This is a genomic window from Streptomyces griseus (genome assembly GCF_900460065.1).
In the GTDB taxonomy this organism is placed as follows: domain Bacteria; phylum Actinomycetota; class Actinomycetes; order Streptomycetales; family Streptomycetaceae; genus Streptomyces; species Streptomyces griseus.
Genome location: NZ_UAVD01000027.1, coordinates 55,901 through 168,022 on the forward strand (window position 1 = coordinate 55,901; position 112,122 = coordinate 168,022).

Consider the following 112,122-nt stretch of genomic DNA (forward strand, 5'->3'; position numbering starts at 1 on the left):
TGCTGGTGGGCGCCGACGCCCTCGCCGGGGAGCCGCTGAGGGCCTTCGTCGCCGCCGCCCGGCCCGTACGGTCGATGGACCCGCTCACCCCGCTGCACCGGGTGGCGGGGCGTACGGCGCCCACGCGGGCGTACTCCGGCGCACTCCACTACGAGGGGGCGCTTCTCACTGCTGCCGAACAACTCGGCAGCGCCACCCGTACCACCGAGACCGCCGTTCAACACGCCGGGGACCGACAGCAGTTCGGATCGCCCGTCGGATCGTTCCAGGCGGTCAAACATCTCTGCGCCGACATGCTCGCCCGCACCGAACCGGCCCGCGCCGCCGTGTACGCGGCGGCCGTGACCAGCGACCCGGTGGAGATCGCGGCGGCCAAGCTCCTCGCCGACGAGGCGGCCGTGCGCAACGCGCGCGACTGCCTCCAGATCCACGGCGGGATGGGTTTCACCTGGGAGGCAGATGTTCACCTCCACCTGAAACGGGCCTGGCTTCGGGCCGCGGCCCGGCTCGCCGGAGCCGCCGCGGAGGAGCTCCTGGCCGCCGGTCTGGGGGCCGCGCCGAAGCGTTTCGGCAGCTCGGCGGCGCCCGGTGGAGGGGCCCCGGAAGCAGGGGCCGGAGGGTGACGCAGCGCAGCCGTCGGGCGTCGGGACCGGCTTGTGTCCTTTGTGCGAATCGTCACCGGGTGGAGTCGGTGTCCGGCTCGGGTACGCTCCGTGGGATGCGAGTGGTTCTGGAACCGGGCGATCCGGGGGCGGCCTGTGCGGCGGTCCCGGTCCGGGGCGAGGGCTCTCGTCGGAGATGTGCCGGGCCTGCCCGAAGAGCGTTTCTCGCGGTCTCTGCGCGCTCCTGTTCGACGTCCCGCAGCGTGCGTCGCACAGTATGCACCACGCGTACTCCTTCGCGCTGGAATATGCCCGAAGCGCTTGTTGCGGTGACTGTACGTCAACCATGCTGTCGCGTAAGGGAATCACGTTCCGTGACCCTGAGGAGGCGCGAGGCGATGTGTCCGCCGGTTCGGATGGTGTGAGCGGTGCAGGTGCTTCAGGTTCAGCTGGAGGTCGGTCCGGATCCCGCGGAAGTGGGGCGGGCCCGTAGGTGGGCGCGGTCGCGTCTGGTCGGTTCCGGGATCGGGGATGACGAGCCTCTCGCCGAGACGCTCATCCTGCTGATTTCGGAGCTGGTCACCAACGCCGTCGTCCACACGGGCTGTCCCGCGGTGCTGCGGATGCTTTTCGGCGGGTCCGGGGCGTCCGGCGCGGCCGGGACGGTCCGGGTCGAGGTCGCGGACGCCAGCGACCGCCCGCCGCTCCAGCGGCACGCGGAGGGCGACGACACGGGCGGCCGGGGCCTGGAGCTGGTGGACGGCCTCGCGGACCGCTGGGGCTGGTTGCCGGAGGGCGCCGGGAAGCAGATCTGGTGCGAGGTCGACCGGGGCGGCCCGCTGCGGCCGGCCCGGACACCCTCGGGCGTCGGCGGCGAGGTGTGCGAACCGCCCTCCTGCCTCTTCACCAACCTGGCCTGAGCCCGCCTTCCGCCCCCCCCGATCCCGGCGTGCCCCACCCCGCCGGGTTCCGGTCGCCCGGCTCGGCCCCTCCCTTCCCCCTGCCCGCCCTGCTGCTTCCCGTTCCTTCCTCCCCCGCCCTCTCCCCGGCCCGCCCTCCTCTCGCGGGGTCGGGCGGTTCACAGGATCGCCACCGGGGCCACCGGCGAGCCGGTGGCCCCGGTGAACGGCTCCGGTGACGCGGTGAGCAGGAAGGCGTGCCGGCCCTCCTGCACGCAGGCCTCGGACAGCGCCTCCAGGTTCCAGTTCTGGCCCTGCGGCATGCCCATCTCGACCAGATGCAGCGCGTGCACCGGCATCCACAGGTCCTCGATCTCCGGCGGGAAGATCTCGAAGGTCAGGGTGTCGTTGGCGACGGCCGCGACATCCCGGGCGTGGAACCACTCGGGGGTGCGCACCGAGAGCCCCGGCGACGGGTAGCCGTACGCCTGCCGGTCCCCGGCCAGCGCGAGGCGCATGTGCCCGGTCCGTACGAGCACGATGTCCCCGGCCCGTACGCGTACGCCCCCGAAGTCCTCCGCCGCCGTGAGGTCGTCCGGCGTCACGGCGTGGTCCCCGGGCAGCCGGTCCGTCCCCCGGGCGCGGGCCACGTCCAGCAGCACCCCGCGCGAGACGAGGTGCTCCACGGTGGCGATCGAGGAGAACCGGGCCCCGCCGTGGGCGGTGATCGTGTCCGCCGGGCGGCCGTTGTAGATCTTCCCGCTGTGCGAGACATGGGGCAGGGCGTCCCAGTGGGTCGAGGCCTGGAGCCCCATCGTGACGGCGTCGTCGCTGGTCGCGACGGTGTCGGGGCCGAAGATCTCCTGGTTGATCTGGACCATCGTGTGCAGTGGATTGATCCGGCCCGGGATGAGTCCGCTCTGCACCCCGTCCTGCCGGAGCGGCAGTGCGAGCGGTATCCGGCGGCCGGTGCGGACGGTGGCGACCGCCTCGCGCACGACGGCGTCGGTGATCAGGTTGAGGGTCCCGATCTCGTCGGCCCCGCCCCAGCGGCCCCAGTTGTTCACGCGCTTCGCGATCTCGTGGAACTCGGCCGGCAGGGACATGGGGACCTCCTGGGTCTTGTGCCGGAGCATCGGACTGCCCATAAAATCTAACGGTCCGTCAGAAACCGCGGGAAGGGGCCGGGCATGGGGAACTTCTTGGCAGGCAGGGTGGTCGCCGTGACGGGGGCAGGCCGGGGCATCGGCCGGGCCGTCGCGCTCGCCGCCGCGGCTCAGGGGGCGCGGGTCGTCGTCAACGACTACGGCGTCTCCGTCGAGGGCTCCGAACCGACCAGCGAGGTCGCCAGGGCCGTCGTCAAGGAGATCGAGGCGGCGGGCGGCACGGCGGTCGCGGTCGGGGACGACATCTCCACGATGGCCGGCGGACAGCGGATCGTGGACACCGCGCTGGCGGAGTACGGCCGGCTCGACGGAGTGGTCTGCGTGGCCGGGATCCTCCGCGAGCGGATGCTGTTCAACATGTCCGAGGAGGAGTGGGACCCGGTCCTCGCCACCCACTTGAAGGGCACGTTCACGGTCTTCCGGGCCGCCTCGGCGGTGATGCGGAAGCAGGAGGGCGGGGGCACGCTGATCGGCTTCACCAGCGGCAACCACCAGGGCAGTGTCTCCCAGGCCAACTACAGCGCGGCCAAGGGCGGGATCATCTCGCTGGTCCGCAGCGCGGCGCTGGGCCTGCACAAGTACGGGGTCACGGCGAACGCCGTCGCGCCGGTCGCCCGGACCCGGATGTCGGCCGGGGTGCCGATGGAGCTGAAGGAGATCGGGGAGCCGGAGGACGTGGCCGCCCTGGTGGTCTACCTGCTCAGCGAGCGGGCCCGGGCCGAGCGGATCACCGGGCAGGTGTACACGATCGCGGGCCCGAAGATCGCGGTCTGGGCCCAGCCGCGGGAGTTGCGGGCCGCGTACGGGGAGGGGGCCTGGACCCCGGAACGGATCGCTGACTTCCTGCCGGGGACGGTGGGGGTGGACCCGATGCCGATGCTGGCGCGGCTGGAGGAGATGGCGGCGGCGGCCAGGTCGGGGGACCGGCCGAACCGGTGACCGCTTTCGCGGGCAGCGCCCCCAGGAGCAGGAGGAACCCATGGACTTTCGTACCGAGGTGCGCACCTGGCTGGCGGACCACCTCGCCGACCGCCCCGCCCCCCACCCCCGCGCGTGGGAACGCGAGTTGGGCAGGGCCGGCTGGATCGGCATCGGATGGCCCGGCGAGGACGGCGAGACGTACGGCAACCGTCGCGCCACCCTCGCCGAACAGGTCGTCTGGGCCGAGGAGTACGCCCGCTCCGGGGCGCCCGCCCGGATGGGCCACATCGGGGAGAACCTGCTCGCCCCGACGCTGATCACGTACGGCACCGAGGAGCAGAAGAGGCGCCATGTGCCGCCCGTGGCGCGGGGCGAGACACTGTGGTGCCAGGGGTACAGCGAACCGGGCGCGGGCTCCGACCTCGCCGGGGTGCGGACCGCCGCCGTGCCGGACGGGACCGGCGGCTACGCCGTGACCGGGCAGAAGATCTGGACCTCGCTCGCCCTGGACGCCCACTGGTGCTTCGTCCTCGCCCGCACCGACCCCGGCTCCACCCGGCACCAGGGCCTGTCGTTCCTGCTGGTGGAGATGGACCAGCCGGGGCGGATCGAGGTGCGGCCGATCCGGCAGCTGACCGGTACCAGCGAGTTCAACGAGGTGTTCTTCGACGGTGCGCGGGCCACCGGGACCGTCGGCGGGGAGGGCAACGGCTGGAGGGTCGCCATGGGTCTCCTCGCCCTGGAGCGCGGGGTGTCCACCCTCGCCCAGCAGATCGGCTTCGGCGAGGAGCTGGAGCGGGTGGTCGCCGCCGCCGTGGCGAGCGGGGCCGCGAAGGACCCGGTCATCCGGGCCCGGATCGTCCGGCAGTGGGCGGAGCTGGACACGATGCGCCACCACGCCCTGCGCACCCTGGGCTCCACCGGCGGACCGGGCGCGCCCAGCGTGGCGAAGCTGCTGTGGGGCGGCTGGCACCAGCGGCTCGGCGAACTGGCCGTGCAGGTCGCCGGTGAGGCGGGGGCCGTCGGCCCGGTGCCCTGGGAGGAGCGGCGGCCGTACGAACTCGACGACGCACAGCACCTGTTCCTCTTCAGCCGGGCCGACACCATCTACGGCGGCTCCGACGAGATCCAGCGGAACATCATCGCCGAGCGGGTGCTCGGCCTACCGAGGGAGCCCAGATGAGAGGCGTCGTCTTCGACGGCACACGGACCGAGGTCGTGGACGATCTGGAGATACGGGACCCCGGCCCCGGGGAGGTGCTGGTGGCGGTCACCGCCGCCGGACTCTGCCACAGCGACCTGTCGGTGATCGACGGCACGATCCCCTTCCCGGCGCCCGTCGTCCTCGGCCACGAGGGCGCGGGCGTGGTGGAAGCGGTCGGGCCCGGCGTCGGCCACGTGGGGCCCGGCGATCACGTCGCGCTCTCCACCCTCGCCAACTGCGGGGCCTGCGCCCAGTGCGACCGGGGGCGGCCGACGATGTGCCGGAAGGCCATCGGGCGGCCGGGGCGGCCGTTCTCGCGGGGCGGGAAGCCGCTGTTCCAGTTCGCCTCCAACTCCGCGTTCGCGGAACGCACGGTGGTGCGGGCCGTCCAGGCCGTGAAGATCCCGGACGACCTGCCCCTCACCTCGGCCGCCCTGATCGGCTGCGGGGTCCTGACCGGCGTCGGGGCCGTCCTCAACCGGGCGAAGGTCGGCCTGGGCGACACCGTCGTGGTCATCGGCACCGGCGGCATCGGCCTCAACGTGCTCCAGGGCGCCCGGCTGGCCGGCGCGCTCACCGTCGTCGCCGTGGACAGCAACCCGGCGAAGGAGGCGGTGGCCCGGCAGTTCGGCGCCACGCACTTCCTGACCTCGGCCGACGGCGTGCGCGACATCCTCCCCGACGGCGCCGACCACGCCTTCGAGTGCGTCGGCCGCACCGAGCTGATCCGGCAGGCGATCGACCTCCTCGACCGGCACGGGCAGGCCGTGCTGCTGGGCGTACCGGCGGTGAGCGCGGAGGCGTCGTTCCTGGTCTCCTCGATGTACCTGGACAAGTCGATCCTCGGCTGCCGCTACGGCTCCTCGCGCCCGCAGCGCGACATCGCCCGGTACGCGGACCTCTACCGGGAGGGCCGGCTGCTGCTGGACGAACTGGTCACCGAGACGTATCCGGTGGAGGACTTCGCCAAGGCGGCCGACGACGCGCACCACGGGCGGGTGGCCCGGGGTGTGCTGGTCTTCTGAGTCAGGCGCGCGGGCAGGAGCGGGCCTCGGCGGCGGTCTTCAGCTCGCCGAGCCACGCCTCCAGACCCTGCTTCAGGATGGCGGTCGCGTAAGGGACGTTGGCGTCCACCTGCTCCCCGGTGTGGGTCTCCTCGGTGCGGACCAGGACGCCGCCCCCGACCCGGGTGAAGGTCCAGACGTGCACGCCGTCGATGTGCAGCCCCTCGCCGACGGCGGGGCCCGTCCAGCGGATGCAGGAGCCGCGCTTCAGCTGCTCGACCGTCGAGGTGATGTCCAGGCTGGTGGCGGGGGTCGCCGGGTTGGGCGGCACCGGGGTCGTCCAGCGGAAGGCCGAACCCGGGCGGAAGGGCCCGTGGTCCAGGCGGTCCATGCCCGTGACGTGGCTCTGCCAGTCCGGCCAGCGCTCCACCTCGGTCTGGAGCTTCCAGACGGTGCTCAGCGGTGCGTCGATCACGGTCTCGGTCCGGGCCCGGACCAGGGCGCGGGGGTCGACCCCCGCGCCCTGGCAGGTGAGGGACTTCGCGGGGCGCGGCGCCGCCCCGGCGGGTGCGGCGGTGGTGGCGCCGAGGACGGCGGCGGCGATCAGCGGGACGGTGAACAGGGCGGCGGTTCGGGCGCGGGCCACGGTGGTCTCCTCTGTCGACAGCTGGGGATAGCCAGAGATAGCTAGAAGGTGCTGTGTTCGTGAGAAGTTGTAACGCACGGGGAATCCGGGGGTCAACCGTTTGCGTGATACCTTCTAACGAAACTTTGCCTACATAGCGCCAAGGCCGGGGAAGGTGCACCCATGGGGAAGTCCGACACCGCGACCCCGCGTCAGCGCTACCGCGCCCAGGTCCGCACGGAGATCAAGGAGCACGCCTGGAAGCAGATCGCCGAGGCGGGAGCCTCCGCGCTCTCCCTCAACGCGATCGCCAAGCAGATGGGGGTCAGCGGCCCCGCGCTCTACCGCTACTTCGCCGGCCGCGACGAGCTGATCACCGAGCTGATCCGGGACGCCTACCGCAGCCTCGCCGACGCCGTCCACGCGGTGGCCGCCACCGGCGCGGACCCCGCCGGAATCGCCCACGTCCTGCGGGAGTGGGCCCGGACGGACCCCCAGCGGTACTTCCTCATCTACGGGACCCCCGTCCCCGGCTACCACGCGCCCGAGGAGATCACCGGCATCTCGCAGGAGATCATGGCCGACCTGCTGACCGCCTGCGCCGCCCTCGAACCGGACGCCCCCGCCACCCCGTTCGCCGACCACCTGGCGGACCACCGCGACTGGGCCGGCGGCCACCCGGCCCCGCCCGCGGCACTCCACCGGGTCCTGACGTTCTGGACCCGGCTGCACGGCGTGCTCTCCCTGGAGCTGGCCGGTCACTTCGCCGGGATGGGCTTCGATCCCGCCCGGCTCTACGAGGCCGAGGTGGACGCTCTGCGCGCCCCCCTCGGCCGGGCCCCGGGGGGCCTCAGGAGCTGAGGCGGGAGACCCTCCGGGGCGCGGTGCCCGCCGAGGACCGGAACGTACGCCGATACGCCGTCGGCGGCACGCCCAACGCCGCCTGGAGGTGCTGGCGCAGCGAGGTCGCCGTGCCGAAGCCCGCGTCCCGGGCCACCTGGTCGATGGAGAGGTCCGTCGACTCCAGCAGGTGCCGGGCCCGCTCCACCCGCTGCCCCGTGAGCCACTGGCCGGGGCTGATCCCGACCTCCTCCCGGAAGCGGCGCGTGAAGGTCCGTACGCTCATCGCCTCCTGCTCCGCCATGTCCCGCAGCAGGATCGGCCGGTCGAGGCGGGCCAGCGCCCAGGCCCGGGCGCCGGTGGTGGTCGCGAACTGCGGCTCGGGGACGGGGCGGTGGATGTACTGGGCCTGCCCGCCGTCCCGGTGCGGGGGCACGACCGTGCGGCGCGCGATCTCGTTCGCGACGGCCGCGCCGTGGTCCCGCCGCACCAGGTGGAGGCAGAGGTCGATGCCCGCGGCGACCCCGGCGGAGGTGAGGACGTCGCCGTCGTCGATGAACAGGACGTCCGGGTCGACCCGGACCTGCGGGAAGGTCCGCTGGAAGTGGTCGGCCGAGGACCAGTGCGTGGTGGCGGGGCGGCCGTCGAGGTAGCCGGCCGCCGCCAGGACGTAGCTGCCGGTGCAGATGGAGACCATCCGGGTGCCGGGCCGCACCAGGGCGAGCGCGGCGGCCAGCTCCTCGGTGAGGCGCCCCTCCTCGAAGACCGGGCCCAGCTCGTAGGAGGCGGGGACGACCACCGTGTCGGCGGTGGCCAGCGCCTCCGGGCCGTGCTCCACGAGGATGGAGAAGTCCGCGTCGGTCCGGACCGGGCCCGGCGGGCGGACGGAGCAGGTCACCACGTCGTACAGCCGGCCGCCCTTCCCGCCCGCGCCGGTGCCGAGGCTGCGGCCGAAGATCCGCTGCGGGATGCCCAGTTCGAAGGGGAGCAGCCCGTCGAGGGCCAGAACGACGACGCGGTGCTCCACGACGACCTCCTCGAAGATCACAGGAATGAGCAGTAGTGGTATAGACCACAAGCTGGTACAGGTTAGCGACGTGATGGAGAAGCCGACAGAGCGCGCGTCCATTCCCGACGCCGCGCGCGACACCCGAACGACCCCGACCCCGACTCCGAGCCCGCTCACGACCCCGGACCCGAACCCGCTCGCGGACCCGAACGCGCTCGCGACGCTGCCCCCGCTCGATCCCGGCGGGCCGGGCGGCTCCGCCGGGACGGGCCTGGGCGCCGGGTCCTCCTTCGGTTCCGCCCCGGGCCCCGCGCGGCTCTGGAACCGCAACTTCCGCTACTTCTTCGTGGCCCGTACGGTCGCGCTGTTCGGCGACGGCATGATCCCGGTGGCCCTGACCGCGGGGCTGCTGGGCGCCGGGCGGCCCGCCTCGTCGGTCGGCTTCGCGCTCGCCGCCTGGATGGGGCCGCTGGCGGTGTTCGTCCTGTTCGGCGGGGTGCTCGCGGACCGGTTCACCCCGCGCCGCATGATGATCATCGCCGATGTGCTGCGGCTGCTCGGCGCCTCCGTGCTGGCCGTGGCCTTCACGACGGGCAACCCGCCGCTGTGGGCGGTGTACGCCCTCAGCTCGGTGGCCGGCGTCGGCGCGGCACTCTTCCAGCCCGGGGTCGCCTCGACCGTGCCGCGCGTCTCCACCGACGTCCAGCGCGCCAACGCCGTCCTGCGGGTCGCCGAGGCGCTGATGACCATGGCCGGACCCGCCTTCGCCGGGGTGCTCGTCGGCCTCGCCAGCGCCGGGGCCGTCTACGCGGCGAACGCGGCGACCTTCGCGGTCTCCGGGGCCTGCCTCTTCCTGATGCGGCTGGCCCCGGCCCCGCACGACGACGCGGAGCGCGGCACCTTCACCGCGGAACTGGTCGACGGGTGGCGGGAGTTCCGGGCCAGGTCCTGGCTGTGGGGCGTGATCGCGGTCTGGACGGTGTACGGCTTCGCCGTCCTCGGCCCGATGCTCCCGCTGACCGCCGTCCTGGTCACCGAGGCGCACGGCTCGGGGGCCTACGGCATGCTGATGGCCGTGAACGGGGCGGGCAGCGTCGTCGGCGGACTCCTCGCCCTGCGGCTGCGCCCGTCGCATCCGCTGGCGGCGGGGGCGGTGGCGCTGCCGCTGGTGGCGGTGAGCCTGCTGGTGCTGGCGCTCGGCATGCCGGTCCCGGTGCTGGCGGCGGGGCAGTTGCTGGCGGGCGGCTCGGCCGCGTTCTGGCTGGTGATGTGGTCCACCACGGTCCAGACGCACGTCCCGCCGGAGGCCCTGAACCGGCTGCACGCCTACGATGTGGCCGGCTCGCTCCTGATGGTCGCGGCGGGCCGCGCCCTGGCGGGCCCGGTGGCCGAGGCGGTCGGGGCGCCGGAACTCCTGGTGGCGGCGGCCGTGATCAACCTGGGGGTGGTGGCGGTGCTGCTGGTGGCCCGGCCGATCCGGGAGCTGAAGCGGATCGGCCCCGGATGAGGGGCCCGGCCAGGCCCTGTCGTCAGACTGCCGCCTGCCCCGCGGGGCGCGCGGACGGTTCCACGGCCCGCCGCCCACGCCCGGCCGGCCCACCCGAGGCCCGGCCGCCCTCGGCCCGCGTCTCCGCGGTCCGCCCCGCCGCGGCCCGTGCGGTCGCGGCGGGGGCGGCCGTCGTCACCGTCGCCGCGGGCCTCGCCGTGCGCGCCGGAGCGGACGGCGCGTTCGCCAAGTACGCGGGGAGCGCGCTCTACACGGTGCTGCTCGGTGCTCTCGTCGCCTTCTGCGCCCCCCGCGCGCGGCCGGCCGCGGTGGCGTCCACGGCGCTCGGCCTGAGCTGGGCGGTGGAGTTCGCACAGCTCACCGGCGTACCGGCCCAGTGGTCGGCGCACAGCACGGCGGCCCGGCTGGTGCTCGGTACGACCTTCAACGCACCGGACCTGCTCGGGTACGGGGTGGGCGCGGCCTGCGTGTGGGCGCTGCTCCGCGCGGGCCGACGGCACCGCTGACCGGGGGCGGACAGCCCCGGGGCGCGGGCCGCGGAGCCCGGCCAAAGGCGGCGGCGGGCGCGGGCGGTCCGGATCGCGGGACGGGCCCCCGGCGTGGCCCGATCCCTGCGAAGCATGTCCTTCGGGCCGCTCGTCCGCGCCCGCCCGGCCTCGGATGCTGGCTGACGTGACCTACCTGACCAAGACCGCCGGCCCCGGGGCCGGCGCCCCCGGGAGACCCGGCCGCCGGTTCCCCTTCTCCGTCCACCGGGCGTGGATCGTCGCCGCCGTCACCTTCGTGACGATCATCGGCGGTGCGGCGTTCAACTCCCTGCCCGGGCTGCTCATCGACCCGCTCCACAGCGAGTTCGGCTGGTCCCGGGGCGAGATCGGGCTCGCGGTCTCCATCGACATGGCGCTGTACGGGCTGACCGCGCCGTTCGCCGCCGCGCTCATGGACCGCTTCGGCATCCGCCGGGTCGTGGCGATCGCGCTCACCATGGTGGCGGCCGGGGCGCTCGCCAGCGTCTGGATGACCGCCTCCTGGCAGCTGATGATCTACTGGGGACTCCTCGTCGGCCTCGGCACCGGGTCGATGGCGATGGCCTTCGCCGCGACCGTCACCCAGCGCTGGTTCGTGGCCCGCCGGGGCCTGGTCACCGGCATCCTCACGGCGGCGGGCGCCTCGGGGCAGCTCGTCTTCCTTCCGCTCTGCGCCTGGATCGTCGACGAACACGGCTGGCGGCCCGCCTCGGTCACCGTCGCCCTGGCGGCCCTCGTCGTCGTCCCCTTCGTCTGGCTCCTGATGCGCGACCACCCGGCCGACGTGGGGCTCGCCCCGTACGGCGGGGACTTCGTGCCCAGGCCCGGGCCCGGCCGGGGCGCCGCGCGCCGGACGGTGCGCGTGCTGTTCGACGCGGCCCGCACCGGCCCGTTCTGGCTGCTCGCGGGCGCCTTCGCGATCTGCGGGGCCTCCACCAACGGCCTGATCCGCACCCACTTCGTCCCGTTCGCCCACGACAACCACATGCCCATCACGGTGGCGGCCTCGCTGCTCGCGGTGATCGGGGTCTTCGACGTCATCGGCACGGTCTTCTCCGGCTGGCTCACCGACCGCTACGACGCCCGCAGACTGCTCGCCGTCTACTACGCGCTGCGCGGCATCTCCCTGCTGTTCCTGCCGATGCTGATCGGCCCCGAGGTCCAGCCGCCGATGATCTTCTTCATCGTGTTCTACGGGCTGGACTGGGTCGCCACGGTCCCGCCGACGCTGGCGCTCTGCCGCGAGCAGTACGGCGAGGACAGCGCGATCGTCTTCGGCTGGGTGCTGGCCTCGCACCAGGTGGGCGCGGCGGTGGTGGCGTTCCTCGGCGGGGTCGCGCGGGACGTGTTCGGCAGCTACGACGTGGTCTGGTACGCGGCGGGGGCGCTGTGCGCGATGGCGGCGCTGATGTCGCTGGTGATCCGGCGCCGCCGCGCCCCGGTGGACGCGGGCGGGGGCCGGGACCGGGCGGAACCCGTGGACGCGGGCGGGCTCAGCGGCTGAACCGGCGAAACGCCCCCTGGTGGAACAGCAGCGGCTCCCCCTCCTCCGCCGCTCCCAGCGCCTCCACCCGGCCGACCACGATGAGGTGGTCGCCCCCGGTGTGGACGGCGTGGACGCGGCAGTCGATCCAGGCGGGCACGGCGTCCAGCAGCGGGGACCCGGTCGCCGGTGCGTCCGTGTGGGCGACGCCCGCGAACTTGTCGGCGCCGCTCACCGCGAAGGCCCGGCACAGCGGGCCCTGTTCCGCCCCGAGGACGTTCACGCAGAACGCCCCGGCGCGGGCGATGCGCGGCCAGGTCGTCGACGTACGGGCGACCATGAAGGACACCAGGGGCGGGTCCAGCGAGAGCGAGGCGAAGGACTGGCAGGCGAATCCCGTCGGCCCGTCCGCGTCGCGGGCGGTGACCACGGTGACCCCGCTGGCGAAGTGCCCCAGCACGCGCCGGAACTCGGCCGGGGCGACGGGCAGCCGCTCGTCGTCCCGGACTGCTCTCAGGTCCGGCCGGGGCAGCGCCTCGGGCGGCGCGCCGACCGGTGTCCCCGGTGCGGCTGTCGTGGCGGCGCCGACGGACCTGAGGTACCGGACGGCGGTGGCGGCCATGCCTGCGTGTCCCATCACGCCGTCCATTAGAGCTGACGGTTCGTCAGATGTGAACCCGTGCGCACGTTCGGACCGGGCGGGGGTGGCCCGGGCGGGGCGGGGGCGCGGGGCCGGGTCGGCGGGCCCGGGACCGGTGCGGCCGGGATCGGCGGGGCCGGGGCTCAGGCTTCGGAGCGCCGGGCGTAGTGGCGCCGGGCCTTCGCGCGGTTGCCGCAGCCCGCCATGGAGCACCAGCGGCGCGTCCCGTTCTTGGAGACGTCGTAGAAGTGCAGGACGCAGGCGGGGTTCGCGCAGGGGCGGATGCGGTCGGGCCGGTCCGCGAGCAGCCGCAGCCAGCTCTCCGCCGCGTGCCAGGCGGGGGCCCAGGACGGGTCGTCCACCTCCACCGTCGACGCCGGCGCCCCGTCGGGCCCCAGCGTGCGGCGGACGCGCCCGTGGGAGAGGACCTCGTTCAGCGGGTCGGCGTCGGCGGGGGCGGCCGGCCCCTCACCGGCGGTCGACGCGGCCAGGGCGTCGAGCGCCGTCCGGGCGAGGAGCAGCCGGTCCAGGGTGGCGCGGTCGGCGGCCGGGACGGGGTCGGGGCCGAGCTGTTCGCGCACCGGGGGGCTGCTCAGCCAGACGCCCAGGCCGGCCACGGAATCCAGCAGGTCGTGCGGGACGCCCCCGTCGGTCCAGCGGGTGTTGAGCAGATCGAGGGCGAGCGGCTCGCCGGTCAGCGGCCGGGGGTCCGTGCCGGGGGACTGCGACACGGCTGGGCTCCTTCGGTCGCGCGGGCGGGCGGGGCGGACCCGTCCAGTGTAACCGGCCAAGCGAAGATCACCGGTTGGCCGCGACCGGCCCTCCCCCCCCGGGGCGCGGCCGTCCGGGGCCCGCCCTCGCCGCGCCGGCCCGCCGGTGGCCGGCGGGCCGGTCCGCCCGGCAGGGGCGTCCCTCAGTGACCCCGGTACTCCGGTGGCCGGCGCTCGACGAAGGACGCCACGCCCTCGTTGGCGTCGCGCGTGGTCATGTTGATCTCCTGGGCCGCGGCCTCCGCCGCGAACGCCGCGGCCCGGTCGTCGTCCAGCGAGGCGTTCACCAGCTGCTTGGTCAGGGCGAGGGCCCGGGTGGGGCCCGCCGCCAGCCGGGCCGCCCACTCCTCGGCCAGGGCCGCCAGCTCCCCGCCCGGAACGGTGCGGTTGACCAGGCCCAGCCGCTCGGCGTCCGCCGCGCCGAGCGCGTCCCCGAAGAACATCAGCTCCTTGGCGCGCTGCGGGCCCACCAGCCGGGGCAGCAGATACGCGCCGCCGCCGTCCGGGACGAGCCCCCGGCGCACGAAGACCTCGACGAACTTCGCGGTGTCGGCCGCCAGGACCAGATCGCACGCGAACGCCAGATGCGCGCCGATCCCGGCCGCCGTCCCGTTGACGGCGGCGATCACCGGCTTCTCGCAGTCCAGCACGGCGGCGATCAGCCGCTGCGCCCCGAGCCGGATCGTCCGGGCGACGTCCCCGGGGACCCGCTCCCGGTCCGGGGCGCGGGCGGAGCGCAGGTCGGCGCCGGCGCAGAAGCCGCGGCCGGTGGCGGTGAGCACCACGGCCCGCACGGCGGGGTCGGCGGAGGCCTCGGCCAACAGGGCGATGATCCGCTCCCGCCCGTCCGGGGTGACGGCGTTCATGACCTCGGGGCGGTTGAGGGTGATCCAGGAGACGCCGCCGTCCAGGGAGTGCAGGACCGCCGCGTCCCCGGGGGCGGCCTCCGCCGCCTCCCCGCTCACCGGCACACCGCCAGCGCGTCCAGGGCCACCGCGCCCTGGCCGCGGCCCAGCACCACCAGCGGGTTGATGTCCAGCTCGGTCAGGTCGTCGCCCAGCTCCAGGGCCATCCGCTGGACCCGCAGCACCACTTCGACGAGGGCGTCCACATCGACGGGGGGCCCGCCCCGCACCCCCTCCAGCAGCGCCCGCCCGCGCAGCTCGCCGAGCATGTCCCGGGCCTCCTGCTCACCGAACGGCGGGACCCGGACCGCCGCGTCGTGCAGCACCTCCACCAGGACCCCGCCGAGCCCCACCGTGACGGTCGGGCCGAACAGGGCGTCGTGGGTCACCCCGACCATCATCTCGACGCCCCGGTCGATCATCTGGCAGACCAGGACGCCGTCCAGGTCCACCGACTCGTACCGGGCGATGTCGGTCAGCTCGCGGTAGGCGTCGCGGACCTGGCTGGCCGAGGTGAGCCCGACCTTCACCAGACCCAGCTCCGTCTTGTGGGCGAGCCGGGGCCCGGAGGCCTTCATCACCACCGGGTAGCCGACCGGCCCCGCCGCCCGGACCGCCGCCGCCGCGCTGGTCACCAACTGCTCGCGCGGCACCCGGATACCGTACGCGCGCAGCAACTGCTTCGCCGCGTGCTCGCTGAGCTGCTGCCCCGGCCGCAGCAGCCCCCGCGCCTTGCGGAAGGACGGCGACGGGGTGCGCGGGGCGTCCTCGAAGGGGGAGCGGTAGCGGGCGGTGAAGCGGTGGTGGTCCAGGTAGGCCTTCACGGCGGTGACGCAGTTGCGCGCCGTACGGAAGGTGGCGAGGCGCGACGAGCCCAGCAGGGTCGTGCGGTAGGCGTCCTCGGTGCCGACGGGGGAGCCCCAGACGACGCAGACCAGCTTGTCGGTGGCCTCCGCCGCGTCCGCCAGGTCCTGGGCGAGCCGGTCGCTCATCGGCGGGAACGGTCCGGTGATCGGGCAGATCAGCACCCCGACCGACGGGTCCGCGAGGATCGCGTCGATGATCTTCCGGCCGCGCCAGTCGCCGACCGGGTGGCCGCCGTTGTCGATGGGGTTGGCGACGTTCAGGTACTCCGGGATCCAGGTGTGCAGTTCGGCCCGCTTCTCCTGCGACAGGGCGGGCAGGGTGAGCCCCGCCGCCGTCGCCAGGTCCGCGAAGTGCGCGCCGGTGCCGCCGGAGATGGAGTAGACGGCCACGCCCTCGGCCCGCGGCGGCCGGGCGCGGGCCAGCAGGGCGGCGGTGTCCTGGAGTTCGTCCAGGCCGTCCACCCGGACCACCCCGAACTGCCGCATCGCCGCGTCCACCACGTCGTCCGCCCCGGTCAGCTTGCCGGTGTGCGAGGCGGCGGTCCTGGCCCCGGCCTCCGTGCGGCCCACCTTCACGGCGACGACGGGGACCTTGGCCCGGGCGGCCCGGTCGGCGGCGAGCAGGAAGGAGCGGCCGTCCCTGAGCCCCTCGACGTAACAGGCGATGGCCCCGACCTCGGGGAGCTGGGCGAAGTACGCGAGGAAGTCGGCGGTCTCCAGATCGGCCTCGTTGCCCGTGGGGGCCCAGTGGGAGAGCCGGATGCCCAGCTCCTGGAGGGCGTGGAGCGGGCGGCCCTGGTGCCCGGACTGGGTGATCAGGGCGATGGCGGGGCCGTCCAGGTCCTCCCGGAACCTCTCGAAGGCGTTCAGGTTGGTGTTCGGTCCGAGCAGGCGCACCCCGGAGCGCTCCACGGCCGCCGCGAGCCGGCTCTGGGCCGCCGCGCCCGCCTCCCCGGTCTCGGCGAACCCGGAGGCGAAGGCGACGGCGAAGGGCACCTTGGCCTCGCCCAGCTCCTCGATCACCGGGAGCGGGTCCGCGACCAGCAGGACCGCGAGGTCGACCGGCTCGGGCACGTCGGCCACCGAGGGGAAGCAGTCCCGGCCGAACACGGCAGGCCGGGTCGGGTGCACGGGGTGCAGCCGGGCCCCGACCCGGTCGGCCCAGGCGAGGAGCTGCCGGGTGATGCCCGTGTTGGGGCGGCCCTCGGCATCCGAGGCGCCGACGACGGCCACGGACCGGGGCCGGAAGAAGCGGTCCAGGTCGGGCACGGGCAGGTGCAGTGGTCGCCCGCTGACGTCGAGGCCGCCCCGGGCCGAGGCCGTCGGAAGGCTGACGACGGCGGCGTGCGGCTCCTCGCCGCAGGCCACCACCCGGGCACGGAAGTCGGTGGTGAGGGTGCCGTGAGTCGATCCAAGCATCGTTCCGCCCACTCCTGCTCGATGGCCCACCGGCGAACAGGCGGGACCGGCCGATTAGCTGACACACTGTCAGGTTACTGAACTGACGCTGCGTCAGGAATGGGTGTGCAGGCAAAGGCTCCCGCGAGCGCCCGGGCGGACCCTCGTGGTCACGGAGCGGCATCCCGTGCCGTAGGGTGGTGTTCACCGACGCGGGGTGGAGCAGCTCGGTAGCTCGCTGGGCTCATAACCCAGAGGTCGCAGGTTCAAATCCTGTCCCCGCTACTGAAGAACACGGCCGAGGCCCGGATCCCCACGGATCCGGGCCTCGGCCGTGTTCCGCCGCCGGTGCGCCCGCACCCTCTCCGGCGGACGCTCGAACATTCCTTCCGGACGCTGAGTCATGGGCAGAGCCGCTCCGACGGGCCAGGCTGGTGCCATGACTTCCGCACACATGACTCAGACATCCACGACCTCCACGCGGGAACCCGTACTCGTGACCGGCGGCACCGGCAAGACCGGCCGCCGGGTGGTGGCCCTCCTCCGCGAGCGGGGCGTGGAGACGCGGGCGGCCTCGCGGTCCGGCGAGACCCCGTTCGACTGGACGGACCCCACCACCTGGGCGGCGGCCCTGGACGGTGCCGCCGCCGTCTACATCACCCCGCTCGACGCCTCGCCCTCCCCGACGCCCGCCTTCGTCGAACAGGCCGTCGCGAGCGGGGTGCGGCGGCTGGTGCTGCTCTCGGCCCGGGGGACGGACCAGCCCGGCTACTTCGGCCCCGGCCACGACGACGGCGGCCCGCACGGCGCGGGGGAGCGGGCCGTCCGCGCCTCCGGGGTGGCCTGGACGATCCTGCGGCCCGGCTGGTTCGCCCAGAACTTCAGCGAGGGCGTCTTCCACGACGCCGTACGCGACGGCGAACTGGCGCTGCCCACCGGGGACGGGAAGGCGTCGTTCGTCGACGCCGACGACATCGCGGAGGTGGCCGTCGCCGCGCTCACCGAGGACGGTCACGCGGGCCAGGAGTACGGGCTCTCGGGACCGCGCGCGCTCGGCATGGACGACGTCCTGGACGAGATCGCGAAGGAGACCGGGAAGCGCGCCGCGTACGTCCCCCTCGACACGGCCGCCTTCCGCGCCGGCCTCGTCTCCCAGGGCTTCACGGACGAGGAGGCGGGCCTCTGGACGGACGCCCTGAACCCGATCACCAGCAGCCGGGAGGCGCCCGTCCTGGACGGGGTGCGCCGGGCGCTCGGCCGGGAGCCGCGCGACTTCGCGGTCTTCGTCCGGGACGCGGCGGCGCGGGGCGCCTGGGGCTGAGCCTCCGGCGCCGGGACCGGTCTTTCCGTTCGGACGTGCCGGTGGCCGGGGGAACGTAGCCTTCGCACATGCGTGCTGGATGGGTGGGCGCTGTTCTGACGGCGGGGCTGGTGCTGTGGTTCGGCTGGGGGCTGGCCGGGCTGGTGACCGTGGGGTGCGACTGGGACCCCAAGGGCTGCGGTGTCCCGGAAGGGGGCGGCAAGTACTTCACCGCTGTCATGGCCGCGCCCTGGCCCCTGGGCATCATCCTCAAGACGGGGTTCTACCGAAAGGACTGGCGCCGCACTCTGGGCTACCCGGCCGGAGCGTTCGCGGGGGCGGCGGTCGCCCTGGGCATGGGCACGTCCGCCGGCCACTGGGTCGTCGCGTCCGTCCTCGTGCTGATCGGCGTCCTCATTCCGTGGCTGGCCCGGTACACCACCGAAGAGGCCCGCGAGGTCAGGCGCCAGGAGCGCGAGCGCCGCGCGCGCGAGGAGCGGCGCGAGCGGGCGCGGGTGCGGAGGAGGGAGCGTCGGCGGGAACGGCGCCGGAGCAGAGCGGCACAACGCGACGCGACGTGATGGCGGTCGGCCCGTCCGGCGGCGCACCCCGTCCGGCGGCGCACCGGCCGCGCACCCCGTCCGGCCGCGTACCGGCGCCGCCGGCCGCGAACCCCGCCGGAGCGGCCGGTGCGCCGCCCTCACCCCGCGGGGGCGGCCGTCTCCACCGGGTCGGTGGCGGCCGCCGCGCGCCGGAACGCGCTCGGGCTCTCGCCGCGCAGCCGCTTGAACGCCGTGCTGAAGCCGAACGCGTCCGCGTAGCCGACCCGCCGGGCCACGGCCGCCACCGTCAGCTCCGGGCGGGTCAGCAGGTCGGCCGCGAGCGTCATCCGCCAGGCGGTCAGATAGGCCACCGGGCCCTCCCCGACCAGCTCGGTGAACCGCTTCGCCAGGGTCGTCCGGGAGACCCCCGCCCGGACCGCCAGCTCCGCCGTCGTCCAGGGATGCGCCGGATCGGCGTGCATCGCCCGCAGGGCCGGGCCCGCCACCTGGTCGCCGAGCGCCCCGTACCACCCCGGCGGATCCGCCTCCGGCCGGTCGAACCAGTCGCGCAGCGTGCACACCAGCAACCAGTCCAGCAGCCGGTCGAGCACGATCTGTTCGCCCGGCCGCCCGCCGCCGATCTGCCCCTCCAGGTAGTCGCGCATCGGCCCGCAGTCCTGCTCGTCGGGCACCACGAGGGCGGGCGGCAGCGCCTGGAGGAGCCGCTGGGGCACCTGCGCCCGTACGTCGTAGGTGGCGGCCAACAGTACGGTGGGGAAAGCGGATTCGGGCCCGGACCCGGCCTCCGGTGCGGGGGCGGTGTCCGAAGCCGCGCCCCCGCCCGCGTCGCGCACGCCCCCGGCCCGCTCCGGCCCCGTACCGCCGGCCGGGTCGTCGGTGAAGACGAACGGGGCCGGACCGCGGACGATCGCCGCCTCGCCGACCTCCACCCGCAGCGGCTCGCCGCCCTCCGGCACGATCCATCCCCCGCCCCGCATCGGCAGGCACAGGGTCAGATACGCCCCGTCGGTGAACCGCACCGACCACGGCGCGCGCAGCACGGAACGGCCGAACACCGCGCCACTGCCCCGCACGCCCCGCAACAGTTCGTCGAACACGTCCATGACGCAACTGTAGGCAGAGCCGGCCGCGCCCCGGACGCTCACCTATGCACGGCGGACGGACGCCCATGGGCCCGGCGGATCGGCCGCGGTGGACTGGGCGCATGACGACGAACAGCACGCACCGCGGTCCGTCCGGAATCCTCGTCCTCGGCGGCACCGGCAAGACCGGCCGCCGGGTCGTGGACCGGCTGCGCGCGACCGGGACCACCACGGTCCGTCCCGCCTCCCGCTCCGGTGAGGTCCGCTTCGACTGGGCCCTCCCCGACACCTGGGAGCCCGCCCTCGCCGGGGCCGAGGCCCTCTACCTCGTCGCCCCCGAAGACCCGTCCCCCGTCGAGGAGTTCGTGACCCGCGCCGAGGCCTCGGGGGTCCGCCGCCTCGTGGTCCTGTCCGGCCACGGCATCGAGCACGCGGGGGAGGGCTTCGGCCGGGGCATGGCCGCGGCGGAGGAAGCGGCCCGGGAGTCGGGGGCCGAGTGGACCCTCCTGCGCCCCAACAACTTCTTCCAGAACTTCGACGAGGACCTCTGGCTGGCCCCGCTCCGCGAGGGCCGCCTCGGCCTGCCGATCGGGGACGTCCCCGAACCCTTCGTCGACGCCGACGACGTGGCGGCGGTCGCGGCGGCCGTCCTCACCGAGGACGGCCACGCGGGCCGCACGTACGTGCTGTCCGGGCCCCGGGCCCTCACCTTCGCCGGAGCCGCGAAGACCATCGCCCGCGCGGCCGGCCGCCCCGTCCGCTACGAGGAGCTGAGCCCCGCGGCGTACCGCGCGGAGCTCCTCGCCCAGGGGTGGCCGGAGGCCGCCGCCGACTCCCTGGGCGCGATGTTCGCCCTGCACCGCGCGGGCCACTCGGCCGAGGTGACCGACGACGTCCGCCGGGTGCTGGGCCGGGAGCCGGCGGACCTGGAACCGTGGGCGCGGCGCATCGCGGCCACGGGGGTCTGGGCGTAGCGCCCCCCGTTCGGGGCGGCGCGGTCGCGGCCGTCAGGCGAGCTGCCCCACCTGGTAGCCGCCGGCCGGCTGCTGGAGGATGACGTTCAGCCGGTTGAAGGTGTTGATCAGCGCGATCAGGGAGACCAGGGCGAGGAGCTGCTCCTCGTCGTAGTGCTCGGCCGCCCGCGCCCAGACCTCGTCCGGGGCCCCGCCCGCCGCGTCCGCGATACGGGTGCCCTGCTCCGTCAGCTCCAGCGCGGCGCGCTCGGCTTCGGTGAAGACGGTGGCCTCCCGCCACGCGGCGATCAGGTTCAGGCGCAGCGAGGTCTCCCCGGCCGCGGCGGCCTCCTTGGTGTGCATGTCCAGGCAACCGCCGCAGCCGTTGATCTGGCTCGCGCGGATCTTCACCAGCTCCTGCGTCGCCGCGGGCAGTGTCGTGCCCTCGACGACCTTGCCCGCCGAGACCAGGTGCTTCACGAGCTTGCCGGTGACCGGGCTGGCGAAGGCGTTGAGTCGGGCGTTCATGGTGTGCTCCCTCTGCTGTCGTCCGATGCTGCACACCTACGACGGAGCAGCCCCCGGCGATGTGACATCCGGGGGAGGGGAGTGACGGGCGTCACCCGGCGGGGGCGCCCGGGACCGCTCACGCCCGGGGCGGAGGATGCGGTTCCGCCAGGGCGGCCTCGGCGCGGGCCGCGTGGCCCGAGGCGTGGCTCTTGGCCCGGGCCCGGTTCAGATGGCGCCCGGCGGTGACCAGGTCGCCGCGGAGCCGTGCCGCCTGTCCCAGCCCGACCTCGGCACGGATCTCGCCCACGCTGTGGGCGCGTTCGGCCGAGACCGACAGCGCGCGCTCGTACAGCTCCGTCGCCCGCTCGGCGCGACCGCCCGCCAGCGCGCTCCCGCCGAGCCGGATCAGCGCCTCGACGACCTCCGTCCACAGGCCGAGTTCCTCGGCCATCAGGAGACCTTCCCGGTGCAGCCGTTCCGCCCGTTCGCGGTCGCCCCCGCGCTCGGCGGCCAGCGCCAGGGCCCGGGTGGCCCGCAGCCGGCCCCAGCGGTCGCCGGCCTCCACGAACAGGGCGGCGCCCAGTTCCGCCGACGCGTCCCCGCCCGGTGCGTGACCCGCGAGCTCGACGAGGGCCGCGGCCTCGCCCCAGCGGTCCCGGGCGGCGCGTGCCCCGGCCAGCCCCGCCTCCACCAGCCGCCGCCCATCGCCGTGGTGGCCGCCGCCGGTCAGCCCGGTGCCGACGAACCACTGCAACCGGGCCCTCAGCACCGGATCGCCGACGCCTTCGGTGGGGTCCCCGCCCGTCGGGGCCGCCTCCGCACCGGGCTCCGCCGTGCGCAGCTCGATACCGGCCAGCCAGGCCCGCGCCGCCGCGCGCGCCGCCGGGTCGGCCCCGCCCCCGGCGGCCAGCGCCGTCCGGAGCGACCGGCGGGCCTCGGTGAGCCGGCCGCGCAGGAACCAGTACCACGCCTGGGCGTTCACCAGCCGTACCGCGTACGCGGCGGCGTCCCGGGTGACCGCGAGATCCAGGGCGCGGCGCAGGTTGACGGTCTCCGCGTCCAGAACCTCCAGGCCGCGCCGCTGGTCCGGGCCGCGCAGCCGCTCGCTCTCCCGCTCGGCCAGCTCGGCGCAGTGGCGTACGAACCGCGCCTGCACGACGGTCTCCTCGGCCGCCTCCGCAAGCCGCTCGGCACCGTAGGCGGCCACGGATTCGAGCAGCCGGAACCGGTCTCCCTCCCGGACCACCAGCGAGCGGTCCACCAGCCGGGACAACAGGTCGGGGATCCGTCCGGCGCCCAGCCCGGCGTCGGCGCAGACCGCCTGGGCGGACGCCATCACACAGCCGTCGGCGCACACGACCAGGCGGCGCAGCACGGCGCGCTCGTCCTCGGTGAGCAGCTGCCAGCTCCAGTCGAGCATGCCCCGCAGGGTCCGCTGGCGCTCCGGGAGCCCGCGCACCCGGACGTCGGGCCGGGCGAACCGGTCGTCCAGACGGGCGGCGAGCTCGTGCGGGCTGAGCGTCCGCAGCCGGGACGCCACGAGTTCCAGGGCCAGCGGAATGCCGTCCAGGCGACGGCAGACGGCGGCGACGGCCTCGGCGTTGTCCGCGTCGAGGACGAAGCCGGGCGCCGCCGCCGCGGCCCGTCGCACGAAGAGTTCGACGGCGCCCGCCTGGGCGATCGTCCGCGGATCGGTGGGGTCCGGCAGCGTCAGCGGCGGTACCGGATGCACCACCTCGCCGGGGATGTCGAGGGGTTCCTGGCTGGTGAGCAGGAGGTGCGCCGCGGGAACGGCCGACAGCACGGCGCCCGCGAGCACGGCGACCGGCTCGACGAGGTGTTCGCAGTTGTCCAGCAGGACCAGCAACCGCCGGTCGGCCACGGCCCGGCACAGCCAGCCCACCAGGTCGTCCAGATCGGGCTCCGAGGCCGCGGTGTCGCACAACCCGAGTGTCGTGATGACCCGTTCGGCGATGTCGTCCGGGGTCGCCGTGGCTGCCAGGCCCGCCAGTTCGACCAGCCACACACCGTCGGCGAACCGGCCGGACGCGTCGCGCGCCGCGGCGACCGCCAGCCGGGTCTTCCCCACCCCGCCGAGGCCGGTGAGGGTGACGAGACGGGTGTCGCCGCCGGGGGCCAGCCGGGCCAGGAGCTGATCGGCCGCCTCGCGCCGGCCGATCAGCTCCGTCAGCGGGGCGGGCAGGTTGGTACGGGACGACGGCGATCCGACGGCGGGCGTGGCCAGCCGTGTCTCCTGGCGCAGGATCGCCTCGTGCAGCGCGGAGGCTTCCGGTCCGGGGGACGCCCCCAACTCCTCGGCGAGCCGCCGCCGCAGGTCCTGGAAGCTCCCCAGGGCGTCGCCCTGCCGCCCGGCCCGGTACAGGGCGCGCATATGGGTCGTGCGGAGCCGCTCGCGCAGCGGGTGGAGGTCCACGAGGGCCCCCAGCTCCGCCGCCAGGGCGGTGTGCTCGCCCCGGGAGAGACGCGCCTCGGCGTGCTCCTCGACGACGTTGAGCCGCAGCTCCTCCAGCCGGGTGATCTCACCGCGGGCGAACAGCGACTCGGCCACGTCGGCGTAGGCCGGGCCCCGCCACAACGCGAGTGCCCCGGCGAACAGTTCTGCCCGCACCGACGGCTCCCGGTGGGCGCGGGCGCGCTCGGCCAGCTCCTGGAACTCCAGGGCGTCGACGCTGTCGACCACGCTGTTCCCGTCGCGCCCGTCGCGCCCGTCGTCCGCGAGCAGCAGCCGGTAGCCGGCGGGCTCGCGGACCACCCGCTCCCGGCCCAGTACCCGGCGCAGCTGGGACACCTTGGTCTGCAGGGTGTTCGCCGAGTCGCCCGGCGGGCAGCTCGGCCAGAGGTCGTCGATCAGGCGGTCCGCCGGCACCGGTCCGCCGCCGTGGACGAGCAGGTTCGCCAGCAGGGCGCGGACCTTCGCTTCGGGAACCCTGACCGGCCGGCCCTCGGCGTCCCAGACGGCCAGTGGGCCGAGCACCCCGTAACGCATGGCCGGAGTCTAGGCCCTCGCGCCGGACCGGACGGGGCCCGGCGCCGGAGGACCGTCAGGAAACCGTGCGCGGGGGGCGGCACGGTGGCGCGTGCACGTTGCCGGACGCGAGACGCAGGGAGAGCCATGAGGACGACGACCGTAGGCGGAGCGGGTGCCCGGGAGTGGGGAGGGCTGGCCGTCCTGGCGTTGCCCACCGTGCTGCTGGGCCTGGACGTCACCGTGCTGTACCTGGCCCTCCCCTCGCTGGCGGAGGAGCTGCGGCCGTCCGGCACCCAGGAGTTGTGGATCATGGACGCCTACGGCTTCCTGATCGCCGGTTTCCTGCTCACCATGGGCACGCTGGGGGACCGGATCGGCCGCCGCAGGCTGCTGATGATCGGTGCAGCGGCCTTCGGGGCCGTCTCGGTGCTGGCGGCCTGGTCCACCAGCGCCGAGCTGCTCATCGTCGCGCGGGCGGCCCTGGGGATCGCCGGGGCGACCCTGATGCCGTCCACGCTGGCCCTGATCAGCAACATGTTCGCCGATCAGCGGCAGCGCTCCCTGGCCATCGGGGTCTGGGCGACGAGCTTCGCGCTCGGCATGGCGCTCGGGCCGGTGGTCGGCGGCGCGCTGCTGGACCACTTCTGGTGGGGTTCGGTGTTCCTCCTCGCGGTTCCCGTCGCGATCGTGCTGCTGGTCGCCGCTCCGGTCCTCATCCCCGAGTACCGGGCGCCGCGGAGCGGCCCGTTCGACCTGCCCGGCGTCGCGCTGTCGCTGGCCGCGATCCTGCCGGTGGTCTACGCGGTGAAGCGGTTCGCCGAGGACGGCCCCGGCGGACCCGCCCTCGTCGCCGCGGTGATCGGCGTCGTCTTCGCCGTGCTGTTCGTCCGGCGCCAGGCCGGGCTGGCGAACCCGCTGCTGGACGTGCGCCTCTTCGCCGACCGTACGTTCAGCGCCGCGCTGAGCGTGCTGCTCGTGGGCCTCGTCGGCGTCGGCGGCTCGATGCTGCTGATCACCCAGCAGCTCCAGTTCGTCGAGGGGCTGCCCCCCGTCGAGGCGGGCCTGTGGATGGGGCCGCCGGCCCTGCTGATGTTCCTGGCGGCGATCGGGTCGCCCCTGGTGGCCCGCCGGGTGCCGCCGGGCATCGTGGTGGCGGCCACCCTGGCGCTGTCCACGGCCGGTTACGTGCTGCTCGCCCTGGTGGACGCCTCGGACGGCCTCGCCCTGATGGTGATCGGTTTCGGCCTCGTCTACCTCGGGCTCGGGGCGATCGCGGCCCTGGGCACGGACCTGGTGGTCGGCGCCGCGCCGGCGGAGAAGGCGGGCTCGGCCTCGGCGATGTCGGAGACCGTGCAGGAGCTCGGCCTCGCGCTGGGTGTGGCGGTGCTGGGGAGTCTGGCCACCGCGGTCTACCGCGACCGGATCGACGACGCGATGCCCGCAGGTGTCCCGCCCGAGGTGGCCGAGGTGGCGGGCGACAGCCTCGCGGGCGCGGTCTCCTCGGCACAGCGGATGCCGGACGGCTGGCTCGACCACGCCAGGGAAGCGGCCACCTCCGGGATGAACACCGCGATGATCGTCGCCGCGGTCTGCACCCTGCTGCTCTCGTTCGTGTCCGCCGTCGTGCTGCGGCGGGTGGGCGTCATCGGCGGGACCGCCCCGGAGCCTGAGGGCCGGGCCCCGGAGCCCGACCGGAACGCCCGGGGGGCCGACGGGGATGACCCGGCGGAAACGGCCCTGTCGGGCGGCTGACGGGCAGGCACCCCCACGGCCGACGGCGCGCAGCCTCGTGGCAACCCGGCCCCGGGGCGTCGGCGCGACCGGGTCTCCGCGCGACCGGGTCTCCGCGCGACCGGGCCTCGGCGCGGACCGGGTTTCGGCGCGACCGGGCCCCGGGGCGTCAGCGCGACGCCCTGGCCACCCGCTTCGCGATCTTCTCCGCGTCCAGGGCCATTTCGCGGAGCATTCCGCTGATCGGGTTGGTGAAGCCGGTGAAGTGGAGCCCCGGGGCCCCCTTCGGTGAGCGTCCGCCGTGGGCGACCGGGCGGCCCCGCCCGTCCAGGACGTCCAGGTGGCCGAGCAGCGGCTCCAGCGCGCGGTCGTAGCCGGTGGCGGCGATGACGGCGTCCGGGGTGAGGCGGGTGCCGTCGGCCAGGACCACCGTGTCCTTGTCGAAGGAGGCGACCGTCGGCACCGGCGTGACCGCGCCGGACCTGACCGCGTCGATCAACCCCACGTCCTGGACCGGGATGGCGCCCTGGCGGACCCGGGAGTACAGGCCGGTGTCGGGGCGGGGGAGGCCCTGGGCGGCCAGGTCGGGTACGGCTATCCGGCTCATCACGGCTCCCGCGCGGTCGACGAGCCGCACCGGGAGGCGGCGGACCAGGATGCCGGTGGCCTGGGCCGGCCAGCCCGCGGTGGAGCGGCGGACGATGTGCGGGACCGTCCGGACCGCGATGCGCACCCGGGACGCGCCGCCCTCCGCGAGGTCCGCGGCGATCTCCGCGCCCGTGTTGCCGATGCCGACGACCAGGACGTCCTTGCCGGCGTACGGGGCCGGGTTCCGGTACGCCGCCGCGTGCAGCAGCTCGCCCGTGAACGTGTCGCGGCCCGGCCAGTCGGGGATGCGCGGGGTGTGGTTGAAGCCGGTCGCGACGACGACCGCGCGGCCCCGCAGGACCCGCCCGCCCGTCGCCGTGAGCTGCCAGTCGCCGGAGCCGTCGGGGGCCCGGTCGACCCTCGTCACCTCGACGCCGGTGACCACTTCCAGCCCGTGGTGCTCGGTGTACTTCTCCAGGTACCGCACCACGTCGTCCCGGCCCACCCAGCGCCCGAACCCGCGGGGCATGCGCAGCCCCGGCAGCGCCGACCAGCGGCGGGTGGTGTGCAGGTGCAGCCGGTCGTAGTGGCCGCGCCAGGAGGCGCCGACCCGGCCCGACTTCTCCAGGACCACGGCCCGTACGCCCCGGGTGCGCAGCGCGGCGGCGGCGGCGAGGCCTCCGGGACCGCCGCCGATCACATAGACGGGACGGTCGTCCGTACGGTCGGTGAGGGCGGCGGCAATGCCGGTGGGGGACGGGCTGTTGGGCATGGTTCGGAGCGTAATCGCCTGCTCTGTTGATGGGTCTCGGTCAAGAGGGAAATCGATTGCGAATTGATCACGGGCGGGGCCGGGGCGGTCCGGGCCGCCGCCGGAGCCTCGGCGGGGAGCGGCCGAAGCGCGCCCACCCCCTTGCGCCGGTGGCCCGTGTCCGGTGAACTGACGTACCGTCAGAAACACTTCCCCGGAGGCCCGATGCAGACGATCTGGCTCAGCGGTGCGGAATGGCTCGCCGTCCTGCGCATAGGCCTCGGCCTGTGGTGGCTGGAGAGCTGGCGGCACAAGGACAAGAAGGGCTGGTTCCAGCGCGGCACGGGCATCGCCTGGGCGGCGGACGTCGCGGGCAAGCACCGCTGGGGCGTGGTGCGCACCGGCTTCCGGCGGGTCGTCGAACCGCGCCCGAAGGCGATGGCGTACCTCGTCGTCAACGCGGAACTGGCCCTCGGCCTGGGCCTGGTGGTCGGATTCCTGACCCCCGTCGCCCTGGTCGCCGGGCTGCTCCTCAACCTGCTCTACCTGGTCCTGATGATCCACGACTGGGCCGAGCAGGGGCAGAACGCGATGATGGCGCTGATCTCGCTGGTCGCCCTGGTCGCGATGGCGTGGCAGACCTGGTCGCTGGACGCGGCGCTCGGACTGTTCCGGTGAGCGTCGACCGGGCGGCGGCCCCGCGCTTCGACCTTCCCGAGCCGGACGCCCTCACCCGCCCCTACTGGGACGCCGCGGCCGAGGGGCTGCTGCTCCTGCGCCGCTGCGGCGGTTGCGGGCGGGCCCATCACTACCCGCGCGAGTTCTGCCCGTACTGCTGGAGCGAGAACGTCGGCTGGGAGCGGGCGAGCGGGGCGGCGACCCTCTACACCTGGTCCGTCGTCCACCGCAACGACCTGCCGCCCTTCGGCTCCCGGGTCCCGTACGTCGCGGCCGTCGTCGACCTCGCCGAGGGTCCCCGGATGATGACGGAGGTCGTGGAGTGCGCGCCCGACGCTCTGCGGGTCGGGATGGGGCTGACGGTCGCGTTCCGGGGCGGCGAGGAGGCGGGCGGGACGGCGGTGCCGGTCTTCCGGCCGCGCGGCTGACCTGCGGGAGCCGCACGGTCACGGCCCTGGCCCCACACACACCGGTCACGGCCCTGCCGCCCCCCCACACCGGTCACAGCCCGGGCGCCCCCCACACCGGGAACCACCGGGACAGGTCCTTCTCCACCCGGAGGTCGTCCCCGAGGACGCCCCGCACCTGGAGCTCCAGCTGGTTGTCCCGCTTCTCGGCGCCGCCGGGCAGCGGGGCGAACGGGTAGAACGTGCCGCGTTTGTAGAGGTAGACCAGCGCCAGCGCACGCCCCTCGGCATCCCGGAAGCCGATCAGGGAGCACAGCAGATGCGGGCCGAAGCCGCCGTCCTGGAGCAGGGTGTTGACCGCGTGCAGGTCGTTGACCAGTGCGGCGGAGTCGTCGGCCGGTTGGGTGGCCAGCAGCCAGGTGTAGCCGTACGCGTCCCGGCTGAACTCCACCGGGACGCCGCCGCGCTCCGTGTCCGCGTCCAGCAGTTCGCGCACGTCCTCCTGGAGCCGGGCGAAGCCGCCGCCCTCCACGCCCGCGAAGCAGACCGAGCCCAGACCGGTCGGGGTGAAGCCGGTGGCGGCCTGGAGGGTGAGGGCGGCCGAGGGGACGGCGAAAAGCTGGTCGAGGTCGGGGCGGACCGGTTTGCTGCGGCCGAGGATCGCGTCGAACAGGCCCACGGGCGTAACTCCTCGAAGGACTCAGCGGGACAGGTCGGTGGAGATGCGGGACAGCTGGTCCAGGCGCTGCTCCAGCGTCGGGTGCGAGGAGAACAGCCGGCCCAGGGACTCCTTCGCGGAGAACGCGGGCATGAAGTAGAACGCGTTGTACGGCTCCGCCTTCCGCAGGTCCTCCGTCGGGATGCGGGCCATCTGCCCGCTGACCTTCGTCAGGGCCGAGGCGAGCGCGGAGGGCCGGCCGGTGAGCAGCGCGGCGGCCCGGTCGGCGGACAGCTCGCGGTAGCGGGAGAGCAGCCGGGTCAGCAGGAAGCTGATCGCGTACACGACGGCGCTGATCAGCGGGATCAGCAGCAGCAGGATGCCCGCGGGGTCGTTGCCGGGCCTGCTGCGGGCGAAGCCGCCCCACAGGGCTATCCGGGTCATGACGCCCGCCAGCACCCCGAGGAACGAGGCGATCGTCATGACGGCCACGTCCCGGTGGGCGACGTGCGACATCTCGTGGGCGAGGACGCCCTCCAGCTCCTCCGGCTCCAGTCTGCGCAGCAGGCCCGTCGTCGCGCAGACCAGGGCGGTCTTCTCGCTCCGCCCGGTGGCGAACGCGTTCGGCACGTCGCTCTCGGCGATGGCCACCTTGGGCTTGGGCATGTCCGCCAGCGCGCAGATCCGGTCGATGGTGCCGTGCAGCTCGGGAGCCTGCTCGGGGGTGACCTCGCGGGCCCCCATGCCGTACGCGGCGATGCGGTCGCTGAACCAGAACTGGGCGATGAACAGACCGCCCGTGATGACCAGGATGATCGGCCAGGAGCCCCGCAGGGCCGCGAGGAGCACGCCCACGAAGACGACGTAGAGCAGACCGATCAGGAACATGGTGGTGACCATGCGGCCGGTCAGACCCCGGTCGGGGGCGTAGCGCGAACGGGCTCGTGGCATCGGTGCCTCCCAACAGCTCACCTCTCACCTGACTCCCATAGTGCCCCTTCGCGATCAGAACCGGATAAAGGTGCTGTCTGCACCTGTTCGGGGCGGAACAGCCCGGGACCGCCCGCTCCCCGCACCGGAGCGGCCCGGGGGCCGTTCGCGCGGGTCACGGCCAGAGCAGCTCGCGCGTCCAGTCGCCCCCCGCCCGGAGGCGGTAGCGCAGCCGGACGTGCCGGCGGCGGGCGTCGCCCTGGAAGAACTCGACCTCGGCCGGCTCGACCACGTACCGGGTCCAGGTCGGCGCCTCCGTGTCCGGTTCCGCCCGCGCCCGGTCCCAGGCCGCGTCCGCCGCCCGGTGCAGCTCCGCCACGGATCCCACGACCTCGCTCTGCGCCCCGGTCAGCGCGGCGGCGAGCGCCCCGGTGGACCGCGCGTGCAGGTCGGCGTGGCTCTCGGCGGGCGTGCAGCGGGCGACGGGGCCCCGGACCCGTACCTGCCGGCCCTGCGCGGGCCAGTAGAAGCCGAGGGCGGCGTGCGGGCGGGCGGCGAGCTGGCGGCCCTTGGCGCTGGTGGCGTGGGTGGCGAAGTGCCAGCCCCGCTCGTCCGCCTCGTGCAGCAGCAGCGTGCGCACGTCGGGGAGGCCCTCGGCGTCGGCGGTGGCCAGCGACATCGCGTGCGGCTCCGGCTGCCCCGCCGCCACGGCCTCGGCGAACCAGGTCCGAAAGAGGGGGAGGGGGCCGGGCGGGACGGCCGCCGGGTCGAAGGAGGGCAGCTCGGTGTCCCAGACGCGCTGCGCGTGCAGGAGGTCCTGGAAGGCGGGAGTGGCGGGGGACGGGGGTGGAGCTGCGCTGTCGTCGGTCATGGGGCCATTGGACCGCACGGGGCCGCAGAGCGTGCCCGCCGTCGTCGGGAAGGGCCGGGCGGCCGGGTCCGGCCTCTCACCCCCGCCCCAGCACCACCGTCCCCGACGAGCAGAACCAGCCGCCCGTCCCCGAGGCCACCGCCAGCTCCGGCAGCGCGCCCCCGGCCTTGCGCACCTGCCGGAGTCCCGCCTCGCCGCGCAGTTGCCGTACCGCCTCCACCAGCAGGAACAGCCCCCGCATCCCGGGGTGGCACGCGGACAGCCCGCCGCCGTCCGTGTTCACCGGGAGCTCGCCGCGCAGCCCGGTGCGGCCCTTCTCGACGAACGCGCCGCCCTCGCCCTTCGCGCAGAAGCCCAGGTCCTCCAGGGTCACCAGGGTCATGTAGGTGAACGCGTCGTAGATCTCGGCCAGGTCGATGTCGGCCGGTCGCACCCCGGCCCGGTCGAAGGCCAGACGGCCGGAGACGGCCGCGGGGGAGACCGTGAAGTCCTCCCACTCGGACATCGCGGCGTGCGAGACGTGCTCCCCGGTCCCCAGGACCCAGACGGGCGCCTTCGCCGAGTCGGGCACGTACTCCTCGGCGGCCAGCAGCACCGCGCAGCCCCCGTCGCTGCGGATGCAGCAGTGCAGCTTGGTGAAGGGGTCCGCGATCATGGGCCCCGACAGCACCTCGTCCACCGTGATCGGGTCCCGGAACATCGCCTCCGGGTTCGCCGCCGCGTTCGCCCGCGCCGCCACCGCCACCTCGGCGAGCTGCTCCAGCGTCGTGCCGTACTCGTGCATGTGGCGGCGGGCGGCCATCGCGTACTTGGCGATCAGGCTGTGCCCGTACGGCACCTCGAACTGCGCCGGTCCCCGCGCCCCGAAGGACAGGTTCGACGTGCGGCGGCCCGCCCGGATGTCGGCCCGCGCCGTCGACCCGTAGACGAGGAGCACGGCCCGGGCCCGGCCCGCGGCGATGGCGTCCGCCGCGTGGGCGGCCATCACCTCCCAGGTGGCGCCGCCCACCGCCGTGGAGTCGACCCAGGTGGGCCGCAGCCCCAGGTATGCGGCGACCTCCACCGGGGCGAGCGTCCCGAGCCCGGCGGAGGCGAAGCCGTCGACGACGGAGCGGTCGAGCCCGGAGTCGGCGAGCGCGCGACGGGCGGCCTGGGCGTGCAGGGCGTACGGAGTGGCGTCGTCCACCCGGCCGCAGTCCGCCAGCGCCACGCCGACGACGGCGACCTTGCGCGGACGGCGGGAGCGACTCGGTGCGGGGGAGGTCGAAGCGGCTGCCGGCATGAATCTGACGGTACATCAGATTCGTGGCGCCGCAACCGTTCCCGGTCGACGGCTTCCCTCGCTCGCCCCGGTGCGGGACTCTGGGAATTCCCTCCCCCCGCACCTAATATGACGGCTCGTCAGATCGGGGTCCGCTCGCCGGCCCCGGGTGGAAGGAGCCCGCCGATGGACGCCGCCTTCACCGCGGAACAGCACGAGATCCGCCGCACCCTGCGCGAACTGCTCGCCCGGAGCGGTGGCCCCGACGCGATCCCCGCCGCCGTGCGCACCGCCGAGGGCTACGACCCGGCCCTGTGGCGCCGGCTCGCCGGGGGCCTCGGGCTGCCGGGCCTGGCGCTCGCGGAGGAATACGGCGGGGCCGGGTGCACGGTCACCGAGCTGGCCCTCGCCTGCGAGGAGACCGGGCGCGCACTGCTGCCCACACCGCTGCTCGCCACCGCCGTCCTCGCCGCACCTCTGATCGACGCCCTCGGCACCCCGGACCAGCGGGCCGCCCTGCTGCCCCGGATCGCCGCGGGCACCCTGACCGCCGCCCTCGCCGTCCCCGGCGGCTCGCTCGCCACCGCCCTCGGCCTCACCGGCGACAACGCCGACGGGGCGTGGGCGGGCGGCGGCCGGGCGGGCGGCATCCAGGCCCGCGGACCCGGGGAGGACGGCGGCCGGCGGCTCTACGGGGAGGCCGACCGGGTCCTGGACGGACACAGCGCCCACCTGCTCCTGGTCGCCGCCCACGCCGGGGGCTACCCGCGCAGCCGTACACAGCTGTTCCTGGTCGACGCCGGAGCGGCGGGGCTGGCGCGCACCCGGCTCACCGCGCTCGACGAGACCCGCCCGCTGGCCCGCGTCGAGCTGCGCGACACCCCGGCCGAGCTGCTCGGCGCGGACGCGGACGCCGACGCCACCGCCGCGCTCACCGCCGCCGGACGCGCCGCGGCCGCGATCCTCGCCGCCGAGGCGGTCGGAACGGCGGCGAGCGCCCTGGAGCGCACGGTGGAGTACGTGAAGGCGCGCGAGCAGTTCGGCAGGGCGGTCGGCTCGTTCCAGGCCGTCAAACACCGCCTCGCCGACCTGTACGTACGGGTCGAGGCGGCCCGCTCCGCCGCGTACCACGCCGCCCGCGACCCGGAGGCCGGGCCCCTCGCCCTCGCCCAGGCCCTGGAGGCGGCCGGGATCACCACCGGTGAGGCCGTCCAGCTGCACGGCGGCATCGGCTTCACCTGGGAGCACGAGGCGCACCGGTATCTGAAGCGGGCGGCGGGCGACGAACTCCTCTTCGGGCCGGTCCACCGGCTGCGCGACCACGCGGCGCGGCGGGCCGGACTCTTCGGTGCCGCCGCCGCGTTCCGGCAGCCCGCCGCCACCGCGTCCCGGCCGTCGGCGGGCCTCGCGTACGGGGCGGGCGTCTGATGGCCTCCGCCCGCGGGGTGCGGCTGGTCCAGAAGGTCTCCTCGACCCGGGCCTTCGGGCGGATCGCGCCGCACGTCGTCCCCGTCCTGGACCGGGCCGTGCACCGGCTCACCCGGGGGAAGGTGCTGCTCAGCGCCCGGATGCTGCCCGGGCTCGTCCTCACGGTGCCGGGCGCGCGCACCGGCCGGCCGAGGACCACGCCGCTGGCCTGCATGCCGGAGGGCGACGTGGAGGGCAGCTGGATCCTCGTCGGCAGCAACTTCGGGCGCCCGGGTCACCCGGCCTGGACCGCGAATCTGCTGGCCCGCGGGGACGAGGCGGTCATCAGCTGGCGCGGCCGGGACATTCCGGTGCGCGCGACCCTGCTGGAGGGTGAGGAGCGGGAGCGGGCGTGGCGGGCCGCACTCGCGTTCTGGCCGCCGTACGCGGCGTACCAGCGACGGCTGGAGCGGCAGATCCGGCTGTTCCGGCTGGACCGGCGGTAGCGGCCCGGGTTCCGGCCCTCCGGACCGGTCCGGCCCCGCCTGCGGGAACGCCGACGGCGGACCACCGGCAGGGGTGCGTGGGTGGTCCGCCGTCGGTGAGACAGGACGTGGGACGTCCGGGTGGACGGATGCCCGCCCGGTGGCGAGGGGCGTTCGGGGCCGGGTGGCCCCCCGCGCCCCGGACCGCTTACTTCGCCGGCTTCTTGCCGGTGATGCCGAGGTGCACCAACAGGGCGAGGTTGGGCCGCAGTTCGGCCTGCTTCACGCCCCAGGTGGTGAACCCCTTCTGGTGCGAGGCGACCGCGGCCAGCATCGCCACCAGGGAGCCCGCCATCGCGGCCGGGCTGACGTCCTTGTCGACCTTGCCCTTGCTCTGGAGCTCCTTCACGGAATCCGTGAGGGAGTTGGTGACCGAGTTCAGGATCTTCATACGGATCTTGTAGAACCGCTTGTCCCCCTCGGCCGCCCCGAGGTCGATCACGCGGAGGATCGCGTCGTTGTGCCGCCAGAAGTCGAGGAATCCCTCGACGAGTTGTTCGGCGGTGGTCCAGCCGGCCTTGCCGACCCAGGAGCGTCCGGCGACCAGTTCGGTCAGTCCGGCGCCCTCCTTGGCGACCTCCTCGGCGATTTCGAGGACGGCGCCCTCCACGTCGGGGAAGTACTGGTAGAAAGTCGCGGGTGAAGTCCCGGCCTTCCGGGCGACGTCGATGACTTTGACGTCCCGGTACGGCGAGGAGCTGAGCATCTCGCTGAGGCAGTCGAGCAGCTTCTGCCGCGTCGCCTGACCGCGTCGACCGGCCACGCGGCCGTCGACGGTGCGTACTTGTCCTGTCATGCCGTCAGCTTACCGAGGGGTGATGGGAGCGCGATTCGGCCGACTGCAAATGGGGAACGCCGCAGGACCGGCGGGGTGCGCGGGGGATGGCGGGCGGCGGTTTTCGGCCGCGGTGCGCGAGGCTCCGGAGCGGGAGGCGGCGCCGGAGTAAATGTTATCAACAGCCTGTGGACAACTTCGGTGGACAACTTTCGTCCACATGGTGAGCGCGCCTTCACCAATCGGTCAAAGGTTCCCTTTAGGTGCTTCCGAGGCGCGCGTGACCGGGCCCGACGCTACGTTGAGTGTGACGGGCGTCACGGCGTCACTGCTACGGAAGGACCCGGTCCCATGGCCGCATTCGCGCATTCCGCGCCGTGCTGGGCGGACGTGCAGCTCCCCGACCTCGAAGCGGGCAAGCGCTTCTACGGCGGGCTGTTCGGCTGGACCTTCCGGGCGGGCGACGGCATGCCCTTCGCGGACGCGCTCAGCGACGGCCGCCTGGTCGCCGCGCTCGCCGCCAAGAAGGACGGCCGGATGCCCACGGCCTGGGGCGTCTACTTCTCCACCGACGACATCCGGGCCTCCGTGGCCTCGGTCCGCGAGCACGGCGGCCAGGTCATCACCGAGCCCGTGCGGGCGGGGCGCGCCGGGATCGTGGCGGAGGCGGCCGACCCCGGTGGCGCGGTCTTCGGGCTGTGGCAGCCACAGGAGCGCGCGGGCTTCGAGAAGCTGCGCGACCCCGGCTCCTTCTGCTGGACCGAGGTCTACACCCGGCGGCCGGAGCTGGTGGACCCCTTCTACGAGAAGGTCTTCGGCTTCCACGGCACCGACCTGGACGAGGCGGGCCACGGCGTCCGTGACGGCGCCGAAGCGCTCGTCGACTTCCGTACGTGGTCCCCCGAGGGCGTCGAACCGGGGCCGGACACCGCCGTCGGCGGCCGCAGCGTCATCACGGACGCGTTCCCGGCCGAGATGCCGAGCTACTTCCTCATCTACTTCGCCGTCGCCGACTGCGACGCCGCCGCCGAACTCGCCGTGCGGCTCGGCGGCCGGGTCGCCCAGCAGCCCTCCGACATCCCCTACGGGCGGATGGCCGTGCTCCACGACGACCAGGGGGCCGCCTTCGCCGTACTGGAGCCCGCCGAACCGCGCCCGTGACCCCGGCTTCCGCACCCGCCGGCCCCTTCCCGCACCCCGGTGTGGGGGGATACCGCCCGAAGTGGCACGAGACACTCCCTTCCGCCCCCGGGTTCGCAACCGGGGCCCGGGCCAGGAAGAATCGGGGGGCGTACCGCCAGGTGGTGCCCAGTGGTGAGAACCTGCACAGGGCGTGCCGCGCGGTGCGGGACTCGACCGGGCGGCAGGCGGGATGCGACCGGGCGGTAATTCGCGGACTTCCTCGCCGAGGTCCGTTCACGGGGAGGTGGCAGGCAAGTGGTGGAGCAGCTGACGCAGCACGACCCGAGACGGATCGGCCCGTTCGAGGTGCTGGGACGACTCGGGGCCGGCGGCATGGGGCTGGTCTATCTCGCGCGGTCGGCGTCCGGCCGGCGGGTGGCGATCAAGACCGTGCGGACCGAGCTCGCCGAGGACCAGCTCTTCCGGGTCCGCTTCACGCGCGAGGTCGAGGCCGCCCGCGCGGTCAGCGGGTTCTACACCGCCGCCGTGGTCGACGCCGACCCGCGGGCCGCCGTGCCCTGGCTCGCCACCGCCTACGTGCCCGCGCCCTCGCTCGAAGAGATAGTGAACGAGTGCGGCCCCATGCCGACCCAGGCGGTGCGCTGGCTGGCCGCCGGCATCGCCGAGGCCCTCCAGTCCATCCACGGCGCGGGCCTCGTCCACCGCGACCTGAAGCCGTCCAACGTCCTGGTCGTCGAGGACGGCCCCCGGGTGATCGACTTCGGCATCGCGTCCGGCGTCTCCAACACCCGGCTGACCATGACGAACGTCGCCGTCGGCACGCCCGCGTACATGTCGCCCGAGCAGGCCCGGGACTCCCGCAGCGTCACCGGGGCCAGCGACATCTTCTCGCTGGGCTCCACGCTCGTCTTCGCCGCCACCGGGCACGCCCCCTTCCACGGGGCCAATCCGGTCGAGACGGTCTTCATGCTGCTGCGCGAGGGTCCCGACCTGGAAGGGCTCCCCGACGACCTGCGGCCGCTGATCGAGTCCTGCATGCAGATGGACGCCACCCAGCGGCCGAGCCCCGCCGACCTCCAGGCCCAGCTCGCCCCGCACCTCTTCGCCTCCGGCAGCGACGACAGCGGCACGGCCTCGGCCTGGCTGCCGGTCCCGGCCACCGCGATGATCGAGCGTCGCCGGGGCGGGCGACGCACCGCGCCGCCCGCCCCGGCCACGCCCCCGCCGCCTCCGCGGCAGCCCCCCAGGGCCCCGGAGCGGGACACCGCCTGGCGCAGCGGGGCCGACCTGCGTTCGCCCTCCCCGCTGTCCTCGCCCTCGCCGCTGTCCGGCGCGTCCGGACCGGCCGCAGGCCCCTCCGCCGCTCCCGACGGCGGTCCCGTCCAGCTGCCCGGCGCCAAGGTGCCGATCGGCCCCGGGCCGCGCGCGGGGGAGGGGCGGGGGGCCGCCGCCGCGCACCCCGCCGCCGCGACCGGCTGGGTCCGGCCGCCCGCCGGAGTGAACGGTTCCTCGGCGGTCACGGCCCCCACCGCACCCGTCCCGGCCTCGACGTCCGCCCCGGACGGCCCGTCGCCCGCGCCCGACCGCTGGCGGCCCTGGCGCTTCCGCATGTCCAACGACGTGTGGGGGACGCCCGTCGTCTCCGGCGACCTGCTGTACGTGACGTCCTTCGAGGTCCACGCGCTGGACGTGGGCAACGGCCGACGCCAGTTCAAGACCCGGGACGTGGCCTGGGCGATGGCCGTCGAGGGCGGCAGGATCCACGCCTCGGACGGCCCCTCGCTGTACGCGCTGGACGCCGCGAGCGGGGCCGAGCAGTGGCGGCTGGCCACCGACGCCTGGGTGTACGCCCTCAAGGCCGACCGGGGCACGGTCCTGACCGCGACCCGGGGCGGCGGCGTCCAGGGCTGGGAGGCATCCAACGGCGAGAAGCTGTGGGAAGTCACCGGTGCGCAGAGCGACTTCGAGACGGCGGAGGCCGGTCCGGTCATCCACGACGGCACGGTGTACCTCTGGCAGGACGCCCGGCTGCGCGCGCTGGACGCCCGTACGGGCCTGGAGCGCTGGTCGTACCCGATCGGCGACGCGGCCTCCTGCGGCGGCGTCCCCGTCCGGGTCACCCCGGCCACCGACGGCTACGTCTACGTCGCGGCGGGCACCCGGGTGCTGGCGGTGGAGACCGGCTCCGGCCGGGTGCGCTGGCACTTCGAGGCCCCGGCGGTCTTCCTCTCCCCGCCGGCGTTCGCACCCGGCCCGGCGGTGACCGGCGGCGGGGTGTACCTCGCGGATTACCTCGGCACGGTGTACGCGCTGGACGCGACGACCGGCAAGGACCGCTGGCGGATCGCCACGGAGGCCCGGTCCTCCATCGAACCGGTGCTGGTCGCGGTGGGCAACGTGCACGTCGGCAGCGGCAGTGCGCTGTACACCCTGGACGCGGTCACGGGCACCCCGAAGTGGCGCTTCGCGGCGGGCGGCGACGTGGTGGGCGCGCCGGTGGTGGCGGACGGCCGGGTCCACTTCGGCTCGGCGGACCACGTGCTCTACACCCTGGACGCGGCGGGCGGCCAGCTGCGCTGGAAGCTCGCGACGGGCGGCGAGATCACGGGGTCCCCGGTGGCGCAGGCGGGCGTGGTGTACGCGTGCAGCAAGGACCGCTGCGTGTACGCGCTGGACGCGCTGAAGGGCACGGGTACGGGGAACCGGGCGCGGACCTGAGGCCGTCCGCTTTCCGTCCTCGGGGCGGGCGTCAACCCCGCGGAGGCCGGTGCGGCGGATGCACCGGGTCCCGGGGGTCGTCCTCCGGGTGCGGGTCGGCCTGCGGATACGACCGCGTACCGGGGTCACGGGGGTCGGGCCCCGTGTACGGGTCCACCTCCGGCTCCGGCCACGGCGACGTCTGCACGGACATCCCCGGTTCCTGCGTCGGCGGCCAGGTGTCCACCTGATCCGCCGCCGGCGCGGCATACGGCTCCACCGGCTCCCGCTCCCGGTCCCGCCGGCTCCGCCGGACCTGCCGGCCCCGCCCGCTCATCAACAACGCCCCGATCAGCATCAGCACCCCGCCCGCCAACGCGTTCACCACGCCCACCTGGAGCCCGGACCCGTCGCCGGCCACCACCAGCGACCCCGCGGCCTGCCCCTGGCGGACCATCCACAGGACCGTGAAGCCCAGCACCACCAGACCCGCGAGGGCGACCACCAGCCGGGACCGGAGCACCACGCCCGCGATCACCAGCAGTGCGGCGGCCAGGAACGGCAGCAGCATCGACACCAGCACCCCCGGCTCCGCGGCGGTGATGCCCCCGAAGAGGTCCTCCACCCGGTAGTCCTGCCCCGCCCGCCCGGCGTACCAGTCGCGGAACGGGCTCAGCACGGCCGAGGCCGCCCCGGCCAGGGCGACGAGGGAGCCGAGGACGTTGCGGATCATCGTCAGCCTCCAGGGCGTCGTCCCGCGAGCACGCGCATCCCCCGCAGCCGACGCTACGCCGGGACGATCACCCCCGCCACGCGGACGATGACGGGACCGTGACAGGGTCATGACCTGGACGTGGGGTGGCGTGCGGCATGCTGACGGTGACGACGCACGCCATCGGCGCGACGTACCGGCAACGACGATCAAGGGGGGCTGCATCCATGATGCGGCGACAGACGAAACTCGCGGCGGTCCTGGTCGTGGTGGTACTCGCACTCACCGGGTTCTCCGGCTCCACCAGCGGCGGCAAGGGCAAGAGCGGCAAGAGCGGCAGCTCGGGCGGTGGCGGGTGCTCCAGCTCGAAGAAGAGCAACAACGGCTACCGCGACAACGACTTCGACGACGACTACGACGACTCCTCGTCCTCCGGCTCGTCCGGCTCCTACGGAACCCCGACGCCCTCCGCGTCCGACGCGCCCGTCGTCCGGGTGGTCCGCTGCGCCGCACCGCGCAAGGGCAAGCGCAAGGCGGTCACCTCGTCGCTGGTCGAGGTGCGGTCGAACCACCCCGGTACCCAGGCGTACGAGATCGACGTGCGGTTCGTCGACGCCCTCGGCAACACCGTGGACACGGCCGAGGCCACCACGGTCCTCGACGTCGATGAGGCGCGCACGCTCACCGTGCGGATGGAGAGCCCCGGCAAGGTGTCCCGGGTCAAGCGCTGCGAGGTGACCGCCGAGGCGATCTGACCGCCTGACCGCCTGACGGCCGGGTCACCGGGCCGCTCGACCGACGGGCGGAGCGGGTCACCTGGCCGCTCGACCGCCTGTCCGCCGGGCCCCTCGCCCGCATCCGTTCACCGCACTCGCGGCTTCCCGCCCGCACCCCGCCCCGCGAACAGCTCCGCCTGCCGTTCCGGGGCGAGGTTGCCGAGGGCGATCAGCGCCGGGGCCTGGGCCATCGCCTGGGCCCTGGCCGCCTCCTTCGCCGACCACACGGCCCGGACCGTGCCCTGGACCGCCTCCGTGGGGTAGCCGGCGATCACCGCCGCCGAGCGGAGCGCGGCCGCCACCGCACAGCCCGGCTCCGTCACCTCGCTGACCAGCCCGACCGCGTACGCCCGCTCGGCGCTCACCCGCTCCGCGGTGCCCATGAGGGCCATCCGGGCGACCTCCCCGAACGGCATCCGCTGGGCCATCGCGACGGCCTCGTACGCCGAGACCATCCCGTACGTCGTGTGCGGGTCGAAGAACGTCGCCTCGCGGGACGCGACGACGAACTCCGCCTCGCCGAGCAGATAGAACGCCCCGCCGCACGCCATCCCCTCCACCGCCGCGATCACGGGCTTCCACAGGTCGTTCGCCTTGGGCCCGATCCGCAGGAGCGGGTCGTCGACGGCGTACGGGGACGGCGGCTGCGGGACCTCGACCCCCCGGTCGATCCCGGTGCAGAAGGCCCGCGTCCCGGACCCGGTGACGACCACCGCCCGTACCGTCTCGTCGAACCTCAACTCGCGCCACAACGCGGACAGCTCACCGGCCGTCTCCAGGTCGATCGCGTTGAGTCTCGCCGGCCGGTCCAGGGTGACGAGCGCGACCCCGGTGCTCCCGTCCCGCTCGGTGCGCAGGGCCATCGGTCACCGCTCCAGGAGCCAGCGCACGAGCGTGACGCCGCCCCCGGGTCCCGCCGGGCAGAACACGGCCCGCACCGGGGCCCCGATCCGCAGCCGCGCCGGGTCCACCGAGTTCAGCGGGGCGTCCGGGCCGGCGACGACGTTCCCGGCCAGCCGGATCCGCGGAGCCTCCGCCAGCTCCACCAGTACCGCGTTGTACGGGGCCTGTTCGGCGTAGGCGGGAAGCAGCGGCGGATGCGGGACGACGTACGACCAGAGCCGGCCGCGGCCGCTCATCTCCCGCCACGCGCTCTCGAACGATCCGCAGTGCGGGCAGCAGGGCCGGGGCGGGAAGCGCAGCTCGCCGCAGGCGGGGGAGGCGCAGGCCTGCACGCGCAGTTCGCCGCGCGCGGCGTACTCCCAGAACGGCGCGCCGTCCTCGTCGACGACGGGAAGCAGCGGGGAATCGTCCACGGTCATCTCCTCAACTCCTCAGCAGTACGGCCGACGTCGGAACGCCCTCGCCGGCGGTGACCAGGCAGGTCGCGGCGTCGGGCACCTGGGCGGTGGAGGTGCCGCGCAGTTGCTTCACGCCCTCGGTGATGAGATTGAAGCCGTGGACGTACGCCTCGCTCAGCCCCCCGCCACCGGTGTTGACCGGGAGCCGCCCGCCGATCTCCAGGGCCCCGCCCTCGGTGAACGCCCCGCCCTCGCCGCGCCCGCAGAAGCCGTAGCCCTCCAGGGAGAGCGGGACGAGCGGGGTGAAGGCGTCGTAGATCTGGGCCACATCGACGTCCTCGGGCCCGAAGTCGGCCTGTTTCCAGAGCTGCCGGGCGGCCGTCCAGGCGGGGCCGGTCAGCGGGTCGTCGTTCCAGTAGTTGACCATCCCGTGGTGCTGGGCGGGCAGCCCCTGGGCGACGGAGTGGAGATAGACGGGCTTGTGCCGGCAGTCGCGGGCGCGCTCGGCGGAGACGATCACGCAGGCCAGCGCGCCGTCGGTCTCCAGGCAGTTGTCGAAGAGGCACAGGGGTTCGCTGATCCAGCGGGAGGTCATGTACATCTCGCGGGTCAGCGGATGGTCGTACATGATCGCGGCCGGGTTCTGGTTGGCCCGGTTGCGGCAGGCGAGCGCCACGTTGAAGAGGTGGTCGCGGGTGGCCCCGTACTCGTGCAGGTAGCGGCGGGCCAGCATGCCGATCTCGTCGGCGGGCCGCAGCAGCCCGTAGGGGCGGGTCCACTGGGCGGGCGTGGGGAGCTGGACGGCGGTGTTCTTCCAGGGGCGGGGGCCGGAGCCGCGCTTGCGCGACCGCCAGGCGACGCCGACGCTCGCCTGTCCGGTCGCGACGGCGGCGGCGAGGTGGGCGAGCGTGGCGCAGGAGCCCCCGCCCCCGTACCCCACCTTGCTGAAGAAGGTGACGTCCCCGGCCCCGATCGCCTTGGCGACCTCGACCTCGTCGGTCTCCTCCATGGTGTACGAGGCGAATCCGTCCACCTCCGACGGGGCGATGCCCGCGTCGTCGAGGGCCGCCAGGATCGCTCGGCAGGCGAGGGTCTTCTCCGACTCGGGGAGCCGTTTCGCGAACGCCGTCTGCCCGATCCCGGCTATCGCCGTCGCGTCCTTGAGCGTTGCCATCCGCTGACCTCCCGCACCGTCGCTCCTGCTGACAGCGGCAGAGGCTACCGCTAATCTGACGGATAGTCAGCTAGTGCGGCGGCAGGAGGGCGGGCACGTGATGCGGGGCGACGAGGAGTGGGGCAGCATCCCGGAGCTGGTACGAGCGGCGGCGCGGCGGTACGGCTCCGCGGAGGCGGTGGCCGACGGCCGTACCCGGCTCTCGTACGCCGAACTCGGCGAGCGGGTGGAGCGGGCCGCCGCCGCGTGCCTCGCCTCCGGTGTGGAGCCGGGGGACCGGGTGGCGATCTGGGCGCCGAACACCCCGGACTGGATCATCTCCGCGCTCGGGGCGGTGACGGCCGGCGCGGTGCTGGTCCCGCTGAACACCCGCTTCAAGGGCACGGAGGCGGCGTACGTCCTGCGGCGCAGCCGGGCCAGACTGCTGTTCGTCACCGGCACGTTCCTGGGCACCTCGTACGTGGCGTCGCTGCGGCGGGCGGAGGTGCGGCTGCCGGACCTGGAGCGGGTGGTGGTCCTCGCGGACACGGCCCCCGAGGACTACACGAGCTGGCCGGACTTCCTGGCGGCGGGGGAGGGCGTCTTGCCGTCCGCCGTACGGGAGCGGGCGGCGGCCATCGCGCCCTCGGACCCCTCCGACATCATCTACACCTCCGGCACCACGGGCGCTCCCAAGGGCGCGGTGATCACGCACGCCCAGACGCTCCGTGCCTACGGGATCTGGAGTGACCTGGCGGGCCTGCGCGAGGGCGACCGCTACCTCATCGTGAACCCCTTCTTCCACACCTTCGGCTACAAGGCGGGGATCATCGCCTGTCTGATGCGGGGGGCCACGATGGTGCCGCAGCCGGTGTTCAACGTGGACACGGTGCTGGCGAACATCGCGGCCGAGCGGATCTCGGTCCTGCCCGGCCCGCCGACCCTCCACCAGTCGCTGCTGGACCACCCGGCCCGCGACGCCCACGACCTCTCGGCCCTCCGCCTGGTCGTCACCGGAGCGGCGGTGGTCCCCCTCCGGCTGGTGGAGCGCCTGCGCAACGAACTCCGCATCGCGACGGTCCTCACCGCGTACGGCCTCTCGGAGGCGAGCGGCATCGTCACCATGTGCCGCCGGGGCGACGCGCCGGAGGTCGTGGCCACCACGTCCGGCCGCGCCATCCCCGGGACCGAGCTCCGCGTCCTGGCGGAACCGGGCGCTCCGGGCGAGGTCCAGGTGCGCGGCTTCCATGTGATGGGCGGCTACTTCGAGGACCCGGACACGACGGCCGCCACGATGACCGAGGACGGCTGGCTCCGCACCGGCGACGTGGGCGTCCTGGACGCGGCGGGGAACCTGCGGATCACGGACCGGATCAAGGACATGTTCATCGTGGGCGGCTTCAACGCCTACCCGGCCGAGATAGAGCAGCTCCTCGGCCTCCACCCGGACGTGGCCGACGTCGCGGTCGTCGGCATCCCGGACCCGAGGCTCGGCGAGGTCGGCAAGGCCTACGCGGTCCGCCGCCGCGGCGCGACGCTGACCGCGGACGACCTGATCGCCTGGTCCCGCCGCGAGATGGCGAACTTCAAGGTGCCGAGGGCGGTGGAGTTCGTCGCGGAGCTGCCGCGCAACGCGAGCGGCAAGGTGGTGAAGGGGGAGCTGCGGGGGCGGGCCTAGGGGAACGGCTGTCCGGCTGCACCGGACGGGGTGACGACGGCTGGGGCGGTCCTCCCGGCGGGATGGCCCGCGGGGCCTGCGGGCACGGTCCCGGACATGCGGGAGGGGCCCGAGCGCTTCCCCCGACCCGGGCCCCTCACACATTCCCCCGTACCGCGACCGCGGCGGCTCCCCCTCGGCGTCGCCCCGGTCGCTTCCCCCCGTATCCCCGTCGGGAAGGTCTAGTTGGCCGGCTCGCCCGTGGCGTGGGCGTCGTTGGGCTTCGCCACCGGCGTGGACGTGGCGTGCGCGTCCTGCGGCTTCAGGACTCCGCCGGTCGCGTGGGCGTCCTGAGTGGTGAGCTCCTCGCCGGTGGCGTGTGCGTCCAGCGGCTTGAGGTTGTCCTTGTTGGCGGCCATCTGGCTCAACTCCTGATCGTGATGACGTGATGATCGGGCGGGGCCCGCCCGGCTGTTCCCCCGTGGACTGCCGGGCAGGCCCTCCAGGGCCGTACACCTTAGTGGTGGGCCGCTGAGCCGACCCGTCTGCCCCCCGACGCGACGGATCGATGACTGAAGGGTGCAGTGCGCCGATAAACGATTGATGAACGCCTCCGCGGCGGTCAGCCCACGCCTGCCGGGTCGAGGAGCTGACGCACCGCCTCGGCCTCCGGCGAACCCAGCTCCTCGAAGACCGTCAGGGCCTCGCCCCAGCAGACCTGGGCCCGGTCCGTCTGTCCTATCACCGTGAGGGCCCGCCCGAGGACGGTCAGGACGTTGGCCCGCCGCCAGTCCCCGCCGATGCCGCGCAGCACGACCAGGGACTGTTCCGCGTGGGCGGCGGCCTGGGCTCCCTCCTGCTCGGTCAGGTGGAGCTCGGACAGCCGGAAGAGGGTCATCCCGTGCCACAGCTGCTGCCGGCTCTCCCGGAATATCTGCAGAGCCTCCAGCAGCACGTGCCGGGCGGGGTCGGTCCGGCCGCTGCCGATCAGCGCCAGCCCGAGAGCGTACTTGCCGTTGGCCAGCCGCAGCGCCAGCCCCGAGGCGTCGCTGTCGTAGATGGCGACGCCCTCCTCGGCCAGCCGCACCGCGGTGGCGGTCCGGCCGGTCGCGAGGTGCACCCGCGAGAGGTTGCACAGCGCGGCGGCCTCACCGGGCTTGTTGCCGTCGGCCCGGAAAGCGGTCAGGGCCTGCGTCAGATGGGCTTCGGCGTCGTCGTGCCGGTTCTCGTAGAGGGCGATGATGCCCCGCTGGTTGGGCGCCTGCCCCTGCGACACCGCGTCCTGCGCCAGCCGTCCCAGGTCCAGTGCCCGCATCGCCTCGGCCTCGGCCTCGGCGAACCGGCCCGACACGCTGTGGACATGCGACAGCATCGTCCGGGCCCGGGCCTCCGCCCGGGGCACCCCCGCCGCCTTCGCCGCCTCGCTGACCGCCTTGGCGGCGGTCGCGAACTGATGCGAGTTCGCGCCCGATTCCCCCAGGTCGACCACGGCCATGAGCAGATCGGCGGCCCGCTGCGGCATGCCGATGGCCGCCGACTGGCGCGCGCAGGCCAGCAGCCCGCTCGACTCGGTGAAAAGCCAGTCCAGCGCCGCCTCCCGCGCCGGGAAGGTGAGGCCCGGGTACTCGGTGGGCGTGAAGTGGTCCAGGACACGCTCCCCCGGCCGCTCCAGCGCGTACACCCCCGCGGCCGTGGCCAGGTAGAAGTCCAGCAGCCGCGACAGCGCCAGCTCCCGCCGCACCGGCGGCTGTTCGTCCCGCTCGGCGCACGCACGCGCGTAGAGGCGCACCAGGTCGTGGTAGCGGTAGCGGCCCGGGGCGGCCGATTCCACCAGGCTCGTGTCGACCAGGGCCTCCAGGAGGTCCTCCGCCACGTGCGGGTCCAGGTCCACCAGATGCGCCCCGGCCAGGTCCACCATCCGCACCCGGCTCGTCACCAGCGCCGCGCACCCCGGCGTACCGGGCAGCAACGGGCGGATCTGGGCGGCGTCGTGGGCGTTGTCGAGGAGGATCAGGATGCGGCGGCCGTCCAGCGTCGAGCGGTAGAGCGCGGCCCGCTCGTCCAGGGTGTCCGGGATCGCCGAGTCCGCCGTGCCGAGCGCCCGCAGGAACGAGCCGAGGACCGTCTCCGGCTCGGCCGCCCGCGCCCCCGCGCCCTGGAGGTCGACGTAGAGCTGCCCGTCGGGGAAGTGCCGGCGGGCCTGGTGGGCGACGTGCACGGCCAGCGTCGTCTTGCCGACGCCGCCGATCCCGGCCACCGCGGAGACGGCCATCACCGAGCCCTCGGCGGTGGCGAGACGGCTGCCCAGCTCGGTCACGAACGCGGACCGGCCGGTGAAGTCCGGCACGGTGGCGGGCAGCTGCGCCGGCTTCAGCGGCGCGGGCGCGGGGGCCGGCTCGTCCGCCGGGCGGGCCAGCTCCTCGTCGGCGCGCAGGATGCGCTGCTGGAGCTGGGCCAGTTCGGGGCGCGGGTCGACGCCCAGCTCCTCCGCGAGGAGCCGGCGGGTGTCCGCGTACACCGCGAGCGCCTCCGCCTGCCGGCCGCTGCGGTACAGCGCCACCATCAGCAGCTCGCGCAGCCGCTCCCGCAGCGGGTGCGCGGCGGTGAGCGCGGTCAGCTCGGAGACGGCCTCCGCGTGGCAGCCGACCTCCAGGTCCAGATCGAGCCGCGTCTCGGTGAGCTGGAGCCGCCACTCCTCCAGCCGGGTCCGCTGGTTGTCGGCGTACGGGCCGGGTACGGAGGCCAGCGCCTCGCCGTCCCACAGCCCCAGCACCTTGTTGATCAGCGTGCGGGCCTGGCAGCGGTCCCCGGCCGCGCGGGCCTTCTCCGCCTCGGCCGCCAGGTCCTGTGCCAGCGTCAGGTCGAGCGCCGAGCGCTCGGTGCGGATCGCGTAGCCGCCGGACTCGCTCACCAGGGTGTCCTGGCCCAGGATCTTGCGCAGCCGCGAGGCGTACGTCCGGATCGTGGCCAGCGCCTGCGAGGGCGGGTCCTCGCCCCAGAACGCGTCGATCAGCTCGCCCGCGGTGGCGGTCCGGCCCTCGCGCAGCAGCAGCGCGGTCAGCAGGGCCCGCTGCTGGGGCGAGCCGGAGGAGAGCAGCTCCGAACCCCGCCAGGCCCGTACGGGGCCGAGCACGGTGAACCTGAGGGCGTCCGCCGTAGCCGGTATCGAAGGAGTCCGCTGCTCCGGTACGCGCACGCGTGGCCCGTTGTCACGGTCCATTGATGCCCCCTGTCCTGCTCGCCTGCCGGTCCCGCTCGTCTGCGGATCCTGCCGGTGCTGCCCGCGTCCGTATGTCCGCCCGTGCGTCGAAGTGCGGTATGCATCCGGATGGCGCGGTACCGCTGGTATCGCGCTCAACAGTCTGCCTTGTCTCGGGCGGACTCGTCAGCAGTGGGTGACGCTCTGCACAAGCCCTCGACAACGATTCGGGAACCGTGCCACGCCCCGTGCCGTGCGCCGGGACCCGGGCCGTACTCCGTGCCGTACCCCTCGCCGATGCGCGCACAGTAGCTGACGGTTCGTCAGATCGGCGCTACCGTGGAACGCATGGAGACCTTCCCGAAGATCATCTCGGTGGACGACCACACGGTGGAGCCCGCTCATGTCTGGCGGGACCGGCTCCCGTCCAGGTACGCGGACTCCGGCCCGCGCGTCGTCCGCGCACCGCTGAAGGAAATGACCTTCCTGGGCGGCAAGTTCGCCCCCGTGATGGGCGCCAAGGGCGATGACGGGCCGGTCGGCGACTGGTGGGTGTACGAGGACCTGCGCCGTCCGCTCACCCGCCTGGACACCGCCGTCGGCTACGACAGGGACGAGATCAAACTGGAGATCATCACCTACGAGCAGATGCGGCCGGGCTCGTTCTCGGTACCGGAGCGGCTCGCCGACATGGACGTCAACCACGTCCAGTCCGCGCTCTGCTTCCCGACCTTCCCGCGGTTCTGCGGCCAGACCTTCACCGAGGCGAGCGACCGCGAGCTCGGGCTCCTCGGTGTGCGCGCGTACAACGACTGGATGGTGGAGGAGTGGTGCGGCCCCGAGGCGCACGGCCGCCTCATCCCGCTCACCCTCGTCCCGCTGTGGGACGCGGAGCTCGCCGCCGCCGAGGTCCGGCGCAACGCGGCCCGGGGCGTGCGCGCGGTCGCATTCTCCGAGATACCTCCCCATCTCGGGCTTCCGTCCATACATGCGGACGACTGGGATCCGTTCCTGGCCGCCTGCGACGAGACGGGCACCGTCATCGCCATGCACATCGGTTCCTCGTCGAGGATGCCGTCCACCTCCGCCGACGCCCCGCCCGCCGTCGGCTCCACCATCACCTTCGCCAACTGCTGCTTCTCGATGGTCGACTGGCTGATGAGCGGCAAGTTCGAGCGCTTCCCCAACCTGAGGATCATGTACGCGGAGGGCCAGATCGGCTGGATCCCGTACATCCTGGAGCGCGCCGACGTGGTCTGGGAGGAGAACCGGGCCTGGGGCGGGGTCGCCGAGAAGGTCCACCGGCCGCCGTCCGAGCTGTTCGCCGAGCACGTCTACGGCTGCTTCTTCGACGACGCCTTCGGCCTGAAGAACCTCGACGCGATCGGCGTCGGCAACGTGCTCTACGAGACGGACTACCCGCACTCCGACTCCACCTGGCCCCGCTCCCGCGAGGTCGGCGAGGAGCAGATGGGCCACCTGGCCCCGGACGTCGTCGACCGGATCGTCCGCGGCAACGCGATCGAGCTGCTGGGGCTCACCGAGGACGGGCTCTGGGCGGGGGCGTAGCGCCCGGGGGCGGTCCCGCGTACGGGGAGGGGCGGGCCGCCCCTCCCCGTACGCGCCGGATCAGGCCCTCGCCACCGGCTCCTGCAACTCCGTCACCCAACTCCCGCGGTCCGGCGGGCACTCCAGGGTGACCTCGCGGCTGTACCCGGTGGACCGGTAGCCGTTGGCGTCCAGCCAGCGGGCCAGGGTGTGGGTCGTCGACAGGACGTCGTCCATCGCGCCCCGGTGGACGATCGTGGCCGCCTCGAAGGGAGGCAGCTCCACCACCCGCACCTCCGTGTCCCCGACCGGGCCCACCGGGGCGGACACCGTCACCCCCGCGTGCACGACGATGGCGCCGCCGCCCTCGGGGGCGTCCTCGTACCGGGCGATCCCGGGGCCGGTGGGCCGGAGCCCGGCGTCCTCCAGGAGCGGGAACATCCGGTCGTACAGCGGGCCGATGACCGGCCCGATGTCCTCGGGCTGGTAGCTCGCGGCGGTCCCGGTCAGCTCGGCCACCCGGACCGCGGGAAGGGTCTTGATCACAACGTCGTCGGCAGGCATGTGCCCCTCGCTCTCGATCGACCGGAGCCTCGCCTCGACCCGGGTCAGCCGCGCGGACGCGGCCGCCACCGCCTCCGTCAGCTCGGCCCGGCGCAGCCGCAGCATGCCGCGCAGCTCCTCGGGGCCCACCCGCTCGTCCAGGACCGCCCCCACCTGCTGGAGCGTGAAGCCGAGGTCCTTGAGCGCGATGATCCGGTTGAGCCGGGCGAGCTGGGCCGCGCCGTAGCGGCGGTAGCCGGTGGCGGGGTCGGTGCGGTCGGGGGTCAGCAGTCCGATGGCGTCGTAGTGGCGCAGCATCCGGGGCGACACCCGCCCGTACCTGGCGAAGTCTCCGATGGTGAACATGATGGCTCCACTGCACCCCTTCACACGGGGTGAAGGTCAAGCGTCGTCGGGGCGGGTCCTCCGGGCTCGGTCAGCCGTGGCGTTTCGGGTCCAGCAGCTGTTCGCGCAGGGCGGTCAGCTGGTGCGAGGAGCCGACGGCCCGGTCCTCGTCCAGGGTGGCCAGCGCCAGCAGCAGCGCGTCGGCCACCAGCAGTCCGGTCAGCGACTCCGCCGTTATCCCGGTCGGCGTGTGCGGCGCGGTGAGCACCGCCTCGACCCGGTCCGCGTACGCCTCGCCCAGCTCGTCCGTCACCAGGACCACCTTGGCCCCGACCGAGCGGGCCCGCTCCATCAGGACCGACAGCTCCATCAGCCGCCGCCCCGGCTGGAAGATCACCACCGCGTCGCCCTGCCCGAGCGCCAGCAGCTGGTCCGCCAGCGCGAACCCGGTCTCCGAGACGGCGCGGGCCCGGCGGCCGATCCGCCCGAGCGCCAACGCCAGGTGCCGCGCGCCCGGTTCGGAGGCGGCGACCCCGTAGGCGAGGACCTCGCGGGCCTCGGCGAGGACGGCGACCGCCCGCTTCAGGGAGTCCGGGCCGGTCAGCCGGCGGGCCTGGTCGATGCGCTCCTGGGCCTCGTCGAAGACGTCGGTCCAGATGGTGTCCAGGTCCTGGCCCACGTGGGCGATGCGCCGCTTGAGCCGTACCTCGGGGGCGACGGCCGAGGTGAAGTCGTTGGCCAGCTCCCGCTTGAGCGCCGGGAGGCCCGCGTACCCGAGGCGCTGGAGGGCCCGGACGACGGTGGCGTTGCTGGTGGAGCTGGCCGCGCCGAGCTGCTGCGCGCTGGCGAAGAGGAGCTGCTCGACCGGCGCGCTCACCAGGTACTGGGCGACGGCCCGCTCGGAAGCGGACAGATCGCTCCATTGGTCACGAATGGCAGCACGGAGCCGCGTCACTCCGGTCTCGTTCTCTGGAATTTCCATTACAAGCATTGACTTCCGTGTGACCGGCGTTACTGTCCTGGGCAGAACGTTCCAAAGGGAACGCATTCTGAAATCGACGTTACAGGACCGTGCCGGCTCCCGTGCGCCGATCGCCGAAGCGTTCCGTCGCGAGGAGAAGAATGGCACCCCTTCCCACGGAATCCGCCCCCGTCCCCACGGATTCCGCACCCCCGCCCACGGATTCCGCCGCCCGGGTCCTCCCCGTCATCGAGATCTCCGGCTCCCCCCGGGAGCGCGGACGCCAGTACGGCGAGGCCGTCCGCCCCCGACTGCACGCCGCCCTCGGCTACTACGAGGAGGCGTTCGGCCGATCCGCCGGACTCACCTGGGACCAGGTCACCGCCCGCGCCGCCCGCTGGCTGGAGCCCGTGACCGCCTACGCCCCCCACCTCGTGGAGGAGATGCGGGGCATCGCCGACGGCGCGGGCACCGGCCTGCTCGACGTCCTCGCGCTGAACGCCCGCGGCGAGGTCATCTACGACAAGTCCTTCGCCGAGATCGCCGCCGACGGGGCCGGGGAGCGACCGGCCGAGGAGGAACCCGCCGAGGGCTGCACCTCCTTCGCCGCGTACGGCCCGGCCAGCGGCGACGGCCACGTCTACGCCGGGCAGAACTGGGACTGGCGGGCCGGCGTCGCCGACACCGTCGTCATGATCCGGATCGTCCAGCCGCCCAGGCCGACCCTGATCATGCAGGTGGAGGCCGGACAGATCGGCCGCCAGGGCGCCAACTCCGCCGGCATCGCCTTCAACGCCAACGGCCTCGGCGGCCGGTTCGACGACCGGATCGGACTGCCCCAGACGGTCGTCCGGCGCACCGTCCTCGACCAGGACAACATCGCCGACGCCCTCGACGTGCTCTGCCGCACCCGGGCCCACATCGCCAGCAACGCCCTGCTCACCTGCCGCGAGGGCTTCGCCATCGACCTGGAGACCACCCCCGCCGGACACGGCTGGATGTATCCCACCGACGGCCTGCTGGTGCACGGCAACCACTACCAGGCGGGCATCCCCGCCCCGCTCGCCGCCGCCGGCTACCGCCCGATGTCCTCCGACTCCCTGGTCCGCGTCCCCCGCGCCGAACAGGGCCTGGCCGCCCTGCGCCACTCCACCGGACCCCGGGAGTCGCGGGAGCTGATCCGCCGGGCGATGTCCGACCACCTCGGCCACCCCGAGTCCCTGTGCACGCACCCCGACCCGCGCCGGCCGGCCGTCGAGCACTGGACCACCCTCGTCTCCTCGCTCGCCGACCTCACCACCGGCGACTACCACGTGACCGCCGGAACCCCCTGCGACCGCGCGTACCAGCACCTCCCCTGGAACCTCTACGACGGCCCGCACGGCGGCCCGGAACCGACAGGAACCCAGCCATGACCCACCGCACGCCCAGCACCCCCCGTCCGCCCGCCGCCGCTCCCCGACGCGCCCCGCGCCGTGCCGCCCCCGTCGCCGCAGCCGTCGCCGCGGCCCTGCTCGCCGCCGGATGCAGCGGGGCCACCGAGCCCGCGGGCAGCGGTGCGGCGGCCGACGCCTCCCAGCTCACCCTCACCCCGACCACGGCCGCCGCCAAGGGCGAACTCGCCGAGGCCCGCTGGCTCCTGGAGGACGAACCCGACTCCCTCGACCTGGACACCCAGGGCTCCAGCGCCGGCCGGGTCGTCCTCACCAACGTCTGCGAGCGGCTCTACCAGCTCCAGCCGGACATGACGACGAAACCCTTCCTCGCCGAGAGCGCCGAGACCCCCGACGACACCACCCTCGTCCTGAAGCTCCGCTCCGGCGTCACCTTCCACGACGGCACCCCGATGACCGCCGACGACGTGCTCTGGAGTCTCCGGCGGCACGCCGACCCGGACATGGAGCAGGGCGACGAGTTCGCCAACGTCGCCGCCATCAGGAAGACCGGCGACCGCGAGATCACCCTCACCTTCAAGGCCCCCGACGCCCTCTTCCTCAAGGCGCTCGCCGGGGACGCGGGCATCGTCTGGAACAAGGAGCAGGTCGAGAAGGCGGGCCGCGACTTCGGCACCCCCGGACAGCCGGACGCCTGCACCGGCCCCTACCGGCTGGCGAAGTGGAAGTCCGGCGACTCCATCACCATCGAGCGGTACGACGGCTACTGGGGCGAGGCGCCGCTGACGAAGCGCGTCACCTTCCGCTGGGCCACCGACAGCGCCCTGGTCAACGCGCTCACCACCGGCGCCGCCGACGGCGCGTACGCCGAATCGCCCAACACCGCCGCCGCCCTGGCCGGCAAGAAGGGCATCACCCAGCACTACGGCCCCTCCACCTCCTCCCTCGTCCTCATCCCCACCGCACGCGGCGGACTGAAGGACCCGGCCGTGCGCCGCGCGCTCTCCCTCGCACTCGACCGCAAGGGCATCGCCGCCTCCGGCTACGGCGGGATGGTCCAGCCCTGGTCCACCCCGGTCGGCTCCGGCGCCTGGGGCTACGAGAAGCCGGTCTTCGAGGCCGCGCAGCGCGCCGCCGACCCGGTCGCGCCCGCGAGCCCCGACGCCGAGGACATCGCCGCCGCGAAGAAGCTGGTCGAGGAATCCGGCGCCGACCCGGCCACCCCGATCGTCATCGGCACCGACGCCAGCCAGGGCCGCACCGTCGTCGCCAACGCCGTCCGGGCCGCCCTCCAGCGGATCGGGCTCACCGGGCAGATCAAGACCGTGCCCACCGCCCAGTTCGAGCAGTTCTACAGCGACCCGGAGATCCGCGGCGAGATCGACGTCCTGGTCGGCGACTGGTACATCTCCAAGGCCGACCCGATCGGCTTCTACGACAACGCGCTCACCGGCTCCTCCAACAACTGGGTCGGCTTCGCGGACCCCGCCTACGACGCCACCGTCGAGAAGGCGCTCGCCACCCTCGACGACGCCGAGCGCGCGAAGCTCGCCGCCGAGGTCCAGAAGAAGTTCACCGACGCCGCCGTCTGGATCTCCGTCGCCCAGGTCCCCTCCGTCCTCGTCCTCGACGAGAAGCTCACCGGACCGCCCGCCTCCATGGCCTACCTCTACTACCCCTGGGCCGCCGACCTCGGCGCCAAGAAGGGCTGACCGCGATGCTCGCCCGGATCTCCCGGCGGCTGGCCGGACTGCTGGCCACCCTCCTCGCCGCCTCCTTCGTCATCTTCGCCGCCGTCTACGCGGCCCCCGGCGACCCCGCCGTCTTCCTGGCCGGCGGCCGCGACAAACTCACCCCCGAGAAGCTGGAGCTGGTCCGGGCGCAGTACCACCTCGACGAACCCCTCGTCGTGCAGTACGGCCGCTGGCTCGGCGACTGCCTCCACTTCGACCTCGGCCGCTCCTTCAAGTACAGCGACCAGGTGGCCGACCTGATCGTCGCCCGCTTCCCGACCACCCTGGCCCTGGTGGCGTACGCGACCGTCCTCTTCGTCGTCCTGGGCGTCGGCGCGGGCGTCCTCGCCGCCGTCCGGCGCGGCACCTGGGTCGACTCGGCCGTGGTCGGCGGCACGACCCTGGCGGCCTCGGTCCCCTCGTTCGTCTCCGCCATCGCGCTCGCCGCCGTCTTCGGCGTCCAGTTGGGCTGGTTCCCCGTCACCGGGGGAGGCGAGGGCTTCACCGGCACCCTGCACCATCTGACCCTGCCCGCCCTGGCGCTGGCGCTCGGCGCGCTCGCCATCATCAGCCGGGTCACGCGGCAGGCGATGGCCGACGCCGGGGCCGCCGACCACGTGGAGGCCGCCCGCTCCTCCGGCATCCCCGAGCGCGAGATCGTCCGCCGCCACATCCTGCGCAACGCGCTCGGCCCGATCGTCACCATGTGCGGTCTGGTCATGGCCGGGATGCTCGCCGGCACGGTCGTCGTGGAGACCGCGTTCGGCATCAGCGGCATCGGCTCGCTGCTCGTCGGCGCGATCAACACCCACGACTTCCCCGTCGCCCAGGCGGTCCTGCTGCTCATGGTCACCGGCTACATCGTGGTCACCACCCTCGTCGACCTCGTCCACCCGCTGCTCGACCCGCGCGTGAAGGAGGCCGCCGTATGACCGCCCCCACCCTGGCCCCGGCCACGGCCCCGGTGAAGATCCCGGCCGCGCGGCGTCCCTACGGGGCGGTCCTCGCGGGCGCGGTCCTCGGCCTGGTGGTGCTCGCCGCCCTCCTCGCGCCGCTGCTCGCCCCGTACGCCCCCGACGTCATCGACCTCTCCGCCTCGCTGGCCGGGACCACCGGCGACCACCTCCTGGGCACCGACTCCTCCGGCCAGGACCTGCTGTCGCGGGTGCTGTACGGGGCCCGGACCAGCCTCGTCGCCCCGGCGCTCCTGCTCGCCATCGCCGCCGTGCTCGGCATCGCGCTCGGCACCCTGGCGGCCTGGCGCGGCGGCTGGGCCGACACCGTCGTCTCCCGGCTCACCGACGTCATGTACGCGTTCCCGGGACTGCTGTTCACCGTGCTGATCATCGCGGTCTTCGGCGCCGGAACGACCACCTCCGTGCTGGCGCTCGGCCTCGCCTACACGCCGACCGTCGCCAAGTACACCCGCTCCGTGGCCATCGGGGAGCGGCGCAAGCCCTACATCGACGCCTACCGCGTCCAGGGCATGGGCGGCCTGCGGATCTGCGCCTTCCACCTCGTCCCCAACCTCGGCCGCTCCGTCATCGGCTACCTGGTGGTCCTCTTCGGCGAGGCCCTGATGTCCCTGGCCACGCTCTCCTACCTCGGCTTCGGCGCCCAGCCGCCCAGCTCCGACTGGGGGCTGATGGTGCAGGAGGGACAGGCCGCCGTCGTCCAGGGGGCGCTGCTGCCCGCCCTGGTGCCCGGCGTCGCCATCGCCCTGGTGGTCGTCTCCTTCAACGTCGTCGGGGTCCGGGCAGCCGACCGACTCGCCAACGGGAGGTAGTCGCCCATGCCATCCGCCGCAGCGGGACACGACACAGCCCCCCTCGCCGCACCGGGAAGTGACACCGTGCTCCTCGACATCGACCGCCTCACCCTCCGCCTCCCCGGCACCGCCCGGCCCGTCCTGGACCAGGTGTCCCTGCGGGTCGCGAGCGGCGAAGTCGTCGGCCTGGTCGGCGAGTCCGGGTCCGGCAAGTCCACGACCGCCAAGGCCGCCCTCCGCACCCTCCCCACCGGGACGGCGCTCGACGGGTCCGTACGGGTGGCGGGCCGCGACGTCCTCGCCCTGCGCGGCGAGGAGTTGCGCGCCCACCGGGCCCGGACGGTCGCCCTGGTCCACCAGGACCCGCGGGCCGCCCTCAACCCCGTCCGCCGCATCGGCGACTTCCTGGTCGAGCGGCTCGCCGCCGCCGGGACCGGGGTGAGGGGAGCGACCGCCCGGGACCGCGCGGTCGAACTGCTGGCCGCCGTCGGACTCGACGCACCGGAGCGCCGGGTCCGCCAGCGCCCGCACGAACTCTCCGGCGGGATGCTCCAACGCGTCGTCATCGCCGGGGCGCTGGCCGCCGAGCCCCGGCTGCTGCTGGCCGACGAGGCGACCAGCGCCCTCGACGTCACCACCCAGGCGGAGATCCTCGCCCTCCTGCGCACCCTGCGCGCCGAACGCGGCCTCGGCCTGCTGTTCATCACCCACGACCTGCACCTGGCCGCCGCCTACTGCGACCGCGTGTACGTGATGTACGCGGGCCGGGTCGTCGAGGAGCGGACGGCCGGCGACCTGTTCGAGCGGCCCCGCCACCCCTACACCCGGGGGCTGCTGGACTGCTCGCCGACGCTGGGGGAGGACCACCGGGAGATCCGCCCGATCCCCGGGAAGCCGCCGTCGCTCGCCGACGCCTTCGCGGGCTGCCCCTTCGCGGAGCGCTGCCCGGACGCCGAACCGGAGTGCGCGACCTGGCTCCCCGAGCCGGTGGCCCTCGCGGACGGCGGTACGGGCTCCGCCGCCTGCCGCCGACTGCCCGAACTCCTCCCCGTACCGCAGACCACGACGAAGGACGGCAGCCGATGACGCTCTCCCCGGGAAAGGAAGCGCCGGGGCGGGACCCCGCGCCGCTGCTCGCGGTCGAGGGGCTCCGCAAGACGTACCCGCTGCCCGGGAAGGGCCGCCTGACCGCCGCCGACGGCATCGGTTTCACCGTCCCGGCGGGCGGCTCGCTCGGGATCGTCGGGGAGTCCGGCTCCGGCAAGACGACCGTGGCCCGGATGCTGGTGGGCCTGGTCCGCCCGGACGCCGGGACGGTCCGGGTGGAGGGACGGGCCCGGGGGCTCACCGCCCCACGCGGCAGGGCGGCCCGGCTGGCCCGGGCGCGGGAGATCCAGATGGTCTTCCAGGACCCCTACCTCTCCCTCGACCCCCGGCTCACCGCCCGCCGCTGCCTGACCACGGCGCTGCGGCTGCACGGCCGCCCGGTGGAGCTGGCCGACGGGCTGCTCGACCGGGTGGGCCTCGGCGCCCGCGAGGCCGAGGCCCTGCCGCACGGGCTCTCCGGCGGGCAGCGGCAGCGCCTGGCCATCGCCCGGGCGCTCGCCGTCGACCCGAAGGTGCTGGTCCTGGACGAGGCGGTGGCGGCGCTCGACGTGTCGATCCAGGCCCAGATCCTGCACCTGCTCGAAGAGATCCGCCGGGACACCGGGGTCGCCCTGGTCTTCGTCAGCCACGACCTGGCGGTGGTGCAGCACATCACCGACGAGGTGGTGGTGATGCGGCGGGGAACGGCCGTGGAACAGGGCCCGACCGCCGAGGTGCTGGCCGCACCCCGCGACCCCTACACCCGGCTGCTGCTGGCCTCGGTGCCGCGCGCCGGCTGGGACCCGGCCGACGCGGTCGCGGCCCGCTCCGCCGTGGCCTGACGGATCCGGCCGGACACAGGCAGGAGCCCTGCTCCCCGCCGAGGCGGGGAGCAGGGCTCCTTGGGTACTACAGTGAACGGCCGCGATCGACCGACCCGGGCAACTAGGCCGGGGTGACGTTCTCAGCCTGCGGACCCTTGGGTCCCTGAGTGACGTCGAAGTTCACGACCTGGTTCTCCTCGAGGGAGCGGAACCCGGACGCGTTGATCGCGGAGTAGTGAACGAAGACATCCGGGCCGCCGCCGTCCTGGGCGATGAAGCCGAAGCCCTTTTCAGCGTTGAACCACTTGACGGTTCCGGTAGCCATAAGCCCTCCTTGGGCCAAAGGGTTGCCCTGCTCCAGAACCTGCAAACAAGTCTGAAAACTACAAAAGCCTGCGGGTTACATGCTCCGCAGGCTCTGTACTGCAAGGGAAACCAAACTGCAACTTGCGGGCGAGCCTAGCACGCGGTCTCCGGCGAGCGGTAGAGGGAAAGATCACTTCACCCGAATGTTTGACGGCCTTCCCCGGGCTCCGGCGGGAGGCCCCGGAAAGGGGGTGCGGACCGCGGCGCGGAACGGGGCGCGCACAGGGTGCGGGCACGGCGCGGGACGGGGCGCGCGGGCCCCGGTGATGCTCGCGGGCGGCCGCGGGTCTAGCCTCGCGATGTGGACAATTCAACCGTCTCTCCCCGTGAAGGCGACGACCGTCGCAGTCGGCCCCGCGTCGGCCACATCCAGTTCCTGAACTGCCTCCCCCTCTACTGGGGTCTGGCGCGGACCGGAACCCTGCTCGACCTGGAGCTCTCCAAGGACACCCCGGAGCGGCTCAGCGAGCAGCTGATCAGGGGGGACCTGGACATCGGTCCGGTCACCCTCGTGGAGTACCTGCGCAACGCGGACGACCTGGTGGCCTTCCCCGACATCGCGGTCGGCTGCGACGGGCCCGTCATGTCCTGCGTGATCGTCTCCCAGCTCCCGCTGGAGCAGCTCGACCGGGCCCGGGTGGCGCTCGGCTCGACCTCCCGCACCTCGGTGCGGCTGGCGCAGCTGCTGCTGGCCGAGCGCTACGGCGTCCGGCCCGACTACTACACCTGCCCGCCCGACCTGGGCCTGATGATGCAGGAGGCGGACGCCGCCGTGCTGATCGGCGACGCCGCGCTGCGGGCCAACCTGCACGACGCCCCCCGGCTGGGCCTCCAGGTCCACGACCTGGGCCGGATGTGGAAGGAGTGGACGGGGCTGCCGTTCGTCTTCGCCGTCTGGGCCGCCCGCAAGGACTTCCTGGCCGCGCACCCCGAGACGGCGGCCAAGGTGCACGAGGCGTTCCTCGCCTCCCGGGACCTCTCGCTCGAGGAGGTCGCCAAGGTCGCGGAGCAGGCGGCCCGCTGGGAGGCCTTCGACGCGGAGGTGCTGGAGCGGTACTTCACGACGCTCGACTTCCGCTTCGGCCCGGACCAGTTGGCCGGCGTCCGCGAGTTCGCCCGCCGCACGGGCCGGGACACCGGTTACCCCGCCGACGTCCACGTGGAGCTGCTCGGCGGCTGAGGACCGAGCGACCGGGCGAGCGACCGGGCCGCCGGCCGAGTGGCCGAGCGACCGACCGAGTGACCTGGCGGCTGAACCGGCGAATGGAGGGAATTCCCTTTCCGTACGCGCAAAGGGAATGGGAGAGGCCGCGCGGCGACGCATTCGCGCCTTTCCCCGGGGCGAAAAGGTCCCCTCCTGACCGGAGAAGGGGGAATGGTCCGGCCGTTTCCCGGTGACCGCGCCGTTGGCGCCCCCTAGGCTTCGGTCCGGGTCCGGACCGTCCACAGCGTTTACCGTCCACGGGTTCATCGTCCGCAGGGTTCACAGGGGGAGTCCATATGCAGCCGCTGGAAGCGGGCGAACCGCGCACCATCGGTTCCTACCGGCTGCTCGGCAGGCTCGGTGCGGGCGGAATGGGCCGGGTCTATCTCGGCCGCAGCGCCGGCGGGCGCACGGTCGCGGTCAAGGTCGTCCACCCCCACTTCGCCCTCGACGAGCAGTTCCGCGCCCGGTTCCGGCGCGAGGTGGAGTCGGCCCGGCGCATCGGCGCCCAGTGGACCGCCCCGGTCCTGGACGCCGACCCGGACGCCCCGGTGCCGTGGGTGGCCACCGGGTACGTCGCCGGGCCGCCGCTCTCCCAGGCGATCACCGAGCACGGCCCGCTGCCCGAGCACGCGGTGCGCACCCTGGGGGCCGGGCTCGCCGAGGCCCTCGCCGTCGTCCACGGGCAGGGCATCGTCCACCGTGACGTGAAGCCCTCCAACGTGCTGCTCGCCCTCGACGGGCCCCGCCTCATCGACTTCGGCATCGCCCGCGCCCTCGGCGCGACCGTCTCGCTCACCTCCACCGGCGTCTCGGTCGGCTCGCCCGGCTACATGGCGCCCGAGCAGATCCGGGGCGGGGACGTCTCCGGCGCGGCCGACGTCTTCTCGCTGGGCGCGGTCCTCGCGTACGCGGCGACGGGCGCGGCGCCCTTCCCGGGCGACTCCTCCGCCGTACTCCTCTACAAGGTGGTCCACGAGGAACCCGAACTGGGCGACCTGGAGGGCGAGGTGCGCGAGGTGGTCGAGGGCTGCCTCGCCAAGGACCCGGCGGCCCGGCCCGCCCCGGCCGATCTCGCCCGGGTGCTCGCCCCGGGCGGGGCGGCGGCGATGGTGGCGGGCGGCTGGCTGCCGGGCGGGCTGGTGCGCGAGGTGAGCCGGTCCGCGGTGGCGCTGCTGGACCTCGAACCGCAGGACGCGCCGGTCCAGTCGGGGCCGGTGCCGTTCAGCAGCGCGTCGCTGGGGGCGCTGCCGGGAACGGCCGCGCCCGGCAGGGGCGGGCCGTTCGGCCCCACGGCCCCGGGCCCGCAGGAGGCGCCGTACGGGACCCACCGCCCGCAGGAAGCGGCACAGGAAGCCCCGTACGGCACGCCGCGTCAGCAGGAGGCGTCGCAGGAGGCGACGGCGGACGCCCCCTACCGGATCCCGCATCCGCAGGACGACGCGTACGGCACCCCGCACCCGCAGGACGACACCTACGGGACACCGCCCCCGCCCCCGCCCCCGATGCCTCCACGCGCGAAACCCGCCTCCACCGTGCCCCCGCCGCCCCGGCACGCCGGGACCTACCGCCAGGACGGCGACGGCGCGCGCGGACTGCCCGGCCGGCGCGCCGGAGACCCCCGCCTCTCCCTGACCGTCAGCGCCGAGAACCGGCCGGACTCCGGGGAGCGCCGCGGTCGCCGGGTCAGCTGCACGGTCGCCCTCGCGGTGGCGGGCGCGCTCGCGGTCGTCACCTTCGGCACGGGCCTGCTCGACGGCTTCTTCCCGGGCGACGCCGACCGCGACCGGGGCAACGACGCCGCGGCGACCCCGTCGGGCTCCGCCTCGCCGCCCGCCTCCGCGAAGCCGACGCCCGCCGAGTCCGACGACGCGGGCGGGGCCCCGGTCGGGGCGCTGCCGAAGGCGTACCTGGGCACCTGGAAGGGACCGCTCACCGAGCGGACGACCGGTCAGCCCCACGGCACCCTCACCGCCGTCTTCACCGAGGGGAGGAAGGGCGAGCGGGTCGTCCGGATGAGCACGACCATCTCCCAGCTCGGCGTCACGGTCACCTGCAACAGCGTCGGCACCCTCGCCTCCGGCACCGCGCAGCAGCTGAACATCCGCGAGGCCGCCGACCCGGACCGCCCCGGCACCCCCGGCCTGTGCACCACCACCGAGGCCGACGTGGTCTTCCGGCCGGCCGCCGACGGCACCCTGGACTACCGCTCGGAGGAACGGGCCGCCGGCCTCCCCTACGGGAAGCTCACCAGGTCCGGCGGCTGACCGCGAGCAGGGCTGGCGTACGCTGGATCGGTCCGAGGAACGTCGATAAAACCGCCGAAAGGTGACAGCCCGGTGACCGAGAAGGCCGACCTCCAGCCCGTCCTCGACCGAGCCGCCGAAGGCGGACGGATCACCCCGGAGGAGGCGCTCGACCTCTACCGGTCCGCGCCCCTGCACGCGCTGGGCGCCGCCGCCGACGCCGTACGCCGCCGCCGCTACGCCGGTACGGAGCACATCGCGACGTACATCATCGAGCGGAACATCAACTACACCAACGTGTGCGTGACGGCCTGCAAGTTCTGCGCCTTCTACGCCCCGCCCAAGGACACCGCCAAGGGCTGGACCCGCGACCTCGACGACATCCTGCGCCGCTGCGCGGAGACCGTGGAGCTCGGCGGCACCCAGATCATGTTCCAGGGCGGCCACCACCCGGACTTCGGCGTGGAGTACTACGAGGAGCACTTCTCCGCGATCAAGAAGGCCTACCCGCAGCTGGTCATCCACTCGCTGGGCGCCTCCGAGATCGAGCACATGGCCCGGATCTCGAAGGTCTCCGCCGAGGAGGCCATCAGCCGCATCCACGCCGCCGGGCTCGACTCCTTCGCCGGCGCCGGCGCCGAGCTGCTGCCGGCCAGGCCGCGCACCGCGATCGCCCCGCTCAAGGAGTCCGGCGAGCGCTGGCTGGAGATCATGGAGATCGCGCACGGCCTCGGCGTCGAGTCCACCTCCACCATGCTGATGGGCACCGGCGAGACCAACGCCGAACGCATCGAGCACCTGAGGATGATCCGGGACGTCCAGGACCGCACCGGCGGCTTCCGCGCCTTCATCCCGTACACCTACCAGCCGGAGAACAACAAGCTGAAGGGCCGCACGCAGGCCACCCTCTTCGAGTACCTGCGGATGATCGCCATCGCCCGGCTGTTCCTCGACAACGTCGCCCACATCCAGGGCTCCTGGCTGACCACCGGCAAGGAGGTCGGCCAGCTGTCGCTGCACTACGGCGCGGACGACCTCGGCTCGATCATGCTGGAGGAGAACGTCGTCTCCTCGGCCGGCGCCAAGCACCGCTCCAACCGGCTGGAGATCATCGACCTGATCCGCAAGGCGGACCGGGTCCCCGCCCAGCGCGCCACGACGTACGAGCACCTCGTCGTGCACGACGACCCGGCGAACGACCCGGTCGACGAGCGCGTCGTCTCGCACATCTCCTCGACCGCGATCGAGGGCGGTACGGCCCACCCGGAGCTGAAGCTCCTCAACGCCAACTGAGGCCTCGCCCGTGCTGACGATCCACGCCGCGCCCCTGGTCCTCCCGGTGGGCGCGGCGGCCGTCGTGGACGGCGCGGTCGCGGTGGACGGCGACCGGATCGCCGCCCTCGGCCCCTACGAGGAGGTCACCGCCGCGCACCCGGCCGCCCGGGTCCGCCGCTGGCCCGGACTCCTCACGCCCGGACTGCGCCAGGACCGGCCCGCCGAACTGCTCACCGGTTGTTACCACCCCGACCCCCGGGAGTCCGCCGAGCTGGGCGAACTCCCGCTGTGGGGGGCGGAGTTCGAGCGCCTCTCGGCCACGATGGACGCGGCCCGGCGGGCCGGTTCCGTCCGGCGCGGCCTCCAGCGGATGCTGCGCCACGGCACGACCCACCTGGCGGGCCCCCTGGACGCGGCGGACCCCGTGCTGCGCACGGCCGTCTCCCGGTCGGGACTGGTCCTGCTCCCGCCGCCGCCCGCGCCCCCGGGGCCGCCCGACCTGGACCCCTTCGCCGCGGGCGGCGACCTGGCCCGCACGGTGGGCGCCCCGCTGACCGTGGGCGGCCGGGCGGACCTCGCGGCCTTCGACGTGCCCGACGAGGCGGCCCTCCGCGCGGGCGGGGCGCGCGCCTGCGTGGCGACGGTCCTCGCGGGCCGGCTCGTGCACCGCGCCCGCTGAGGCCCAACCCGGCGGCGCCGGACCCGGCCCCGCGCGGGAAGGGTCACGGCACCTTCGGGCCGCCCAGGTAGCGTCCTCGCGCGTCGTACGGCCAGGCGTTGGCGACGCAGCCCTTCAACCCGTCGATCTGCTGCATCATCGCGGGAGCGGGGCGCCCCTTCCCCGGGCAGGTCTCGTGGCCGCGCCCCAGCCAGTGGCCGACCTCGTGGTTGACGATCAGCGCCCGGTACTCCGACACCGGCCCGTCGAACTGCGGCGAACCGAGCTGCCAGCGCTTCAGGTTGACCATCACCTTCTCGCCGCCCCGGCAGTTGACCTCACCGCGCGTCTTCAGGCCGTACTGGCCGCAGATCCGGTCCGTGGTCGCCGGGGTGGCGATCTTGATCACGAGCCCGGCCGGGCCGTCGGCGACCTGCCGGAACGACTGCTCGCCGCCGTGGCTCCAGCCGCGCGGGTGGGCGAGGACGGCGGCTATCTCCTCGGCGGCCCGGTCGGGGTCGACGCCGGTGCCGTCCTCCACCTCGACCCGGTAGGCACTGCCCCGGCCCTTCGCGTCGACCCCCGCACGGGCCACCTCGAACGTGCCGGGGCCCGAGGCGGGGATGTCCTCGGCCCGGACCTCGCCGTCCTTCCCGCCCGAGGCGGAGGCCGTCGGGGACGGGGGAGCGGACGGCGGGGGAGTGGACGGAGGGGGCTCCTCCAGCGGCTCCGCCGCGTTGTCCGGTCCGCCGGCCGGGGCCGTACTGCCCGGCGCCGCGTCGGCCGGGCCGCCCCCGCCCTGCCAGGGGCGGCCGACGAGCAGGGCCGCGCCCGCCACGACCACGAGGGCCAGCACGGTGAGCGAGACCGCCCGACGCCGGTTGCGGCGTCGGCGCCGCACCCGGGAGCGGGCCGCCGTCCGGGCGCGGCCCGGCGCCCGCCCGGGGGTCCGGGGCGGCGGCACGCGCAGCCGGAACGTGTCCTCGTCGCGGTCCGGTTCCCCGTACGCGCGCGGCAGGGTGCCCGCGGGCCGGCGGCGCGTCACGAGGCGGCCCCGCTCAGCGGCACCGGGGCCGCGTCGGCGTACGCGACCAGCTCCCGGAACCGCGGGCTCTGGACGACCCGGACCAGGTCCCCGGCGGTGACGGGCGCACCGCCCGCCCCGGACGGCGCGGGCGAGACGGACAGGGCCACCGCGCTGCGGCCGAAGCGGTACTGGAGCGAGACCTCCGTGCCCGTGCGGCCCTCGGCGGGCTGCCGGTACACCCGGGCGGGAGTGCCGTCGTCCAGGGTGAGGCCCTCGCAGGTCAGCCCCTTCTCGGGGAGGTCACGGCAGGCGGGAGCCGCACCCTCGGGCAGCGGGCGCACCGACAGGCGGACGGAGTGCACGATTCCGCCGCGCCGCCCCTGGTAGTCCTCCGGCCCTTCGCCGACCGGCAGGACCGTCCCGATCGACGCGGGCAGCAGGGCGTCCAGCGCCCCGGCCGCCTGCTGCCGGAAGTCCTCCAGCCGCTGCGCCTCCTCGGGGCCGAGGCCGGGCGGGATGGACAGGGAGGGGGTGGAGAGGGGTGGCGTCGCGGGAACGGCCGCGGACTCCTTCGGGGCGGGGGTGGACGTGGGGCTCGGCATGTCGGGGCGTGGCTCCGTACGTTGGGGGGACGGGGTGGGCGCGGGCAGGGAGAGGGACGGGCCGGCGGGCGCGGCGGGCCCCGGGTCGGGCCCCGTCAGCAGCCAGGGGCCGAGCACGGCGAGGCCCAGGGTCACGGCGGTGACCGCGAGGAAGGCGCCCGTGACCGCGAACGCCCGGGTCCTGGCCCGCCGCCGGCGCCCCTCCCGGACGGCGTCGGGGACCAGATCGGGCTGGAGGGACAGCGGGCCGACGGCCCGGTGCAGGGCGTCCCGGAACAGCTCCTCGTCGTGGGCGCCGGGCGGCAGGTGCTCGTGCGGTTCAGGGGTCATGACCGGCCCTCAGCTTCCGGTGGAGTAGAGCTGGACGTCGCCCATCCGGGCGCGCAGCCGGACGAGCGAACGGGAGCACTGGCTTTTCACCGTGGACTCGCTGCACCGCAGCAGTGCGGCCACGGTCTCCACGCTCAGGTCGTCCCAGTAGCGCAGGACGACCATCGCCCGGGCCCGGGGAGGGAGTTCGGCGAGCAGGGCGAGCAGCGTGACCCGGAGATCGGCGCCCGGCGCGGGATTGGGCTGCGGGCGGGGCGCGCTGCGCCGGTGGGCGAGCAGATCGGTGACCGTGCGGCGGCGTTCGGCCACGAAGGTGCGGACGAGGACGGTCCTGGCGTAGGCGTCGAGGTTGTCCGCCCGGCTCGCCTTCCGCCAGTGCTGGAACAACGTGGCGAGGGTCGTCTGCGTCAGGTCCTGCGCGCCCTCGACGTCTCCGCACAGCAGGTAGGCCGTCCGGTAGAGCCGGCGCTGCCCGCTCCGGGCGTACGCCACGAACGCGGCGACCTCGCCGTCGGCCATGGCGGGCTCAGCCGCTGCCGGCATCCGCCCTCCCCTCTTCCTCGCGCTTCCGTGCTCCCCCGAACTCCGCCCCCGGGGGCGGACTCCCACCCCTTACAGAGCACCCGTGTGCCGAAAAGGTTGAAGAGAAGTGAAGATCAGTTCGAGGCGGTGCGGGCGTCGGTCCACACAGCGGTCCACGCACCGGTCCACGCACCGGCCCCGGGGTGTCTCACTCCCTGGCGGAACCTGGTGCCCGCGCGAAGCGCTGTGCTAGAACAGCGCCCGTGACAGTCGATCGTTTTCTGGTGGAGTGCCTCCACATCGATCTCTGCCGCGTCTCCAGCGCATCCTGTTGATGCCGGCCGCGGCATCCTCCGCGATGCCCACGTGACGCCTGCGCGCCTCCCCGGTATCCGCGCCCCACGCGCCTGATTCCCCTCCGGGTCCCCTCGCGTCCCCGCGTCCCCGCGCCGCCCCCTTTCGTACGTCCCTCCGGCCCGCCTCCGCGGGTCCGGCGACGCTCCACGACCTCGGAGACCCCTCCATGCCGACCTCCACGTCCCCGCGGGAACGGACCGCCGAAGCCGCCGATCCCGTACCTCCGGGCCCGCCGGACAAGGACGACGGCCGCCGACGCCGTCCCGAACGCGCCGCCCTGCTGCGCCGGATCGGGCTGCGCGTCCTCGCGCTCGCCGTTCTGCTCGGCCTCTGGCACCTGGTGACCGCGCTCCAGCTCTGGTCCCCGGTGCTGGTTCCCTCGCCCGCCGCCGTGTGGCGGGCGCTGCTGGAGACCTCGGGCACGCACGACGGCGTCCGGGGCTACCAGGGGCACACCCTGATCGAGCACCTCGGGATCAGCCTGCGCCGGATCCTCGTCGGGGCCGGCGCGGGCGTGGCCGCGGGTCTCGTGACGGGCGTCCTCATGGGGACGCTGCCGTGGGTACGGGTGGTGCTGGAGCCGGCGGTGGCGTTCCTGCGGACCCTGCCCCCGCTCGCCTACTTCAGCCTGCTGATCATCTGGTTCGGCATCGACGAGGCGCCCAAGCTGTGGCTGCTGGCCATCGCCGCGATGCCGCCGGTCGCCGTCGCCACCGCGTCCGCCGTGGCGTCCGCGCCGACGGCCCTGGTCGAGGCGGCCCGGGCGATCGGGGCCCGGCGCGGACAGGTCGTCACCTCCGTCGTACTGCCCTCCGCGCTGCCCGAGATCCTCGTCGGCGTCCGGCTCGCCTTCGGCATCGCGTACTCCTCCGTCGTCGCCGCCGAGACCGTCAACGGACTGCCGGGGATCGGCGGCCTGATCCGGGACGCCCAGCGCTACAACCAGTCCGACACCGTCGTGCTCGGCCTCTTCGCCATCGGCCTCTCCGGCCTGCTCATCGACGCGGCCCTGCGCCTGCTGTCCGACCGCCTCGCCCCGTGGCGCAGCCACGCGTAACCGCCCCGCTCCCACCCGCTTCCCACCCACCGACGTACGAAGGACACGCACATGCCCCGGACACCCGGCCCGCTCCGCCTCCCCCTCCTCGCCGCGGCCCTCGGCTCCCTCCTGGCGGTGACCGCGTGCGGCGCGGGCGGCGGCTCCGGCGGCGGGGGCGACGGCGGCAGGACGATACGCATCGCCTACCAGTCGTTCCCCAGCGGCGACCTGATCGTCAAGGAGAAGGGCTGGCTGGAGAAGGCACTGCCCGGATACGACGTCAAGTGGACCAAGTTCGACTCCGGGGCCAGCATCAACACCGCCTTCGTCGCCGGGTCCGTGGACCTCGCGGCCATCGGCTCCAGCCCGGTGGCCCGGGGGCTCTCCGCGCCGCTGAACATCCCGTACGAGGTCACCTGGGTGCTCGACGTCGCCGGGGACAACGAGGCGCTCGTCGCCCGCAACGGCGCGAAGATCTCCTCGGTGAAGGACCTGGTGGGCAAGAAGGTCGCCACCCCGTTCAGCTCCACCTCCCACTACAGCCTGCTCGCCGCCCTCGACCGGGCCGGGGTGGACGCCTCGAAGGTGCAGCTCCTCGACCTGGAGCCGCAGGACATCCTGGCCGCCTGGACGCGCGGCGACATCGACGCCACGTACGTCTGGCTGCCGACGCTGGAGGAGCTGAAGAAGACCGGCGAGGTCATCGTCTCCAGCCGCGAACTCGCCGCGGACGGCAAGCCCACCCTCGACCTCGGGGTCGCCGCCACCCGCTTCCTCAAGGCCCACCCCGACGTGCTGCCCGCCTGGCGCAAGGCCCAGGCCCGGGCGCTCGACCTGATCCACGACGACCCCGACGCCGCGTCGGCCGCCGTCGGCAAGCAGCTCGGCATCAGCCCGGCCGAGGCGGGCTCCCAGCTGAAGCAGGGCATCTTCCTCAAGCCCGCCGAACAGGCCGACGCGAAGTGGCTCGGCACCCCCGGCCGGGCCGGCGGCCTGGCGGACAACCTGCACAGCGCCGCGCGGTTCCTCGTCGACCAGAAGCAGATCGACTCCGCGCCGGACATCGAGGCCCTGCGCAAGGCCGTCCACGCGGAAGGGCTCAGCGATGCCGTCAGCCCCTGATACGGAGAAGGCACCGGCCCCGGCGGCACACGAAGCGGCCCCCGTCGTCTCCGTGACCGGCGTCCGGCACTCCTACGGCCGGGGCGCGGAGGCGGTCACCGCTCTCGGCCCGCTCTCCCTGGAGATCCCGGCCGGCGAGTTCCTGGTCCTCGTCGGCCCGTCCGGCTGCGGCAAGAGCACCCTGCTGCGGCTGATCGCGGGCTTCGAGCACGCCACCGAAGGCGCGGTCGAGGTGTTCGGGGAGCGCCCCGAACCCGGCGAACAGGCGGGCATCGTCTTCCAGCAGCCGCGCCTGTTCCCCTGGCGTACGGTCGGCGACAACATCGGCCTGGCGCTGAAGTACGCGGGTGTGCCCCGGGCGGAACGGGGAGAGCGGGTCGGGGAGTTGCTGGAGCGCGTCGGGCTCGCGGACACCGCGGGCCGCCGCGTCTGGCAGATCTCCGGCGGCCAGCAGCAGCGCGTCGCCATCGCCCGCGCCCTGGCGGGCGGCAAGCGGCTCCTGCTGCTGGACGAGCCGTTCGCCGCGCTGGACGCGCTGACCCGGGAGCGGCTCCAGGAGGACCTGCGCACGGTCAGCGCCGAGACCGGGACCACGTCGGTCTTCGTCACCCACAGCGTCGACGAGGCGGTCTTCCTCGGCACCCGCGCGATCGTCCTCACCAACCGTCCGGGGACCGTCGCCCTGGACATCCCCATCGGCCTGCCCCGGACCGGCGCCGACCCCGCCGAACTGCGCGGGCTGCCCGCGTACGCCGCGCTGCGCGCCGAGATCGGCACAGCGGTACGCGAAGCGGCCGGCCGGCACCCCCGTACAAGCCGACACTTCCGTACGACGAGAGGAGAAGGATCATGACCACCGCGACGACCCCGGTCCTGCGCGACCACCGCGTCCCCGCCGACGGCCTGTACGAGGGCCCGCGCGAGCTGCGCCGGGTCCCCGAGGGCTGGACCGACCGCCCCTACGAGCGCTTCCGCCTCGTTCCGCTCGGCCGGGTCATCGGCGCGGAGCTCCACGGCGTCGACCTGTCCCGCCCGCTGGACGCGGCCCTGCGCGCCGAGCTGGACCGGGCGCTGCTGGAGTGGAAGGTGCTGTTCTTCCGCGACCAGCACCTCACCTCGCGGCAGCAGCGGGCGTTCGCCGGGTACTGGGGCGAGCTGGAGACCAACCCGCTGCTCGCCACCGGCGACGACCCGGAGGTGGCCCGCCTCGACCGCACCGCCGTCCCCACCTTCGAGAACGTCTGGCACACCGACGTCACCTTCCGCGAACGCCCTGCCCTGGGCGCGGTCCTCCAGCTCCGCGAGGTGCCTCCGACCGGCGGGGACACGCTCTGGGCGGACATGGCCGCCGCCTACGACAACCTGCCCGAGGAGGTGAAGGAGCGCATCGAGGGGGCGCGGGCGGTGCACGACTTCATCCCCGGGTTCTCGCGCTTCTATCCGCCGGAGCGGCTGGCTCCGCACCAGGACCGGTTCCCGCCGGTCGAGCACCCGGTGGTGCGGCGCCATCCGGTCACCGGCCGCCGGACGATCTTCGTCAACGCCTCGTTCACCACCCGGATCGTGGGTTTCGAGCGGGAGGAGAGCGACCGCCTGCTGCGGCTCCTCTTCCAGCAGGCGCACGCCCCGGAGTTCCAGGTGCGGTTCTCCTGGCGCGCGGGCGACGTCGCCTTCTGGGACAACCGGGCCACCCAGCACTACGCCGTCAACGACTACGCCCCGCACCGCCGGATCGCCGAACGCGTGGCGATCGCCGGAGACCGCCCCCACTGACCGCCGCGGCCGGGCTGCTTGAATGGAAGGGTGACCCGAGCCTCCCTGGAAAAGCAGCCGCACGAAGTCGCCTCGATGTTCGACGGTGTGGCGGCCAACTACGACCTGACCAACGACGTGATCTCGCTCGGCCAGGCCCGGCTGTGGCGCAGGGCGGTCGCGGCGGCGGTCGACGCCCGCCCCGCGCAGAAGATCCTCGACCTCGCCGCCGGTACGGCGACCTCCTCGCAGCCCTTCGTGAAGGCGGGCGCCTACGTCGTGCCGTGCGACTTCTCGCTCGGCATGCTCAAGGTCGGCAAGGAGCGCCACCCGTGGATGCCGTTCACGGCGGGCGACGGGATGAGGCTGCCGTTCAAGGACGAGACGTTCGACACCGTCACGATCTCCTTCGGGCTGCGCAACATCCAGGACACCGAGGTGGCGCTGCGCGAGCTGTACCGGGTGACGAAGCCCGGCGGCCGGGTCGTGATCTGCGAGTTCTCCCAGCCGACCTGGACCCCGTTCCGCACGGTCTACACGGAGTACCTGATGCGGGCCATCCCGCCGGCCGCCCGCGCGGTGTCCTCCAACCCGGACGCGTACGTCTACCTCGCCGAGTCCATCCGCGACTGGCCCGACCAGCCCGCCCTCGCGGCACTGCTCCAGAAGGCCGGCTGGTCGAAGGTCGCCTGGCGCAACCTGACCGGCGGCGTGGTGGCCCTGCACCGGGCCACCCGCGCCTGAGTCCGGACGGGGCCCTCACAGCTCCAGGCGGAAGCAGACGGCCACCTGGCCGCGCGGGGTGTCGTACGACTCCGCCCGCCGCATCCCGAGCCGTTCCGCGACCGCCATCGACCGGGTGTTGAGCGAGTGGACCATCGCCACGACCTCGCCCACCCCCGCCGCCCGCAGCCGCTCCAGCGTCGTGCGGGCGGCGGCGGAGGCGTACCCCCGCCCCCAGGCGGCCCGCCCCAGCCGCCAGCCGATCTCGGTCGCGCCGGCCGGCCCGTAATGGGTGTGCGGCCACGGCTGCGCCCCGGTGAAGCCGAGGACGGCGTCCTCCTCGTCCGTGACGGTCCACAGGCAGTAGCCCAGCTCCGCGTCGTGCCGCCGCTGACGGGCGGTGAGCTCCTCGTACGCGGACAGCTCCGCGCTCCGCCCGCCGAAGAACTCCATCACCTGCGGGTCGTCGAAGACCCGGTGCCAGGTCAGGGCGTCCTCGTCGGTCGGAACACGGAGGCGTACGGCCGGGGCCGAAGCGTGGGGCGAGACAGGTGCTGTCGACATGAGGGAGCCCTTCGGAGGGTTGGTCTGCAGGCCCCCATAGACTGCACGGGACATGTGCCGCGCGGCACGCGAATTCGAGTCTTCGGGAGATCCGACCGTGACCGAGCCCCTCTCCGAGAACAGCGCGGACGTGATCGTCGTCGGAGCGGGCCCAGCGGGCTCCACGACCGCCTACTACCTCGCCAAGGCCGGACTCGACGTCCTGCTCCTGGAGAAGACCGCCTTCCCCCGCGAGAAGGTCTGCGGTGACGGGCTCACGCCCCGCGCCACGAAACAGCTCGTCTCCATGGGGATCGACATCTCCGAGGAGGCGGGCTGGCTGCGCAACAAGGGCCTGCGCATCATCGGCGGCGGCGTACGGCTCCAGCTGGACTGGCCGGACCTCGCCTCCTACCCGGACTACGGGCTCGTCCGCAAGCGCGACGACTTCGACGAGCAGCTGGCCCGGCAGGCCCAGAAGGCCGGCGCCCGGCTCCACGAGCGCTGCAACGTGGGCGCGCCCATCAGGGACGAGCGCACCGGCCGCATCACCGGCGTCGAGGCGAAGATCGGCGAGGAGAAGACCCCGGTCACCTTCCACGCCCCGCTCGTCGTCGCCGCCGACGGCAACTCCACCCGCCTCTCCCTGGCGATGGGCCTGCACCGCCGCGAGGACCGCCCCATGGGCGTCGCCGTGCGGACCTACTTCACCTCGCCCCGCCACGACGACGACTACCTGGAGTCCTGGCTGGAGCTGTGGGACCGGCGCGGCGCCGAGGACCGGCTGCTGCCCGGCTACGGCTGGATCTTCGGGATGGGCGACGGCACCTCCAACGTGGGCCTCGGCATCCTCAACTCCTCCTCCGCCTTCAAGGAGCTGGACTGGCGCGAGGTCCTCAAGGCCTGGTGCGCCTCGATGCCGGAGGACTGGGGCTACACCCCGGAGAACATGACGATGCCCATCCGGGGCGCGGCCCTCCCGATGGCCTTCAACCGCCAGCCGCACTACACCAAGGGCCTCCTCCTGGTCGGCGACGCGGGCGGCATGGTCAACCCGTTCAACGGCGAAGGCATCGCGTACGCCATGGAGTCGGGGCAGATCGCGGCCGACGTCATCGTCCAGGCCCACGCCCGCGCCACCCCCGCCCAGCGCGAACTGGCCCTGAACAACTACCCGAAGGTGCTCAAGGAGACCTACGGCGGCTACTACACGATGGGCCGCGCCTTCGTGAAGCTGATCGGCAACCCGAAGGTCATGAAGGTCGCCACCCAGCGCGGCCTGACCCACCCGCTGCTGATGAAGTTCACCCTCAAGATGCTGGCCAACCTGACCGACCCGCAGGGCGGCGACGCGATGGACCGCATCATCAACGGCCTGTCGAAGGTGGCCCCGAAGGCCTGAGGCCGCCCGGGAAGGTCTGCGGGGGGCCGGCGGGTCCTTGGCCGTTCGCCGGCCCCCGCGGTCACCCGGACCCCGCCCCGCCCCGTCCTGCCCGGCCCGGGCAGGGCGGCGGACCGCGACCGGCCTTTGGGCCACGCGCTCCACGTCCCGGGCGAGGTCCGGCGGCCCACCGCGTAACTCCGCGCCGTCCCCGGGCACCGCGAACCCGGCGCTCCACTCGCCCCGGTGTTAATCCCCGTCCTCCCGGGTGATCATGTGCGATGATTTGCGCGCCCCCGGCCGTCGGCAGTACCGGACCGGACGGCGCCCGCCCGCCCCCGCCCGCAGTGGCGGCACGCGGTGCGTGCGGATCCTCTTGACGCACGCTCACATCGAACGCAGGCCAGCGGGGTACGGAACAAGCCGATACAGCGCTGCTCGACCCCAAGGACTGACAGCCATGACCACCGCCTCCCCGCCCCAGCACCACGGGCTCTTCCTGGAGCCCCGTTTCGCCGTGGACCTGACCGCCCCGGACGAGGACGAGGACTTCGACGCCTCGTACGACGCGCTGCCCGCGCCCACCACCTCGGCCAGGGAGCCGGAGCGGACGAACCGCCGCCCGCGCCGCCGCTGATCCGGACGGCGGCCCCTCCGGCGCGTAAACCGCTGGAGGCCCCGCCGCCCGACCGGTACCCTCTTCTCCATGGCCAGCCCCGAGTCCGACAGACTCCGGCCACCGGTGCGCCGGTGGCCGTGTTCGTGCTGAGCGTCGCCGGCTGACCCACGGGTCACCGGCCCCTTCACCACGGCTCCACGTCCCCCGGCTCACCGCGGGTACGGGCCGTTCCCCCTCGCGTACGCGCTGAAGCACCGCAGTACGCGGGGTCCGTGCCACCGGCCGATCGGTCACCGCGGGCGCCTTTCCGCGCCCCGGCCGATCACCTCCGGGCACTTCTCCGCGCCGTCGCGCCGGACCACCGGCGAACGCCTCCGCGGCCCGTATCCCCGCACTCCGGTCTGTCTGTCCATCCGACGGTTCCGTCCAAGGGGTCACTCACCCATGCCATTCGCCGTTTACGTCCTCGGGCTCGCGGTCTTCGCCCAGGGCACCTCCGAGTTCATGCTGTCGGGGCTCGTCTCCGGCATCGCCGCCGATCTCGACGTCTCCCTCTCCGCCGCCGGCCTCCTCACCTCCGCCTTCGCCATCGGGATGGTCGTCGGCGCGCCCCTGATGGCGCTGGCCGGCCGCGCCTGGCCCCGCCGCCGCGCCCTGCTCCTCTTCCTCGCGGTGTTCGTCGCCGTCCATGTCGTCGGCGCCCTCACCCCGAGCTACGAGGTGCTCCTGGTGACCCGCTTCGTCGGCGCCCTCGCCAACGCGGGCTTCTGGGCGGTCGCGCTGACCACGGCCATCGCGATGGTCCCGGACCGGCTGAAGGGCCGGGCCACCGCCGTGGTGGTCGGCGGGGTGACCATCGCCTGCGTCGTGGGCGTACCGGCCGGCGCGGTGCTGGGGGAGCACTGGGGCTGGCGGTCGGCCTTCTGGGCGGTCGCGATCGTCTCGCTGCCGGCCTTCCTCGCGGTCCTGCGCTCCATCCCGGGCGGCCGGGGCACGGACCCGGGCGCCGCTCCCGTACCCGTGCGGGACGAACTGCGCGCGCTGACCGGCCCAGGCCTGCGACCGGTACTCCTCACGATGGCCCTCGTGCAGGGGGCGACCTTCTGCGCCTTCTCCTACCTGGAGCCGCTCCTCACCCGGGAGACGGGGCTGGGCGCGGGGTGGGTGCCGGTGTCCCTGGCGCTGTTCGGGGCGGGCTCGTTCGCCGGGGTCACGGTGGCCGGCCGGTTCGCCGACGCCCGCCCGGTCGCCGTCGTCGCCACGGGCATGACCGCCCTCACCCTCGGCTGGGCGGCCCTCGCCCTGGCGGCGGGCAGCCCGGTGCTCGCCCTGGTGCTGATCCCGCTCCTGGGCATGCTCGCCTTCGGTACGGGCACCGCCCTGATCACCCGGGTCCTGGGCCTCGCCGCCGGGGCCCCGACGCTGGCCGGCGCCTTCTCGACGACCGCGTTCAACCTGGGGGCGGCGGTGGGCCCGTGGGCGGGCGGCCTGGCCCTGGACGCCGGGTTCGGCTACCGGGCCCCGGTCTGGGTGAGCGTCCTGCTGATGGCCCTGGCCCTGCTCGTCGCCGCGAGCACGGCTAAGGGCCGCCGCTCCCGAGCGGGGGAGCGGCGGCCCTCGGAGCCCGTGGCGCACCGGAGTGCCCACGAGCGCTTGTGAATCAGAGAACGCGGACCGCGCCGGTCGGCCGGTCGTAGTCCATGGAGCGCTGCACCGTGCCGGTGCTGGAGTTCTGCGCGCCGACGAACTCGCCGCCGCCGATGTAGATCGCGACGTGGTAGGCGCTGCCGGCGCTTCCCCAGTAGAGGATGTCGCCGGGCTGGAGGTTGTCCAGCGAGACCTGGGTGCCGAAGGTCGACTGGGACTGCGAGACGCGCGGCAGGTCGATGCCCGCCGTGCGGTACGCGGCCTGGGTCAGACCCGAGCAGTCCCAGGCGTTGGGGCCGGTGCCGCCGGACACGTACGCGTCGCCGACCTGCGCCTTGGCGAAGGCCACGATGGAGGCGGCGGAACCGCTCACGTTCGAGGAGGAGGGGGCGGAGGCGGAGCTGCCCGAGTCCGAGGAGCCCGACGAGCCGGAGGAGGCGCTGAGGGTCGTGCGCTCGGAGGTCCGGGAGGCGCGCTCGGCGCGCTCCTCGGCCTCCGCCTCGGCCTTGGCCTTCGCGGCGGCTTCGGCCTTCTTCTTCGCCTCGGCCTTGCGGACGGCCTCGGCGTGCGCCTTCTTGGCCGTCTTCGCGGCCTTCTCGGCCGCGGCGTCCTCGTCCGCCTGCGTCTCCAGGTCGAGGGCGACCTGCTGCGTGGCCTGGGCGGAGGCGGCCACAGCGGTGGAGAAGCCGGACGTGATCGTGGGCATCTCGATCGTCTGGGTCACCGGCTCGGCCTGGGCCGGACCGGCGGCACCCGCGACCGCGATGGTGCTGAGGACGCCACCGGCAACTCCGGCTCGCAGTGCCGACTTCGAGGCGCGCTGACGGGGCTTCCGGTGGCTGGGTATGTGAGCGGTGTGGGACATGGGTACTAGCGCTATCAGGGCTGTAGGGGTCCCATCAAGAAACGTGTGTTGCGACACAGTTACGTTCGGAATCTGTGAATCCGCTTTCCGGGCACCTTTATTGACGCCGTAACGGGCAAATCGGGCAGTGTCGATCAGGCCCGTGATCACTGCCTTTCGGCAATACGCCCGAATTGCCCGCCGCTTACCATCCGTTCACACCGATGGCCAAGCCCGGCTTTCCGGGGCGTGGGGCCGAGTGGCGCAGGTCACAGCATGGCTCCCGCGGGACGGGCAACCCTCGCGACCGCGTTCCGCGTGGGCGTCCCGCGGCGGCCCGTGATCATCCGCGGGCGCCCGCGGCGGTCCCGCGGCACCCCCGTGCCGGCGGAGGGGCCGGCTCCACTCGCGCGACGAGGGGGTGCGGGGACGGCCGTCGGGCTCGCGATCCGGAAGTTCGTGAATGCGTGCACATGTCCGCATCGGTCCCCGCCGCTCCCCGCACGGGTGGGTGACGATCTCGGACGACGCCCTTATCACCCCGATGCGTCCCAGCGCCAATTTGCTTGTACGGGACGTCGATTGATAGCGCGCCACGCCTTTGACCAGCGGTAACGCCGTCGAATGTCACGTCTCGTGATCACTCGGCCGCTTCGCGTACGAAGATCACCGCTCATACGACTTCATGATCCTTCGTCAGGTGGTGGAGATCACAAAGCCGTTGTCGTACCCCGTGTCGCAGATCACAGGGGGGCGGGCATAGGATGCGGGGCAGTCGGGCTTGTGAACTGCCTCACATGTGCACGATCTTGGTGAGGCGGCGAGCCGGTCGCCCGATGCGGTCCACAGGTCAAGGACGACTGGAAGGAGCGAGGAGCGTGAATGCCTACGCGCCCATCCTCGTGCTCGGCGCCCTCGGGGCAGGGTTTGCGATCTTCTCCGTGGTCATGGCCACGCTTATCGGCCCCAAGCGGTACAACCGGGCAAAGCTCGAAGCGTACGAGTGCGGTATCGAACCCACCCCGACTCCCGCCGGAGGCGGCCGGTTTCCGATCAAGTACTACCTGACGGCGATGCTTTTCATCGTCTTCGACATCGAGATCGTCTTCCTCTATCCCTGGGCGGTCTCCTTCGACGCCCTGGGGATCTTCGGGCTCGTGGAGATGCTGCTCTTCGTGCTCACCGTCTTCGTCGCCTATGCGTATGTGTGGCGTCGCGGCGGCCTGGAATGGGACTGAGGGGCTGAGGGGCACACCATGGGACTCGAAGAGAAACTGCCGAGCGGCTTCGTTCTGACCACGGTCGAGCAGGCCGCGGGCTGGGTGCGGAAGTCGTCCGTCTTCCCGGCCACGTTCGGACTGGCCTGCTGCGCCATCGAGATGATGACGACCGGCGCCGGCCGCTACGACCTGGCCCGGTTCGGGATGGAGGTCTTCCGCGGATCGCCGCGCCAGGCGGACCTGATGATCGTCGCGGGACGGGTGAGCCAGAAGATGGCGCCCGTCCTGCGGCAGGTCTACGACCAGATGCCGAATCCCAAGTGGGTCATCTCCATGGGGGTTTGCGCGTCATCTGGCGGTATGTTCAACAATTACGCCATTGTGCAGGGTGTTGATCACATTGTCCCGGTCGATATCTATTTGCCGGGTTGTCCGCCTCGCCCCGAGATGCTGCTGGACGCCATCCTCAAGCTCCACCAGAAGATCCAGACCTCCAAGCTCGGGGTCAACGCGGAGGAGGCCGCACGCGAGGCCGAGGAAGCGGCCCTCAAGGCACTGCCCCTGATCGAGATGAAGGGGCTGCTGCGGTGACCGACCACCCCAACGCCCACGGCGACGAGCCGAACGGCAACGCCGTACCCGCGCCGCGCGACACCGGCGGCGAGGTCATCCGCGTCCGCAGGGGCATGTTCGGCGCCAACAACGGCGGCGACACCTCCGGCTACGGCGGACTCGTCCGCACCGTCACCCTGCCGGGAGCCGCCTCGCGGCCCTACGGCGGCTGGTTCGACGAGGTGGCCGACGAGCTCGAAGGGGCCCTGGAGGAACAGGACCTGCTCCCCTCCAACGCCATCGAGAAGACGGTCGTCGACCGCGCCGAGCTGACCTTCCACATCGCCCGCGAGCACCTGGTCCAGGTCGCCCGCACCCTGCGCGACGACCCCGCCCTGCGCTTCGAACTCTGTACGGGCGTCAGCGGCGTCCACTTCCCGGGCGACAAGGGCCGGGAACTGCACGCCGTCTACCACCTGCGGTCCCTCACCCACGGCCGGGTGATCCGGCTGGAGGTGTCCGCCCCGGACAGCGACCCGCACATCCCGTCGCTCGTCGAGGTCTACCCGACCAACGACTGGCACGAGCGCGAGGCGTACGACTTCTTCGGACTCGTCTTCGACGGGCACCCGGCCCTGACCCGGATCATGATGCCGGACGACTGGCAGGGCTTCCCGCAGCGCAAGGACTACCCGCTCGGCGGCATCGCCGTCGAGTACAAGGGCGCCCAGATCCCGGCTCCGGACCAGCGGAGGTCGTACTCCTGATGACCACTCCCCACGCGACACCCCGAGCGACCACCGAGGGGACTGTATATACGGTCACCGGCGGCGACTGGGACGAGGTCGTCGAATCCGCGGTGAAGTCCGACGACGAGCGCATCATCGTCAACATGGGCCCCCAGCACCCGTCCACGCACGGCGTGCTGCGGCTCATCCTGGAGATCGACGGCGAGACCGTCACCGAGGCCCGCTGCGGCATCGGCTACCTCCACACCGGCATCGAGAAGAACCTCGAGTTCCGCAACTGGACACAGGGCACCACCTTCGTCACGCGGATGGACTACCTGACGCCGTTCTTCAACGAGACGGCGTACTGCCTGGGCGTCGAGAAGCTCCTCGGCATCGAGGACCAGATCCCCGACCGGGCCACCGTCCTGCGCGTGCTGCTGATGGAGCTCAACCGGCTCTCCTCGCACCTGGTGTGCATCGCCACCGGCGGCATGGAGCTCGGCGCGACCACGATCATGATCTACGGCTTCCGCGATCGTGAACTCGTTCTCGACCTCTTCGAACTCTTCACCGGCCTGCGGATGAACCACGCCTTCGTCCGCCCCGGCGGCCTGGCCCAGGACCTGCCCCCGGGCGCGGTCGACCGGCTGCGCGAGTTCATCAAGACCATGAAGAAGAACCTGCCGGAGTACGACAAGCTCGCCACCGGCAACCCGATCTTCAAAGCCCGTATGCAGGACGTCGGCTACCTCGACCTCACCGGCTGCATGGCGCTCGGCGCCACCGGCCCGGTGCTGCGCTCCGCCGGACTCCCGCACGACCTGCGCAAGAGCGACCCGTACTGCGGCTACGAGACCTACGACTTCGAGGTCCCGACCGCCGACACCTGCGACTCCTACGGACGCTTCCTGATCCGCCTGGAGGAGATGCGCCAGTCGCTGCGCATCATCGAGCAGTGCATCGACCGCCTGGAGCCCGGGCCGGTCATGGTCGCCGACAAGAAGATCGCCTGGCCCGCCCAGCTCGCCCTCGGCCCGGACGGACTCGGCAACTCGCTCGACCACATCCGGAACATCATGGGCACCTCCATGGAAGCCCTGATCCACCACTTCAAGCTGGTGACCGAAGGCTTCCGGGTCCCGCCCGGTCAGGTGTACACCGCCGTCGAGTCCCCCAAGGGCGAACTCGGCGTGCACGTCGTCTCCGACGGCGGCACCCGCCCCTACCGGGTCCACTTCCGCGATCCGTCCTTCACCAACCTCCAGGCCATGGCGGCGATGTGCGAAGGCGGCCAGGTCGCCGACGTCATCGTCGCCGTCGCGTCCATCGACCCCGTGATGGGAGGCGTCGACCGGTGACCACATCACGCCAAGACGTCAGTCTGGGGATGCCGCAGCTCCCCGCCACCCCCTACCCGGCCGAGGTGCGCGCCCGGCTCGACGCGGACGCGAAGGAGGTGCTCGCCCGCTACCCCGGCAGCCGCTCCGCCCTGCTGCCGCTGCTGCACCTCGTGCAGTCCGAGGAGGGCTACGTCTCCCGTACGGGCATGGCCTTCTGCGCCGAGACGCTCGACCTCACCACCGCCGAGGTCACCGCCGTCGCGACCTTCTACTCCATGTACCGGCGCAGGCCGAGCGGTGACTACCAGGTCGGCGTCTGCACCAACACCCTGTGCGCGGTCATGGGCGGCGACGCCATCTTCGACACGCTCAAGGAGCACCTCGGCGTCGGCAACAACGAGACCACCGAGGACGGCAAGGTCACCCTCGAACACATCGAGTGCAACGCCGCCTGCGACTTCGCACCCGTCGTGATGGTCAACTGGGAGTTCTTCGACAACCAGACGCCCGAGAGCGCCACGCGGCTCGTCGACGACCTGATCGCCGGCCGGACCGTCGAGCCGACCCGGGGCGCCCCCCTCTGCTCGTACAAGGAGACCGCCCGCATCCTGGCCGGCTTCCCCGACGAGCGCCCCGGCGCCGTCGAGGCGACCGGCGGCGCGGGCCCCGCCTCCCTGATCGGGCTGAAGCTCGCCAAGGGCGAGGCGCTCCCGAAGGCGCGCGTGGTCTCCCCGCGCGCCGGGCAGCCGCGGGACGCGCAGCCGCACGACCCTTCGCCGTCCGAGCACCTCAGCTCGCACGACGCACCGCAGCAGACCTCGGCCTCCGACCCGGAGCACCCGGCCGGGCCCGCAGCCGAGGAGGGGGAGTGATGACCTTGGCCGCCGAGATCGACCACAACGGGACGAGCCCCGAGAAGCTGCTCGCACCGGTCCTCTCCGCCTTCTGGGACCAGCCCGACTCCTGGACCCTGGACACCTACCGCCGCCACGAGGGCTACGAAGGGCTGCGCAAGGCGCTCGCCATGGCGCCCGACGACCTCATCGCGTACGTCAAGGACTCCGGTCTGCGCGGTCGCGGCGGCGCGGGCTTCCCCACCGGGATGAAGTGGCAGTTCATCCCGCAGGGCGACGGCAAACCGCACTATCTGGTGGTCAACGCCGACGAGTCGGAGCCGGGGACCTGCAAGGACATCCCGCTCCTCTTCGCCAACCCGCACAGCCTCATCGAGGGCATCGTGATCGCCTGTTACGCGATCCGTTCGTCGCACGCGTTCATCTATCTGCGCGGTGAGGTCGTCCCCGTGCTGCGGCGGCTGCACGAGGCCGTACGAGAGGCGTACGAGGCGGGCTATTTGGGGACGAACATCCTGGGTTCAGGACTCGATCTGGAACTCACGGTGCACGCGGGCGCCGGTGCGTACATCTGTGGTGAGGAAACCGCGCTGCTCGACTCTCTCGAAGGACGGCGTGGCCAGCCCCGGCTGCGACCCCCCTTCCCCGCGGTCGCCGGTCTGTACGCCTGCCCCACTGTGGTGAACAACGTCGAGTCCATCGCCTCGGTTCCCGCGATCCTGAACAAGGGCAAGGACTGGTTCAAGTCCATGGGCAGCGAGAAGTCCCCGGGCTTCACGCTCTACTCGCTCAGCGGCCATGTCACCAGCCCCGGACAGTACGAGGCCCCGCTCGGCATCACGCTCCGCCAGCTCCTCGACATGAGCGGCGGCATGCGGGCCGGCCACCGGCTGAAGTTCTGGACGCCGGGCGGCTCCTCCACCCCGATGTTCACCGAGGAGCACCTCGACGTCCCCCTCGACTACGAGGGCGTCGGCGCCGCCGGGTCCATGCTCGGCACCAAGGCGCTCCAGTGCTTCGACGAGACGACCTGCGTGGTGCGGGCCGTCACCCGCTGGACCGAGTTCTACGCCCACGAGTCCTGCGGCAAGTGCACGCCCTGCCGCGAGGGCACCTACTGGCTGGTCCAGCTGCTCCGCGACATCGAGGCCGGCAAGGGCGAGATGGCCGACCTCGACAAGCTCAACGACATCGCCGACAACATCAACGGCAAGTCGTTCTGCGCGCTCGGCGACGGCGCCGCCTCGCCGATCTTCTCCTCGCTGAAGTACTTCCGCGAGGAGTACGAGCAGCACATCACCGGCAAGGGCTGCCCCTTCGACCCCGCCCGGTCCACGGCCTGGGCCGACGACAAGAACACCGACGGCAAGAACGCTCACCGGGGGGTGAACGCATGACAGTCACCACGAGTGCGCCCTCCGGGGGCGGCGAGGCGGCGGTTCCGCCCGAGGACCTGGTCACGCTGACCATCGACGGCATCGAGATCAGCGTCCCCAAGGGGACCCTGGTCATCCGGGCCGCCGAACTCCTCGGCATCGAGATCCCGCGCTTCTGCGACCACCCGCTCCTCGACCCCGCGGGCGCCTGCCGCCAGTGCATCGTCGAGGTCGAGGGCCAGCGCAAGCCGATGGCCTCCTGCACCATCACCTGCACCGACGGCATGGTCGTCAAGTCGCAGATCACCTCTCCTGTCGCCGAGAAGGCGCAGAAGGGCGTGATGGAGCTGCTGCTGATCAACCACCCGCTGGACTGCCCCGTCTGCGACAAGGGCGGCGAGTGCCCGCTCCAGAACCAGGCGATGTCGCACGGCGGAGCCGACTCCCGCTTCGAGGGCAAGAAGCGGACCTTCGAGAAGCCCGTCCCGATCTCCACCCAGGTGCTGCTGGACCGCGAGCGGTGCGTGCTCTGCGCGCGCTGCACCCGGTTCTCCAACCAGGTGGCGGGCGACCCGATGATCGAGCTGATCGAGCGCGGCGCGCTCCAGCAGGTCGGCACCGGCGAGGGCGACCCCTTCGAGTCGTACTTCTCCGGCAATACCATCCAGATCTGCCCGGTGGGCGCGCTCACCTCGGCCGCGTACCGGTTCCGCTCCCGCCCCTTCGACCTGGTCTCGACCCCCTCGGTGTGCGAGCAGTGCTCGGGCGGCTGCTCGACCCGGACCGACCACCGGCGCGGCAAGGTCATGCGCCGCCTCGCGGCCAACGAGCCCGAGGTCAACGAGGAGTGGATCTGCGACAAGGGGAGGTTCGGCTTCCGCTACGCCCAGCAGCGCGACCGGCTCACCACCCCGCTGGTCCGCAACGCCGAGGGCGAGCTGGAGCCGGCGAGCTGGCCCGAGGCCCTGGAAGCCGCGGCGGCCGGACTCCTCGCCGCCCGCGGCCGTACCGGCGTCCTGACCGGCGGCCGGCTGACCGTCGAGGACGCCTACGCGTACAGCAAGTTCGCCCGGGTCGCCCTCGACACCAACGACGTCGACTTCCGCTCCCGCGTCCACAGCGCCGAGGAGGCCGACTTCCTGGCCGCCCGGGTCGCCGGACGCGGCCGGGACCTCGACGGCGAGGGCGTCACCTACACCGCGCTGGAGAAGGCCCCCGCGGTCCTGCTCGTCGGGTTCGAGTCCGAGGAGGAGGCCCCCGGCGTCTTCCTGCGGCTGCGCAAGGCCCACCGCAAGAGCGGCCAGCAGACCTTCGCGCTCGCCTCGCACGCCACCCGGGGCCTGGCGAAGGCGGGCGGCACCCTGCTGCCCGCCGCCCCCGGCACCGAGACCGAGTGGCTGGACGCGCTCGCGGGCGGCGTCGGCCTGGAGGCCGACGGGGCCGCGGCGGCCGAGGCGCTGCGCGGCGAGCACTCCCTGATCATCGTCGGTGAACGGCTCGCCGGAGTCCCCGGTGCGCTGTCCGCCGCCATCCGCACCGCCACGGCCACCGGCGCACGCCTGGTGTGGATCCCGCGCCGGGCGGGCGACCGGGGCGCCGTCGAGGCGGGCGCGCTCCCCACCCTGCTGCCCGGCGGACGCCCCGCCACCGACCCGCGGGCCCGCGAGGAGGTCGCGGAGCTGTGGCGGGTGGCCGAACTGCCCTCCCGGCACGGCCGCGACACGGGCCAGATCATCGAGGCCGCGGCCACCGGCGAACTGGGCGCGCTGCTCGTCGCCGGGGTCGGCGTGGAGGACCTGCCCGACCCGAACCGCGCCCTCCAGGCGCTGAACGGGGTCGGCTTCCTGGTCTCGCTGGAACTGCGGCCGAGCGCGGTCTCCGCCCGGGCGGACGTGGTCTTCCCGGTCGCCGCCGTCGCCGAGAAGTCCGGCACCTTCCTCAACTGGGAGGGCCGGGTCCGGATGTTCGAGGCGGCGCTGAAGCCCGAGCAGATGTCCAGGACGCTCGCCCCGACGGACTCCCGGGTGCTGCACATGCTGGCCGACGCCATGGACGTGCACTTCGCCCTGCCGGACCTGGCCGCCGCCCGCCGCGAGCTGGACCGGCTCGGCGGCTGGGAGGGCGGCCACGCGGCCGACCCGCGCGAGAGCGCGCAGCCGCTGCCCCGGCCCGGCGACGGCGAGGCGGTCCTCGCGGGCCACCGGATGCTGCTCGACCTCGGCCGGCTCCAGGACGGCGACACCGCGCTCGCCGGCACCCGGCACGCGGCCGTCGCCCGGCTCTCGGCGGTCACCGCCGCCGAGTCCGGCGTCAAGGACGGCGACCTGCTCGCCGTCACCGGCCCCGCGGGCACCGTCGAACTGCCCCTCGCCGTCACCGACATGCCCGACCGGGTGGTCTGGGTGCCGCTGAACTCGGTGGGACGCGGCATCCCCGCCGACACCGGCGCGAACCCCGGGGGCCTGGTGCGGATCGGCCCCGCCGCCGCACCGGGTGCTCCCGTCGAACCATCGGAGGTACGAGCGTGACTGGCCTCGCCGCACTCACGACGGCGCCCGAGGGCGTCGTCCTCGCCGCCGAGGATCTCTCGATGTTCGGCACCGACCCCTGGTGGCTCGTCGTCATCAAGGCGGTCTTCTGCTTCGCGTTCCTGATGGTGACCGTGCTGTTCTCCATCGTGTGGGAGCGCAAGGTCGTCGCCTGGATGCAGCTGCGCATCGGCCCCAACCGCAACGGCCCCTGGGGCATGCTCCAGTCGCTCGCCGACGGCATGAAGCTCATGCTCAAGGAAGACGTCGTCGTCAAACGGGCCGACAAGGTCGTCTACATCCTGGCGCCGGTCATCGCGGCGATCCCGGCGTTCATGGCGATCGCGGTCATCCCGTTCGGCCCCGCCGACAACCAGGTGTCGATCTTCGGGCAGCGCACGACGATGCAGCTGACCGACCTCCCGATCGCGATGCTCTACATCCTCGCGGTCGCCTCGGTCGGCATCTACGGCCTCGTGCTGGCGGGCTGGTCCTCCGGATCGACGTACCCGCTGCTCGGCGGTCTGCGCTCCGCCGCCCAGATGATCAGCTACGAGATCGCGATGGGCGCCGCGTTCGCCTCGGTCTTCCTCTACTCCGGGTCGATGTCGACCTCGGCGATCGTGGAGGCGCAGGCGGACCGGTGGTTCGTCATCCTGCTGCCGGTCTCCTTCATCATCTACATCATCACGATGGTCGGGGAGACCAACCGGGCCCCGTTCGACATGCCCGAGTCCGAGGGCGACCTCGTCGGCGGGTTCAACACCGAGTACTCCTCGATCAAGTTCGCGATGTTCATGCTCGCCGAGTACGTCAACATGGTCACCGTCTCCGCGGTCTCCGTGACCCTCTTCCTGGGCGGCTGGCGGGCTCCGTACCCGATCAGCACCTTCTGGGAGGGCGCGAACCAGGGCTGGTGGCCGATGCTCTGGTTCGTCCTCAAGGTCCAGCTGCTGCTGTTCTTCTTCATCTGGCTGCGCGGCACCCTGCCCCGGGTCCGCTACGACCAGCTGATGAAGCTCGGCTGGAAGGTCCTCATCCCGGTCTCCGTGGTCTGGCTGATGCTCGTCGCCACCGTGCGCGCGCTGCGCAACGAGGGCTACGACTTCTCCCGGATCGTGCTGTACGTCGGAGCGGCGGTGCTCGCGATCCTGTTGATCTCGTTCATCGTCGACATGTTCCGCGACCGCAGGAACCGGGCCGAGGAGGAAGCGGCCGGACCGGAGCCCGCCTTCGACCCGATGGCGGGCGGGTTCCCGGTGCCGCCGCTGCCCGGACAGACCCTGCCGCCGGTGCCCAGGCGCACACCCCGACGGGAGCGGGAGCTCGTTGTCAGTGGTGGACCGGATACGCAGAGTGACGGAAACGCGAGTGACGGAAAGGAGGCCGGCGGTGTCTGAGAAACCAGAGCTCACGGGCTCATCGGGATCCGCTGGGTCCTCGGGCCGGGCGGAGGAGTCGGGGGACAAGTTCCAGAACCCCGTGGCCGGCTTCGGCGTGACCTTCAAGGCCATGTTCAAGAAGCGGCTCACCGAGCAGTATCCGGAGACGCCGAAGGTGACGGCGCCCCGCTTCCACGGCCGCCACCAGCTCAACCGCCACCCGGACGGCCTGGAGAAGTGCGTCGGCTGCGAGCTGTGCGCCTGGGCCTGTCCGGCCGACGCGATCTACGTGGAGGGCGCGGACAACACCGAGGAGGAGCGCTACTCCCCGGGCGAGCGCTACGGCCGCGTCTACCAGATCAACTACGCGCGCTGCATCCTGTGCGGACTCTGCATCGAGGCCTGCCCCACCCGGGCGCTGACCATGACGAACGAGTTCGAGCTGGCCAACACCACCCGCGAGAGCCTCATCTACACCAAGGACGAGCTGCTCGCGGGGTTGCAGGAGGGCATGGTCGACAGCCCGCACGCGATCTACCCCGGCATGGACGAACAGGACTACTACCGGGGCGTGGTCACCGAGGCCGCCGCCGGCACGGTCCGTCAGACGGCCGTGTCCAAGGGCGAGGGCGACAAGCCCGACGAGGACCCCATCGAGTCCACCCGGGCCGCCGACGCCACCCGGCACGACAAGGGGGTGGACGCGTGAACGCGCTGGCCGCAGCCACCACCACCTCCACCGGCGAGGCCATCCAGTTCTGGATCCTGGGCACCGTCGCCGTGATCGGCGCGCTCTCCACCGTCCTGCTGAAGAGGGCCGTGCACAGCGCGCTCTCGCTCGCCGGCACCATGATCGTCCTCGCGGTGTTCTACCTCGCCAACGGGGCCTATTTCCTCGGCATCGTCCAGATCGTCGTCTACACCGGCGCGATCATGATGCTGTTCCTCTTCGTCGTCATGCTGGTCGGCGTCACCGCGGCCGACTCCCTCAAGGAGACCATCAAGGGGCAGCGCTGGCTGGCCCTCGGCTGCGGCCTCGGCTTCGGCATCCTGCTGATCGCCGGCATCGGCAACGCCTCCCTCAGCACGTTCGAGGGGCTCGGCGCCGCCAACGCCGCGCACGGCGGCAACATCGAGGGGCTCGCCAACCTCATCTTCACCAAGTACGTCTTCGCCTTCGAGATCACCGGCGCCCTGCTGATCACCGCGACGGTCGGCGCGATGGTGCTCACGCACCGCGAGCGCACCGAACGCGCCAAGACCCAGCGGGAGATGTCCGAGGAGCGCGTGCGCGGCAAGCACCTCCCGCCGCTCCCCGCCCCCGGCGTCTACGCCCGGCACAACGCGGTGGACATCCCCGGTCTGCTTCCCGACGGCACCCCGTCCGAGCTGACCGTCATGCAGACCCTGCGCCGGCGCGGCCAGATCCGGGACGTCTCGCAGCAGTCCCTCGCCGATCTCAAGGCTCTGGAGCAGCGCTCCGGGGAGCGGCTCGGACGTGAGGACGCGGACGCCGTGGCACGCGGAGCCCAGTCCCCGTCCGCGGCGGAGAACTCGGAGGCCGCCAAGTGAACCCGGTCAACTACCTCTACCTCGCGGCCCTGCTGTTCGCGATCGGCGCCTCCGGGGTGCTGGTCCGGCGGAACGCGATCGTGGTGTTCATGTGCGTCGAGCTGATGCTCAACGCCTGCAATCTGGCGCTCGTCACGTTCTCCCGGATGCACGGCAACCTCGACGGGCAGATCGTCGCGTTCTTCACGATGGTCGTCGCCGCCGCGGAAGTCGTCGTCGGACTCGCGATCATCGTGTCGTTGTTCCGCTCCCGCCACTCGGCCTCGGTCGACGACGCCAGCCTGATGAAGCTGTAAGGGGTCGGAAACGTGGAGAACCTGATTGCGCTGCTCGTCGCGGCGCCCCTGCTCGGAGCGGCGGTCCTGCTCTGCGGCGGACGCCGGCTGGACAAGACCGGCCACTGGCTGGGCACCGTCCTCGCCGGAGCCTCGTTCGTCGTCGGACTGATCCTGTTCACCGACATGCTGGGCAAGGACCCCGAGAACCGGGCCCTGCACCAGCACCTGTTCAGCTGGATTCCGGTGGAGGGCTTCCAGGCCGACATCGCCTTCCAGCTCGACCAGCTGTCGATGACGTTCGTCCTGCTCATCACCGGTGTGGGCACACTGATCCACATCTACTCCATCGGCTACATGGAGCACGACGAGCGCAGGCGCCGCTTCTTCGGCTATCTCAACCTGTTCCTCGCGGCGATGCTCATCCTGGTCATCGCCGACAACTACCTGCTGCTGTACGTCGGGTGGGAGGGCGTCGGTCTGGCGTCGTTCCTGCTCATCGGCTTCTGGCAGCACAAGCCCACCGCGGCCACCGCCGCGAAGAAGGCCTTCCTGGTCAACCGGGTCGGCGACATGGGCCTGTCGATCGCCATCATGCTGATGTTCACCACCTTCGGCACCTTCGCCTTCGGGCCGGTGCTGGAGTCGGCGGGCGAGACGAGCCAGGGCAAGCTGACCGCCATCGGGCTGATGCTGCTGCTGGCCGCCTGCGGCAAGTCGGCCCAGGTGCCGCTGCAGTCCTGGCTCGGCGACGCGATGGAGGGCCCGACCCCGGTCTCCGCCCTCATCCACGCCGCGACCATGGTCACCGCCGGCGTCTATCTGATCGTCCGCTCCGGCGCGATCTTCAACGCCGCCCCGGACGCCCAGCTGGTCGTCGTCATCGTCGGCGCGGTCACGCTGATCTTCGGTGCGATCGTCGGTTGCGCGAAGGACGACATCAAGAAGGCCCTGGCCGGCTCCACGATGTCGCAGATCGGCTACATGATCCTGGCCGCGGGCCTCGGCCCCATCGGCTACATCTTCGCCATCATGCACCTGGTGACGCACGGCTTCTTCAAGGCCGGCCTCTTCCTCGGCGCGGGCTCCGTCATGCACGGCATGAACGACGAGGTCGACATGCGCAAGTACGGCGGCCTGCGGAAGTACATGCCGGTCACCTTCGTCACCTTCGGACTGGGCTATCTGGCCATCATCGGCTTCCCCGGCCTCTCCGGCTTCTTCTCCAAGGACAAGATCATCGAGGCGGCCTTCGCCAAGGGCGGCGCCGAGGGCTGGATCCTCGGCTCCGTGGCCCTGCTGGGCGCCGCGATCACCGCGTTCTACATGACGCGCGTGATGCTGATGACCTTCTTCGGGGAGAAGCGCTGGCAGCCGGACGCGGAGGGCCACGAGCCGCACCCGCACGAGTCCCCGAAGTCGATGACCGTCCCGATGATCGTGCTGGCCTTCGGTTCGGTCTTCGCCGGCGGGTTCTTCGCGATCGGCGACCGCTTCGTCAACTGGCTGGAGCCCGTCACGGGTTACGACCACGGCCACTCCCCGCTGAGCGCGGCCACGGTCACCGGAGCCACCGTCGTGGCCCTGGTCGTCGGCGTCGGCATCGCCTGGGCGATGTACGGCCGCAAGCCGGTTCCGCTGGTCGCCCCGCGCGGCTCGGTCCTCACTCGGGCGGCCCGCCGCGACCTCCTCCAGGACGACTTCAACCACGTGGTCCTGGTCCGCGGCGGCGAGCACCTCACCCGCTCACTGGTCTACGTGGACCACTCCCTGGTCGACGGCGTCGTCAACGGCACGGCCGCCTCGGTCGGCGGGCTCTCCGGCCGGCTGCGCAGGATGCAGAACGGCTACGCCCGCACCTACGCGGTCTCGATGTTCGGCGGTACGGCGGTCGTCATCGCCGCGACCCTGCTGATGAGGGCGGTCTGATCACATGTCCTTTCCCCTCCTGACCGCGACGGCGGCGCTCCCGGCGATCGGCGCCATCGCCACCGCCGCCGTCCCCGCCGCACGGCGCACCGCGGCCAAATGGCTCGCGCTGTTCTTCTCGCTCGGCACGCTCGTCCTGGCGGCGGTCGTCTTCCTCCGCTTCGAACCGGGCGGCGACCGCTACCAGCTCACGGAGTCCCGGGCCTGGATCGCCGACTTCGGCGTCCGCTACGAACTGGGCGTGGACGGCATCGGGGTGGCGCTCCTCGGCCTCACCGCGCTGCTGATCCCGTTCGTCATCGTCGCGGGCTGGCACGACGCCGACCCCCTGGAGACGAAGTCGTCGCGATGGCGTCCGACGCAGGGCTTCTTCGCCCTGGTCCTCATGGTCGAGGCCATGGTGATCCTGTCGTTCGTCGCCACGGACGTCTTCCTCTTCTACATCCTGTTCGAAGCCATGCTCATCCCGATGTACTTCCTCATCGGCGGCTTCGGCGACCGGGCCCACGCGGGCACCGACGAGAACGCCGCGACCCAGCGGTCGTACGCGGCGGTCAAGTTCCTCCTCTACAACCTGGCCGGCGGCCTGATCATGCTGGCCGCGGTCATCGGGCTGTACGTGGTCGCGGGCAGCTTCTCGCTCTCCGAGATCGCCGAGGCCCGCGCCAACGGCTCCCTGGAGATGGCGACCAGCACCGAGCGCTGGCTGTTCCTCGGGTTCTTCTTCGCCTTCGCGGTGAAGGCCCCGCTGTGGCCGCTGCACACCTGGCTGCCCAACGCGATGGGCGAGGCGACCGCCCCGGTCGCCGTGCTGATCACCGCGATCGTCGACAAGGTCGGCACCTTCGCGATGCTCCGCTTCTGCCTCGGACTCTTCCCGGAGGCCAGCAAGTGGGCGACGCCGGTGGTCATCACCCTGGCGCTGATCTCCATCGTGTACGGGGCGCTCCTCGCGGTCGGCCAGCGCGACATCAAGCGGCTCATCGCCTACGCCTCGATCTCGCACTTCGGCTTCATCATCCTGGGCATCTTCGCGATGACCAGTCAGGGCCAGTCGGGCGCCACGCTCTACATGGTCAACCACGGCATCTCCACGGCCGCGCTGCTGCTGGTCGCCGGCTTCCTCATCACCCGGCGCGGCTCGCGGCTCATCGCGGACTACGGCGGGGTGCAGAAGGTCGCCCCCGTGCTGGCCGGGACGTTCCTCATCGGCGGGCTCGCCACCCTGTCGCTGCCCGGACTCGCCCCGTTCGTCAGTGAGTTCCTGGTCCTGGTCGGCACGTTCAGCGCGTATCCGGTGGCCGGCGTCATCGCCACCTCCGGCATCGTGCTCGCCGCGCTCTACGTCCTGGTCCTCTACCAGCGCACGATGACCGGCCCGGTGCGGGAGTCGGTCCGCTCCATGCCGGACCTCCGGGCCCGTGAGCTGGCGGTCGCGCTTCCGCTGATCGCCGTGCTGATCTTCCTGGGCGTCTTCCCGAAGCCGCTCACCGAGGTCGTCAACCCGGCGGTGGAGCACACCATGTCCGACGTACAGAAGAAGGACCCCCAGCCCGAGGTGGAGGCCGCCAAGTGAGCGCAACAGCTGTCCACAGTCTGTGGACGACGGCGAGCGGGGTGACATCGGCGGCACCGGGCAACTCGTTCACGGCGCCGAAGATCGAGTACACCCAGCTGATGCCGGTCCTGATCATCGTGGTCGCCGCCGTCCTGGGCATCCTGGTGGAGGCCTTCGTGCCGCGCCGGGCCCGCTACCACACCCAGCTTTTCCTGACCGTCGTGGCGGTCGCCGGCTCGTTCGCCGCGATCGTCGGCCTCGCGGCCGGCGGGTACGGCACCACGGACGCCGGGATCGTCGCCATGGGAGCCATCGCGATCGACGGCCCCACCCTGTTCCTCCAGGGCACGATTCTCCTGGTCGCCATGGTGGCGCTGTTCACCTTCGCCGAGCGCCGGCTCGACCCCGGCAGCAACGGCAACCGGGTCGACTCGTTCGCCGCGCAGGCCGGGTCCGTCCCCGGCGGCGAGGGCGAGAAGGCCGCGGTGCGGGCCGGATTCACCACCACCGAGGTCTTCCCGCTCCTCCTCTTCTCGGTGGCGGGACTGCTGGTCTTCCCGGCCGCCAACGACCTGCTGACCCTCTTCATCGCGCTGGAAGTCTTCTCGCTCCCGCTCTACCTCCTGTGCGCCGTCGCCCGCCGCAAGCGGCTGATGTCGCAGGAGGCGGCCGTGAAGTACTTCCTGCTCGGCGCGTTCTCCTCGGCGTTCCTGCTCTTCGGGATCGCCCTCCTCTACGGCTACGCGGGCTCCCTCTCGTACGCCGACATCGCCAACGTCGTCGACGGCTCGGTCCTGGAGATCGACCCGGCCCTCGCCGACACCATGGGCAATGACGCACTGCTGCTCATCGGCGGCGCGATGATCCTGACGGGCCTCCTCTTCAAGGTGGGCGCGGTCCCGTTCCACATGTGGACTCCGGACGTCTACCAGGGCGCCCCGACCCCGGTGACCGGCTTCATGGCCGCCGCGACGAAGGTCGCCGCGTTCGGCGCGCTGCTGCGCCTGCTGTACGTGGCGCTGCCGGGCCTCGCCTGGGACCTGCGGCCGGTCATGTGGGCGGTGGCCATCGTCACGATGCTGGGCGGCGCGATCGTCGCGATCACCCAGACCGACATCAAGCGCCTCCTCGCCTACTCCTCGATCGCGCACGCGGGCTTCATCCTCGCGGGCGTCATCGCGGCGAGCCCGGAGGGCATCTCCTCGGTCCTCTTCTACCTGCTGGCCTACTCCTTCGTGACGGTCGGCGCGTTCGCCGTCGTCACCCTGGTGCGGGACGCGGGCGGGGAGGCCACCCACCTGTCGAAGTGGGCCGGGCTCGGCCGCCGCTCGCCGCTGGTCGCGGCGGTCTTCGCGGTGTTCCTGCTGGCCTTCGCGGGCATTCCGCTGACCTCCGGGTTCTCCGGCAAGTTCGCGGTGTTCAAGGCGGCGGCCGAGGGCGGTGCCGGGGCGCTGGTCGTCGTCGGTGTGCTCTCGTCGGCCGTCGCCGCGTTCTTCTACATCCGGGTGATCGTCCTGATGTTCTTCAGCGAGCCGAAGGCGGACGGCCCCACGGTCGCCGTCCCGTCCCCGCTGACCATGACGACGATCGCGGTCGGCGTCGCCGTCACCCTGGTGCTGGGCCTGGCCCCGCAGTACTTCCTTGACCTGGCGAGCCAGGCGGGGGTCTTCGTGCGGTAGCGGTGGCCCGCGCGGGGGAGCCCCGCGGTATGAGCGACGGCAGCGCCGGACGGTCGGTTGTCCACAGACCGTCCGGCGTTGTCGTTGGCTCCGCCTATCGTGGACGGGGACGAGAGCAGGACGGGACAGGGCCGGGCGAGCGGACCCTCGGCGGACCCTCGGGGGACAGAGCATTGGGCGTGAGCATGGACGAGACCACCGGGACGGTGGCCGGGACCGGCACCGACACGGACGGCGAGAGCGAGGCGCGGCGGACACTGCACCGCGTCTTCGGGTACGAGTCGTTCCGCGGCGAGCAGGGCGCGATCATCGAGCATGTGGTGGCGGGCGGCGACGCCGTCGTGCTCATGCCCACCGGCGGTGGAAAGTCCCTCTGCTACCAGATCCCGTCCCTGGTCAGGCGGGGCACCGGCGTCGTCGTCTCCCCGCTGATCGCCCTCATGCAGGACCAGGTCGACGCCCTGCGGGCGCTCGGCGTCCGGGCCGGCTTCATGAACTCCACGCAGGACTTCGACGAGCGCCGCTCGATGGAGGCGCAGTTCCTCGCGGGCGAGCTGGACGTGCTCTACCTCGCCCCGGAGCGGCTGCGGCTGGACTCCACGCTCTCCCTGCTGGCCCGGGGCGAGATCTCCGTCTTCGCGATCGACGAGGCGCACTGCGTCGCCCAGTGGGGCCACGACTTCCGCCCCGACTACCTGGCCCTGTCGGTGCTCGGCGAGCGCTGGCCGGACGTGCCGCGCATCGCCCTGACGGCGACCGCGACGAACGCCACGCACGAGGAGATCACCCGCCGCCTCGCCATGCCGGACGCGAAGCACTTCGTCGCGAGCTTCGACCGGCCGAACATCCAGTACCGGATCGTGCCGAAGTCCGAGCCCAAGAAGCAGCTCCTCACCTTCCTCAAGGAGGAGCACGCCGGGGACGCGGGCATCGTCTACTGCCTCTCGCGCAACTCCACCGAGAAGATCGCGGAGTATCTCTGCCGCAACGGCGTGGAGGCCGTGCCGTACCACGCGGGCCTGGACGCCGGGACGCGCGCCGCCCACCAGGCGCGGTTCCTCCGTGAGGAGGGGCTCGTCGTCGTCGCGACGATCGCGTTCGGCATGGGGATCGACAAGCCGGACGTCCGCTTCGTCGCCCACGTCGACCTCCCCAAGTCCGTCGAGGGGTACTACCAGGAGACCGGCCGTGCGGGCCGTGACGGGGAGCCGTCGACGGCCTGGATGGCGTACGGACTCCAGGACGTCGTCCAGCAGCGCAAGCTCATCCAGGGAGGCGAGGGCGACGAGGCCCACCGCCGCCGGGCCGCCGCCCACCTGGACTCGATGCTGGCCCTGTGCGAGACGGTCCAGTGCCGCCGGGCCCAGCTGCTGACCTACTTCGGCCAGGAGCCCACGGCCCCCGCCTGCGGCAACTGCGACACCTGCCTGACCCCGCCGGAGACCTGGGACGGCACGGTCGTCTCGCAGAAGCTGCTCTCCACGGTGGTGCGGCTGAAGCGCGAACGGAACCAGAAGTTCGGCGCGGGCCAGATCATCGACATCCTGCTGGGCCGCAAGACCGCCAAGGTCATCCAGTTCGACCACGACCAGCTCTCCGTCTTCGGCATCGGCGAGGACCTCGCGGAGGCGGAGTGGCGCGGTGTGGTGCGCCAGCTGCTGGCCCAGGGGCTGCTCGCGGTCGAGGGGGAGTACGGCACGCTGGTCCTGACCGACGAGAGCGCGACGGTGCTCGGCCGGGAGCGGGAGGTGCTGCTCCGCAAGGAGCCGAAGAAGCCCACGTCCCGGTCGTCGTCCTCGGCGGGCGGCGGCAGGGGAGCCAAGGGCAAGGCGGCAGCCGCGGACCTTCCCGAGTCCGCCGTCCCGGTCTTCGAGGCGCTGCGCGCCTGGCGCGGGGCGACGGCGAAGGAGCAGGGCGTCCCGGCGTACGTGATCTTCCACGACGCGACGCTGCGCGAGATCGCGACCCTGCACCCGGGCTCGCTCGCGGAGCTGGGCGGCGTCAGCGGCCTGGGCGAGAAGAAGCTCGCGACCTACGGGGAGGGCGTGCTGGAGGTCCTGGCGCAGACGTCCCCGGGGGCGGCGGAGCCCCCCGCAGCGGCGGCCCCGGCTCCCGCACCGGGCACGGCGGCCCCGGCGCGTGACCAGGCCGCGCCGTCGGCCCCTACGCAGGCCCCGGACGCGCGGCACAGCGACCCGGAGTTCGGCTGGGACGAGGAGCCGCCGGAGTACGAGTGAGGCGCGGACCGGGCTGCGGGGCGAGGGGCGGCGGGACCTACTCCGGGTCCGCCGCCCGGCTGCGGCGGGCCGTGATCGCCGTCAGATCCAGGTCCACGGTGAACGGCACCGACACCTTCATGCGGTCGTGGAAGATCCCGGTCGAGGTGTACGCGCCAGTGGCCGGCTCCCGCTCGAAGACGTACACCACGGCACGCCCGTCGTGGTTCTCCACCCGCCAGTAGTGGGGGATGGCCGCGCGGGCGTACTTCACGGGCTTGGTCTCCCGGTCGCGGGAGCGGGACTCGGGCGAGACGACCTCGATGGCGAGGCGCACCGACTCGGCGGGGAACCGGGTCTGGTCCGGGTCCTGGACGATGTCACCGTCGATGACGATCACATCGGGCTCGGGCCGGTTGTAGCGGTCGATGTCGATGGTGAACTCGCGCACGACCTCCAGCTCGGGCGGAGCCAGAGACTGTAGCTGCCAGGTGAAGAAGTCGACCGCTCGCGAATGGAAAAGGGTCTGCGGACTCACGAAAACGAGGCTCCCGTCGATCAGCTCCGTGTGCGGAGGCAGATTCGGGAGTGTGTCCAGGTCATCGGCGGTCCAGCCGCCCTCGGGCGGGACCGCCCACCGCGGCTCGGACGCCTCGGGTTCGATGCTCATCATTGCTCCCATGGGGAGGAGTCTCGCGGGCCCGACCAGCGTATCCGCCGGGAACAGAATGAGGCTCCCCCGAACGTGTGAACGCCTCGCGCACCGCTGACCGGCCCGCTCTCCTCAGTCCCCGCCGCCCCCTCCGCAGCCGCCGCTCTCCCCGCCCCCGTCGCCCCAGCCGCCGCCGGACTCGTTCTGCTTCACGTTGTGGTGGACGGCCGCGGCGGTCCACTCGGAGCGGCGCATGACCTTCATCACCGTCCGGCCGTTCCGGCCGAGGCGGGTCAGGTCCCCGGCCAGGCCGATGGCGGAGGCCAGGGCGGCGAGCACCCGGTCGCGGTGGTCCGGATATCCCGCCGCCTCGGCCGCAGCGAACCGGTCGAGGACGTCCGGCGCGAGGTCCGGCACGCCCGGGAAGTGGCGGTGGTGGGGGAAGAGGCCGAGGAAGCGGTGGGTCCTCCGGGACAGGAGGGAGCGCTCGACCAGGGAGTCCAGGTACTTCTCCTGGACGTCCCGGTGGTGCTCGCCCACCCAGCGCCGGGCGCGCATTCCTCGGCGGCGGCCCTTGGCCGGCGGGTCCAGGGTCCGGAGCAGGGCGGCGAGGAGCGGGTCGGCCGGTTCCAGCGGGTTCACCACCTGGATCCGGCCGCCCTCCTCCCGTATCCGGCCCTGGATCTCCAGCTCCGCGAGGGCCGCCCCGGCGGTGCCGTACGCCAGATCGCGGGCCCCGCACACCGGCCTGCCCCGGTCGGGATCCAGGGCGAGCAGGATCAGTTCCTCGGGCAGCGTCAGCGCGGGGGCGTCCGGCGTCATGGCGCGGTGACGATCCTTCCGGTGACGTCGCCGAGGCCCACGCGGGTGCCGTGCGGGCCCGGGGCCCAGGCGGTCAGCGTGACCGTGTCGCCGTCCTTCAGGAAGGTCCGCTTGCCCTCGGGGAGTTCGAGCGCGTCGCGGCCGTTCCAGGTGAGCTCCAGGAGCGAGCCGCGCTGGGCGGGCTCGGGTCCGCTGACGGTGCCGGAGCCGTACAGGTCGCCGGTGCGCAGCGACGCGCCGTTCACCGTCATGTGGGCGAGCTGCTGGGCCGCTGTCCAGTACATCGAGGCGAACGGCGGCTCGGCGACGACCTGCCCGTTGATCTCGACGGTGATGCGGATGTCGAAGCCGCCCGGCTCCTCGTCCTCGGCGTCGTCGAGGTAGGGCAGGAGCGGGAAGTCCCGGGCCGGGGGCGCGGTGCGGGCGGCGTCCAGCGCCTCCAGCGGGGTGACCCAGGCGGAGACGGAGGTCGCGAACGACTTGCCGAGGAACGGGCCGAGCGGCACGTACTCCCAGGCCTGGAGGTCGCGGGCGGACCAGTCGTTGAGGAGCGAGAGGCCGAAGACGTGCTCGCGGAAGTCGGCCAGCGGCACCGGGGTGCCGTGCGCGGAGGGGACGCCGACGACGAAGCCGACCTCGGCCTCGATGTCGAGCTTCACCGAGGGCCCGAAGACGGGGGCCGGGTCGGTGGGGGCCTTGCGCTGGCCGCTGGGGCGCACCACGTCGGTGCCGGAGACCACGACGGTGCCGGAGCGGCCGTGGTAACCGATCGGCAGGTGCTTCCAGTTGGGGGTGAGCGCGTCGCCGTCCGGCCGGAAGATCTTCCCCACGTTGGTGGCGTGGTGCTCGCTGGCGTAGAAGTCGACGTAGTCCGCGACCTCGTAGGGCAGGTGCAGGGTCACCGCGTCCACCGGGTGCAGCAGCGGCTCGATGTCCGCGCGGTGGGCGGGGACGGTCAGCCAGGCGGTGAGCGCGCGGCGCACGTCGCTCCAGGCGGTGCGGCCCGCCGCGAGCAGCGGTGTCAGGGTCGGCTGGGCGAGCAGCCCCGCGTAGGGGGAGCCCAGCGCGTGGGCGGCGGCCCCGGCGTCCAGGACGTGGCTGCCGATGCGGACGCCGACCCGGCGGTCGTCGGGGTGGTCGGGGGTGGAGAACACACCGTACGGAAGGTTGTGCGGGCCGAAGGGGTCGCCCTCGGCCAGATCGAGCGGGCTGCTCTGCTCGGGCATGTGGTGCTGCCTCGCTTTCCAGGTCGCGTTGGGAGACACGTTACGTCGGTGCTCCTACCCAGCGGCAGTGCCCCGACTGTCCCCAACTGTGCTCATTGCCCGGAAAGTTCGTCGGGTCCCCCGGAAAATCCGGGGGACCCGAGGACAGAACGGGGAGGCGGCTCAGCCGGCCGTGCGCGGAATGCGCTTCTCCCAGGTGCGGTGGAAGACGACCTCGCCGCCGTCCTTGCAGACCACCTCGTTGGAGGTGATGAAGTCCTGGTCGTCGGCGGCGATCTCGGAGCGGGTCTCGATCTCCACGTCCCAGGCCATCTCCGGGCGGTGCAGCCTGATCCGCCAGTCGGAGCGGGTCCGCGCGGAGAGCGGGTCGTCCTGCTGGATCGTGTACGTCTCCAGGGCGTCCTCGGTGAATTCGAGGCCGTCGGGGTAGACCCGCGTGCCGCCGTAGCGGGGGTCGACCTCCAGGCGCCATTCGCCCTGGGCGACATCGCGGACGACGAGGCGTTCGGGGCGGGGCTCCTCCAGGGTGACCGGGTGGACCACGCCGAGCGGTTCGGACTGTTCCGGTTCGCCGAAGGTGATCGCCGGGTCCTCGGTGTGGCGGCGCACCGGGAGCTCGACGAAGCTGCCGTCCGCGTCCAGGGTGAAGCCCGCCGAGCCGGCCTGCGGCCAGATCCAGGGCCAGTACGAGGAGGAGACGGCGAGCCGGATGCGGTGGCCGGGCGGGAAGGTGTGCCCGATGCCGTTGAGGTCGAAGACCACGTCCTCGGTCTCGCCCGGGGGCCAGGGGTCGGTGCGGTCGCGGCCGTGGCGGGCCGCGAGGTTGAGCACACCCCGGGTCACCAGGGTGGAGGAGCCGTCGGGCGCGACGTCGCAGAGCCGGGCGATGGCCTGGCCGCGGGTCGCGTCCATCCGGAGGCGGAGCTTCACCCGGGGGCGGCCGAGGATCTCGATCGGGGCGTCCGCGACGGGGAACTCGAAGGAGACGGACTTCGCGTCCTCGTCCCGCTGGTCCGGCGGCAGGTCCGCGTCGTTGCCGAACGGGAAGAAGCGGCCCGCGTCCACGCCGGTCTGCTGCGGCGAGGCGACGATCCGCTCGCCGCCCTGGAGGGCGTACGCCACCGGGGCGACGTTCTCCGAGGGCCAGCTGGCGTCCCCGACCCAGCGGCCCGGCAGCGTCTCGTACACCGTGGCGGGCGGGTGCGAGCCGCTGATCCAGGACCGCAGCAGCGGCTCCCGCATCACGCCCGTCTCCTGGCCCTTGAGGTGCTGGTCCCACCAGCGCAGCGTCTCCTGGAGGAAGCCGATCGCGGGCCCCGGCGGCAGTCCCCGGTCGGGGTACTGGTGCGACCAGGGGCCGATCAGCCCGCGCACCTGCTCCGGGTCCAGGTGCTCCACGAGCCGCAGGACGGTGTCCCGGTACGGGTCGTGCCAGCCGCCGACCGCGAGGACCTTCGCCTTGATGGCGCCGTAGTCCTCGCAGACGCTGCCGTGCGTCCAGTAGGCGTCGCGGCTCTGGTGGGCCAGCCAGGTGTGGATGAAGGGGTCGACGGCCTCCAGCCGTTTCAGCCACATCTCCTTCCAGCCCTCCCCGACCTGCGCCGGGTCCGGCGGGCGGCAGACGAAGGCGAGCATGGTGGCGGCCCAGGCGTGCATGTCCACGGCGAGGACGGAGCCGCCCATGTAGTGGACGTCGTTGTCGTAGCGGTCGTCGGTCGAGCAGACGGTGACGATCGCCTTGAGCGGCTCGGGGGCGAGCGCGGCGATCTGGAGCGAGTTGAAGCCGCCCCAGGAGATGCCGAACATCCCGACCCGGCCGGAGCACCACTCCTGCTGGGCCAGCCAGTGGATGACGGCGACCCCGTCCTCCAGCTCCCGCGCGTCGTACTCGTCGCCCGGCAGCCCCTCGCTGTTGCCGTGGCCCCGGACGTCGACCCGCACGGAGGCGTAGCCGTGGCCCGCGTACCAGGGGTGGCGCTGCCAGTCGCGGGGCGCGGTCCAGTCGCTGAGCCGGTAGGGCAGGTACTCCAGCAGGGCCGGGACCGGTTCCTCGGTCAGCGGCCGCCAGATCCGGGCGTAGAGCCGGGTGCCGTCGGGCAGCGGGATGTACACGTCCTCGTGGGTCGTCTCGTACGGGAACTCGGTCGTGATGTTCATGGGTCACCTCGGTGGGGGACGGGGTGCGAGGACGTGCTCAGTGGACGGGGTGCATGGTGCGTTTCAGCCAGGGGGCGGCGGCGATCATCGCCACGCCCGCTGCCACGGCGATGGCGCCGTTGACGCCGAAGTAGGCGGGGTTGGAGACCTCGCCGTACAGCTTCACGGTCTGGGCCTGGATGCCGTTGGCGACGGCCAGCGAGAGGAACCACAGGGCCATGGTCTGGCTGGCGAAGGCCTTGGGGGCGAGCTTGCTGCTGGCCGAGAGGCCGGAGGTCTCCAGCAGGACGTCGCCGAGGCCGAGCAGCAGGTAGGAGCCGACGATCCACCAGGCGGCCATCTTGTAGGTGTCGTCCGCGTGGCCCGAGGTCGGCAGCACCATCAGCAGGAAGGAGAGACCGCCGAGGATCACGCCGAAGGCGATCTTGTTGGAGGCGTGCGGCTGGCGGCGGCCCATCCGCACCCAGGTGGCGGCCACCACCGGCGCGAGCGCCACCTCGAAGGCGCCGAGCGCGGAGGCGTACCAGCTGGCCGGGAAGGTGAAGCCGAAGATCTCGGTCCGGGCGTTGGTCGACGCCAGCAGGATCATCGTCGAGTAGGCCTGGAAGAGGATGAAGTTGAAGAAGACCGAACCCAGGAACAGCACGACGTACGGCCGCAGCCTGCCGCGCTCCTCGGCGGTGACCCGGGGGCTCTTGAACATCACCACGAAGTAGGCGATCGGGGCGATGATCGAGATCACCGTCAGCACGTCCACGAACCGGTCGATGGTCAGCCATCCCACCAGGGCCAGGACGGTCGCGAGGAGGGCCACCGCGACGGCCCCGCCGATGATCAGCCGCACCGCCCGCCGCATGGCTTCGGGGGCCAGCTCGAATTCCGCGCCCTCCTTGCGGCCGACCAGGTGACGGCGGCCCGCGACGTACTGGATCAGGCCGAAGGTCATGCCGACCGCGGCGGCCGAGAAGCCCCAGTGCCAGCTCCAGTGCTCGCCGAGCCAGCCGGTGATCAGCGGTCCGGCGAACGCGCCGATGTTGATGCCCATGTAGTAGAGGGCGAAGCCGGCGTCGCGCCGTTCGTCGTCGGTGCGGTAGAGCTTGCCGACCATGGAGGCCACATTGGGCTTGAGCAGGCCCGTTCCGGCGCTGATCAGGCCGAGGCCCACCCAGGTCATGGCGTCGGTGGGGACGGCCATGGAGTAGTGGCCGCAGGCGATGAGGATGCCGCCGTAGAGCACGGCCCGGTACGAGCCGAGGATCCGGTCGGCCAGCCAGCCGCCCGCCACGGAGACCAGATAGACCAGTGTCCCGTAGGCGGCGGAGACGGAGGCGGCGGTGCCGGGGTCCATGCCCATGCCGCCGCCCGCCACGGTGTCGGCGAAGAACAGCACCAGGATGGCCTGCATGCCCAGGAACGAGAACCGCTCCCAGACCTCCAGGCCGGACAGGGTCATCAGACCCCGTGGCTGCCCGAAGAAGGCGTGGTCGTCCTCGGGCGGGGGCTTGGCCGGCTCGGTGTCGGCGGTGCTGTGGGACAAAGCGGGGACTCCTGATCGTATGAGCTGATCCCGAACATACCGGCGGTCATGGGAAGCCGCCCACGGTGATCCATAGCGGACCGGATACGCTGAAGTCGCTAAGAGAGACAGCGACACATCGACATTGCGTGTGATCGTCAGCAGACAGGAGATGCCCTCGTGACCGTCGTCGGGCCGTTCGGACTGCACGTGCGGGACCAGTCTCTCGAGACCGATGTCCAGTTGGGCCTGGCAGCCGTCGAGGCGGGCCTGCTCGAAGCCACCAAGAGCGATGTGCCCTTCATCACGGAGGCCGCCCAGCACCTGGTGCGCGCGGGTGGCAAAAGGTTCCGCCCCCTGCTGGTCATGCTCGCGTCACAGTTTGGCGATCCCGACGCGCCGGGGGTCGTCCCCTCCGCCGTCGTCGTCGAGCTGACCCACCTGGCCACGCTGTACCACGACGACGTGATGGACGAGGCCGACGTGCGGCGCGGGGTGCCCAGCGCCAACACCCGCTGGGGCAACTCCGTCGCCGTCCTCACCGGCGACTTCCTCTTCGCCCGCGCCTCCCACATCCTGGCCGACCTCGGCCCCGAGGCCGTCCGCATCCAGGCGGAGGCCTTCGAGCGGCTCGTCACCGGCCAGATCCTGGAGACCGCGGGCCCCCGGGACGGCCGCGACCCGGTCGACCACTACCTGGACGTCCTCAGCGGCAAGACCGGCTCGCTGGTCGCCGTGTCCGGCCGCTTCGGCGCGATGATGTCCGGCGCCGACGAGCGGACCGTGGACGTCCTCACCCAGTACGGGGAGCGGCTCGGCATCGCCTTCCAGCTCGCCGACGACGTCCTCGACATCGCCTCCGACTCCCACGAGTCCGGCAAGACCCCCGGCACCGATCTGCGCGAGGGCATCCCGACGCTCCCGGTCCTGCGGCTGCGCGCCCAGGCGGCGGCCGACGGCAAGCCCGACGACCTGGAGCTCGTCGAGCTGCTCGACGGCGACCTCGGCGACGACGCCGCCCTGGACGAGGTGCTGCGCCGGCTGCGCGCCCACCCGGCGCTGGAGCAGGCCCGCCAGGACACCGTGCACTACGCCCAGGCGGCGCGCGCCACGCTCGCACCGCTGCCCGAGGGGTACGCGAAGTCCGCGCTGGAGGAGCTGTGCGACGCCGTGGTGCACCGCGCGGGCTGAGGCCCGCCCGGCCGCGCCCGCCGTCGGCTGACGCGGTGTCACCGGGTGGTCCACCCCTACGGGATGGCGTACACGCCCCCTCCGGTTGTCATACCGGAGCAGTACGCGGAGTTGATTCCCCGGTCTGACGCTTCGGGCCGCCCGATTTGGTCAGATGGTTAACAACGGAAGCCGCCGACCACGGAGGTAGGGCACACCATGGCACCGAACGACAGCGCAGAGACCACCGGCGAGGCCACGAGCACTGTCGTGGGCCGCCGGAAGGCGGCGCGCTACATCGTCCCCGTCGCGGTCGCGGGGGTGGCGGCCGCGACCATCGGGCTCGTCCCGGCGCTCGCCAGCTCCGGCGACCCGGACCTGCCGGAGATCAGCGCACAGCAGCTCATCGAGAAGATCGCCGCTTCCGACGAGGAGCAGCTCTCCGGCACGTTCAAGATCAGCACCGATCTGGGCCTGCCCCTCGACGGCCTCGCCGGCTCGTTCGCGCCGGGCGGCGCGGGCGGGGACAAGGACGGCGGCGCGGCGGCCCCGCAGGACAAGCTCATGGAGCTGACGTCCGGCACGCACACGCTGCGGGTGGCCGCCGACGGACCGGAGCGGCAGAAGCTCTCCATCCTCGGGGAGGCGTCCGAGTACAGCCTCATCCACAACCGGGGCGAGGTCTGGGCGTACGACAGCGAGTCCGACGAGGTCTACCACGCCGAGGCCCCCGAGGGCCGGGACGGCGGCAAGCACGCGGAGAAGGCGCCGAAGGCCCCCGAGGGCGCTCCGGCCACCCCGAAGGACTTCGCCGAGCAGGCGCTCGCGGTGGCCGGGGACACCACCTCGGTCACCGTGGACGGCACCGCGCAGGTCGCCGGGCGGGACGCGTACCAGCTGCTGATCAAGCCGAAGCAGTCCGGTTCGACGATCGGCTCGGTCCGGATCGCCGTGGACGCCGAGAACGGCGTACCGCTGAAGTTCACCCTGTCGGCGGCGAGCGGCGGCAAGGCCGTGGTCGACGCCGGGTTCACCAAGGTCGACTTCTCCCGGCCCGCCGCGTCCACGTTCGACTTCACCCCGCCCAAGGGCGCCGAGGTGACCGAGGCCGACGAGCTGGAGACCGGCGGGGACGAGCACGGCGCGGCGCAGAAGGCGCTCCCCGGACAGCTCGCCGAGCTGGACGCACTCGCGGGCGAGGGCGGCTTCAACGTCATCGGGAAGGGCTGGACCTCGATCGCCGAGATCACGTCGCCCGGCGGCAAGGGCCTCCCCGCGGCCGGCTCGGACGACATGCCGGCCGAGGCGCAGGGCTTCCTCGACGCGCTCGGCGACAAGGTCACCGGAAAGTTCGGTTCGGGCACGGTCTTCACGACGCGCCTGGTCAACGCCCTGCTGACGGACGACGGCCGGGTGTACGTCGGAGCGGTGACGAAGGACGCGCTGGTCCGCGCCGCCGACGCCGCCCAGTAGGACACCCCGGCGCCCGTCCGGTCTGACGGCCGGCGCCGGACACCCCGCCCCGTCGCACACCGTGCGGCGGGGCGGCAGTGCCGCAGGGGCGCTGCCAGCCGCGCGGACGGGAGAGGTGCGACCGGGATGACGACGACGGGGACGGCCGGGACGGGGCCGGGCGGTGCGGCCGGATCGGCGGGGGAGCGCCCCGCGGCCGGGAAGGCCGCGTCGGACCCGGCGCGGAACCCGGACGCGGCGGATGCGGAGGATGCCGCTCCGGTCATTCGCACCCGTGGTCTGACCAAGCGCTACCGGGGCGGCCAGCTCGCCGTGGACAGCCTCGACCTCACCGTGCCCGGCGGCACCGTCTTCGGCTTCCTCGGCCCCAACGGCTCCGGGAAGACCACCACGATCCGGATGCTGATGGGCCTCATCTCCCCGACCTTCGGCACCGCCGAGGTGCTCGGCCGCCCGATGCCGGGGGACGGCCGTACGGTGCTGCCCGAGGTCGGCGCGCTGATCGAGGGGCCCGCGCTCTACGGCTTCCTCGACGGCCGGGAGAACCTCCTGTGCTACGACCGGGCCGACCCCACCGCCGACCCGCGCACCCGCGGGGCCCGCGTCGACGGGGCCCTGGAGCGGGTCGGCCTCTCCGCCGCCTCCCGGAAGAAGGCCAAGGCGTACTCCCTCGGCATGAAGCAGCGCCTCGGCCTCGCCGCCGCCCTGCTCCGGCCGCGCCGGCTGCTGGTCCTGGACGAGCCGACCAACGGCCTCGACCCGCAGGGCATGCGGGAGATCCGTGCCCTGGTCCGGGAGCTGGCCGCCGAGGGCACCACGGTGTTCCTCTCCTCCCACCTGCTGGACGAGATCGAGCAGGTGTGCACGCACGCCGCCGTGATGGCCCGGGGCCGGCTGGTCGTCCAGGGCACGGTCGCCGACCTCGCCGCGGGCTCCCGGGGCCGGCTCGCCGTCACCACCCCCGACCCCGGGGACGCGGCCCGCATCCTCGCGGAGCACGGGCTCACCGGCCTGAGCGCCGACGGCGACCGGCTGACCGCCGACGCCCCGCCCGCCGACGTGGACCTCGCCGACCTCAACGCCGCGCTGGTCTCCGGCGGGGTACGGGTGCGGTTCTTCGGCGTCGAGCGGGGCTCGCTGGAGGACGCCTTCGTCGCACTCACGGGAGAGGGATTCGATGTCGCAGGCTGAGGGTGCTCCGCGGGCCGGGACAGCACCACGGGCCGCGACGGCGGGAGCCGCGGACCCGACGGGCCCTCGCGGTCCGCTGCGCCCCGGCGATCCCGCGCGTCCCCGCAACCCGTTGTGGACGCTGGGTCTCCTCCGGTCCGAGATCACCACGCTGCTCCGCCGCCACCGGACCTACGCCCTGCTCGGCGTGCTCGCCGCCGTACCCGTGCTCATCGGGATCGCGGTCCGGATCGAGACGGGCGGCGGCGGTGGCGGGGCGGGCGGCCCGGACGGCGGGGCGGGCCCGGCGTTCCTCGCCCAGGTCACCAACAACGGCCTGTTCCTCGTCTTCGCCGCTCTCGCCGCGACCCTGCCGGTCTTCCTGCCGATGGCCGTCGGCGTCGTCGCGGGGGACGCGATCGCGGGCGAGGCGAGCAGCGGCACCCTGCGCTATCTGCTGGTCGCCCCGGCGGGCCGGACCCGGCTGCTGCTGGTGAAGTACGCCGCCGTCCTCGCCTTCTGCCTCATCGCGACCCTGGTGGTGGCCGCGTCGGCGCTGGGGGCGGGCGCGCTGCTGTTCCCGATGGGCGAGGTCACCACGATCTCCGGGACCCGGATCGGCTTCGGCGAGGGGCTGGTGCGGGCGGTGCTGACGTCGCTGGTCGTCGCCGTCTCCCTGACCGGGTTCGCCGCGCTCGGGCTGTTCGTCTCGACGCTGACCGGCAGCGGTATCGGGGCGATGGCGGCCACGGTCGGGCTGCTGATCACCGTGCAGATCCTGGACAGCATTCCGCAGCTGAGCGGCGTGCACCCGTACCTCTTCGCGCACTACTGGATGTCGTTCGCGGACGTCCTGCGCGAGCCCGTCCACTGGGACGACCTGATCAAGAACTTCCAACTGCAGGGGCTGTACGTCGCGGTGTTCGGCTCGGCGGCCTGGGCGCGCTTCACGGCCAAGGACATCACCGCCTGAGAGACGGATCAGGGAGGGCACGCGTGTCTGCTGGCCGGATCGGATCGGCGGGAGGTCGTCCGCGCCGTCGGCCGGGCGAGCCGTCCCCCGATCGGCTCGTCGCGGCACGAACGGCACGAACGGTGCGGACACCGGGAACGACACGACACGGTACGTTCCGTTTCCGCCTGGGTATGGTGCGGTCTTTGGCGACGAGATGTCAACAAGAGATTGGCTGGAACCCCCCTATGCTCACCGAATGATCACATCGCCGAGCAGTGTGCGCCGCAGCGAAAGGTCACGCCGCGCGATCCTGCAATCCGCTCTCGATCTCTGTACGGAGCGGGGGTACGGGCACGTCACGATCGAGGCCATCGCGGCCCGGGCCGGGGTCAGCAAGAAGACGATCTACCGCTGGTGGCCGTCGAAGGGCGCGGTGCTGCTGGAGGCGTTCTCGGACGCCCTGATCGACGCCACGCCGTTCGTGGACACCGGCGACATCGGCGCCGATCTGCGCGCCCACGTGGCCGGCGCGGTGAAACTGCTGTCGGTCCCGCCGTTCGGCCCCGCCTACGCGGGCATCCTCTCCGAGCTGCACCACGACGACCTGCTGGCCCGGCGACTGCGCGAGGAACTGGTCGACCCGCGCGTCGAGGAGGCCATCGGCCGACTGCGCAGCGCCCAGGAACAGGGCCAGATCCCGCCCGGCGCGGACCTCCCGCTCGCCGTGGAGATGCTGTACGGCCCGGTCTACTACCGCCATGTGCTGCGCAAGCCCGTCCAGGACGAGGAGACCATCGCCACCCTCGTGAACCACGTACTGCGCTCCCTGCGGGCGCCGGGGTACTGAGGCCGGTCGGCCCCGCGCACGGTCGCCCCTGATCCCGGTCCCGCACACCGTCGCCCACGATCCCGGCCCCGCCCGACGGCTTTCCGACGGGCCCCGAGGCGGCCGGCCGGGTGAGCCGCCCCCCGGTCCTGCCGCCGGACCCCGCGTTCACACGGCCGGCCGCCACCGGTGGCCGGGCCCGGGACGGCGGGTGATGCTGGTCCGGCGCGTGCCGGCTCCGATGCACCGGTGCGCCGGAGCCGGAGGGCGGGTGGAGCCGTGGCGGACGCCGAGACCCCGGCCGGGCCCGGAGCGCCCCGGGGCGTTCCGGACCAGCCGGACGCGTCACTGCTGGACGAGGCACTGCTGGCGACCCTCTTCACCCAGTCCGCCGTCGAACTGGGCGTGCTCGACCCGCGCCTCCGTCTCGTACGGGCCAACTCGCGCGTCGACGGCGTGGAGACCGGGCAGTACCTCGGCCGCCGGTTCACCGAGGCCTTCCGGCTCGACGACCCGGACGGCGTCGAGCAGTTCATGAAGCAGGTGCTCGCCGGTGAGGGGCCGGTGCGCGACCGCCTCGTGCGCGGCCGGCTGCGGGAGATCCCCGGCGACCGGGACTTCCTGGTCTCCGCCTACCGCCTCGACGGCCCCGACGGTCCCGAGGCCCCCGCCATGGGCCTGCTGGCCGCGGTCGTCGACGTCACCGAGCGCCAACGGGCCCGCGCCCGGGACGCCGCGCTCACCGCCGTGCGGGACGCCGTCGGCGGCTCCCTCGACGTCGCCGCGACCTGCCGCGCCTTCGCCGACGCCCTGGTGCCCGGATTCGCCGACCTCGCCGTCGTCGAGGTGGTGGACGACGTCCTGCGCGGGGCCGACCCGCCGGTGGGCCCGCTGCCGCCCGGCACCCCGCTGCGCCGTGCCGCGAGCGGCCGGTGCGACGCCGTACGGGACACGGTGGCGGGCGGGGGCCGGGAGCGCCCGGCGGGGGTGACCCGCCGCCTTCCCGCCCGGACGCCGTACGCGCTCGCCACCACCGACCTGCGGGCCCGGCTCGTCCCGCTCGGGCCCGGCGCCCCGTGGCCGGCGTCCGACCCGGACGCGGCCCACGTCGTCGCGGCGACCGGCGCGCACACCCTGATCGTCGCGCCCCTCACCCTGCGCGGCGCGGTCCTCGGGCTGGTCAGCCTCTACCGCTGCGGAGCGACCGAGCCCTTCGACGAGGACGACGTCTCCCTCGCCGTCGCGGCGGCCACCCGGGCGGCCCTCGGCATCGACAACGCCCGCCGCTACGAGCGCGAGCACCTCATCGCCTCCACGGTCCAGCGGCGGCTGCTGCCGCAGGAGGAGCGACGCCAGGCCGCCGTCGACACCGCGCACGTCCTGCTGCCCGGCCGGGACAGCGGCTGCTGGTTCGACACCATCGCCCTGTCCGGCGCCCGCACCGCGCTCGTCGTGGGCAGCGTCCCGGGCGAGGGCCTCCAGTCGGCGATCGCCATGGGCCAGTTGCGTACGGTCATCCAGGCGCTGTCGGGTCTCGACCTGGAACCGGAGGAGGTCCTCGCCCGGCTGAAGGAGACCGCCGACCGCCTCGCCCACGAACGCGCCGCCCTGCCCCCGGCCGACGCCCTCCAGGGCGAACCCCTGAGCGCGGGCTGCGTGTACGGGGTCTACGACCCGTTCACCCGGACCCTCACCGTCGCGCGCGCCGGACACCCCGCGCCGCTGATCGTCGGCCCCGACGGACGGGCGGTCGCCCTCGACGTGCCGGAGGGGCCGGGCCTCTTCTCCACCGACAGCGCTCTCTTCGCCCCCGCCACCGTCACCCTGGAGGTGGGCAGCCTCCTCGCGTTCTGCACCCCCGACCTGCTCTCCGGCGAACGCGCCGCCGAACGCGTCACCCGGGCCCTCGCCCGGCCGGGCCGAAGCCTCCAGCAACTGGGCGACGACATCGTGTACGCGCTGCCGGACGACACCCGCTCCGCCGGCGCGGCCCTGCTCCTGGCCCGTACGGGTACGGTCGCCGACCACCTGGTGGCCACCTGGGACCTGACCCCGGACCCCACGACGCCCGCCACGGCCCGGGTGCTGGTCCGCGACCGGCTCCAGGAGTGGGGACTGGACGAGGACACCGTCGAGGCGACGGAGCTGATCGTCAGCGAACTGGTCACCAACGCCGTCCTCTACGGCACCCCGCCGCTGCGGCTGCGTCTCCTGCTGGACTCCACGCTGACCTGCGAGGTCCACGACGGCTCCACGGCCTCCCCGCACCTGCGGCACGCCCAGACCGTCGACGAGGGCGGCCGGGGCCTGTTCATCGTCTCCCGGCTCGCCGCCCACTGGGGCGCCCGTCACGGGCCGGACGGCAAGGTGCTGTGGACGGAGCAGGAGCTGCCGGGTGCGTGATTCCGCCCGGACGGGCATGCCGGCCGCGCCGATCGCGCAGAGTGGTCCGCATGACGCATCCCGCGGAGCCGCTGCGCTCCTTCGCCCGCACCCGTGCCTCCCTCGACGGTGAGGAGGTCACGTACTGGTGGTCCGGAGACGTGTACTCCTGGGCCCCCGACGAGCCCTACCGGCGGATCTTCGGTTTCGAGGGCCTCAACGTCTCCCGCCTGGTCCCGGACGCGGAGGCCGGGCCGGACGCGTACCGGCTGCTCACCCGCGAGGCCGCGTTCTACCTGGATCCCGTCACCCGCGAGATCCTGGAGACCTGGCAGGACCTGCCGGTGGTGCACGTCTGGAACGACCCGGCCAACCAGAAGTGGCGTCCCTTCCCGATCCCGACGACCGAGCTCGGGGACCAGGTCTGCTTCAGCCTGGAGATCCCGCTCGCCTACCCGTCGCCGCTGCCGGTGGCCCAGTACCCGGTGCACTCGGCGGGGGACACCTACCGGGCCCTGGAACTCTTCCAGTTCTTCGCGGACCGGGCCGACCTGGCCGGCCCGGCCCCCAGCGTCCCGGCGACCATGTCGTGGAGCCGGATGTCCCCGTGGCTCCCGTGGATGGCCCGGGGACAGCGGCCCGGCGGTCTCACCTTCCACTGCCGGGGCCGCAAGCTCGGCGCGTACGCCGAGGTCCCCGAGCGCACCCGCGCCCATGTCGCCGCCCACCACCCGGAGTTCGCCCACGCCCCGCAGGAGTGGAGCGAGCCGAACGAGACCAGCTGGACCTACTTCCGCAGGCTCCACCCGCCCCGGGGCTGAGGGGAACGGGCGGAGGGCACACGACGGGCGCGCGGCACGGCGGGGCCACGGGTCAGCGCGGCTGCTCGGCCCCGGCCCGCCTACCGCAGAACGATGTTCCGGCCGGGGCCGCCGTCGAGGCTGTCCTTGCCGGGGCCGCCGACGATCAGGTCGTTTCCGTCCTCGCCGTGCACCATGTCGTCGCCGGTGCCGCCGAACAGGATGTCGTCGCCCTCGCCGCCCATGACGTGGTCGTCGCCCGGGCCCGCGTACACGATGTCGTTGCCTTCGTAGGCCTCGATCATGTCGTCGCCCCGGCCGCCGTAGAGCCGCTGATCGCCGTCGACGGCCATCAGGTGGTCCATGCCGTCGCCGCCGTCGAGGACCACGCGCCCCATGACCATGTCGTTCCCCGCGTCGCCCCGCACCGTGTGCGCGGTGTGGGCGTGCAGCATGTCGTCGCCGGGGCCTCCGCTGACGGTGGCGACCCCGGGGTCGCTGGTGGCGATCTCGTCGTCTCCGTCGCCCAGGAAGACGTCGATCCGGTCCGGCCGGGAGGCGCCGGTGGGCAGTTCGCAGACGACGTACGTCTCGTCCCCGGGGGTGAGGTACGTGCAGTGGTCGCCGGGCTGGAGGGGGACCGAGTCCCTGAAGCCGATCCGCCGGACTCCGTCGCCCTGGTCCATCGGAACGACGTGCAGGTCGTTCACCTGTCCCGCGCCCGCGGTGAAGGTGATCGACTGCTTCGCCCAGTCGGCGCCGACGCGGGCCTTCGCCCCGGCGCCGGTGCCGGTCGGGGCGCCGGCGGGGGTGGGGGCGGCGACCGCGGGGGAAGCGGCGAGGCCGGTGGCGAGCAGGGCCACGACGGCCGCGCGGGCGGTGAGTCGGTGTCGGATCATGGGACCTCATCTCGGTGGGGCGGCCGGTGGGTCGGCCTGCTGGCGGGGGCCTGCCCGGTGCACCGGCGACCGCGGTCGCGAGGGCGGCGTCCTCGCGACCGCGACCGGCGCGCTCCGGCACTCCGGGCAGGCTCTGTTCGTCCCGGCGGGGCCGGGGGGTGCGGTATCGCGTCAGCTCACGTTGACGTCCACGCAGGCGTAGAACGCGTTGGCGGTGTCGGCGATGTTCCACACGGCCAGCACCTTCTGCTTGCCGGACAGGCTGCCGAAGTTGACCTGGTGGGTCACGGTCTCGCCGGGCCGTGCGCCGCCGTCGTTGAACTCGGCGATCTTGCGGCCGCCCGCGTAGTACTGCCAGGTGCTGGTGGCGTGCCGTGCCGTCAGCCGCCAGTTGAAGCTGGTCGTCCGGCTGACCGGGGTGACCTTCCAGCCCTTGCTGTCATTGTTGAGCTCGGCGAAGCCGGCGTTCCCTCCGCTGCAACTGCTGAGCCCCTTGGGGCCCTCGACGCTCTGCGGCTCGTACTTGATGGCACCGCAGGAGACCGTGCCGGCGGCGCACTGGGCCTGTCGGCTGGGGGGTGATGAGATGTAGCCGTGCGCGCTCGCGTTGCCGGCCGGCAGGGTGACGGCCAGGAGCGGGGCGATTCCCGCGCCGATGGCGACGGCTAAGAGCCTCTTGCTTTTCATGACAACTCCTCTGTGGGGGTCCGTGCCCGCCCTCGCGGAGGCGAGGCGGGCATGCGCATGTCAAGCAGCCACGCCGTGACGGTGGGGCTGTCGCGGGTAGCGACGGAAGCGTACCGCGCTTGGTCTAGACCAAGCTAGGGCCTGTCCGGATTCACGGCGTCGCCCGCAGGCCCGGCCGTGGGAGGCGGGGACGGGAACGGCCGGACGGGCCCCGCGGGAGCGCCCTCAGATCCCGGGCGCGGCCTCCGCGCCCGACTGCCGGGCGGCGGCCGGGCCGAACAGGCGCTCCAGGACCACCGCGACCCCGTCCTCCGCGTTCGACAGGGTCACCTCGTCGGCCGCCGCGCGCAGCTCCGGATGCGCGTTGCCCATCGCGACCCGGTGACCCGAACCGGCGAACATCGGCAGGTCGTTGGGCATGTCCCCGAACGCGACGATCCGCTCCGCCCCGACCCCCAGCAGCTCGGCGGCCACGGCCAGGCCCGTGCCCTTGTCCACGCCGCGCGGGGCCAGCTCCACCGTGCCCGGCCCCGCCATGGTCACCGTCGCCAGATCGCCCACGGCCCCCCGCGCGGCGGCGGTCAGCGCGTCGTCGCCCAGGTCGGGGTGGCGCACCAGCACCTTGATCACGGGCCGCTCCCACAACGCGGCACGCGTGTCGACGCGTTGGGCGGGGAGCGTCGGGTTCGGCATCCGGTACCCGGCCTCGATCA

General features: G+C 73.3%; 100 protein-coding genes and 1 tRNA gene (2 of these 101 only partly in view). 63 read left to right on the plus strand and 38 right to left on the minus strand.

Going from position 1 to position 112,122, the window contains the following annotated elements:
- A protein-coding gene (locus tag DTB53_RS15985) for an acyl-CoA dehydrogenase family protein (RefSeq protein WP_012379613.1) crosses the window boundary here: on the plus strand, nucleotides 1–623 show its 3' portion. 373 nt of this gene lie to the left of the window's left edge; only the last 623 of its 996 coding nucleotides appear in the window; its start codon lies off the left edge, out of view; the stop codon is at nucleotides 621–623.
- Nucleotides 624–1,030: 407 nt separating this feature from the next.
- The gene (locus DTB53_RS15990; RefSeq protein ID WP_012379612.1) at nucleotides 1,031–1,522 is read left to right on the plus strand and encodes an ATP-binding protein; all 492 of its coding nucleotides are present in this window, start codon (nucleotides 1,031–1,033) and stop codon (nucleotides 1,520–1,522) included.
- Nucleotides 1,523–1,680: 158 nt separating this feature from the next.
- On the opposite strand, the gene DTB53_RS15995 is transcribed toward DTB53_RS15990, so the two are convergent.
- Entirely contained in the window at nucleotides 1,681–2,607 is a 927-nt protein-coding gene (locus DTB53_RS15995; RefSeq protein ID WP_012379611.1) for a cyclase family protein, read from the minus strand.
- 84 nt (nucleotides 2,608–2,691) lie between these two features.
- Between DTB53_RS15995 and DTB53_RS16000 the strand changes: the two genes are divergently transcribed.
- Genes DTB53_RS16000 through DTB53_RS16010 form a run of 3 tightly spaced genes read left to right on the plus strand, consistent with a single transcriptional unit; the run spans nucleotide 2,692 to nucleotide 5,817 of the window.
- Nucleotides 2,692–3,606 (plus strand): SDR family oxidoreductase, encoded by a 915-nt coding sequence (locus DTB53_RS16000; RefSeq protein WP_012379610.1) that lies wholly within the window; start codon nucleotides 2,692–2,694, stop codon nucleotides 3,604–3,606.
- Between the two features lie 40 nt (nucleotides 3,607–3,646).
- Nucleotides 3,647–4,771, plus strand: a complete 1,125-nt coding sequence (locus tag DTB53_RS16005; protein WP_012379609.1) for an acyl-CoA dehydrogenase family protein — start codon at nucleotides 3,647–3,649, stop codon at nucleotides 4,769–4,771.
- On the plus strand, nucleotides 4,768–5,817 hold the full coding sequence (locus DTB53_RS16010; protein WP_012379608.1) for a Zn-dependent alcohol dehydrogenase: 1,050 nt from the start codon (nucleotides 4,768–4,770) through the stop codon (nucleotides 5,815–5,817). Before DTB53_RS16005 ends, DTB53_RS16010 begins: the two co-directional genes overlap by 4 nt.
- A gap of 1 nt (nucleotide 5,818) precedes the next feature.
- Here the strand turns inward: DTB53_RS16010 and DTB53_RS16015 are convergent, their stop codons facing one another.
- Nucleotides 5,819–6,442, minus strand: coding sequence for an SRPBCC family protein (locus DTB53_RS16015; protein WP_012379607.1), 624 nt, complete (start codon nucleotides 6,440–6,442; stop codon nucleotides 5,819–5,821).
- Between the two features lie 162 nt (nucleotides 6,443–6,604).
- Here DTB53_RS16015 and DTB53_RS16020 point away from each other — a divergent pair, with 162 nt between their 5' ends.
- Entirely contained in the window at nucleotides 6,605–7,282 is a 678-nt protein-coding gene (locus DTB53_RS16020) for a TetR/AcrR family transcriptional regulator (protein WP_012379606.1), read from the plus strand.
- On the opposite strand, the gene DTB53_RS16025 is transcribed toward DTB53_RS16020, so the two are convergent.
- Entirely contained in the window at nucleotides 7,272–8,288 is a 1,017-nt protein-coding gene (locus DTB53_RS16025) for a GlxA family transcriptional regulator (RefSeq protein WP_003967146.1), read from the minus strand. The genes DTB53_RS16020 and DTB53_RS16025 overlap by 11 nt on opposite strands.
- Nucleotides 8,289–8,361: 73 nt before the next feature.
- Between DTB53_RS16025 and DTB53_RS16030 the strand changes: the two genes are divergently transcribed.
- The 3 genes from DTB53_RS16030 (at nucleotide 8,362) to DTB53_RS16040 (ending at nucleotide 11,808) form a co-directional block, all read left to right on the plus strand.
- A complete protein-coding gene (locus tag DTB53_RS16030; RefSeq protein ID WP_172595267.1) occupies nucleotides 8,362–9,777 on the plus strand; it encodes an MFS transporter in 1,416 nt (471 codons plus the stop codon).
- A complete protein-coding gene (locus DTB53_RS16035) occupies nucleotides 9,774–10,283 on the plus strand; it encodes a ribosomal maturation YjgA family protein (protein WP_030702220.1) in 510 nt (169 codons plus the stop codon). Before DTB53_RS16030 ends, DTB53_RS16035 begins: the two co-directional genes overlap by 4 nt.
- Before the next feature lie 154 nt (nucleotides 10,284–10,437).
- A complete protein-coding gene (locus tag DTB53_RS16040; protein ID WP_012379603.1) occupies nucleotides 10,438–11,808 on the plus strand; it encodes an MFS transporter in 1,371 nt (456 codons plus the stop codon).
- Here the strand turns inward: DTB53_RS16040 and DTB53_RS16045 are convergent.
- The 4 genes from DTB53_RS16045 to DTB53_RS16060 all read right to left on the minus strand — a co-directional run bounded on the left by DTB53_RS16045 (nucleotide 11,798) and on the right by DTB53_RS16060 (nucleotide 16,387).
- Nucleotides 11,798–12,409 carry a flavin reductase family protein gene (locus DTB53_RS16045; RefSeq protein ID WP_003967142.1) on the minus strand — a complete coding sequence of 204 codons (612 nt, stop codon included), beginning with the start codon at nucleotides 12,407–12,409 and terminating at the stop codon, nucleotides 11,798–11,800. The genes DTB53_RS16040 and DTB53_RS16045 overlap by 11 nt on opposite strands.
- Before the next feature lie 161 nt (nucleotides 12,410–12,570).
- Nucleotides 12,571–13,158 (minus strand): CGNR zinc finger domain-containing protein, encoded by a 588-nt coding sequence (locus DTB53_RS16050; protein ID WP_012379602.1) that lies wholly within the window; start codon nucleotides 13,156–13,158, stop codon nucleotides 12,571–12,573.
- Nucleotides 13,159–13,340: 182 nt separating this feature from the next.
- Nucleotides 13,341–14,168, minus strand: a complete 828-nt coding sequence (locus DTB53_RS16055) for an enoyl-CoA hydratase/isomerase family protein (RefSeq protein WP_012379601.1) — start codon at nucleotides 14,166–14,168, stop codon at nucleotides 13,341–13,343.
- Entirely contained in the window at nucleotides 14,159–16,387 is a 2,229-nt protein-coding gene (locus DTB53_RS16060; protein WP_042496442.1) for an acetate--CoA ligase family protein, read from the minus strand. Before DTB53_RS16060 ends, DTB53_RS16055 begins: the two co-directional genes overlap by 10 nt.
- Nucleotides 16,388–16,577: 190 nt before the next feature.
- Between DTB53_RS16060 and DTB53_RS16065 the strand changes: the two genes are divergently transcribed.
- The 3 genes from DTB53_RS16065 to DTB53_RS16075 all read left to right on the plus strand — a co-directional run bounded on the left by DTB53_RS16065 (nucleotide 16,578) and on the right by DTB53_RS16075 (nucleotide 18,247).
- Nucleotides 16,578–16,651 (plus strand) — tRNA-Met (locus tag DTB53_RS16065).
- 154 nt (nucleotides 16,652–16,805) lie between these two features.
- Nucleotides 16,806–17,687, plus strand: coding sequence for an NAD(P)H-binding protein (locus DTB53_RS16070; RefSeq protein ID WP_012379599.1), 882 nt, complete (start codon nucleotides 16,806–16,808; stop codon nucleotides 17,685–17,687).
- Between the two features lie 68 nt (nucleotides 17,688–17,755).
- Nucleotides 17,756–18,247 (plus strand): hypothetical protein, encoded by a 492-nt coding sequence (locus DTB53_RS16075; RefSeq protein ID WP_012379598.1) that lies wholly within the window; start codon nucleotides 17,756–17,758, stop codon nucleotides 18,245–18,247.
- A gap of 119 nt (nucleotides 18,248–18,366) precedes the next feature.
- On the opposite strand, the gene DTB53_RS16080 is transcribed toward DTB53_RS16075, so the two are convergent.
- On the minus strand, nucleotides 18,367–19,332 hold the full coding sequence (locus tag DTB53_RS16080) for an AraC family transcriptional regulator (RefSeq protein WP_003967137.1): 966 nt from the start codon (nucleotides 19,330–19,332) through the stop codon (nucleotides 18,367–18,369).
- A 101-nt stretch (nucleotides 19,333–19,433) separates the two neighbouring features.
- Here DTB53_RS16080 and DTB53_RS16085 point away from each other — a divergent pair, with 101 nt between their 5' ends.
- The gene (locus DTB53_RS16085) at nucleotides 19,434–20,285 is read left to right on the plus strand and encodes an NAD(P)H-binding protein (RefSeq protein WP_012379597.1); all 852 of its coding nucleotides are present in this window, start codon (nucleotides 19,434–19,436) and stop codon (nucleotides 20,283–20,285) included.
- A gap of 33 nt (nucleotides 20,286–20,318) precedes the next feature.
- On the opposite strand, the gene DTB53_RS16090 is transcribed toward DTB53_RS16085, so the two are convergent.
- Nucleotides 20,319–20,792, minus strand: coding sequence for a carboxymuconolactone decarboxylase family protein (locus DTB53_RS16090; RefSeq protein ID WP_012379596.1), 474 nt, complete (start codon nucleotides 20,790–20,792; stop codon nucleotides 20,319–20,321).
- Nucleotides 20,793–20,910: 118 nt separating this feature from the next.
- Nucleotides 20,911–23,781, minus strand: coding sequence for an AfsR/SARP family transcriptional regulator (locus DTB53_RS16095; RefSeq protein WP_012379595.1), 2,871 nt, complete (start codon nucleotides 23,779–23,781; stop codon nucleotides 20,911–20,913).
- Between the two features lie 126 nt (nucleotides 23,782–23,907).
- On the opposite strand from DTB53_RS16095, the gene DTB53_RS16100 reads away from it, so the two are divergent.
- The gene (locus DTB53_RS16100) at nucleotides 23,908–25,515 is read left to right on the plus strand and encodes an MFS transporter (protein WP_012379594.1); all 1,608 of its coding nucleotides are present in this window, start codon (nucleotides 23,908–23,910) and stop codon (nucleotides 25,513–25,515) included.
- A 148-nt stretch (nucleotides 25,516–25,663) separates the two neighbouring features.
- Here DTB53_RS16100 and DTB53_RS16105 read toward each other — a convergent pair whose 3' ends face one another.
- On the minus strand, nucleotides 25,664–26,854 hold the full coding sequence (locus DTB53_RS16105; RefSeq protein ID WP_003967132.1) for a flavin-containing monooxygenase: 1,191 nt from the start codon (nucleotides 26,852–26,854) through the stop codon (nucleotides 25,664–25,666).
- A 204-nt stretch (nucleotides 26,855–27,058) separates the two neighbouring features.
- Between DTB53_RS16105 and DTB53_RS16110 the strand changes: the two genes are divergently transcribed.
- On the plus strand, nucleotides 27,059–27,511 hold the full coding sequence (locus DTB53_RS16110) for a hypothetical protein (RefSeq protein ID WP_012379593.1): 453 nt from the start codon (nucleotides 27,059–27,061) through the stop codon (nucleotides 27,509–27,511).
- Nucleotides 27,508–27,939, plus strand: a complete 432-nt coding sequence (locus DTB53_RS16115) for a Zn-ribbon domain-containing OB-fold protein (RefSeq protein ID WP_012379592.1) — start codon at nucleotides 27,508–27,510, stop codon at nucleotides 27,937–27,939. Before DTB53_RS16110 ends, DTB53_RS16115 begins: the two co-directional genes overlap by 4 nt.
- Before the next feature lie 73 nt (nucleotides 27,940–28,012).
- Here DTB53_RS16115 and pspAB read toward each other — a convergent pair whose 3' ends face one another.
- The 4 genes from pspAB to DTB53_RS16135 all read right to left on the minus strand — a co-directional run bounded on the left by pspAB (nucleotide 28,013) and on the right by DTB53_RS16135 (nucleotide 31,659).
- Nucleotides 28,013–28,597, minus strand: a complete 585-nt coding sequence (gene pspAB / locus DTB53_RS16120; protein ID WP_003967129.1) for a PspA-associated protein PspAB — start codon at nucleotides 28,595–28,597, stop codon at nucleotides 28,013–28,015.
- 21 nt (nucleotides 28,598–28,618) lie between these two features.
- A complete protein-coding gene (htpX, locus tag DTB53_RS16125) occupies nucleotides 28,619–29,527 on the minus strand; it encodes a zinc metalloprotease HtpX (RefSeq protein ID WP_042496439.1) in 909 nt (302 codons plus the stop codon).
- A gap of 154 nt (nucleotides 29,528–29,681) precedes the next feature.
- Nucleotides 29,682–30,377 carry a pyridoxine/pyridoxamine 5'-phosphate oxidase gene (locus DTB53_RS16130; protein WP_042496436.1) on the minus strand — a complete coding sequence of 232 codons (696 nt, stop codon included), beginning with the start codon at nucleotides 30,375–30,377 and terminating at the stop codon, nucleotides 29,682–29,684.
- 76 nt (nucleotides 30,378–30,453) lie between these two features.
- Nucleotides 30,454–31,659, minus strand: a complete 1,206-nt coding sequence (locus DTB53_RS16135; protein ID WP_012379589.1) for a thiolase C-terminal domain-containing protein — start codon at nucleotides 31,657–31,659, stop codon at nucleotides 30,454–30,456.
- 165 nt (nucleotides 31,660–31,824) lie between these two features.
- On the opposite strand from DTB53_RS16135, the gene DTB53_RS16140 reads away from it, so the two are divergent.
- Both DTB53_RS16140 and DTB53_RS16145 read left to right on the plus strand, forming a co-directional pair.
- A complete protein-coding gene (locus DTB53_RS16140; RefSeq protein ID WP_012379588.1) occupies nucleotides 31,825–33,066 on the plus strand; it encodes an acyl-CoA dehydrogenase family protein in 1,242 nt (413 codons plus the stop codon).
- On the plus strand, nucleotides 33,066–33,551 hold the full coding sequence (locus DTB53_RS16145; protein WP_003967124.1) for a nitroreductase family deazaflavin-dependent oxidoreductase: 486 nt from the start codon (nucleotides 33,066–33,068) through the stop codon (nucleotides 33,549–33,551). The genes DTB53_RS16140 and DTB53_RS16145 overlap by 1 nt, the downstream gene beginning before the upstream one ends.
- Before the next feature lie 187 nt (nucleotides 33,552–33,738).
- Here the strand turns inward: DTB53_RS16145 and DTB53_RS16150 are convergent, their stop codons facing one another.
- Nucleotides 33,739–34,386, minus strand: a complete 648-nt coding sequence (locus tag DTB53_RS16150; RefSeq protein ID WP_003967123.1) for a TetR family transcriptional regulator — start codon at nucleotides 34,384–34,386, stop codon at nucleotides 33,739–33,741.
- Nucleotides 34,387–34,716: 330 nt separating this feature from the next.
- Between DTB53_RS16150 and DTB53_RS16155 the strand changes: the two genes are divergently transcribed.
- Together DTB53_RS16155 and afsK are read left to right on the plus strand one after the other, a co-directional pair.
- On the plus strand, nucleotides 34,717–35,526 hold the full coding sequence (locus DTB53_RS16155) for a VOC family protein (protein ID WP_012379587.1): 810 nt from the start codon (nucleotides 34,717–34,719) through the stop codon (nucleotides 35,524–35,526).
- A 276-nt stretch (nucleotides 35,527–35,802) separates the two neighbouring features.
- Entirely contained in the window at nucleotides 35,803–38,226 is a 2,424-nt protein-coding gene (afsK, locus tag DTB53_RS16160) for a protein serine/threonine kinase AfsK (RefSeq protein ID WP_012379586.1), read from the plus strand.
- 31 nt (nucleotides 38,227–38,257) lie between these two features.
- On the opposite strand, the gene DTB53_RS16165 is transcribed toward afsK, so the two are convergent.
- Entirely contained in the window at nucleotides 38,258–38,938 is a 681-nt protein-coding gene (locus DTB53_RS16165) for a hypothetical protein (protein WP_012379585.1), read from the minus strand.
- Nucleotides 38,939–39,144: 206 nt separating this feature from the next.
- On the opposite strand from DTB53_RS16165, the gene DTB53_RS16170 reads away from it, so the two are divergent.
- On the plus strand, nucleotides 39,145–39,672 hold the full coding sequence (locus DTB53_RS16170; protein WP_012379584.1) for a hypothetical protein: 528 nt from the start codon (nucleotides 39,145–39,147) through the stop codon (nucleotides 39,670–39,672).
- A 107-nt stretch (nucleotides 39,673–39,779) separates the two neighbouring features.
- On the opposite strand, the gene DTB53_RS16175 is transcribed toward DTB53_RS16170, so the two are convergent.
- The 3 genes from DTB53_RS16175 to DTB53_RS16185 are packed head-to-tail and all read right to left on the minus strand — an operon-like array spanning nucleotide 39,780 to nucleotide 42,168.
- Nucleotides 39,780–40,556 carry an enoyl-CoA hydratase/isomerase family protein gene (locus DTB53_RS16175; protein ID WP_012379583.1) on the minus strand — a complete coding sequence of 259 codons (777 nt, stop codon included), beginning with the start codon at nucleotides 40,554–40,556 and terminating at the stop codon, nucleotides 39,780–39,782.
- 3 nt (nucleotides 40,557–40,559) lie between these two features.
- Nucleotides 40,560–41,015, minus strand: coding sequence for a Zn-ribbon domain-containing OB-fold protein (locus DTB53_RS16180; RefSeq protein WP_003967117.1), 456 nt, complete (start codon nucleotides 41,013–41,015; stop codon nucleotides 40,560–40,562).
- Nucleotides 41,016–41,019: 4 nt separating this feature from the next.
- Complete coding sequence (locus DTB53_RS16185; RefSeq protein ID WP_012379582.1) at nucleotides 41,020–42,168, minus strand: lipid-transfer protein; 1,149 nt, start codon at nucleotides 42,166–42,168, stop codon at nucleotides 41,020–41,022.
- Nucleotides 42,169–42,268: 100 nt separating this feature from the next.
- Between DTB53_RS16185 and DTB53_RS16190 the strand changes: the two genes are divergently transcribed.
- Nucleotides 42,269–43,825 (plus strand): FadD3 family acyl-CoA ligase, encoded by a 1,557-nt coding sequence (locus DTB53_RS16190; protein ID WP_012379581.1) that lies wholly within the window; start codon nucleotides 42,269–42,271, stop codon nucleotides 43,823–43,825.
- Between the two features lie 221 nt (nucleotides 43,826–44,046).
- Here the strand turns inward: DTB53_RS16190 and DTB53_RS36860 are convergent, their stop codons facing one another.
- Nucleotides 44,047–44,223, minus strand: a complete 177-nt coding sequence (locus DTB53_RS36860) for a hypothetical protein (RefSeq protein ID WP_003967113.1) — start codon at nucleotides 44,221–44,223, stop codon at nucleotides 44,047–44,049.
- A gap of 203 nt (nucleotides 44,224–44,426) precedes the next feature.
- Nucleotides 44,427–47,024, minus strand: a complete 2,598-nt coding sequence (locus DTB53_RS16195) for an AfsR/SARP family transcriptional regulator (RefSeq protein WP_075025231.1) — start codon at nucleotides 47,022–47,024, stop codon at nucleotides 44,427–44,429.
- A gap of 327 nt (nucleotides 47,025–47,351) precedes the next feature.
- On the opposite strand from DTB53_RS16195, the gene DTB53_RS16200 reads away from it, so the two are divergent.
- A complete protein-coding gene (locus DTB53_RS16200) occupies nucleotides 47,352–48,572 on the plus strand; it encodes an amidohydrolase family protein (RefSeq protein WP_042496430.1) in 1,221 nt (406 codons plus the stop codon).
- Nucleotides 48,573–48,632: 60 nt separating this feature from the next.
- Here DTB53_RS16200 and DTB53_RS16205 read toward each other — a convergent pair whose 3' ends face one another.
- Nucleotides 48,633–49,460, minus strand: coding sequence for a MerR family transcriptional regulator (locus DTB53_RS16205; protein WP_042496427.1), 828 nt, complete (start codon nucleotides 49,458–49,460; stop codon nucleotides 48,633–48,635).
- 70 nt (nucleotides 49,461–49,530) lie between these two features.
- Nucleotides 49,531–50,430, minus strand: coding sequence for a MurR/RpiR family transcriptional regulator (locus tag DTB53_RS16210; RefSeq protein ID WP_003967109.1), 900 nt, complete (start codon nucleotides 50,428–50,430; stop codon nucleotides 49,531–49,533).
- A 131-nt stretch (nucleotides 50,431–50,561) separates the two neighbouring features.
- Between DTB53_RS16210 and DTB53_RS16215 the strand changes: the two genes are divergently transcribed.
- The 6 genes from DTB53_RS16215 to DTB53_RS16240 are packed head-to-tail and all read left to right on the plus strand — an operon-like array spanning nucleotide 50,562 to nucleotide 57,223.
- On the plus strand, nucleotides 50,562–51,815 hold the full coding sequence (locus tag DTB53_RS16215; RefSeq protein WP_012379576.1) for a C45 family autoproteolytic acyltransferase/hydrolase: 1,254 nt from the start codon (nucleotides 50,562–50,564) through the stop codon (nucleotides 51,813–51,815).
- Complete coding sequence (locus DTB53_RS16220; protein WP_012379575.1) at nucleotides 51,812–53,506, plus strand: ABC transporter substrate-binding protein; 1,695 nt, start codon at nucleotides 51,812–51,814, stop codon at nucleotides 53,504–53,506. The genes DTB53_RS16215 and DTB53_RS16220 overlap by 4 nt, the downstream gene beginning before the upstream one ends.
- Before the next feature lie 5 nt (nucleotides 53,507–53,511).
- On the plus strand, nucleotides 53,512–54,459 hold the full coding sequence (locus tag DTB53_RS16225) for an ABC transporter permease (protein ID WP_003967106.1): 948 nt from the start codon (nucleotides 53,512–53,514) through the stop codon (nucleotides 54,457–54,459).
- A complete protein-coding gene (locus tag DTB53_RS16230) occupies nucleotides 54,456–55,313 on the plus strand; it encodes an ABC transporter permease (RefSeq protein ID WP_012379574.1) in 858 nt (285 codons plus the stop codon). Before DTB53_RS16225 ends, DTB53_RS16230 begins: the two co-directional genes overlap by 4 nt.
- A 6-nt stretch (nucleotides 55,314–55,319) precedes the next feature.
- On the plus strand, nucleotides 55,320–56,381 hold the full coding sequence (locus DTB53_RS16235) for an ABC transporter ATP-binding protein (protein ID WP_012379573.1): 1,062 nt from the start codon (nucleotides 55,320–55,322) through the stop codon (nucleotides 56,379–56,381).
- Nucleotides 56,378–57,223 (plus strand): ABC transporter ATP-binding protein, encoded by an 846-nt coding sequence (locus DTB53_RS16240; RefSeq protein ID WP_012379572.1) that lies wholly within the window; start codon nucleotides 56,378–56,380, stop codon nucleotides 57,221–57,223. Before DTB53_RS16235 ends, DTB53_RS16240 begins: the two co-directional genes overlap by 4 nt.
- Nucleotides 57,224–57,326: 103 nt before the next feature.
- Here DTB53_RS16240 and DTB53_RS16245 read toward each other — a convergent pair whose 3' ends face one another.
- Complete coding sequence (locus DTB53_RS16245) at nucleotides 57,327–57,530, minus strand: cold-shock protein (protein ID WP_003967102.1); 204 nt, start codon at nucleotides 57,528–57,530, stop codon at nucleotides 57,327–57,329.
- 342 nt (nucleotides 57,531–57,872) lie between these two features.
- On the opposite strand from DTB53_RS16245, the gene DTB53_RS16250 reads away from it, so the two are divergent.
- The 4 genes from DTB53_RS16250 (at nucleotide 57,873) to DTB53_RS16265 (ending at nucleotide 62,975) form a co-directional block, all read left to right on the plus strand.
- Nucleotides 57,873–58,751 carry a menaquinone biosynthetic enzyme MqnA/MqnD family protein gene (locus DTB53_RS16250; RefSeq protein ID WP_012379571.1) on the plus strand — a complete coding sequence of 293 codons (879 nt, stop codon included), beginning with the start codon at nucleotides 57,873–57,875 and terminating at the stop codon, nucleotides 58,749–58,751.
- Nucleotides 58,752–59,071: 320 nt separating this feature from the next.
- Nucleotides 59,072–61,042, plus strand: a complete 1,971-nt coding sequence (locus DTB53_RS16255) for a serine/threonine-protein kinase (RefSeq protein ID WP_012379570.1) — start codon at nucleotides 59,072–59,074, stop codon at nucleotides 61,040–61,042.
- Nucleotides 61,043–61,114: 72 nt separating this feature from the next.
- Complete coding sequence (gene mqnC, locus DTB53_RS16260; protein ID WP_003967099.1) at nucleotides 61,115–62,314, plus strand: cyclic dehypoxanthinyl futalosine synthase; 1,200 nt, start codon at nucleotides 61,115–61,117, stop codon at nucleotides 62,312–62,314.
- A 10-nt stretch (nucleotides 62,315–62,324) separates the two neighbouring features.
- A complete protein-coding gene (locus DTB53_RS16265) occupies nucleotides 62,325–62,975 on the plus strand; it encodes an imidazolonepropionase-like domain-containing protein (protein ID WP_012379569.1) in 651 nt (216 codons plus the stop codon).
- Nucleotides 62,976–63,018: 43 nt separating this feature from the next.
- Here DTB53_RS16265 and DTB53_RS16270 read toward each other — a convergent pair whose 3' ends face one another.
- From DTB53_RS16270 to DTB53_RS16280, 3 genes are read right to left on the minus strand one after another with little or no spacing between them, the layout of a single operon-like run.
- A complete protein-coding gene (locus DTB53_RS16270; protein WP_003967097.1) occupies nucleotides 63,019–63,999 on the minus strand; it encodes a DUF3152 domain-containing protein in 981 nt (326 codons plus the stop codon).
- The gene (locus DTB53_RS16275; RefSeq protein WP_012379568.1) at nucleotides 63,996–64,913 is read right to left on the minus strand and encodes a dihydrolipoyllysine-residue succinyltransferase component of 2-oxoglutarate dehydrogenase complex; all 918 of its coding nucleotides are present in this window, start codon (nucleotides 64,911–64,913) and stop codon (nucleotides 63,996–63,998) included. Before DTB53_RS16275 ends, DTB53_RS16270 begins: the two co-directional genes overlap by 4 nt.
- 9 nt (nucleotides 64,914–64,922) lie before the next feature.
- A complete protein-coding gene (locus tag DTB53_RS16280) occupies nucleotides 64,923–65,432 on the minus strand; it encodes a SigE family RNA polymerase sigma factor (RefSeq protein WP_012379567.1) in 510 nt (169 codons plus the stop codon).
- 526 nt (nucleotides 65,433–65,958) lie between these two features.
- On the opposite strand from DTB53_RS16280, the gene DTB53_RS16285 reads away from it, so the two are divergent.
- Genes DTB53_RS16285 through DTB53_RS16305 form a run of 5 tightly spaced genes read left to right on the plus strand, consistent with a single transcriptional unit; the run spans nucleotide 65,959 to nucleotide 70,449 of the window.
- Nucleotides 65,959–66,849: an ABC transporter permease gene (locus DTB53_RS16285; RefSeq protein WP_012379566.1), complete on the plus strand. Its 891-nt coding sequence runs from the start codon at nucleotides 65,959–65,961 to the stop codon at nucleotides 66,847–66,849.
- A gap of 51 nt (nucleotides 66,850–66,900) precedes the next feature.
- Complete coding sequence (locus tag DTB53_RS16290) at nucleotides 66,901–67,953, plus strand: taurine ABC transporter substrate-binding protein (protein WP_012379565.1); 1,053 nt, start codon at nucleotides 66,901–66,903, stop codon at nucleotides 67,951–67,953.
- Nucleotides 67,937–68,806 carry an ABC transporter ATP-binding protein gene (locus DTB53_RS16295; protein WP_042496417.1) on the plus strand — a complete coding sequence of 290 codons (870 nt, stop codon included), beginning with the start codon at nucleotides 67,937–67,939 and terminating at the stop codon, nucleotides 68,804–68,806. Before DTB53_RS16290 ends, DTB53_RS16295 begins: the two co-directional genes overlap by 17 nt.
- On the plus strand, nucleotides 68,803–69,726 hold the full coding sequence (locus DTB53_RS16300; RefSeq protein WP_012379563.1) for a TauD/TfdA dioxygenase family protein: 924 nt from the start codon (nucleotides 68,803–68,805) through the stop codon (nucleotides 69,724–69,726). Before DTB53_RS16295 ends, DTB53_RS16300 begins: the two co-directional genes overlap by 4 nt.
- Nucleotides 69,727–69,756: 30 nt before the next feature.
- On the plus strand, nucleotides 69,757–70,449 hold the full coding sequence (locus DTB53_RS16305) for a demethylmenaquinone methyltransferase (RefSeq protein ID WP_012379562.1): 693 nt from the start codon (nucleotides 69,757–69,759) through the stop codon (nucleotides 70,447–70,449).
- A 15-nt stretch (nucleotides 70,450–70,464) separates the two neighbouring features.
- On the opposite strand, the gene DTB53_RS16310 is transcribed toward DTB53_RS16305, so the two are convergent.
- On the minus strand, nucleotides 70,465–70,992 hold the full coding sequence (locus tag DTB53_RS16310) for a GNAT family N-acetyltransferase (RefSeq protein ID WP_012379561.1): 528 nt from the start codon (nucleotides 70,990–70,992) through the stop codon (nucleotides 70,465–70,467).
- Between the two features lie 97 nt (nucleotides 70,993–71,089).
- On the opposite strand from DTB53_RS16310, the gene DTB53_RS16315 reads away from it, so the two are divergent.
- From DTB53_RS16315 to DTB53_RS16320, 3 genes are all read left to right on the plus strand, one after another.
- Nucleotides 71,090–72,373, plus strand: coding sequence for a geranylgeranyl reductase family protein (locus DTB53_RS16315; RefSeq protein ID WP_003967088.1), 1,284 nt, complete (start codon nucleotides 71,090–71,092; stop codon nucleotides 72,371–72,373).
- A 439-nt stretch (nucleotides 72,374–72,812) separates the two neighbouring features.
- Nucleotides 72,813–72,989, plus strand: coding sequence for a hypothetical protein (locus DTB53_RS36865; protein ID WP_003967087.1), 177 nt, complete (start codon nucleotides 72,813–72,815; stop codon nucleotides 72,987–72,989).
- A gap of 426 nt (nucleotides 72,990–73,415) precedes the next feature.
- Nucleotides 73,416–74,630 carry a Cmx/CmrA family chloramphenicol efflux MFS transporter gene (locus tag DTB53_RS16320; protein WP_003967086.1) on the plus strand — a complete coding sequence of 405 codons (1,215 nt, stop codon included), beginning with the start codon at nucleotides 73,416–73,418 and terminating at the stop codon, nucleotides 74,628–74,630.
- 1 nt (nucleotide 74,631) lies between these two features.
- Here DTB53_RS16320 and DTB53_RS16325 read toward each other — a convergent pair whose 3' ends face one another.
- Nucleotides 74,632–75,483 (minus strand): C40 family peptidase, encoded by an 852-nt coding sequence (locus tag DTB53_RS16325; protein ID WP_003967085.1) that lies wholly within the window; start codon nucleotides 75,481–75,483, stop codon nucleotides 74,632–74,634.
- A gap of 857 nt (nucleotides 75,484–76,340) precedes the next feature.
- Here DTB53_RS16325 and DTB53_RS16330 point away from each other — a divergent pair.
- From DTB53_RS16330 to recQ, 15 genes are all read left to right on the plus strand, one after another.
- Nucleotides 76,341–76,700 (plus strand): NADH-quinone oxidoreductase subunit A, encoded by a 360-nt coding sequence (locus DTB53_RS16330; protein ID WP_003967084.1) that lies wholly within the window; start codon nucleotides 76,341–76,343, stop codon nucleotides 76,698–76,700.
- Nucleotides 76,701–76,718: 18 nt separating this feature from the next.
- Complete coding sequence (locus DTB53_RS16335; protein WP_003967083.1) at nucleotides 76,719–77,273, plus strand: NuoB/complex I 20 kDa subunit family protein; 555 nt, start codon at nucleotides 76,719–76,721, stop codon at nucleotides 77,271–77,273.
- Nucleotides 77,270–78,001: an NADH-quinone oxidoreductase subunit C gene (locus tag DTB53_RS16340; RefSeq protein WP_003967082.1), complete on the plus strand. Its 732-nt coding sequence runs from the start codon at nucleotides 77,270–77,272 to the stop codon at nucleotides 77,999–78,001. The genes DTB53_RS16335 and DTB53_RS16340 overlap by 4 nt, the downstream gene beginning before the upstream one ends.
- Complete coding sequence (locus tag DTB53_RS16345; RefSeq protein WP_003967081.1) at nucleotides 78,001–79,323, plus strand: NADH-quinone oxidoreductase subunit D; 1,323 nt, start codon at nucleotides 78,001–78,003, stop codon at nucleotides 79,321–79,323. The genes DTB53_RS16340 and DTB53_RS16345 overlap by 1 nt, the downstream gene beginning before the upstream one ends.
- A 29-nt stretch (nucleotides 79,324–79,352) precedes the next feature.
- Nucleotides 79,353–80,177 (plus strand): NADH-quinone oxidoreductase subunit NuoE, encoded by an 825-nt coding sequence (gene nuoE, locus DTB53_RS16350; protein WP_030702284.1) that lies wholly within the window; start codon nucleotides 79,353–79,355, stop codon nucleotides 80,175–80,177.
- A complete protein-coding gene (gene nuoF / locus DTB53_RS16355) occupies nucleotides 80,174–81,556 on the plus strand; it encodes an NADH-quinone oxidoreductase subunit NuoF (RefSeq protein WP_012379558.1) in 1,383 nt (460 codons plus the stop codon). Before nuoE ends, nuoF begins: the two co-directional genes overlap by 4 nt.
- On the plus strand, nucleotides 81,553–84,063 hold the full coding sequence (locus DTB53_RS16360) for an NADH-quinone oxidoreductase subunit G (protein WP_003967078.1): 2,511 nt from the start codon (nucleotides 81,553–81,555) through the stop codon (nucleotides 84,061–84,063). Before nuoF ends, DTB53_RS16360 begins: the two co-directional genes overlap by 4 nt.
- Nucleotides 84,060–85,463, plus strand: a complete 1,404-nt coding sequence (gene nuoH / locus DTB53_RS16365) for an NADH-quinone oxidoreductase subunit NuoH (protein WP_003967077.1) — start codon at nucleotides 84,060–84,062, stop codon at nucleotides 85,461–85,463. Before DTB53_RS16360 ends, nuoH begins: the two co-directional genes overlap by 4 nt.
- Nucleotides 85,456–86,154: an NADH-quinone oxidoreductase subunit NuoI gene (gene nuoI, locus DTB53_RS16370; protein WP_003967076.1), complete on the plus strand. Its 699-nt coding sequence runs from the start codon at nucleotides 85,456–85,458 to the stop codon at nucleotides 86,152–86,154. Before nuoH ends, nuoI begins: the two co-directional genes overlap by 8 nt.
- The gene (locus DTB53_RS16375) at nucleotides 86,151–87,017 is read left to right on the plus strand and encodes an NADH-quinone oxidoreductase subunit J (RefSeq protein ID WP_003967075.1); all 867 of its coding nucleotides are present in this window, start codon (nucleotides 86,151–86,153) and stop codon (nucleotides 87,015–87,017) included. The genes nuoI and DTB53_RS16375 overlap by 4 nt, the downstream gene beginning before the upstream one ends.
- Nucleotides 87,014–87,313 (plus strand): NADH-quinone oxidoreductase subunit NuoK, encoded by a 300-nt coding sequence (gene nuoK / locus DTB53_RS16380; protein WP_003967074.1) that lies wholly within the window; start codon nucleotides 87,014–87,016, stop codon nucleotides 87,311–87,313. The genes DTB53_RS16375 and nuoK overlap by 4 nt, the downstream gene beginning before the upstream one ends.
- Before the next feature lie 12 nt (nucleotides 87,314–87,325).
- A complete protein-coding gene (gene nuoL / locus DTB53_RS16385; protein ID WP_012379557.1) occupies nucleotides 87,326–89,221 on the plus strand; it encodes an NADH-quinone oxidoreductase subunit L in 1,896 nt (631 codons plus the stop codon).
- 4 nt (nucleotides 89,222–89,225) lie between these two features.
- Nucleotides 89,226–90,797, plus strand: a complete 1,572-nt coding sequence (locus DTB53_RS16390; RefSeq protein ID WP_003967072.1) for an NADH-quinone oxidoreductase subunit M — start codon at nucleotides 89,226–89,228, stop codon at nucleotides 90,795–90,797.
- Complete coding sequence (gene nuoN, locus DTB53_RS16395; protein WP_003967071.1) at nucleotides 90,794–92,458, plus strand: NADH-quinone oxidoreductase subunit NuoN; 1,665 nt, start codon at nucleotides 90,794–90,796, stop codon at nucleotides 92,456–92,458. Before DTB53_RS16390 ends, nuoN begins: the two co-directional genes overlap by 4 nt.
- A gap of 185 nt (nucleotides 92,459–92,643) precedes the next feature.
- Entirely contained in the window at nucleotides 92,644–94,695 is a 2,052-nt protein-coding gene (gene recQ, locus DTB53_RS16400; protein WP_012379556.1) for a DNA helicase RecQ, read from the plus strand.
- A gap of 37 nt (nucleotides 94,696–94,732) precedes the next feature.
- Here the strand turns inward: recQ and DTB53_RS16405 are convergent, their stop codons facing one another.
- The 5 genes from DTB53_RS16405 to DTB53_RS16425 form a co-directional block, all read right to left on the minus strand.
- Nucleotides 94,733–95,344, minus strand: coding sequence for a Uma2 family endonuclease (locus DTB53_RS16405; RefSeq protein WP_042498419.1), 612 nt, complete (start codon nucleotides 95,342–95,344; stop codon nucleotides 94,733–94,735).
- A 114-nt stretch (nucleotides 95,345–95,458) separates the two neighbouring features.
- Complete coding sequence (locus tag DTB53_RS16410) at nucleotides 95,459–96,148, minus strand: GOLPH3/VPS74 family protein (RefSeq protein ID WP_075025232.1); 690 nt, start codon at nucleotides 96,146–96,148, stop codon at nucleotides 95,459–95,461.
- The gene (gene fahA, locus DTB53_RS16415; RefSeq protein ID WP_042496411.1) at nucleotides 96,145–97,374 is read right to left on the minus strand and encodes a fumarylacetoacetase; all 1,230 of its coding nucleotides are present in this window, start codon (nucleotides 97,372–97,374) and stop codon (nucleotides 96,145–96,147) included. Before fahA ends, DTB53_RS16410 begins: the two co-directional genes overlap by 4 nt.
- Before the next feature lie 162 nt (nucleotides 97,375–97,536).
- The gene (locus DTB53_RS16420; RefSeq protein ID WP_012379552.1) at nucleotides 97,537–99,531 is read right to left on the minus strand and encodes a CocE/NonD family hydrolase; all 1,995 of its coding nucleotides are present in this window, start codon (nucleotides 99,529–99,531) and stop codon (nucleotides 97,537–97,539) included.
- Between the two features lie 37 nt (nucleotides 99,532–99,568).
- A complete protein-coding gene (locus DTB53_RS16425; protein WP_042496408.1) occupies nucleotides 99,569–101,068 on the minus strand; it encodes a peptide MFS transporter in 1,500 nt (499 codons plus the stop codon).
- Between the two features lie 159 nt (nucleotides 101,069–101,227).
- Between DTB53_RS16425 and DTB53_RS16430 the strand changes: the two genes are divergently transcribed.
- The 7 genes from DTB53_RS16430 (at nucleotide 101,228) to DTB53_RS16460 (ending at nucleotide 109,844) form a co-directional block, all read left to right on the plus strand.
- Nucleotides 101,228–102,238: a polyprenyl synthetase family protein gene (locus DTB53_RS16430; protein WP_003967064.1), complete on the plus strand. Its 1,011-nt coding sequence runs from the start codon at nucleotides 101,228–101,230 to the stop codon at nucleotides 102,236–102,238.
- 198 nt (nucleotides 102,239–102,436) lie between these two features.
- Nucleotides 102,437–103,690, plus strand: coding sequence for a LolA family protein (locus DTB53_RS16435; protein WP_012379550.1), 1,254 nt, complete (start codon nucleotides 102,437–102,439; stop codon nucleotides 103,688–103,690).
- 126 nt (nucleotides 103,691–103,816) lie between these two features.
- Entirely contained in the window at nucleotides 103,817–104,881 is a 1,065-nt protein-coding gene (locus DTB53_RS16440) for an ABC transporter ATP-binding protein (protein ID WP_012379549.1), read from the plus strand.
- Entirely contained in the window at nucleotides 104,868–105,833 is a 966-nt protein-coding gene (locus DTB53_RS16445; RefSeq protein WP_078562749.1) for an ABC transporter permease, read from the plus strand. The genes DTB53_RS16440 and DTB53_RS16445 overlap by 14 nt, the downstream gene beginning before the upstream one ends.
- Nucleotides 105,834–106,071: 238 nt before the next feature.
- Nucleotides 106,072–106,662 (plus strand): TetR/AcrR family transcriptional regulator, encoded by a 591-nt coding sequence (locus tag DTB53_RS16450; protein ID WP_003967060.1) that lies wholly within the window; start codon nucleotides 106,072–106,074, stop codon nucleotides 106,660–106,662.
- A gap of 258 nt (nucleotides 106,663–106,920) precedes the next feature.
- Nucleotides 106,921–109,044: a SpoIIE family protein phosphatase gene (locus DTB53_RS16455; protein ID WP_042496405.1), complete on the plus strand. Its 2,124-nt coding sequence runs from the start codon at nucleotides 106,921–106,923 to the stop codon at nucleotides 109,042–109,044.
- 50 nt (nucleotides 109,045–109,094) lie between these two features.
- On the plus strand, nucleotides 109,095–109,844 hold the full coding sequence (locus DTB53_RS16460) for a DUF1838 family protein (protein WP_012379546.1): 750 nt from the start codon (nucleotides 109,095–109,097) through the stop codon (nucleotides 109,842–109,844).
- An 80-nt stretch (nucleotides 109,845–109,924) separates the two neighbouring features.
- Here the strand turns inward: DTB53_RS16460 and DTB53_RS16465 are convergent, their stop codons facing one another.
- The 3 genes from DTB53_RS16465 to DTB53_RS16475 form a co-directional block, all read right to left on the minus strand.
- The gene (locus DTB53_RS16465) at nucleotides 109,925–110,722 is read right to left on the minus strand and encodes a calcium-binding protein (RefSeq protein WP_012379545.1); all 798 of its coding nucleotides are present in this window, start codon (nucleotides 110,720–110,722) and stop codon (nucleotides 109,925–109,927) included.
- Nucleotides 110,723–110,893: 171 nt separating this feature from the next.
- A complete protein-coding gene (locus DTB53_RS16470; protein ID WP_003967055.1) occupies nucleotides 110,894–111,409 on the minus strand; it encodes a lytic polysaccharide monooxygenase auxiliary activity family 9 protein in 516 nt (171 codons plus the stop codon).
- A 225-nt stretch (nucleotides 111,410–111,634) separates the two neighbouring features.
- Nucleotides 111,635–112,122 carry the 3' portion of an HAD family hydrolase gene (locus DTB53_RS16475; protein WP_003967054.1) on the minus strand. Its footprint extends 394 nt past the window's final position, so the window shows 488 of its 882 coding nt (coding positions 395–882); the start codon falls outside the window, past its right edge — the gene reads right to left on this strand; it ends in the stop codon at nucleotides 111,635–111,637.

Excerpts from the sequence above, each read along its gene's own strand:
- nuoE (WP_030702284.1), top strand. The coding sequence starts at position 79,353 with ATGCCGCAGCTCCCCGCCACCCCCTACCCGGCCGAGGTGCGCGCCCGG.
- DTB53_RS16325 (WP_003967085.1), bottom strand. The coding sequence starts at position 75,483 with ATGTCCCACACCGCTCACATACCCAGCCACCGGAAGCCCCGTCAGCGC.
- DTB53_RS16195 (WP_075025231.1), bottom strand. The coding sequence starts at position 47,024 with ATGGACCGTGACAACGGGCCACGCGTGCGCGTACCGGAGCAGCGGACT.
- DTB53_RS16245 (WP_003967102.1), bottom strand. The coding sequence starts at position 57,530 with ATGGCTACCGGAACCGTCAAGTGGTTCAACGCTGAAAAGGGCTTCGGC.
- DTB53_RS16420 (WP_012379552.1), bottom strand. The coding sequence starts at position 99,531 with ATGAACATCACGACCGAGTTCCCGTACGAGACGACCCACGAGGACGTG.
- DTB53_RS16440 (WP_012379549.1), top strand. The coding sequence starts at position 103,817 with ATGACGACGACGGGGACGGCCGGGACGGGGCCGGGCGGTGCGGCCGGA.
- DTB53_RS16460 (WP_012379546.1), top strand. The coding sequence starts at position 109,095 with ATGACGCATCCCGCGGAGCCGCTGCGCTCCTTCGCCCGCACCCGTGCC.
- fahA (WP_042496411.1), bottom strand. The coding sequence starts at position 97,374 with ATGCCCGAGCAGAGCAGCCCGCTCGATCTGGCCGAGGGCGACCCCTTC.
- DTB53_RS16060 (WP_042496442.1), bottom strand. The coding sequence starts at position 16,387 with ATGCTTGGATCGACTCACGGCACCCTCACCACCGACTTCCGTGCCCGG.
- DTB53_RS16155 (WP_012379587.1), top strand. The coding sequence starts at position 34,717 with ATGGCCGCATTCGCGCATTCCGCGCCGTGCTGGGCGGACGTGCAGCTC.
- DTB53_RS16210 (WP_003967109.1), bottom strand. The coding sequence starts at position 50,430 with ATGCTTGTAATGGAAATTCCAGAGAACGAGACCGGAGTGACGCGGCTC.
- DTB53_RS16410 (WP_075025232.1), bottom strand. The coding sequence starts at position 96,148 with ATGACGCCGGACGCCCCCGCGCTGACGCTGCCCGAGGAACTGATCCTG.
- DTB53_RS16135 (WP_012379589.1), bottom strand. The coding sequence starts at position 31,659 with ATGCCGGCAGCCGCTTCGACCTCCCCCGCACCGAGTCGCTCCCGCCGT.
- DTB53_RS16445 (WP_078562749.1), top strand. The coding sequence starts at position 104,868 with ATGTCGCAGGCTGAGGGTGCTCCGCGGGCCGGGACAGCACCACGGGCC.
- DTB53_RS16040 (WP_012379603.1), top strand. The coding sequence starts at position 10,438 with ATGCTGGCTGACGTGACCTACCTGACCAAGACCGCCGGCCCCGGGGCC.
- DTB53_RS16010 (WP_012379608.1), top strand. The coding sequence starts at position 4,768 with ATGAGAGGCGTCGTCTTCGACGGCACACGGACCGAGGTCGTGGACGAT.
- DTB53_RS16470 (WP_003967055.1), bottom strand. The coding sequence starts at position 111,409 with ATGAAAAGCAAGAGGCTCTTAGCCGTCGCCATCGGCGCGGGAATCGCC.
- DTB53_RS16320 (WP_003967086.1), top strand. The coding sequence starts at position 73,416 with ATGCCATTCGCCGTTTACGTCCTCGGGCTCGCGGTCTTCGCCCAGGGC.
- DTB53_RS16140 (WP_012379588.1), top strand. The coding sequence starts at position 31,825 with ATGGACGCCGCCTTCACCGCGGAACAGCACGAGATCCGCCGCACCCTG.
- DTB53_RS16310 (WP_012379561.1), bottom strand. The coding sequence starts at position 70,992 with ATGTCGACAGCACCTGTCTCGCCCCACGCTTCGGCCCCGGCCGTACGC.
- DTB53_RS16335 (WP_003967083.1), top strand. The coding sequence starts at position 76,719 with ATGGGACTCGAAGAGAAACTGCCGAGCGGCTTCGTTCTGACCACGGTC.
- DTB53_RS16465 (WP_012379545.1), bottom strand. The coding sequence starts at position 110,722 with ATGATCCGACACCGACTCACCGCCCGCGCGGCCGTCGTGGCCCTGCTC.
- DTB53_RS16170 (WP_012379584.1), top strand. The coding sequence starts at position 39,145 with ATGATGCGGCGACAGACGAAACTCGCGGCGGTCCTGGTCGTGGTGGTA.
- DTB53_RS15995 (WP_012379611.1), bottom strand. The coding sequence starts at position 2,607 with ATGTCCCTGCCGGCCGAGTTCCACGAGATCGCGAAGCGCGTGAACAAC.
- DTB53_RS16180 (WP_003967117.1), bottom strand. The coding sequence starts at position 41,015 with ATGACCGTGGACGATTCCCCGCTGCTTCCCGTCGTCGACGAGGACGGC.
- DTB53_RS16295 (WP_042496417.1), top strand. The coding sequence starts at position 67,937 with ATGCCGTCAGCCCCTGATACGGAGAAGGCACCGGCCCCGGCGGCACAC.
- DTB53_RS16175 (WP_012379583.1), bottom strand. The coding sequence starts at position 40,556 with ATGGCCCTGCGCACCGAGCGGGACGGGAGCACCGGGGTCGCGCTCGTC.
- DTB53_RS16285 (WP_012379566.1), top strand. The coding sequence starts at position 65,959 with ATGCCGACCTCCACGTCCCCGCGGGAACGGACCGCCGAAGCCGCCGAT.
- DTB53_RS16130 (WP_042496436.1), bottom strand. The coding sequence starts at position 30,377 with ATGACCGACGACAGCGCAGCTCCACCCCCGTCCCCCGCCACTCCCGCC.
- DTB53_RS16255 (WP_012379570.1), top strand. The coding sequence starts at position 59,072 with ATGCAGCCGCTGGAAGCGGGCGAACCGCGCACCATCGGTTCCTACCGG.
- DTB53_RS16360 (WP_003967078.1), top strand. The coding sequence starts at position 81,553 with ATGACAGTCACCACGAGTGCGCCCTCCGGGGGCGGCGAGGCGGCGGTT.
- DTB53_RS16110 (WP_012379593.1), top strand. The coding sequence starts at position 27,059 with ATGCAGACGATCTGGCTCAGCGGTGCGGAATGGCTCGCCGTCCTGCGC.
- DTB53_RS16450 (WP_003967060.1), top strand. The coding sequence starts at position 106,072 with ATGATCACATCGCCGAGCAGTGTGCGCCGCAGCGAAAGGTCACGCCGC.
- DTB53_RS36865 (WP_003967087.1), top strand. The coding sequence starts at position 72,813 with ATGACCACCGCCTCCCCGCCCCAGCACCACGGGCTCTTCCTGGAGCCC.
- DTB53_RS16390 (WP_003967072.1), top strand. The coding sequence starts at position 89,226 with ATGTCCTTTCCCCTCCTGACCGCGACGGCGGCGCTCCCGGCGATCGGC.
- DTB53_RS16165 (WP_012379585.1), bottom strand. The coding sequence starts at position 38,938 with ATGATCCGCAACGTCCTCGGCTCCCTCGTCGCCCTGGCCGGGGCGGCC.
- DTB53_RS16275 (WP_012379568.1), bottom strand. The coding sequence starts at position 64,913 with ATGACCCCTGAACCGCACGAGCACCTGCCGCCCGGCGCCCACGACGAG.
- DTB53_RS16405 (WP_042498419.1), bottom strand. The coding sequence starts at position 95,344 with ATGAGCATCGAACCCGAGGCGTCCGAGCCGCGGTGGGCGGTCCCGCCC.
- DTB53_RS16145 (WP_003967124.1), top strand. The coding sequence starts at position 33,066 with ATGGCCTCCGCCCGCGGGGTGCGGCTGGTCCAGAAGGTCTCCTCGACC.
- DTB53_RS16190 (WP_012379581.1), top strand. The coding sequence starts at position 42,269 with ATGCGGGGCGACGAGGAGTGGGGCAGCATCCCGGAGCTGGTACGAGCG.
- DTB53_RS16085 (WP_012379597.1), top strand. The coding sequence starts at position 19,434 with ATGACGACGAACAGCACGCACCGCGGTCCGTCCGGAATCCTCGTCCTC.
- recQ (WP_012379556.1), top strand. The coding sequence starts at position 92,644 with ATGGACGAGACCACCGGGACGGTGGCCGGGACCGGCACCGACACGGAC.
- DTB53_RS36860 (WP_003967113.1), bottom strand. The coding sequence starts at position 44,223 with ATGGCCGCCAACAAGGACAACCTCAAGCCGCTGGACGCACACGCCACC.
- DTB53_RS16075 (WP_012379598.1), top strand. The coding sequence starts at position 17,756 with ATGCGTGCTGGATGGGTGGGCGCTGTTCTGACGGCGGGGCTGGTGCTG.
- htpX (WP_042496439.1), bottom strand. The coding sequence starts at position 29,527 with ATGCCACGAGCCCGTTCGCGCTACGCCCCCGACCGGGGTCTGACCGGC.
- DTB53_RS16345 (WP_003967081.1), top strand. The coding sequence starts at position 78,001 with ATGACCACTCCCCACGCGACACCCCGAGCGACCACCGAGGGGACTGTA.
- DTB53_RS16200 (WP_042496430.1), top strand. The coding sequence starts at position 47,352 with ATGGAGACCTTCCCGAAGATCATCTCGGTGGACGACCACACGGTGGAG.
- DTB53_RS16080 (WP_003967137.1), bottom strand. The coding sequence starts at position 19,332 with ATGGACGTGTTCGACGAACTGTTGCGGGGCGTGCGGGGCAGTGGCGCG.
- DTB53_RS16240 (WP_012379572.1), top strand. The coding sequence starts at position 56,378 with ATGACGCTCTCCCCGGGAAAGGAAGCGCCGGGGCGGGACCCCGCGCCG.
- DTB53_RS16235 (WP_012379573.1), top strand. The coding sequence starts at position 55,320 with ATGCCATCCGCCGCAGCGGGACACGACACAGCCCCCCTCGCCGCACCG.
- DTB53_RS16230 (WP_012379574.1), top strand. The coding sequence starts at position 54,456 with ATGACCGCCCCCACCCTGGCCCCGGCCACGGCCCCGGTGAAGATCCCG.
- DTB53_RS16225 (WP_003967106.1), top strand. The coding sequence starts at position 53,512 with ATGCTCGCCCGGATCTCCCGGCGGCTGGCCGGACTGCTGGCCACCCTC.
- DTB53_RS16020 (WP_012379606.1), top strand. The coding sequence starts at position 6,605 with ATGGGGAAGTCCGACACCGCGACCCCGCGTCAGCGCTACCGCGCCCAG.
- DTB53_RS16030 (WP_172595267.1), top strand. The coding sequence starts at position 8,362 with ATGGAGAAGCCGACAGAGCGCGCGTCCATTCCCGACGCCGCGCGCGAC.
- DTB53_RS16035 (WP_030702220.1), top strand. The coding sequence starts at position 9,774 with ATGAGGGGCCCGGCCAGGCCCTGTCGTCAGACTGCCGCCTGCCCCGCG.
- DTB53_RS16150 (WP_003967123.1), bottom strand. The coding sequence starts at position 34,386 with ATGACAGGACAAGTACGCACCGTCGACGGCCGCGTGGCCGGTCGACGC.
- DTB53_RS16045 (WP_003967142.1), bottom strand. The coding sequence starts at position 12,409 with ATGGCCGCCACCGCCGTCCGGTACCTCAGGTCCGTCGGCGCCGCCACG.
- DTB53_RS16280 (WP_012379567.1), bottom strand. The coding sequence starts at position 65,432 with ATGGCCGACGGCGAGGTCGCCGCGTTCGTGGCGTACGCCCGGAGCGGG.
- DTB53_RS16290 (WP_012379565.1), top strand. The coding sequence starts at position 66,901 with ATGCCCCGGACACCCGGCCCGCTCCGCCTCCCCCTCCTCGCCGCGGCC.
- DTB53_RS16105 (WP_003967132.1), bottom strand. The coding sequence starts at position 26,854 with ATGCCCAACAGCCCGTCCCCCACCGGCATTGCCGCCGCCCTCACCGAC.
- DTB53_RS16005 (WP_012379609.1), top strand. The coding sequence starts at position 3,647 with ATGGACTTTCGTACCGAGGTGCGCACCTGGCTGGCGGACCACCTCGCC.
- DTB53_RS16435 (WP_012379550.1), top strand. The coding sequence starts at position 102,437 with ATGGCACCGAACGACAGCGCAGAGACCACCGGCGAGGCCACGAGCACT.
- DTB53_RS16070 (WP_012379599.1), top strand. The coding sequence starts at position 16,806 with ATGACTTCCGCACACATGACTCAGACATCCACGACCTCCACGCGGGAA.
- DTB53_RS16095 (WP_012379595.1), bottom strand. The coding sequence starts at position 23,781 with ATGCGTTACGGGGTGCTCGGCCCACTGGCCGTCTGGGACGCCGAGGGC.
- DTB53_RS16215 (WP_012379576.1), top strand. The coding sequence starts at position 50,562 with ATGGCACCCCTTCCCACGGAATCCGCCCCCGTCCCCACGGATTCCGCA.
- DTB53_RS16000 (WP_012379610.1), top strand. The coding sequence starts at position 2,692 with ATGGGGAACTTCTTGGCAGGCAGGGTGGTCGCCGTGACGGGGGCAGGC.
- DTB53_RS16300 (WP_012379563.1), top strand. The coding sequence starts at position 68,803 with ATGACCACCGCGACGACCCCGGTCCTGCGCGACCACCGCGTCCCCGCC.
- DTB53_RS16185 (WP_012379582.1), bottom strand. The coding sequence starts at position 42,168 with ATGGCAACGCTCAAGGACGCGACGGCGATAGCCGGGATCGGGCAGACG.
- DTB53_RS16205 (WP_042496427.1), bottom strand. The coding sequence starts at position 49,460 with ATGTTCACCATCGGAGACTTCGCCAGGTACGGGCGGGTGTCGCCCCGG.
- DTB53_RS16090 (WP_012379596.1), bottom strand. The coding sequence starts at position 20,792 with ATGAACGCCCGACTCAACGCCTTCGCCAGCCCGGTCACCGGCAAGCTC.
- DTB53_RS16220 (WP_012379575.1), top strand. The coding sequence starts at position 51,812 with ATGACCCACCGCACGCCCAGCACCCCCCGTCCGCCCGCCGCCGCTCCC.
- DTB53_RS16100 (WP_012379594.1), top strand. The coding sequence starts at position 23,908 with ATGAGGACGACGACCGTAGGCGGAGCGGGTGCCCGGGAGTGGGGAGGG.